This is a genomic window from Clostridium subterminale, from assembly GCF_039521425.1.
GTDB lineage: Bacteria > Bacillota > Clostridia > Clostridiales > Clostridiaceae > Clostridium_J > Clostridium_J subterminale.
This window is the reverse complement of record NZ_BAAACI010000006.1, coordinates 114,756-230,098: the sequence shown is the minus strand read 5'-3', so window position 1 is coordinate 230,098 and position 115,343 is coordinate 114,756. Positions and strand designations below refer to the sequence as shown.

Sequence of the window (115,343 nt, the reverse complement as noted above, 5' to 3'; positions counted from 1 at the left end):
AGGGTATCTCATTCTGGTTTTGTCCTCTACAGTTTTACCTGTTTGAATACAAAGTAATACATCATGTGATTTACTGTCTTCTTCATTTATATAGTGAGTATCATTAGTACATACTAGTGGAATATCACATTCCTTAGATAAATCTAATAACATTTCATTCACTTGTAACTGCTGTGAAATTCCATGGTATTGTAATTCTAAATAAAAATCATCCTTAAATATTTCCTTATATTTTAAAGCAACCTCCTTGGCCCTTTCCTTATTGTCTCTAAGTAAATTTTTTTGAACCTCACCACCTAAGCAAGCACTAGTAGCAATTAATCCTTCACAATGCTCCTTCAAAAATTCATAGTCTACTCTTGGTTTGTAATAAAACCCATCTATAGAAGCAGTAGATACTATTTTCATTAAATTTTCATAACCTACTTGGTCTTTAACTAACAAAACTAAGTGATAGGTATCATTGTCTTTTTGAGGTTCTTTAATGTACATTGATTTTCCTGCTACATATATTTCACATCCAATTATGGGTTTTATGCCATTCTCTATAGCTTCTTTATAAAAATCTACTGCACCGTACATAGTTCCATGGTCAGTAATGGCAATAGCTTTCATACCTAGTTCCTTAGTTCTTTTAATAAGCTTAGATATTTTCCCCGAACCATCTAAGAGACTATACTCTGTATGCACATGCAGATGTACAAAATCCTTCATATTTTCACCCCCTGCATCCTTGGTAATAAAACCATATTCCTTTACAATATTTATTTTTATATTATCTTTCTAACTTACCTCTTACTATTAATCTGTCCTTACCATCATAAGTACATGTTACAAGGGTTATTGTTGCATCCTCACTTTTATCTAAAACATAAGTGTCTTCTGGAGCAACTGTAAAGCTCTCTGTAACTTTATAAGTAAAGGTCTTATCATGAGTAGATACTATTATATCATCATTAACTTCTAATTTGTTTAGTCTTAGAAAAAATTCTCCTGTATCATAGTTTCTATGTCCTGCTAGTGCAAAGTTACCCATATCCCCTGGCATAGCAGTATCCTTAAAATGTCCTACTGCATATTTTATTATTTCATCCTCAGTACCTTCTGCTACTACTACTTTCAAATTTATTTTTGGTATTTCTAAAACTGCAATTGGATTTACCATATCTATATAAGGAAGTTTTTCTTCCTTACTTTTCTTATTTTTTTCATGATTAACTTCTTGCTTTTCTTCTGATACAAATTTGTCATAAAGCTGATCTTGAACTTTTTTTGTTTCCCACTTTCCTTTAAAAGCAAACAGTAATAATCCAATCCCCACTAAAATTAAAAGTATACTTATAATGTTTCTAATCTTCCCCTTCATTAAAACACCTCTTTACTTAAAATCATGAACTATTAAGTAATTCTACACACATATATTTTGTAACATTCTCAAAAATGGAATGTCTTATATGATTAATCTTTTTAAATCCAGTAACTTATCTACAAAACTAGTCTAAAAGTAATGATTTTGAGACATTCCACAATAAAAATTTTTCCCTTTTATCTCTATAATAACACTTTATTTAGTATAGTCAGCTACTTTGGAAACCTCTATATACGGCTTAATTTTATCTAAAACTTTATTAACATGATATGGATGTATCTGATATTCATTCATGTCATCTACAGAATCAAATCTAGTTATAAGACATACATCAAAAGCTCTCTCTGTATGAAGCTCATCTATTCCTACTTCTACCCCCCTAAGCTTAGGAATTTTTCCTTCCATAGCTTTAAGAGTATTTGCTACAAAGTCTACATTTTCCCTTGTATTTTCTTTTAACTTAAATAAAACCACATGTGTAAACATCTTTTACCCCCTATACATTAAACCTATTTTATTTAATTATTTTTTAGTACCTTAGCTGATAACATAGCCTTTGCCATAATCTCTTTATTTTGGTTATACATTGTTACTTCTACCTTTGAATAATATCTTCCTCTATCTATTACTTCAGAGTGTACATCCATTATCCTACCCATCTGTACTGGCTTAGTAAAATAAGATGTGAAACTATCTATAGCTACATTTGTAATACCATTTTGTCTTAACACCATAGTTCCCATAGTTGATAAAAGCATATTTAATGCATTCCATGATGCAGTACCTATAGAGTCAAGCATTTCAGGTACAATTTCTCCCCAGAAATGCATCTTATTCTTACTAGATTCAAATTCAAAATTCTTTAAAATTAAATCATCCATAGTATGACCTACATGAGGCTGTCTTGTAACTATTTGCAATGCCTTTATTACATCTCCTCTGGAAATTATACCTATTAATTTCTTTTTATATACCACTGGGCATATTTGAATTCCATCCCAAGCCATGATATGTGCTGCATAGGCAACTGTGCTTGTAGGATTTAACACAATAGGATTCTTTGTCATAATGCTATTTATAATCTCATTGTCATCATGATTATTTATTTGAGTTATACTTACAAGACCTATAACTCTAGATTCCTCATCTAAAACTGGAAATCTTTCATGCCTAGTTTTCTCTGATAATTCTTTTAATGTTTTAATCTTGTCCCATACATTTAAGTATTCTGGATTTTTATCCATAACATCTTCTACTAACACAATTTCTTTTTTAACATTATTTTCATATATAGCTTTATTTATCATACTTGCAACAGTAAAGGTATCATAGGTACATGATATTACAGGCAAATTTGTTTTATCTGCTAAAATCTTTATTTCATCACTACATTGAAATCCTCCAGTTATAAGCACAGCACATTGGTTTTCAAGAGCTAGCCTTTGAGCTTCTTCTCTATTTCCTACTATAAGTAATGATCCTGGGTTTATGTATCTCTTCATGGTTTCAACTTCCATGGCCCCTATTATAAATCTTTCAAGAAAATTATTTTCTCCAGCCTTGCCACCAATTAAAGTTCCATCTACCATGTTTACAATTTCCTTAAAAGATATCTTGTCAATATTCTTTTTTTCTAACTTTTCTACCCTTACCGTGCCAACTCTAGGAATCGTATTGACAATCCCTATAGATTCGCACTCCTTTATTGCTCTATAAGCAGTTCCTTCACTGACACCCAATTTACTACTAATTCCTCTAACTGAAATCTTAGTACCTATATCTAAGGATAGAATATATTTAATTATTTCTTCATGCTTTGACACAGCTATCTACCCTCTTTCCTAAGTTCATCTGCTATTTTTTCAATTCTTCTAAGACGATGATTTACTCCTGATTTTCCTACAGGTGGATTTAACATAGCTCCTAACTCCTTTAAAGATTCATCTGGGAAGTCAAGCCTTAACTTAGCTACCTCCTTTAAGTTTTTAGGTAGTCTATCAAGTCCAATTTCACTTTGAATAAGTTTTATACTTTCAACCTGTCTTACAGCTGCATTAACAGTTTTACTAAGATTTGCGGTCTCACAGTTAACAATTCTATTTACGTTATTTCTCATTTCCTTCATGATTCTTATATTTTCAAGCTCTAGTAATGCATTATGAGCACCTATGATATTCAAAAGGTCGACTATTTGTTCCCCTTCTTTTAAATATATAACAAAGCTATTTTTTCTTTGTATAACCTTAGAATTAAGCTTATAACTATTAATCAAGTCACTAAGCTCATTTGCATAATCTTGGTCATGAGTGACAAATTCTAAATGGTAAGTTTTCTCCGGGTTACTAATACTTCCTCCCCCTAAAAAAGCTCCCTTTATATATGCTCTTTTACAATCTTCATTTTTTATAACTTCATCAGGTACTCCATAGTGTATATTAAATAAACCATCCTTCTCAATTATACCCAATTCCTGAAGGAGTCCCTTTACATTTACTTCTTCTGGTATTAAAACCATATATATATTATTTTTCTTTAACGAATTGCTTTTCTTTACTAATAATTTAGTATGAATATCAAAAAAATCCTTTAAGTTTTTAAAAATCCATCTTGCTATAGCTGGATTTTCAGTTACTACCTTAAAGGTAATAGTTCTGTTAAATCCAAAACCTAAGGTTCCACTGGATTTCATTATAGCTGATAATTGAGCAGCTATTTCATCTTTAGATAACTCACTATTTCTGCATACTTCATTTTTTACCTTTAGTGAAAATGACATCTCTCTACTCCCTATCCTTTTTTTCTCTTCTTAATCTCTGTGATAAATATATATATTCAAAAATTCTTTTCTCATCATTAATCATTTTTTTCTTTAATATAGTCTCTATAAGTATTTTAGCAAGCTTATCCTCATCATGTCTTATGAGTTCTTTTTTAATCTTTATCATATCAAATTCTATATATTTTACATTTAGCTTCTCTTTATCATCATGATCAAGTTGAACAAAGGTTGAGCCTTTTTGCAAATATTTTTCTTTTATATTTTCTTCTTCCTTTGTAAGTCCTTTATTCACAATAGCATAATCAATAGGCATACCTTCACAATGTTCCATTATAGCTCTTATATGATCCTGAACACTAAAGTTATCACTCTCACCTGGTTGAGTCATTATATTTGATACATAAATCTTTAATGCTTTAGTGGACTTTACAGCCTCTCTTATATCACCCACCATTAGATTAGGGATTATACTAGTATACACACTTCCTGGTCCTAATATAACTGCATCTGCATCTCTTATAGCATCAATAGCTTCTTGAACTCCCTTGGCATCTTTAGGTTCTATAAATACTCTATCTATAGGTGATTTTCTATTTAAGCTCTCAGTAGGTATTGAAGACTCACCTTTTATTATGTCCCCATTTTTTAATTTTGCATATAACTGCACATTTTCAAGAGTAACAGGTAGTACTTTCCCAGTTACCGCTAAAACCTCACTAGTTTTTTTAATGGCCTCTAAAAAATTATTGGAAATTCCATTCATAGCCGCTAAAAATAAATTCCCAAAACTTTGATTTTCTAAAGAACCATCCTTAAATCTATATCTAAATAGCTGTTCCATCAAAGGTTCCGTATCTGCTAAAGCTATTATGCAGTTACGAATATCTCCTGGTGGTAACATTCCTAAATCTTGCCTCAGTACTCCAGAACCGCCTCCATCATCAGCTACTGTAACTACTGCAGTTATATTAGTAGTATATCTTTTCAGTCCACTAAGCATATTGGAAAGCCCTGTTCCTCCTCCAATAACTACTACTTTAGGTCCCTTTACTAATATACTATTTTTGAAAAAATCATCATCAAAATTTTTCTTTCCCATTGAAAAATTTAAGGCTTCGAACTTTATTATATCTATTACTTTTTTAGTATACTTTTCTAAACTTATATAGGTCAATACACACCCTAAAACTAGTATCGCTACTAGAAATATCTTTATAGAAATACCTTCATTCCATTTTCTTATGAGCTCAATTATAGCATAGGAAATTAAAAATACACCTAATATAATTTGGCATATCCATCTCTTAATTCCCAATCCAGGCATTAATCCGTCCTTAAGCTTCATCGCTTTCCAGCTCCTCTACTTACATCCTCATTTATATCTCTATGATCTATAGTTACACTATTCCCCTGATGGTTTAAAGTCTCATATATTTTATTTGCAATAGCAACAGAACGATGTCTCCCACCTGTACATCCAATCGCAACGATTAACTGTCTCTTTCCTTCTATTTTATAATTAGGAATTAAAAATTTAAGCATATCTATAAATTTTTCTATAAATTGCTGTGTTTCAACTTTAGATAATACATAATCCTTTACTGGCTTATCTAATCCGCTAAAAGGCTTTAACTCAGCAATATAATATGGATTAGGAATAAACCTTACATCCATAACTAAATCTGCATCTAAAGGTATTCCATATTTAAATCCAAATGATATTACATTAATGAGTAAAGGACTCTCAATTTGACCCTCATCTCCATAGGTCATAGTTATTTCTTCATTAAGCTCCTTATTTGTAAGTTTTGATGTATTTATTATTTTACTAGCTCTTTCCCTTATCCCTTTTAGCTTTTTCTTTTCTATGCTTATACCATTAATAATCCTTCCATCTGGTGCAAGAGGATGTTTTCTTCTTGATTCTTTATATCTTTTAACTAAGGTTTCATCTGTAGCTTCAAGATATAATACTTCATATAAGTATCCTTCTTTATCAAGAGTGGACAAACTCCCTAATAAATCATCGAAAAAAGTTCTGCCCCTAATATCTACTACTATAGCAATTTTATCTATTTTTCCTTCAGTTTTAAAACATACTTCAGCAAATTTTATTATAAGAGTTGGTGGTAAATTATCAACACAGTAAAATCCTAAATCTTCAAGAGATCTTATTGCTTGTGTCTTGCCTGCTCCTGACATACCTGTAACTATCAAAAATTTCATTCTATCACACCTCTTTTGCATATTTAATTCCAGTAAAATTTGTAAATCAAATTTAATTTTTATTCATAATTATACTTCCTTCAAATTAAAAATTTTAATAATTATGAACACTAATATCTATATATTATACACATTAATTATATCATATAGTAATTTATATTACTAAAAAAAGATATAGGATAAATATTTATTTATCCTATATCTTTTGCATGAAATTTTTAGAATTTACACATTACTTTCTATAATTAAAAATTTATTTTATAGATTCAATTAATGATTTAAATCCAGGTAACGCATTTTCTATGGTGGTATATGCTACACAATAAGCAATTCTAATATATCCCGGACACGCAAAAGAAGTTCCAGGTACTATTAGAATATTATATTTTTTTGCCATATTACAGAATTCAATGTCATTATCTATAGGTGACTTAACAAATAAGTAGAAAGCACCTTCTGGTTTTATACACTCATATCCATAAGAAGTAAGTTCACTATAAAGTAGTTCTCTATTTTTATTATAAAAATCAATATTTACTTTATCATCTAAACACCTAGCTATTACTCTTTGGAAAAGTGATGGTGCATTTACATATCCTAAAATACGAGTAGCTACATTAGCAGCTGAGACAACGTTTTCAAAGTCTGATACTTCATTTGGAATAACTAAATATCCAATTCTTTCTCCTGGTAATGAAAGAGATTTACTATAGGAATATCCAACAACTGTATTATCATAATACTTTGTTAAATACGGTACCTCAATATTATCGTATACAAGCTCTCTATAAGGCTCATCAGAAATTAAATATATATCAGTTCCTAATTCCTTTTGTTTCTCTTTTAGTATACTTGTAAGTCTTATAATAGTCTCTTCTGAATAAACAACTCCTGTAGGATTATTTGGTGAGTTAATTATAACAGCTTTAGTCTTATCAGTAATTTTACTTTTAAACTCATCTAAATTAGGTTGAAAGTCTGTAGTGTTTGGTGCTACTACTACAAGCTTTCCATCATAGTTAGCAGCATAACTTCTATATTCACCAAAATATGGTGCAAATACTACTACTTCATCTTCTGGATTTAAAAGAGTTTTAAAAATTACATTTAAACCACCTGCCGCTCCTACAGTCATAACTATATTCTTTTCTGAAAAATTTGTATCAAACTTTTTGTTTATTGAGTTGGCAATAGTTTCTCTAACATCTTCATATCCTGAGTTACTCATGTAGCCATGAACCATAGTATTCGGTTCATTGTTTAAAATATCTACAATTGCCTCCTTTACAGTACTTGGTGGTTCAAGATTTGGATTTCCTAAACTGAAATCATAAACATTTTCTGAACCATAAATTGATGCCAGTCTTTTACCTTCTTCAAACATAGCTCTAATTAAAGAACTACCTTTAACATAACCAACCATTTTTTCTGAAATCATATCCCCATCTCCCTATTTTTTATATTAGGTTAAACTATCTTCACCTATAATTCTAACTTCAGTGTGTAATTCAACCTTAAATTTTTCATAAACTTTAGCTTTTACAACTTCAATAAGATCTAAAACCTCCTTTGCAGTTGCATTGCCTTTATTTATGATAAATCCTGAATGTTTTTCGGATACTTCAGCGTCCCCAACGCTAGTACCCTTTAACCCTGAATCTTGAATAAGCTTACCTGCAAAATATCCCTCCGGTCTTTTAAATGTACTTCCTGCTGATGCATATTCTAGCGGTTGCTTACTTTTTCTTCTTTCTGCCAGATCATCCATTCTTTCCTTGATCAAAGCCTTATCTCCATTAGACAATCTCATTCTAGTTTCTAAAACTATATAGCTATATTTTAAAATTGCACTATTTCTATATCCAAATTCTAGTTCTTCTTTATTTAATTCTCTAATATTTCCCTCATTATCAATAACTAACGCGCTTTCAATTACTTTTGCCATTTCTCCATCATAGGCACCTGCATTCATAGCAGTAGCACCTCCAATGGATCCTGGTATCCCTGATGCAAATTCTAGTCCTGATAAACTATTCTTTAAAGCTTGGTCTGCAACTGAATATAGCTTAGCACCACATTGTGCAGATAATAGATTTTCATCTACTACTATTTTATTTATATGTCCAAGTTTTATGACTACCCCTCTTATTCCTCCATCTCTTATTATGAGATTAGAGCCATTTCCTAATATGAAATAATCCACCTTATTTTCTTTACATATATTAATTAAGTCTTTAACCATTTCATAATTAGAAGGGTAAACTAATACATCAGCCGGTCCACCTACCTTAAAAGAAGTATGATTCTTCATTGGTTCATCTATTTTTACATTTTCATGTCCTGCTACATCTATAACACTTCTTATAAAACTATCCTTTAATTTCATTGTATACCCCTTACTATATTATTATATATTAAGTATAAAATACTTACATTATATATATCAACAGTTATTACATATTTCTTTCATTTTTAAATACACTATTCTTATAATATTATACTAAAAATATTCTAATCAATATTTTTATGCTTACATATGATAATTAACTATTTTTCTTAAAATAATTAATTATGCTTTCGGCGGCTTTTCCATCCATAGAAAGTGTAGCCATTAACTCTTTATAGGTAGCCTTCTTTATATTTTCAATGCTACCAAATTTCTTTAGAAGCTCACGCCTTCTCTTTTCTCCTATTTTAGGTATTTCATCTAATATGGAATATAAAGTACGTTTATCTCTTAAAGTTCTATGATAGGTAATAGCAAATCTATGAACTTCATCCTGAATCCTGGTAACCAAAAGCATAGCCTTAGACGATGGATTTAACAAGATTTCCTTATTGTTAAAAATAAGGCCTCTTGTTCTGTGCTTATCATCCTTTACCATACCACATACAGGTATATTAATATTTAACTCCTCCAATACTTGAAGTGCTATATTAATCTGTCCCTTTCCACCATCCATCATAATCAAATCAGGAAAAATAGAAAATTTACCTGAGTTAAAGTTCATATCATTATTATTTATTTTCTTTATTTCTTCTAACCCATGGGTAAATCTTCTTGTTAATATCTCTCGCATAGAGCCATAGTCGTCAGCACCTTCTACGGTTTTTATTTTAAATCTTCTATAATCACTATTTTTAGCTACGCCATCTTGAAAAACTACCATGGTTCCTACAGAATCCATCCCCATAATATTAGATATATCATAGGCCTCAATCCTATTAGGTGTTTCATCTAATTCAAGTACTTCTTGAATTTCAGATAGAGCTACATTATTAAGTTCCTTGTCTACTTTATGCTTAATCTTAAACATTTCAAGAGCATGACTAGCATTTTTTTCTACCATATCAAGAGTTTTTCTCTTTTCTCCTTTATGAGGAACTTTTATAGTCACTCTATATTCCTTCTTTATAGATAACCATTGCTCTAAGACATCAATCTCATCACAATGACTTACGTATATAGTCTTAGGTATAAATGCAGTTCCACCATAAAAGTTTTTAATAAATTCTTCTATGACATAGGCAGGCTCTTCTCCTCCTGTATTGTCTAAAATAAAATCTTCTCTTCCAACGATTTTACCATCTCTTAAAAAGAAAATCTGAATACAACTATCTTTTTCATCTTGAGAAATACCTATAAAATCTTCATTTTCAAAATTATTACTGATAATCTTTTGCTTTTCATTTATTTTATCTATGGCTATCAACTTATCTCTTAAAGAGGCTGCTCTTTCAAAATCTAAATTTTCTGCTGCTTCTTCCATTTCATTCTTAATCTTACTAGTAATCTTTGTATCCTTACCTGTAAGTAAATCTACTACATCATTAATGATTCTTTTATATTCATCTCTGGAAATTAATCCTTCGCAAGGTCCACTACATAGCTTAATGTGATAGTTAAGACATACTCTTGTTTTAGGGCCATCCTCTTTTATAACTCTCCTACATGTTCTAAGAGGAAATACCTTCTTTATAAGTTCGTTTATAGTATATACTGCACTTCCATCCGTATATGGTCCAAAATATTTAGATGAATCATTTCCATAATTTCTTGTAACTAATACCCTTGGAAATTCTTCATTAGTAATTTTTATAAAAGGGAAATATTTATCATCTTTTAGTAAAATATTATATTTAGGACTATATTTCTTAATTAAATTACATTCTAGTATTAATGCTTCTACTTCTGAATCTGTAACTATATACTCAAATTCACTTATGTTCTTAACCATAGCTCTAACCTTTTCACTATGATTTTTAGAATTCTGAAAGTATTGTCTTACTCTGTTTTTAAGGTTTTTGGCTTTTCCTACATATATTACTTCTCTCAAAGAATTTCTCATTAAATAAACTCCAGGATTGTCTGGAAGATTTTTTAGATGATACTGAAAATCAAACATTAAATCACCTCACTTCTCATCCAAAAGTTGTTTTATCTTTAGTATGATACTTCTATTTTCATCTCTATCTACTAATTGGCATCCATGATTTATCCTATATAAATACATTCTAAAAGTTTCCTAATTAGTTTGTATTAAAATAAGCTTTCATAAGCTCTTTTGCCATAGCACTAGCATTAAAGCTATCATTTCCACCTTCTTCTGCAATTATAGCAAAGGCTATTTCTGGTTCATCATAGCCTGCAAAACCGATAAACCAAGTGTGTGGATCCTTGTCTCCAGAATCATGGTCTGCAGTTCCAGTCTTTCCTGATACTTGAACTCCCCATAATTTTGCAGCCTGACCAGTTCCCTCATTTACAACAGCTTTCATATATTCTTTTAGCAATGCTGCATTTTCAGGAGTTGTAACTGTTGCTACTTCCTTTGGTTCATAGCTTTTTACTGCTTTTCCTTCTGGATTTATGATTTCCTTTACTACATTAGGTTCCATCATTACACCATTATTAGCTATAGTACTAGCAACTAATGCCATTTCCATAGGACTTGCTAGTACTCCACTTTGTCCTATACCACTTTGTGCTATATTACCAACCTCTTCACTTTTATATTCTGGAAAAATACTATTATCAATTGTAAGAGTTTCTGATGGAATATCTTTATTAAAGAAGAATTTTTCTGCTGTTTTCTTTAAATTGTTATTTCCAAGTTCCATAGCTAGAGTACCAAATACCACATTACTAGACTTTAAAAAAGCTGTTCTAAGTCCAATACTTCCATTGGCATATCCCTTATAGTTCTCTAAGTATTCACTTTCATTAAAGCTAATTTTACCCTCATCATTAAAGGTTCTACTAGTTACATCTGACATATTTTCTAAAGCACTTATTGCTGTAACTACTTTAAAAGTTGAGCCTGGGGGGTAAAGTCCTGACACTGCTCTGTTCAAGAAAGGAGTATCCTCTTGCTGAGATAACTTCTCAAAATCTTCTTGTATTGTATTTGCATCAAAACTTGGTTTTGATACCATAGCAAGAACTTCTCCAGTCTTAGGATTTAATGCTACTACTGAACCTTTTCTATTACCTAAAACTTCAAAGGCTCTTTGTTGTAACTGAGAATTTAAGGTAGTTACTACATGATTCCCAACTTTATTCTCATCTTTCTTATTGGAAAATACATCCTTTATAGAATTCACTGATTGTCCTGAAAGTTCTTTATCAAATTTCTTTTCAATTCCACTAGCCCCATACTTTTCATCATTATATCCAACCACATGAGAGAAAGCTACTCCTCCAACATATTCTCTTGTTTGAGAAAACTCTCCGGTTTTTTCACCCGTAGTTAAAGCATTCATATCTCTGTCATAAATAGTTCCTCTTAGGACTCTATTTTTTTCTGCTTGATTTCTTTTATTATAAACACTATCTAAAGCTGCTTCACTTTTGAATAATGTACTATAACTTATATAAGAGATTAGAGCAATAAATAATAACAGAAATACAATCATTACATTTTTTATATTCTTTTGTAGATTATTCATAATTATTACTCTCCTCTGATATTTTTTGTATTATACCTAATGAAAGATAACTTATAAGCATAGAACTTCCTCCATAACTAACAAAAGGTAAAGTTATTCCTGTAAGAGGTATAGCTCCAGTTACTCCACCAATAATTACTAAAGTTTGAGATACTATCATAGTACTATACCCAACAGCTAATAACCTTGAGAATTTATCCTCAGTATAAAGTGCAGCCCTTATACATCTATAGAATAAAAGAAAATTTAAAATTATAACTGCAAAACCTATAAGTAACCCTAACTCTTCACAAATAGCTGCAAATATAAAGTCTGATTCAACTACTGGAATATATCCTGGATATCCATTTCCAAGTCCCACTCCAAAGAAGCCTCCATTAGCTATGGCTATAAGTGATTGAACAAGCTGAAGTCCTTCATCATATCCATACTTCCAAGGATTTTGCCATATCATTACCCTTACTCTAACGTGAGAAAATAAGAAATATCCTACTACACCTCCAACTACAAATAAAAGTAATGCTATTATTACATATTTTTTCTTTGATGTAGCAATATAAAGCATAGTAAGTGCTATGGCAAAGAAAATCAATGCTGATCCCAAGTCTGTTTGAGCTAGCATAAATAATAATGATATCATCATTACCAAAGCAGGCTCTATTAGACTTATAAATTTATATGAACTTTCTTTTCTAAAACCAATTGCCTTTCCTATCTTAATCCAAAATTTTGAAGGCTTTTCATAATCCTTTAATGCTGAAGCAAGATAAGCTACTAAGGCAATTTTCCCGAACTCAGAGGGTTGAAAACCAAATCCAAAGAAATTTACCCAGTTTTTAGCTCCAAATTGTTCCTTTCCAAAAAAGGTACCCATGGACATAAATAATAATGTTATTATTAGATATACATATTTATACTTGCTAAATCTTTTTAAATCTGGAAGTATTACAACTACTAATATAAACATAGTCATACCTAAAGCAAAAAATATGATTTGTTTAGCTGTTAAAAAGCTTCTAGTTCCTTCTGCTATATAACTACCTCCTGATATGGGCAAATCCAATCTATATATCATGGCAATACCTATAACAGCAAGAATATTTGAAAATAGTAATATGAATTTATCACCATCTGGGTAAAATCTTCTTATTACAAAGTGGGAATAACATAATAAACTACATATTATTGCTCCTATAAATATTGCTCCCTTATCAATAGTTGGAGTTAGAATTGCTACGTTAAAAAATAGTGCCATTACAAGTAAATAAGTAAATCTAAGCACTCTTTTTTCTTGTTTTATACCCTTCATATGTGCCTCCTAGTAACTACATAAATTTAAAGGTAGCAGTTCCCACCTTTATTATATCCCCCGATTTTAATATAAGGGAATTCTTTATCCTAACATCATTGACCTTAGTTCCATTAGTACTCTCCAAATCTTCTAACACATACTCATTATTTCTTCTAAAAATTTTAACATGATGAGATGAAACATGTCTATCATCTAAGATTACTGTATTATCACTTTTTCTTCCCATAGTCAAGTTATCCACTATTGGCAGTATTCCTCCATTTTTTAAGTTTGTGTTTTCTCCAGCTACTATTATTTCTAATCCAGAAGTAGCCTTTCTAGCTTTATTTCTTCTCTTACCCACTGATTTAGTATCTGTATACATTATTTTTAAAGCATAGATTATAATAAAATAAACTATAGCTATTATTCCTAAATTCAATGCGAATTTTAAAATATTCATAAACAAAACTCCTTTATACATATATAACATAACTAGCATCATTATAAATCATGATGCTAGTTATAAGTAATTATATCATCTTTTTTAGGTACTGTCCTGTATATGATTTAGAACATTTAATTACATCTTTAGGATTTCCTTTAACTATAATAGTTCCTCCCTTATCTCCGCCTTCTGGCCCTAAATCTATAATATAATCTGAACTCTTTATAACATCTAAATTATGTTCAATTACTATGACAGTATTCCCTCCATCTACAAGTCTTTGAAGAATTTTTATAAGTTTACTAACATCATCAATGTGTAATCCCGTAGTCGGTTCATCTAAGATATATAAAGTTTTCCCTGTACTTCTTTTGGATAATTCATAGGCAAGCTTTATCCTTTGAGCTTCTCCTCCTGACAAAGTGGTTGATGGTTGACCTAATCTTATATAGGATAGTCCAACATCCATAAGAGTTTGAAGTTTACTACTTATACGAGGTATATTTTCAAAAAAATCAAGGCCTTCCTCTACAGTCATGTTTAAAACATCTGCAATAGTTTTTCCTTTGTATTTAACCTCTAGTGTTTCTCTATTATATCTCTTTCCTTTACATACTTCACATTCAACATATACATCAGATAAAAATTGCATTTCTATCTTTATTATTCCATCCCCTTTACAAGCTTCACATCTTCCACCTTTAACATTAAAGCTGAAACGGCCTTGTTTATATCCTCTACTTTTAGCCTCTGGAACCATAGTAAAAATTTCTCTTATTAAATCAAATACCCCTGTATATGTAGCAGGATTACTTCTAGGTGTTCTCCCTATAGGACTTTGATCTATATTTATAATCTTATCAATCTGTTCAGAACCTATAATTTCATCATGTTTTCCTGGTAGCTTCTTAGAATTATTTAATTTTCTATTTAAACCCTTATATAAAACTTGATTAACTAAGGTACTTTTTCCTGACCCAGAAACTCCTGTTACAGATGTAAATAGCCCTAATGGAAAGTCAACAGTTACATTTTTTAAGTTGTTTTCCTTTGCACCTTTGATTCTTATAACTCTACTTTTATCCATAACTCTATATTTATCAGGTAGCTCTATAGCTTTACGCCCACTTAAGTATTGGCCTGTAATAGATTCTTTACACTTCATAACTTGTTTTACTGTACCTGCAGCTATTATTTTTCCTCCATGCTCTCCTGCTCCTGGACCTATATCTACTAAGTAATCTGCTTCTCTCATAGTATCTTCGTCATGCTCAACTACAACTAGAGTATTTCCAATGTCTCTAAGATGCTTTAAGGTCTTTATTAATTTATCATTATCCCTTTGATGTAGTCCAATACTTGGTTCATCTAAAATATATAAAACTCCCATTAAGCTAGACCCAATTTGAGTAGCTAATCTAATTCTTTGGGCTTCACCTCCTGATAAAGTACCTGCTGCTCTACTTAAGTTAAGATAACTAAGTCCTACATCTTTTAAAAAGCTAAGTCTACTCTTAACTTCCTTTAATACTTGAGCTGCTACAATTTCATCCTTTTTAGATAATTTTAGTGTATCCACAAAATCAAGCTCTTCTAAAATAGACATAGTGCAAAACTCACTTATATTTTTACTACCTACAGTAACAGATAGAGCTTCTTTAGATAATCTTCTTCCTTTACACTTTGGACAAGGATTATCACTCATATACTCTTCTACTTCCCTTTTTATGTAATCTGAGTTAGTTTCCATATATCTTCTTTTTAAATTGTTTATTATACCTTCATAAGCATAATTATAGATTCCAGTTTTAAATTCCTTTGTATACTCTATTCGTAGTTTTTCTCCATTTGTTCCATATAAAACAGCATTTAAACTTTCTTCTGATAGTTTTTCTATAGGAGTGTCTAGAGTAAATCCTCTTTTTTTAGCAAGAGCTTCTAATATGGCACGAGTCCACGAATCTTCCTTTAGACTTCCTTCACCTAAAGTTAAAATTCCTCCTGCTAGTATGGATTTACTTTTGTCTGGAATCACTAAATCTTCATCTATCTCCATTAAAGTTCCAAGTCCATCACACTCATCGCACTTTCCAAAGGGAGAATTGAAGGAAAACATTCTAGGCTCAATTTCACCAATACTTATTCCACAATCTACACATGAAAATTTTTCACTTAAAAGTATATCTTCTCCGTCAATAATATTTAAAATAGCTATACCTTCACCTAATTTTAGTGCTGACTCTAAAGAGTCAGTAATTCTTGAATCAATTCCATCCTTAATAACTATTCTATCTATTACTATTTCAATAGTATGCTTTTTATTCTTCTCTAGATTAATATCTTCATCTTCTAAATCTATAAGTTCGCCATCAATTCTAGCTCTAACATATCCATTTTTTTTTATGTTCTCAATAATCTTTACATGTTCTCCTTTTTTACCCGTAACTATAGGTGCTAAAATTTGAACCTTGGTTCTAGCTGGCAAAGCCATTGCCTGATCTACCATTTGATCTACAGTCTGCTGAGTAATCTCCTTACCACATTTAGGACAATGAGGTACCCCTATCTTTGCATAAAGCAGTCTTAAATAGTCATAAATTTCAGTAACTGTTCCTACTGTAGACCTTGGATTCCTGCTTGTAGTCTTTTGGTCAATAGATATAGCTGGTGATAGACCCTCTATATACTCTACATCCGGCTTATTCATTTGGCCTAAAAACTGTCTCGCATAAGCCGAAAGAGACTCCACATATCTTCTTTGCCCTTCTGCATAAAGAGTATCAAAAGCTAAAGAAGATTTCCCTGAACCTGAAAGTCCAGTAAAAACAACAAATTTATCTCTTGGTATTTCTAAATCTACATTTTTAAGGTTATGCACCTTTGCACCTTTTATATAAATACTATTTCTCATAGTTTCTCCTTTACAAATTAAAATCTCTCTTCATACGCTCTATCTCATCTCTTAAAACTGCTGCTCTTTCAAATTGTAAGTCCTTAGCTGCTTCTTTCATTTCTTTTTCTAGTTTAGTAATGTGCTTATCTAACTCCTTCTTATCTAAAAGCAAATCACTACTTGCTTCACTGGTATATGAAGCTTCATCTTCTGCTACCGTAGAAATTTCTATAACTTCTCTTATTTCTTTAATTATAGTCTTAGGAACCATATTATGCTCCTCATTATATGCTTCCTGGATACTTCTTCTTCTATTTGTCTCATTTATAGTCCTTTCCATAGAATTAGTCATATTATCAGCATACATTATTACTTTACTCTCTGAATTTCTTGCAGCTCTACCTACAGTCTGAATTAAAGATGTTTCACTCCTTAAGAATCCTTCCTTATCTGCATCTAATATAGCAACCAGAGCTACTTCTGGAATATCTAATCCTTCCCTTAAAAGGTTTATCCCAACTAATACATCAAAATCTCCCTTACGAAGTTCCTGTATAATTTTCATTCTTTCCATAGTAACTATATCGGAATGTAAGTAAGTAGTTTTTACTCCTAACTCCTTTAAGTATTTAGTTAAATCTTCTGCCATTTTCTTTGTAAGAGTTGTAACTAAGGTTCTAAACCCTCTTTCAGTAGTTCTATTAATCTCGCCATATAGGTCATCTATTTGACCCTTTACTGGCCTTATTATAATTTCAGGATCTAATAATCCAGTTGGTCTTATTATTTGCTCTGCTGTATTCTCCGAATTCTCTTTTTCATAAGATCCAGGAGTAGCACTTACAAATAATACTTGGTTTAGTTTTTCTTCAAACTCTTCAAATTTAAGTGGTCTATTATCATAGGCTGATGGAAGTCTAAATCCATACTCTACTAAAGATGTCTTTCTAGACCTATCGCCTCCATACATAGCCTTAATTTGTGGCAGTGTAACATGACTTTCATCTACAAAGAAGAGAAAATCATCTGGGAAATAATCAATAAGAGTTTGCGGTGGTGTTCCTTTTACTCTTCCATCTAATATTCTAGAATAATTTTCTATTCCAGTACAATAGCCTACTTCTCTCATCATCTCTACATCAAAATTTGTTCGTTGTTTTAACCTTTGAGCTTCTAATAACTTATCCTCATCCTTTAGCTCCCTTAATCTCTCTTCTAATTCAAATTCAATTTGAGAGATAGATCTTTCTAAATTCTCCTTTGATGTAGCAAAGTGGGATGCTGGGAATATAGATACATGCTTTCTTCCACTAATTATGTTGCCTGTAAGTACATCAAACTCACGGATTCTGTCTATTTCATCTCCAAAGAATTCAACTTTTATCCCTTTATTAGTTGATGATGCTGGAAATATATCTAGCACATCTCCTCTTACTCTGAAGGTTCCTCTAACAAAATTTATATCATTTCTTTCATATTGAATATCCACAAGCTGGCTAATAACACTATTTCTATCTTTAACCATACCCTCTCGTAAAGATACAGTAAGCTTTTTATAGTCCTCTGGATTTCCTAGTCCATATATACATGATACAGAAGCCACAACTATAACATCTCGTCTTTCTATCAGCGCTGAGGTAGCTGAGTGACGTAACTTTTCTATCTCCTCATTTATTGATGCATCCTTCTCTATATACGTGTCAGTTTGAGCTACATAAGCTTCTGGTTGATAATAGTCATAGTAAGATACAAAATATTCTACAGCATTTTCCGGAAAAAACTCTTTAAATTCTGAGCATAATTGAGCCGCTAAGGTTTTGTTATGAGCAATAATTAAAGTTGGTCTTTGAACCCTCTCTATAATATTTGCCATAGTAAATGTCTTACCTGATCCCGTTACTCCAAGTAAAGTTTGATATTTTTTATCTCCAAGCATTCCTTTAACTATACTATCTATAGCCTCAGGTTGATCTCCAGTTGGCTTAAATTTTGAATGAATCTTAAACTGACCCATGATACATCACCCCACATTGTTCTAAAAATTATTCTTTATCGTTGTTATCTTTCTTTTCTTTAATTTTATTTAGTATATCTGAAAAACTAGAATTGTCCGGCTTTGCTACAGTAACCTGCTTAGGAACTTCCCTCGGAACTATAACAATCCCTAACTTTTCTTTATTATTTTTAACTTTACATTCTAACTCTTCTATATTTCCATTTTCTCTTCTAACCTTCATTTTTATAATGTCTGGAAGACTTTCTAACAAATTAAATATAACTTCGTCCTTATATAATTTAATATTATTTATTTCTAATATTAAATCTCCCATTTTAACTCCCATATTTCTAGCTATAGAATCATGTGCTACATCTAAAACACATACGCCCTCTTCATTACTCACATATTTTATTTTACCCTTTTTTTCTGCTACTCGATCAATATATAACATATATTCATGTAATACAGGCATTAATGTAAGAATTATCACATCTAAAATTTTATTTATATCTCCTAGGAAAGATAATAGAATTAGCACAGTACCATATCCTAAAATAAGCAACCCTGAAAATATGGGCTTATTTTTTTTGCTTTTTGTAAATGTTACTGTAGCATAATTAACTCCTGCAAAAATAGGTAGTGCACCAATTACCATAGTAGCAAAAATCGATACATTTTTACTATGATTAATAATTGGCCACCACTCTGGAGTATTTACACTTCCACCCATGACTGTATTTGCACTGGTGGCCTGTACCATTAGTAATATTATCATTGGTAATATCCATTGTCTTCTATACGCAAATCCACCTATGATTTTTTTATCTCTTGATCCAAATACGGGTATAGCTCCTCTTTTACCATCAAAGATTACTAATAATCCTTCAACAATATGCATTACTGCAATTAACACCAATAAATTAGTTATATCTATTTTTATCACATCTAAACTTGGATTTCCCATAATTAATGATATAAAATACAACAGTATTGATAATAGCCCTAGAATAGATCCAGAATAAGAAAAACAAACTAGTTTAGGACTAAAGAACATTAACGCTACTGATAAGATAAATATCAGAAATATATTAGAAGTTTCATAAAAAGCAATTCCCAAAAATGTAAGAATTAAGCTAGCTAAAACACCTCCTAATATTCCCATAACTATTTGTGACACAGTAAGTTCAAAAGTGGAAGATGAATTTTTACCCATAATTAATCTTTCCATTACCGTAGTTCTTTTATTTTTCATATAGAATACAACAGCCATCATTATTAATATAAATGCATAAGATGGCTCCACAATAGCATAGGACACCTGTTGCAAAGTATACTTTAAAAGTTCCATTCTTTTTCTCCTTTTCATTATGTAACAAAAGTAGATATACATAAGGAAAATTAAGTATCTACCTATTATAATAGATACTTAATTATTTATCTACTTCAAACTATAAAATTAGTTTTATTAACTTTTTCTATATGTTAACTTATTTTAAATTAATATTTATTATAATAAAAATATTCATCTCTATTATAATACCCTATATCCTATTTACTTAATCTTTTCTTTTGCTACTTCTAAAGCCTTTTGAAATTGAGGGTCTACTGATTTATCATAGGTTTTTCCTCTTAATTCTTCTGGATACTCCACTAAAACATCCGGTTCTATTCCTATACCATGGATATTCTGCCCATTTGGAGTGTAATATTTAGAAATAGTAACCTTTAATGCTGTCCCATCACTAAAACCATCTCTATCCCTATAGAAAGTTGTTTGAACAACACCTTTACCAAAAGTCTTAGTACCTACTAAAGTTCCAAGCTTATAATCTTTTATAGCGCCTGTAAATATTTCTGAAGCACTTGCGCTACCCTCATCTATTAATATAGTAAGTGGTAATCCTTCAGCAATTCCACCTACAGAGTTATAATCCTTCCTATTTCCATTCTTGTCTTCTGTATAAACTATATTCTTATTCTTAGGAATAAATTGTGAACACATATTTACAGTTTGATCTAATAATCCACCTGGATTTTCTCTTAAGTCTACTATTAAACTCTTCATTCCTTTTGATTTTAGATCTTTGATAGCATTCTCAAAATTGCTAGATGTATTTTCATCAAACATAGTAACCTGAATATATCCAACCTGACTGTCTATCATTTCTTTTTTTACAGTTATCATTTCTATTTCATCTCTTATAGCTTTAACATCAAAAGAGCCTTTATTTTCTCTAGATAAAGTAAGTTCTACAGCTTCTCCTTTTTTACCTTTCATAGTTGTAACTGCTTTTTCCAAGTCTTTTCCTTCAACCTTTGTTCCATTTACACTTTCAATTATATCTCCTGAAAGTATTCCCACCTTTTCCGCTGGTGAATTTTCAAAGGTAGCAACTACAACTATCTTATCTTCCTTAACACCTACCTGTATTCCTAATCCAACATAATTTCCTTCAGTTTGGGAGTAAAAGTCCTTAAACTCTTCTGCGTTCATATATGTTGTATATGGATCTCCTACAGCTTCTGTCATTCCCGCTGCAGCTCCATCTATAAGCTTATTAATGTCAATTTCGCCCAAATAATACTTATCTAACTTATCTTTTATGGTATATAACTTTTCAAAGTCCACTATATTTTCATATGTTTTTCTACTAACTAAAACTCTACCATCTGGTAACTTAAAAGATATATAGTTAGATAATCCTAATGTTATTAAATTTGTGACTATCAAAAGAGCCACTATGCCCGTTACTTTTTTCCACTTACTTTTCTTTTTATCCATAAAAATCACCCTCTCATTCTCATATATTTATTATTACTTTTTATCCCCAATAATAATACTATGAAATCTAAATTATTTTATTATTCCTTTCTATCACCAATATATTATATTATACACAAATAAGACTAAGAAATAAATTCTTAGTCTTATTTGTTCTTTATAATTTAAACTTTTAAGAACTTTCTCATGGACATTATACTTCCAATTGCTCCTATAAAAATTCCACATCCCAGGAATTCCCAAACAACTACTTTCCATATATATGAAATTTCTACTAAACTAAATCCAAACATGGTATCAGCAGTAAAATTACTAACCACCATAGTATATATCAAACTTAATATTACTACTGATATACAAGCTCCAACTATTCCTAGGATTATACCTTCTATTATAAATGGCCATCTAATGAACCAATCAGTAGCTCCTACATACTTCATTATTCCGATTTCTTTTTTTCTTGTAAACACTGTAATCTTTATAGTATTTCCTATTAAGAATAAAGATATCATAATAAAAATTACAAATGCTACAGCAGCAACTATTTTAACTGAATCTGTAAGCTTAGAAATTTTTGCAATTAACGATCTCGCATCTTTTATTTCCTCAATACCATCCATACCTTTGATACTACTTACAACTTTATCTACCACTAGTGGTTCTTTAACATTTACCGTAAATGAAGCTGGTAATGGATTTTTATCCTCAAATCCAGAAGTTAATTCACCAGATTTATCATTTAATTGTTCCCTTAAATCCTTTAAAGCATCTTCCTTACTTTGAAAGGTTATAGTATTAATACCTTCTACTGCTTTAATTTTATTCTCTATAGCATTTTTATTATTATCACTTATACCTTCGTTTAAGTAAATTTTTACCTCAACCATAGAGCCTAATTTAGTAATTGCTTTATCTACATTAGCTACCCCTAGTGTTATAGCACCTAATATAAAAAGGGTAGCTGTTACTGTAGCTATAGATGCTATACTTAAAGTTTTATTTCTTTTTATACTTTTAAGCGCTTCCATAAATGAATATTTAAGAGAATCAAATTTCATAACCGTATTTCCCCCTTTCCTCGTCTCTTGCAATAACACCCTTCTCAATAGCTATAACTCTCTTTTTCATGGAGTCAACTATGTCTCTTGCATGAGTTGCCATTACAATGGTAGTTCCAGCTCTACTTATATCGCTTAAAATATCCATAATTTCTAATGAAGTTTCAGGGTCTAAGTTTCCTGTTGGTTCATCAGCAATTAATAATGATGGACTATTTACTATAGCTCTAGCTATAGATACTCTTTGCTGTTCTCCACCTGATAATTCCGTAGGGAAAGCATCTCTCTTTTTTGATAATCCTACCATAGATAGCACCGCTGGAACTTTCTTTTGTATATCCTTTTCGCTTGATCCTATAACTCTTAGTGCAAAAGCTACATTTTCAAATACGTTTAAAGTTTGTATCAATCTAAAATCTTGAAATACTACTCCAATTTTTCTTCTATAATAAGGTATTTCTTTCCTTGTTAACTTTGTTAGGTCTGATCCTGCAACTATAACTGAACCTGCTGTTGGATTGACTTCTTTTAATAACATCTTTATAAAGGTAGATTTTCCTGCTCCACTTGGGCCTACTAAGAAAACAAATTCACCTTGGTCAATATGTACGTTAAGATTAGATAAAGCTAGTACATTGTTATTATAAACCTTAGTAACATTTTTAAAATCTATCATAATTATTAACTCTCCTCGACTTTTTACTTTTTATCTGTGTATATTATAACACAAAAATTTAAAATGCAAGTCCTACATAAGTTAAAAAATAATTAATTATTATTTCTTCTCATAAAAAAGAGTGGAAACATATAAATATTTTTCCACTCCTGCTTCTTTATGTATTTTAACTACACATATAAATTGTAAACTAATATATCATATATCAAAAAATATGATACTAAAAATGCAGAAGTACAGAATATAGTTCCTACCAAACCAAATTTATCAAGATACTGTCTCCAAGTTTTTTCATAACTTAAAGGTCTCAACAACTTTGTAGGTTGCAAAAATCCTAATGCTGATACAAATAACCCCCCACAAGAAAATACAATTCCTATATTTCTTATTGCTATAAGTATTAGTGAAAGCTCTATAGCTTGACCTTTAATTAATTGATATATACAACTAATAACTATACCCAAGACTACGGGTATAATGACTAATTTTAAAGACAATTTAAAACAAAATAATACATCACTCATATATCCTTTAACATCTTGTTTCATCCATAACGCTCTCCTTAGTAAATAGAATTTTCAAATTATTTATAAATTATATCATAGGTTATAAAAAAAAGAAACCTAAGATAATCTTAGATTTCTTCCCTATAGAATTTTATTGTCTTATTTCATACTAATTCCTGTTTTAACTGCTTTAACTATGTCTTCTGCAGTTAATCCATAAGCTTTTAATAGTTCTGCTGGCTTACCACTTTCACCAAAAGTATCCTTTATTCCAACTCTTAAAACTGTAGCTGGGCAATTTGTAGTTACTACCTCTGCCACTGCTGAACCAAGGCCACCTATAACACTATGCTCTTCTGCTGTAACTATAAGATTTGTTTCTCTTGCAGCTTTTGTTATTAATTCTTCATCTATAGGCTTTATTGTATGTATGTTAATAACTCTAACTCTTATACCTTCTTCAGCCAAAATATTATAAGCTTCTAATGCTGCCTCTACCATAATACCAGTTGCAACTATAGTAGCATCTTTCCCATCTCTTAAAGTTATTCCTTTACCTATTTCAAACTTATAATCTTCGTTATCATTTATTATAGGTACTGCACTTCTACCAAGTCTTACATAGCAAGGGCCTTCATATTTTGTTATAGCTTCTATGGCTGCTTCAGCCTCAATTCCATCACTTGGACTAATTACTATCATATTAGGTATACTTCTCATTAATGAAATATCTTCTACAGATTGGTGAGAAGCACCATCTTCTCCTACTGTTAAACCAGCATGAGTAGCACATACCTTTACATTTAATTTAGGGTAGCATATAGAATTTCTTATTTGTTCAAAAGCTCTTCCTGTTGCAAATATAGCAAAAGTAGATGCAAAAGGTATTTTCCCACAAGCTGCCATTCCTGCTGCTACAGTCATCATATTCCCTTCAGCAATTCCCATATTAATAAATCTATCTGGGCATACAGCTTTAAAATCAGCAGTTTTAGTAGACTTAGATAAGTCTGCATCAAGAACTACTATATTTTCATTTTCTTTACCTATCCTTGCCAATGCTTTTCCATAGGCTTCTCTAGTTGCAACACTCTTCATTATTCTTCTCCCCCAATCTCTTTTAATGCCATTTCACACTGCTCTTTGCTTGGAGCTGAACCATGCCAACTTGCTTGATTCTCCATAAAAGATACACCTTTTCCTTTAATTGTTTTACAAACTATCATTGTAGGCTTATCTTTTACTTCTTTTCCAGCTTCTATAGCATCTTTTATCTTAACTAAATCATGACCATCTTCTAAATAAATCACGTTCCATCCAAATGCTACAAACTTATCAGCTATAGGATTAGGATTCATAACCTTATCAATATCTCCATCTATTTGAAGTCCATTATAATCGACAAATGCTGTTAGATTATCTAGTTTATAATGAGCTGCACACATAGCTGCTTCCCAAACTTGACCTTCCTCAAGCTCTCCATCTCCTAATAATGTATACACCCTATATGAACTATTATCAAGCTTTCCTGTTAATGCCATACCTACTGCAGCTGAAACTCCTTGACCTAATGAACCTGTAGACATATCTACCCCTGGTATGTAATTCATGTTTGGATGACCTTGTAGCATTGCTCCTGTTTTTCTTAACTTCATAAGCTCTTCTTTATTGAAGAAACCTTTCTCTGCAAGAGCTGCATATAAAACTGGTGCTGCATGACCTTTTGATAATACAAATCTATCTCTATTAGGATTCTTATGATCTTCTACATTTATATTCATTTCATTAAAGTATAATGTAGTAACGATTTCTACAGCTGATAGTGAACCACCTGGGTGCCCAGATGCTGACTCTGTTACCATCTTTATAATATCTTTTCTTAAAACTTTCGCTATATTCTCTAATGCTTCTAATGACTTTTCCATTGCTTATCCCTCCCTGACTTTCTTCTAAACTCATTATATCAATAATTTATTTATTCTCAACTATTTAGTTGAAATTTTCCTTTTACTCACACATTTCATTATAATAACTGTTCAATAATTGTTTTCACATATTTTATATTCACATATCTAAAATAATATATTAATAAATATTTATTAATATATTATTTCCCTTACACTTCAATTAAATACCACCATACTACCGTGTTTATGAAAGTAATAAATCCTTCATACACTTTCTTGTTCATATTACTATTTAATCTAAAAGGAGCTATTTCAAAATAGTTCACTAACCTTTACAAAGTGTTAAGCTACACTGATATATTATTGCTAGTGCATACTCAACATCCATTTAAGATTTAGTATATTTTGAAACAGCCCCTTAATATTATATTTTTAAATCTAAACTAATTTTTAGAGCAACGTCAACTTTAATCATATCTTCATCGGTCATATGACCTATCTTTTCTTTTAATCTTCTTTTGTCTAAAGTTCTGACTTGCTCTAGCAAAACTACCGAGTCTTTATTTAATCCATATTCTTCAGAAGAAATTTCTACATGAGTTGGAAGTTTTGCCTTATTTATCTGAGAGGTTATAGCTGAAACTATCACAGTTGGACTGTATCTATTTCCCACATCATTTTGTATAATTATTACAGGTCTTATTCCCCCCTGCTCCGATCCAACAACTGGACTTAAATCAGCATAAAATATATCGCCTCTCTTTATAACAATTGTCATTAGGCATTCACACTCCTAAAGGCTAGCTTCATATTCACTTAAGTCATTAATATAACTCTCAAAGCCATATTCTGATAATTCTAAATTTAATTCTCTCATAGCTAAATATCCTTGTTTCATTTTTTCTATATAGCTATTACTATTATAGCCTTCACTATATACTATTCCATAATCCACAATTAATTTACTACTTGTTATAAATTGTTTTTTATCTATATCATTAAAATTTCCGCAAAAACTACTACCAAAATTCAGAATAAATTTCTTTGAGCTACCCATGGATTTCATTACCTCCAATTTAAATAACAACTATATGTACAACTTAATTATAAATCATCAATTGTTATTATGTCAAAGAAAATATCCTTAATTTCTACTTTTTACAACATTTTTTTATAGTTTTTACTATACATAGTTTCTTACAGTAAAATTTTTACCACTTTTTGTATATACTCTTGGAACTCTCTTACTTATATCACAAATTATTTCATAATTAACAGTACCTAAAACTTCCGCTATATCATCTGCTGTTATAACATTACCTATATTATCTTTTCCAATTAATATAACTTCATCCCCAACTTTTACATCTAGTACATCTGTTACATCTATCATACATTGATCCATACAAATACGACCTACCATAGGTACTACTTTACCATTTACAATTACTTTAGCCTTTCCTGTTAAAGCTCTTGAAATGCCATCTGCATATCCTATAGGAAGAGTTCCAATTATTCGTTCTGCAGGCGCTCTATACAATCTACCATAACTCACATAATCACCTTCCTGTATTTTTTTCAAATGAACAATTTTACACTTTAACGACATAACAGGTATTAAACTTACATTATTTTTATTCACATAATTAGAAGGATAATATCCGTAAAGCATAATACCAGCTCTAACTCCACCATATGGTAAATCAGGAAAATCTATTATAGCAGCACTATTACTTACATGTTTAAATGGTATATTTACACCTAATTCTTCAAGATATTTATTAAATTCATTAAACTTTTCAATTTGAAAATTAGCATAAGTTTTATCTTCCTCATCAGCAGTTGCAAAATGAGTAAATATTCCTACAATTCTTACGCCTTTTAACTTAGTTATCCTATGTACTTCTCTAGCCTGCTCCCTTGTTGTTAAAAATCCAATCCTGCCCATACCTGTATCTATAGCTATGTGAATTTTAGCTATGTTATTCTTCTCCATAGCCATGTCTGAAAGTATTTTAGCATCTTCATAATTATATATAGTTTGTTCTATTTCTAAATCAATGACCTCATCATAAAATTCCTTTGGCGTAAATCCCAGTATAATAATAGGAATATCTACACCAGCTTTTCTTAGTTCTATAGCTTCTGTAATAACGGCTACTGCAAATCTATTTATACCTTCATCCATTATAGCCTTATATATGTCTATGGCTCCATGTCCATATCCATCTGCTTTTATTGTGGCAATTATTTCTTTTCCCTCTGAAACCCTCTTTACTTCCCTAACATTATTCCTTAAAGCATCTAAATCTACTTCTGCCCAGGAGGGTCTTATTTTTTCTTCCATACTACTCACCTTGATCACCTTTCCAGTTGTCAAGAACTTACTCATAGTAAATACTAGATTCGCTCTTACTGTTTTGTATCATTGTTATAAATCTAACTCCACATCTTCAACCTTATCAGTCCAGTTAAAGCTTTCATAAGTATATATAATTCTTTCTCTCCCTTTGTTATCATAGATTATTATATTCTTTGGTAGATTATTTTTAATATCATAATATAAGCTACCCTTGCAAATGTTATCATTACTTCCAGGGATTAATGTTGTTATTACAAAGTATTCGCTATTATTTATTGTTTCCGTTTTAAATTCCAGCTCTTCATTAGTGTATATTAATCCTATATATTCACCAATGAATCCATATTTAAATACTTCGTCAAATCCTTTATCTAAGGTATATTCTTTTGTATTATCGTTATCTTTAACAAGTATTTCATCGCCCTTAAAAGTAAATGACCTCTTATCCTTTAAATCTAGTTTATATCCTATATCCTTTTTATAAGTTTGAAACCCTTCATATTTATTAGTTTCTCTATCATTTATAACCTCTATAGTTATATCACTCTTATAAGCTTTAATCTCTTTCAAGGTATCAATTGCATTATACTCATCTAAAGCCTCCGATTTTCCTTTCATCAATAAGGTTATTATAATGGACAAGCATATTCCTATAATAATAACTAGTGCATAAATTAGTTTTTTCTTCATAAATTCCTCCAATTAACTTATTACACTATATGTTTATTATAGTTTTATCCTTTCTATAACCATATTTATTTTATTATGATCAACAGTCGTTTCTATGTATCAATTACTATCCATAATTTCTTTTATTCCAAAAGGTAATTCTTCTATAATATGAGTAGCATTGACACAGAACATATTCTCTGCTAATCTGTCACCACAATACCCATGTATAAATGCCGCAATGCATGTAGCTTCTAGAGCTCCATATCCCTGAGCAATAAATGAAGTTATAATTCCTGTTAAGGCATCTCCCATTCCACCTGATGCCATAGCACTATTTCCTGCAGTATTCTCAAAAACCTGTGTCCCATCAGTTATTATGGTTCTATGGTCTTTTAATAAAACTATCACATCATACTCATAGGCAAAACTTCTTGCTACTTCTACCCTATTTTCTTTTATTTCATCGACGGATAAACCTGTTAACCTTGCCATCTCTCCATAATGAGGTGTTAGTATAATACTATTGTTTTTGCTATGAAGTAATTCAAGTTTTTCCTGTAGTACATTTAGTCCATCAGCATCAATTACAATAGGACATTCTGCATTTTCAATCATACTTTTCACTATGTTAAAAGTTAACTTGGTATTCCCCATTCCTGGTCCAATAGCAATACAACTAGACTTAACCATAATATTTCCTATTTTTTCACTTTGTTCAAAATTGATTGTCATAGCTTCATTTAACTTTATGCTCATTATCTCCTGTATATCTTTTGGCACACAAAGGGTCACTAACCCAGCACCACTTCTTACTGCACTTTGAGCAGCAATATATGCAGCACCAGAAAACCCCATAGATCCGGCTATTATAAGCGCTTGTCCATAATCTCCCTTATATGCATCATCATCTCTAGCTTTTAATGTATTTTGTATCATTTCCTTATCGACTTGTATGGCCCTATGCTTAAATCCTATAAACCCTAGCCTATTACTTCTTAATTTATCAAAAGGATTTACCATATTAAACGACCTCCAAAACAGCATAGGCAATAGCACTATCACATCCATGAGAAATACTCAGATGAATAGTTGTACTCCCATTCTTATTGGCAATATTTTTTGCCTCTCCTTCTAATGTGACTGTAGGTTTACCAAGAGTAGTACTCTCTACTATTATGTCTCTGAAGTTGAATCCTCTGAATCCTGTTCCTAGTGCTTTTGAAACTGCTTCCTTTGCAGCAAACCTACCTGCTACATATTCCGGTCTCAAATTCCTAGTTTTCAAGTATTGTATTTCTTTAGTTGTAAATATTTTTTCTAAAAATTTATCACTTGTTTCTAATATATCTTTTATACGTCTTATCTCAACTATATCTACTCCAACTCCTACTATCACCATCTCACCTCCAAACCTTAAAATTTTATATGCTTATAATTTAATTATAAACATTTTTTTACATCTTTAATTTTAATAAATAATCAGATTAATATCAACTATAACTTATATATACATAAACATATTCGATAATAATATTTTCAATTATTTTATTAATTAAGTTTAACTATATAAACTACTTATATAAATAATAATAGTTATAATTAATTTGCTATTGCTTGTACAACTTCGTCAAAATCAGCATAATATGCCTCTATATATTCTTCTATAATATCTATAAGATGTATTGGTGATACCACATTATTTTTTAATAACCCCAGAAGCTCACTCCCCTTATATCTATTAGGAGTTATGCATTGTACATGTTCTTTGTATTGCTTTACATGTTTGCCTTTATTTTTCACTTCACTTTCTATTTCTACACCATATACATCTATAACCCTTCTTTCACCATCCATATGAACCTCTAATTCTGATTGAATTAAATTATAAGTGTATTCTATAGTATTTTCTTCACATTCCATGTTAGATTTTAATGTCTCAATTATCATAAAAGCACCCCCAAATAATGTAAAACTATTTATAGCAACAAAATTACAACATTTTATTGCCTAAAGAAATTGTATCACTATATAAAAAAATAATGTGTAAATTCTTGTAGGCAACAATATTATCTTACCCCTTAAAATTTACACCTTATTTCACAAAATTACTTATTCCTTACAGTTATATAAACTTATTTGTGACTGTTAATATATCAGTGGATAAAATGTTAATATTCTGTGAGTTTTCTTGTCTTTTATTGTAGATTTATTTTTACTCCCAATATTTAATGTTTTTCTTAATGTTATCCACATACTTTTCCACTTTTTGTTCATAAGACTTGTTTATAACATGTGTAGAAAACTTTGCTTCATTATACATATTAGTAACTTCATCAACTTCTTCACAGTTATCCACTTTTATTTTAACAACATTACCCAGTTGCCTTGGAGTCATATATGTCTTAAAAACCTCCTTTTTATTAGCAACTTCTACAAACTCACTATACTTATATAAAACTTCTTCTCTAGGCGTCCCCTTCTTCCTAAATATCTTTTTAATTTTATTTATAACTTTTTTATAACCAGGATCCAATTGATCAATATCTTCAACTATTTCAGTATAACCACTATCTCTATTGATATTAGTTCCTTTTACTATTCTTTTTATAATACTAATTACAATTAATATTAATATTATTGTTACTATAGTATTCATTATAAATATAAATACCGGACTTGCTTTTACCATTTCAATATTAACTTCTTTGATTTGTTTTGAACTTTCACTACCTACATCTAATTTTCCAAATATATCTTCTAAAGATCCATGCCTTTCAGCAAATAATTTTTTTAAAGCATTAATAATCCAAATCATAGGATTTTCTATAATTTTTATTATTATATCTATTATTAATCCAGTTATAAATTCAAAACCTTCATATAAAGTCTTAGTTATTTTTAAAAATATATCATAGATAAATTCCTGTGTAGTTAATAAAGCTAAGGAAATCAGAGATATATTTATAACTTTATTAGCTTTTGAACTTTTAATATTATAGCAATATCCCATAGTCTCCCTCATAGTTATAACTACCAATATAAGATATATAATTGTCCCTCTAAATACAACCTCTGCATAATGAGACTTAAATATACTACAAATAATTGATGCTATAAAGATAACGGAAATTCCCTTTATAAGGATATTTTTATATCTATCATAGTTTATATTTTCATTAATTTCTCTAAGTAAAATAGCACTAATTAATGCTATAAATATTATATCTAAAATGGCAATTAATATTTCTTGACTAAATATTTCATAAACAATAGCTGGGATTAAAGATATTGCAATACAAACCTCTACCTTCTTACCTTTTTTTAACAAGTACTTACTAGTTAATATAGATATCATTATTAAAATAAATATAGAAAATTTCATATCCTTAGAAAATATAAGAGCTGTTACTATCATCCAAACAATAGATGTTAGCATACTAAATGTTATATCGTAATAAAGTCTAACTTGTTCAGACCAACTCATTACTTCATCTCCCCCTTATATGAAATTTTATCAATTCCCTTAATACTTTTAATGCTATTATCCCTAGATACATCTATAACCTTTATTTTATAACCATTTGCAACTAGAATATTTAAAATTCTCCTATCTTTCTCATTTAAATAAGAAGTAATTAATACATATGTGCAGTTTTTATCAAAATAATGCATTCTACTCTTTAAGTATTCATTAAGCTCATATTTTACAGCTAGATATATTCTAGTACAAAACTCTAATATCCTATTAAAACTTCCTACTTTTGGCTCAATTTCATTTACTGAATTTTCATTACAGTAAATTAAATGTGCATTACTCCAAATGCCTGTTGGAATGCTTTCCTTAGAAGCTTTCGCAGCTAATGCAACTGCAATATCTATAGATGTTTCTATAAGTTCTTCATCTATATAATTACAACAAGGATCTCCACACTGTGTATTAAGAATTATAACCATCTGCTGTTCTGATGTATAATCATAGTCTTTAACCATAAGTCTATCCGCCTTTAAAGAAGATTTCCAATGAATATCCTTCATTCTATCTTCAACATTATATTCTCTTATTCCTTTTATATAAAGCGGATCCTTATGTATCCATCTCCTTACTGTATTGTCTCCTAAAAAATTTGTAACATCAAATCTAAAGCTTCCGATGGATTTCACCTTAGGATAAATTAAAACTTCTACATAATTATTCTGCTCTCTACTTTTAATATTTAGTCCAAGCACATCTCCAATAAAAATATTCATGCACTTTATTGTATAAGCTCCCCTTTTATCTCCTACTAAAGTATAGGTTCTACTTTTTCTTTGAAACTTACCCATTACATACTTGCAAATATGCCAATTATCATTTCCATATTTATAAGTAGAAACTTCACCAAGAAACCTTAATTCAACAGGTATTCTTTCTTCAACTACCAAAAATAGAACTGACATTCTTTTATTATTTTCTACCTTCATAGTTATTGTAAATTCTTCTCCGACAGTTACCCTATCTGGTTTTATTTCTCTGTACACCTTTAAATTTTCATACCCTTTTTCAGTAAGCAAATCCATTATATTTACGAGTATAATTACAATTGCTGCAAGAAAAAATATTTGAAGTATCATAACGCACCTCTACTGTCTATCTATTGGAGTTTCTATAGTAGCAAGAATGCTTTGTATAACTCTTTCGCTCTTCTCACTACCACTATTTATTTCACTTTTCAAAATAATTCTATGACTCATTACAGGTATTGCAAGTTCTTTTACATCTTCAAGAATTACATAATCTCTTTCTCTAATAGCAGCTAATGCTTGACAACCTTTCATAAGATTTAATGTGGCTCTAGGACTACATCCTAATTCTATTTCACTGTTAGTTCTAGTAGCATTAACTAAATCCACTATGTATCTTCTTATTTCATCACTAACATGAACTTCATTATAATTCTCTTGCACATATTTTATTTCTTCCATAGTTATAGCAGGTTCTAATGATTCTAACGGATCTTCCCCTATGAACCTATCCATCATTTTCATTTCATCATCATAGCTTGGATACCCCATAGATAATCTCATGAAAAATCTATCTAATTGAGCTTCTGGTAACGGGAAAGTACCAAATTGTTCTACTGGATTTTGAGTTGCTATAACAAAAAATGGTCTCTTTAACTTTATAGTATTTCCTTCTACAGTTATCTGTCTCTCTTCCATGCACTCAAGTAAGGCAGATTGTGTTCTTGGCGTAGCTCTATTTATTTCGTCAGCTAAAACAATTTGACTTAGAAGAGGTCCTTCTCTAAATTCAAACGCCTTTAATTGTTGATTATAAAAATATATTCCTGTTAAGTCCGAAGGTAATAAATCTGGTGTAAATTGAATTCTTTTAAAGCTACAATTCATAGTTTTTGACAATGTTTTGCACAATTTAGTTTTTCCAAGTCCTGGAACATCTTCTAGTAATACGTGACCAGAAGTTATAAATGATACTATTATTTTATCAATTATATGCTCCTTACCAATTATAACTTTAGATATGTTTTGCATTGTTTTCTCTCTAAACACTTTAAATTTTTCAAGATCCATAATAATCCCCTCTACCCTTATATTTTACTTAGCTTTAATCTATATTTTATTAATGGATGTCATGATTATAATAAGATTAAAGTTTTGCCCTATGAATTTATTATACTCTTAATATGGCTATTATCCAAATATTTTCAATATACTAAATCAATACTTTTTGTTACTTAAATAATTTTTTAATTTATTATTAAATAATTAAAAAAAGCTTATTCTATTATAATATTACAATAGAATAAGCTTTTAATGATTAAAAATATTGTTTAGATTGTCATACACATATATGCGATTTACTAAAATAACAAATTAAGTCATGTAGATTTAACCAATTTCTTCTTTAGGCTTCCTAGTATTCATAAACTGAAATTCATCTGCTATAACTTCTGATATGTACTTTTTCTGTCCATCTTCACTTTCATAATGCCTACTTTGAAGTCTACCAGTTACACTAATAACACTTCCTTTAATTAGATATTCATTAACAATTTCTGCTTTCTTTCCTCTTAATACTACTGGAATGAAATCTACATGTTTTTCTCCTGATGCAGTTTTATAAGGTCTATCTACAGCCAAAACCAATCTAGTAAAAACCTTACTACTATCTTCAAAAACTTTAATTTCAGGGTCTCGTGTCAATCTACCAACTAAAACTATTCTATTCATCATATACCTCCAAAAAAACATATCATTTTTTGTAATTTTACCCATGAATATATTTTTTAAACATATTATAAAAAATATCTAAAATATTCTATTAATATAAGTATAATAAAAATACTATTGAAATCACTATTCCAATAGCATTTTTATTATATTTATTTATATATATCTGAAAATTCTATTTTTATTCTTTCTAAATTATATTTATCAGCATGATAAAGGTTTGTTGAGCAAAATTGATTTTTAGAAAGTATGTTAGGTAGTTCTACAATGAATTCACTTCCTCCATTAACAACACTTTTTACATATGTCTTTCCACCATGATTTTCAACTATAGATTTTACTAGGGACAATCCGATGCCACTGCCCTCGTGAGATCTAGTAAATAGATCCTCACCTTGTACAAATCTATCAAAAATCTTTTCTTGAAGCTCTTCTGGTATTCCTATGCCATTATCCTTTACTGAAATCTGAACCTTGTCCCCTAAATCATGAATAGATACCATAATAGTTCCATCATCCTTAGAAAATTTAACTGCATTAGATAGTAGGTTTAATACTATTCTTTCTATATTTTCTCTATCAATTCCAATAATTTTTTCTTCAATATCAGTATCGAATATTAAAGTCATACCCTTACTTTCAACATACTCTACTGCAGCCATAGTTATATCCTCCACTATAGCTACTATATCATAATTTCCAAAATTCATTTTTAAGTTACCTACATCAATTCTAGTAACATCTATTAAGTTGTTTATTAATCTTAGTAATCTATAGCTATTTACTTTCATTAAATCTAGGTATCTATCTAATTGTTCATCATTTTTATCTTTATAATTATACTGTAATACTTGTACAGTACTTAATATTATATTTAACGGTGTTTTTAATTCGTGAGACATATTAGATATAAATTCAGTTTTTAACTTATCATATTTTATAGCTTGTTCCAATTTAACTTTATTTAATTGCGCCTTTTTACGCTCTGTAACTTCTTGAATTAAAAATACTACAGATCTTCCATAACTAAAGTTTATTCCTAAACTTGCAATCTCCACATCTACTAGTTCTCCATATTCCTTACTTATTTTAACTTCCTTAAATTCTGTAGATTTCCCTCTAAATTGAGCATCAAAATACATTTCTTTAACTACATCTTTATATTCTTCATCTACTATATCCATATAGGATAAATTATTTAATTCATCTATATCATTGAGTCCTAAAATATTAACCAAAGCTTCATTACCTATCTCAAGATTACCATCAGAATATATAGCCATACCAAAAGGCAAAAGCTTAAGTAACTCCACATAGTTATCCCTATTCTTTATTACAGCTTCCTCCACTTTTATTCTTCTTGTTATATCTCTAAGTAAAAATATAGAATATATATCATTATCATTTCCAAAACACATTGGTGTAACTTCACAATACACAATGCTACCATCTTCTCTAATAAACTTTCTTTCTACTATGTTTAAACTAGAATTGTATTTAGAATACTGCTTTTTCAAAAATTCATCATTATATTCTATAGAATCTAATTTAATTATTTCAAAAATGCTTTTACCTAAAAATGTACTATCTTTAGAATGTCCAATTATATCCATAGCAACCCTATTTATATAACTAATTCTATTTTCTTTTTCTATTACAATTCCAGTAGTGCTTTTAGCAAAAATAGCTTTATAAAAACTTATATTTAAATCTATTTCTTTTGTTGATATGAAGTCCTCATCCTCATCTTTGTCTACTACAATATATTTGAACTCTTCATGTTCCTCCAACTCATTACTATCTTTATTAATATCTTCTGATTTAAAATGGAGATTATTACTTGCTATGCTTTTCAACAACATTATGGTGCCTTCATCCTTACCAACCTTTATGCTTCTAAAAACTAATTCTATTTCTATTTCTTTATATATCTTTGTGTCTATATTTGCTCGAATTCTCTCGCTTCTATCATTTTTTATAAAATCCTTTACATTAAAGACACCACTCTTCAATGTAGAAAATTTTATCATTGTATTTATGTCTAATCCTTCAATTAAACCTATACTTTGAACTCCTAGAAATTCTATCGCTCCTTCATTGCAGTATTTAATTTTATTATTACTATCTATAGCTATAATAGGTTCTGAAATGTTGTTGTAAAACTCCAAATCTTCCGTATTTTTAAACTCCATTATTTATCCTCCAATTTTAACGTTACTCAATGTACCACTTAATCATTTTACACTAAAATTAATACTTTTTTTACTACATTTTTCTACTATTATTCTACATTTTTTTCTTGACACGTTAATGAGAATAAATCTCTGTACATCTTCTGAGTAAAAATAACAAAATTTCATATACAATATAAAAACCGGTATATACTTTGGAATTATATACCAGTTTTTATTATCCATTATTAAATTATATATGCGTTTAAATAACTTTTTTTCTCAAAAAATTTTTAAAGTCATCTTGTAACTCTTGTCTTTTTAAAGCAAATTCTACTGTAGCTTCTAAAAATCCTAATTTATCCCCTACATCGTATCTTCTACCTTCAAAAATATAAGCGTGCATACTTTGCTTTTCCATAAGTGTTTTTAAACCATCAGTTAATTGTATTTCATTGCCTTTTCCTGGCCTAGTATCTTCCAATATGTCAAATATTTCAGGTGTTATAATATATCTACCCAAAATAGCCACATTAGATGGAGCTTCTTCAACTTTTGGCTTTTCCACTAAATCTTCAACTACATACTCTCTATCATTAATTTTATTGCCCTTTACAATTCCATATTTATTTACATTTTCTATCGCTACTTCTTGAACTCCTAAAATTGAAGTACCGTGCTCATCATAAGCATCCATTAATTGCTTTAAACAAGGAATTTCACTGTCTACTATGTCATCCCCTAGCATAACTGCAAAGGGTTCATCTCCAACAAAAGCTTTAGCACAACTTATAGCATGCCCTAACCCCTTTGGATTCTTTTGCCTAATATAATGGATGTTAGCCATATTAGTAGACTTATCTACTAACTCTAAAAGTTCCACCTTTCCATCTCTCTCAAGATTCATTTCTAGCTCTACAGCTCTATCAAAATGATCTTCTATAGCTTTCTTATTCCTACCTGTTATTATAAGTATCTCTTCTATACCTGAAGCCACCGCTTCTTCTACTATATACTCTATCGTAGGTCTATCTACAATAGGAATCATTTCTTTAGGTACGGCCTTTGTAGCTGGTAAGAATCTAGTCCCTAAACCTGCAGCTGGAATTATAGCCTTTCTAACCTTCATCTCATACCCCTCCATAACTATTAATACCGTTTATTTTATGTTAATCCACGCTATTATCTTAACACAATATGACAAATACTTAAACTAATATATCTTATAAGTTTCAATATTCAACATGAATTTCCTATAAGTTAAAATTATGCTCTCTATCATACATTAATAATGCATTTAATTCTCCACCTAATAAAATTGTAGTAGATGTTATCTGTAGCCATATCATCATAACTATAACTACTCCAATGCTTCCATATATGTCTGTATATTTCCCAAAATTATTGACATAAAAAGCAAATGCCATTGATAAAATTATCCAAACAATACTTGTAAATACAGCGCCTGGAAAAGTCTCTCTCCATTTTATTCGTCTTGATGGTATAAGCTTATATACCGCTGAAAATATAACAATCATACCAGCTAGACCAATTGGATATCTTAAATATCTTATAAAATAAAATAGCTTAATATCAAGATCTAACCACTGAACTAATTCTAGACTTATCATCTCTCCAAATACTAAAAATCCTAGTACAAATATTATCATAAAAGTTATTACTATCATAAATAGAACAGATAATATAACTACTTTTATCTTATTTTTATCTTCGTCTTCATTATATGCTCTATTTAGTCCATATCTTACAGCCCTAAAAGCTCTAGATGCAGTATAAAGAGAAAACATTAATGAAAAGGATAATAAATTTCCATTTCTAGTTTGTAGTAATTGTAGTGCTAAAGTAGATACTAATTCATATAATTCTTCTGGCATTATGGTTTGCAAACCGCTAATAACTTCACCAGGATCTACATTTATAAATCCAACTAGAGTTAATAACAAAATTAAAAATGGGAAGAATGAAAATAGCATATCAAAAGCCAACTGTGAAGCTAATGAAGATATATGATGATTCTTATATCTTAATGCCATTTTTACTATATACTCAGTTATTTTCATAGGCAATACCCTACCTTTTATATTGATCTAATGTCCATCCATTGTAATATTCCCCTCTTCATTAGGACAGAATATAAACAGTGTCAAGACCCTATAAACTCCATTAGAAATTGACGTACTATTGAAACTAAGTTTCCATTAATTATACCATCTTTCTTAACATAATTAAATAAATCACCCTTCATAAAATTTAGTGTTAACTTCCTTATAAAATAATAAATTTCTTATGATTATTATGAATAATAACTTTAAAATATATTATAATTAGTAATATAAGGGGTGATATTGTGAAAATTGGACTGGTACAAAATAATATCTTATGGGAAAATAAGCAATTTAACTTATCAGCTAGCAAAGAATTTTTTAAAAAAGCTAAAGATTTAAAAATAGATTTACTTTTGTTCCCTGAACTTTCCTTTACTGGATTTACAATGAACATAGAAAAATTAAAAGAATTCGATTTTTCTACTATTGCCTACATTACTAGTTTATGCAAAAGGTATTGCATTAATGCAGGAATAGGTTATATTCAAGGCATTGCTAATGATAAAAAAGGAAGAAATAATTATGCAATTATTTCTTCTAACGGAAATATTCTATGTAACTATTCTAAAATACATCCTTTTTCTTATGGTGATGAAAGTAAGTACTATACTGGTGGAGATGAAATATGTTTTGCACAAATTGATGACATAACCCTTTCACCTTTTATATGCTACGACTTAAGATTCCCTGAAGTTTTTCAAATAGCTTCAAAGAAATGTGACTTAATTACTGTAGCTGCTAATTGGCCTGAATCTAGAAAAGAACATTGGATAACCTTACTTAGAAGTAGAGCCATCGAAAATCAATGTTATATTGCTGGAGTTAATAGAATTGGTATTGGTAATAATATAATATATAGTGGAAATTCTTTAATTATAGATCCATTAGGTAAAATTATATGTAGCATAGACGAAGGTGTGGAAGACATTCTCGTAACAGACATAAATAGATCCTTAGTCAGTAGAGTTAGAACTTCCTTTAAAGTAAAGGAAGATAGGCGCGAATCCCTTTACGATAAATTAAAAATAAACAATGCATAGAATACAATTTGTTGATATTTTTATTTAGGTAATATATAATAAATATTATTAAACAACTATAATTATTAAAAGAGGTGTAAACATGATTGATAAAGTTTTAGAAGTACTAAAAAATTCACCTGAACCATTAAAAGCTGGAGAAATTGCAGAAAAAGCTGGTATTGACAAAAAAGAAGTAGATAAAGCTATAAAATCACTTAAAGCAGAAGATAAAATAGATTCTCCAAAGAGATGCTATTACGCTGCAAAATAACTAATAAACCAATATTTTAAAGAGTATACCTGAGTATCTTAATACGCTCTAGATATACTCTTTTTACATTTCTGATATCTCATTATTTAAAACTGCATTTACGTTAAGATATTTAATTATTTCTTTTAAAATCTTAATATCTAATTTCTTAAGAAGTTGATTTATTCTATAATGTAATTATAAATAACTTCTATTCCTTCTTCTATGTCTTTATAATTAACCATTTCCATATTTGTATCCTTATATCTTACAGGATAAACTAAAGTTCCAGTCTTAACCCCTATTCCTTCTTTGTGAATTGTTTTACCATCCCCTTGAGTTTCTCCAAAGATATAATGTGGCTTTTTATCCATTTTCTCATAAACCTTTTCTAATTGTTCTTTCACTTCATGATGCATTAATAAAGTTCTATCCATAAACTTTATTCCTGTACCCTTTCCTAAAGAAAACTTTCCACTTCCTCCTAAGGTATCTCCAGCCTTTTCTCCATCTATAACTAAAGCATACATAGGACTTATTTCATAGGTAGCTGCTCTTGCTCCTCTTCCTCCTAAAGTGTTTTGGGTTGAGAATACAAAATATATTTCCTTATTTAACTTTTCTAATGACTCCTTATTTTCTATAAGTTTCTCTATAGCTTTTAGTGACATATAACAGCCTACCCTATTATCTAAAGCTGGTGCAATTATATTCTTTTCTTCCTCTATAACATTAGATGTAATAGTACATACATCTCCTTCTCTCACTAGTTCTAAAGCTTCTTCTCTACTTCCTACTCCTAAATCTATATACATTTCATCTATTTTAGGACTATCTTTAGTTCCACAAACTCTTCCTGAATTTCCGTTTTCAAATTCCACCATATTATTTACAAAAGCGGATTCATCAAATTCTCCTACTTTTCCAATTCTTAAGAAACCATTATCTTCAATATACATAACTATAAATCCCATGGTATCCATATTAGATGAAATCATAACTTTCTTTTCTTCATCTCCATCGCTCTTACCTAAAACTGCTATAACATTTCCCATGCTATCCACTTTATTTTCTACTTCTAAGAAATTTAAATGCTCAACAATTACACTTCTAATTTCCCCTTCGTGCCCACTAACTCCAAAAGCACCTATCAAATCTTCAAATAATTTATTCATCACTAATACCTCCAAAATCTATAGTGTTTTTAAGTATTCTACTAGTAATTTAACTGTATTTTTTATATCTTCCTTTGATGCTATTGACACTGAAGAGTGAATATATCTGCATGGAATTGAAATAGTAGCAATCTTTGCCCCAAATCCTGTACCATGGAAGGTAGCTGCATCGTTTCCTCCAGCTATAGCCTTTCTTCTTTGGTATGGAATATTTAAATTATCTCCTACTTCCATAATGTCATCAGCCACATCAACATCAAATATACTAGTTAAATCCATTATTGATATAGCCGGTCCCTTACCAACTTCAGTGGCTCTTAGATGTTTAGGAACACTTGGCATATCTGCACATATAGTTCCTTCTAAAGCAATTCCTAAATCACCCTTTAAATTTAGAGAAGATATGAAGGCACCTCTTTCTCCAACCTCTTCTTGAACTGCAAAAACTCCATATAAATCTACATCATACTTTTCCTTTAGAGCCTCCATAAGCACTAAACATCCTACTCTATCATCAAAGGCCTTTCCTTTTATAAGACCTTCTCCAAATTCATCATACTCTGTATCAAAAACTACATACTCACCTAGCTCTATGAGATCTTCACTTTGGTTTCTAGTAGTAGCTCCTATATCAATGCAGCAATCACTATAATTAAGACCCTTTTCTCTCTCCTCTGCTCCTTGAAGGTGAATTGGTTTTGCTCCAATAACGCCTGGTATTTTATTAGGCCCTATAAGTACAGTCTTAGAAGGTATTATCTTTGCATTTATTCCTCCTAAAGCACTAAATCTTAGGCTTCCATCATCATTGTATCCGGTTATAATAAAACCTACCTCATCCATATGAGCATCAACTATTACTTTTTTCCCTTTTCCCTTTTTATGAACAATAATATTTCCCATTCTATCCACAAAAATTTCATCCACGTAAGAGGTAACCTGCTCTTTAATAAAGCCCCTCACTTCTCCCTCAAATCCTGAAGGACCACTTAAAGAAGTTAGTTTATCTAAAAGACCATCCTTTTGAAGAATTTCATCTAAAAACATACTAATTCCTCCACTTCTTCACCCTTTATACTTTCTATTAGTTTTGCCATCATATATCCTGTATTTTTTATATCATCCATATTTACAGTTTCCACCGAAGTATGCATGTATTTTATAGGGATTGATATAAGAAGTGTAGCAACACCCTCTCCAGCTACTTGGATATCCCAAGCATCAGTACCTGTATTTCCAGCTTCCACCTCTAATTGAAATGGAATATTATATTCTTTACAAACCTTCATAAGATGCTTTCTAACCTTCGGATGAATATTAGGTCCTATACAGATTACACCACCCTTACCTAATTCAGTATCTCCATGTTCAAGGCCATACATTCCACAATCAAAGGTAACATCTACAGCAATACCTATATCTGGATTAATCCTATTAGTAGCAGTTTTGGCACCTCTATGTCCTACTTCCTCTTGAGCAGAGCATACAAAGTAAACATCCATATCATGGTCTATATTTCTAAGTTCCTTAGCACATCTATATAAAGCTACAACTCCCCCTCTATCATCAACGGTTTTAACACTTACATTATTATTTAAAAGTTCTTTATAATTTCCTTTAACAGTAACATAATCCCCTGGTTTAACTATCTTCTCTAAAGATTCCTTAGAATAGCCTGTATCGATTAATAAAGAATCTATAGTTACAGCTTTTTTACGATCTTCTTCCTTCATTAAGTGAGGAGGCTTAATTCCTATAATACCGTGAATAATTTCTTTTCCATGGATTATAACCTCCTTAGAAACTAAAGTCTTAGGATCAATGCCATTACCTTTAAATGCTAAAAATCCATTTTCTTTTATCTCTGTTATAATCATAAACACTTCATCTAGGTGAGCCATAAGCATTATTTTGCCCTTGCCCTTCCCCTTCTTATGAATAATTGTATTATTCAAATTATCCCTAGTAACTTGTCCAAATTCTGAAAACACCTCTGCAACATAGTCTCCAAGCCAGTGCTCTCTTCCACTAGGTCCATGAGACATACAAAGGTTTTTAAGTAATTCTTTATCCTCCATAATCATAAGCCTCCCCTTCTAATTACAAAATACATTTATCCGATGACTACCAGCTCTAATACTCTCATCTTCTTCAAAATTGGGTGTAAAGAGCTGCTGTGTCCCTGGATAACGATTTCTAAGCTTCAAAGAAGCTAAGAAATCTGTTTATGATAAAAGTATACCTTAGCTGTTAAGTATTTACAACAATACTACTAAGGCATCTGAAAATAAATAACAAGTCAAATATACGAGCATTCTGACTTATTTATTTTTTGAAGATGCCTTAAGTAAAAAATACTCTTAAATTATATTATAGTAAATCTTGAACCCAATAATATACTTTGATATTCTATTATTAATAAATAAACCTTTGGATAAATTTTATTTATTAATAAACCATATTTTAAATGTTATAGGGATTATATTTTATAAAAGGAGAAACGATTATGACTAATTATACTAAAGATATTACTAAAGCCTTTGATGAAAAATTAGATGAAACTTTAATAGAATTAAGAAGAAAAATTCAAGGCTTCTTATATGAGAACTGTGAATCTATTTTTAAAAGAAGTACACTACCTACACCTGCAGAAAGTTATAATGAAAGCGATTTATCTATACTAGTAGATATAGTAGACAAGTATAGTGAAATTTATAAAGACTCTCTAGGAATAATTAATGGTACAAAAGTAGATTTAAATCAACGTGAATGTATAGCTTGCACAAGATGTACTAAATATTGCCCTAGTGGTGCTCTTGAAAAAATAAATAAAGAGTTAGTGTTACATGAAGACAAGTGTTTAAGATGCGGAAACTGTATTGGTAACTGTTCATTTTTAGCCCTATCTTCAGAGAAAACTGGATTGACTATATATATTAATAGTGCAGAAGAATCTTGTCCTCCACGCATATTACCTAAATTCTATAACATAGAGGAAATTCCTAATGTAATGGATAAGCTTTCAGCCTTCTATAATACTCATAAATCTGAAGGGGATACCTTTGCCACTACCGTTAATAAAGTAGGCTTTAATGAGCTCTTAAACTATATAAAAGGTTAAAAAAAAAGCCTAGAAAGGTACTACCCTTTCTAGGCTTTCTATATTATTATCTAATAAGTAAGTAAATAAACCCTAAAATTAAAAGTACAATAACTCCAGTAGCTATCATATTTGCTTTAAAAGAATGATTATAAGAATACTTTTCTGTATCAGCACATATTCCCTTAAACTCTGAATCCTTAGCATTAGTTCTTTTAAATAAATCTACTGACATGATACCATCTCCATTCAATTCAAAATATTCCTTATATTCTGTTGATTATACCACCTAGTGCAATGAAAAAAATTATTAATACCTAAAAGTATCTAAAAAGTACTTATAAGTTATATAGTATTAATTGTCGTATAATAATTCTTCTCTTCTGACTTTACATGTTCTAAATTTTTTCCCATACTTTGAAATAGATGATCAAAATAAGTTGTAAAATCACCTTCAAGATCTTTTAATAGTTTCTCTTTTATTAAAGCTATATTGTTGTAAAGTTCTTCTTTTTTTCTCTCTAATTCCTTAAACTCACGGTAATATTCACATTTAAATATACTATCTTCTTTAAAGTTCAGATGAATATACTCTTTTAAAAAGTCTTTTTCATCTAAAATTAATATGTTGGATGTATCTATACAGTACTTCTTTAAATTATTATAATTATCATATATTTTGTTCCATTCATCATATAAATCCATGATTAAGCCTTGATTATAAATCTTTATGTTTCCTACATAGCTATCTATAGATTTAAATATATTCATATGACTAATAGATTTTATATTGTCCATAAGCATATCTATAATGGAGTTATAGTAATCATTTTTAATGCGCCTTAATGAAGATTTAATAATTTCACAAGTTATATAATTGAACTTGTCTTCGAAACTTCTACATATGGTATAGAATTCTTCTTCACTATTAATGTAATAAATAAGCCTAAAAAATTCATTGTAAAATATAGTATTTATACTAAGTTTTATTTCATCGGTCATTTCATCAAAGCTAAATTTACTTATATTCAGCATCATACTTAAATAGTCATGTTCTATAGAAAACATCTTATATCCTATAGCATAGGCTCTATTTTCCATAGCGATATCATCAATAGTTGTATATTCTATTAAACCTCTTCTAATTAAATTTGATTCACTAATTTCTTTAGCTAAATATTTATTTAACTCTTTTTTATAGATTTTTATTCTTTTACTAAACTCATCTTCAAAGGCTTCATTGATAAAGTTAAGTAGTACCTCTATAAATTCTTCCTTTACTTCTATTTCTATCTTTTCTTTTAAATTGTCTAGAAAATTTAAAACCTCATCTTCTTTAATAATTATTTTATCTTCAATCTCACCCTTATTTAGGGTATCTTTTTTCTTTAGATCAATTATTAATTCTTTGAATGTATTCCAAATAAATCTATGATAAGACTTTATTTCTTCATCTAAAGCATCTATTACAGCCTTTTTAAGATCAAAAATCTTTAACTTAAGGCGATCTAATACATCTTCTATATCTTCATAAACATAGTCATTTAGTTCATTATATATTTCTTTCTCATTATATTTCATATGGAATGTATAAACCTCTAGCTCACATTTCTTTTTAAATACATTTAGTTTAGAATTTATATTCTTTTCTATACTGTCTAAAATATTAGCTATAAATTCTTTATCTATATTTACTTCTTTACTTAAAGCATCACAGTTTACCTCATGCTCTTCACTAGTATGTATTTTATGAAAAACTTTTTCAACTCTTTCCTTTTCCTCTACTATAACAAATGTATTAAAATCTCCAATGAATTCTTTTGTCATAGATTCTGTAATAGAGCTATCATATTTAAAATACCTTAAAAATTCTTTCTTTAAGTTTTCAAATATCTCTACAATATCTATATACAAGTTAATTTTATTATACAATGAAGTTACTAGTGTTTTATTTACCTCTTTCATAAGTACTCAACTCCAATACATTAATTGAATAACTTATTCTACACAATAAATAAAATCCCTTGTTTCAAGAATAATTTGATGTAAAGATCTATTAATATTTTCATCTAATTATAATAAAAGGTATGCCTTATTTTATGGCATACCTTTTCTGCTATTCTACTTCCACTTCTCTATCTAGTGAAAATAAGTATAAGTATTTCTTAACTTTTTCTTTCTTAAAGGCATCTTTTATAGCTTTACTATAATAATCTAATTGCACTTTATATCTTGCCTTAATTTCTTCTATATTATCTTCTTTCACATAATCAGTTTTATAGTCTAAAATGATACCGTCTTCTCCATCTTCAAAGTAACAGTCTATTACTCCTCTTAAAAGCATCTTTTCTTCTGAATATGCTTTTTCATTGACATTAGGATAAATAGTAGAAGCATTTATTTCTACTCTAAAAGGTAGCTCTCTTTTTAACGCACTTTCATTGTAAGCTTCTATTACTTTTTTACCTATGTTACTCTGTAAAAACTTAAGGATTTTATCTACCTTCACTGATTTTGCGGCTTCAAAGGTTATAAGTTCCTTCTCTACCATGGTATTAATTTGCCTTGTTATGTCTTCTTTAGTAAGGTCACCACTTAGGTCTAATCTTTGCATTATATTGTGATAAGCAGTTCCCACCTCTGATGGAGTTAATCCCTTTTTCTCTTGAAGAAATAGTGGTGTTTGCATTAATGGTCTAAACTTTCTTGCTCCTTCTGCTTCATCTCCATAGACTATATCCTTATAATTATCTTCATCTAAACTATCATTGTCCATGATAATATAATTTTGCTCATTACCTTCTAAATTCTTATTATGAAGCTCCTTTAATTCCGTAACAGTGATTACTGTAGGCAGTTTTGTTGCTTCTTCATATTTATAAGTAAATTCTAATCTTTCTTTAATTGCTTTATAATAATCTTTACCTAAATTTTCATCGCTATTAGCTAAAAGTTTATCTATTTTTTCTTTTACCGGCATTTCTTCTAAGGTTGTATCATTTATTTCTTCAAAGATTTCTCTATGATATATAGCCACCTTAAATCTACTATCATCCTCTTTTAAATCTTCCTTTAAAATATTTTCATTATAATGTCTTAGAGGCTCTCCAGCTCTATGATTTATAAGGGCAGCTCCTATCCAATCCATGTAGTTTTTCTGATTCCTTACATAGGTTGATTTTATATTTTCATTCTCATCTTTTCCAGTTCCAGACCATTTTTCAATTTTCTTATCTAAAGCCTTACTGCTCCCAACTAAGATTAACTTTTCTTTTGCTCTAGTAAGAGCAACATATAGAAGTCTCATCTCTTCAGATTTATTTTCCCCTTGAATTTTCTTACTTATAAACTCCCTTTGTGGTGTGTTATAACTAATTCTATTATCTAGATCAATATAAGTAGGTCCAAAACCTAATTCATGATGAAATAGTATCTTACCCTTTAAATCACCTTCATTAAATCTTTTACCAAGACCACAGAGAAATACTATAGGAAACTCTAATCCCTTACTTTTATGAATACTCATGATTCTTACTACATCTTCATTTTCTCCTATGATTTTAGCACTTCCCATATCTTCACTACTAGTTTTTATATTATTGATAAAGTTTATAAAATTATATAAACCTCTATAGCTAGTTCTTTCAAAATCCTTAGCTCTCTTAAATAAAATTTTTAAGTTAGCCTGTCTTTGCTCTCCTCCAGGCAATGCTCCAACATAGCCATAGTAACCTGTATCCGTTATAATTTCCCATATAAGCTGATTTATAGGAGTATATTTACTTTCCAATCTCCAGTTATTTATTTTATCTAGGAAGTTTTTAATCTTTAGTTTTATGTCAGTATTATTATAGATTTCTTCCCTTATATCACTAAGTTTCTCACCTTCATATTCCTTTTTATCATAGTTTAAAAGTCCTACCATGGCATGATAAAAGCTCACATTCTTATTAGAAATTCTTATATCTGCTAGCTCCTCCGTAGTAAATCCACCAATAGGAGATCTTAATACAGCAATTAAAGGAATATCTTGTATTGGATTATCTATAATTTCTAAAGCACTTATAACTGTCTTTACTTCAAGGGTATCAAAATACCCTCCTCCCCCTTCAGAGAAAAGTGGAATTCCTACTCTTTTAAATTCTTCTATAAATATAGGAGACAGCTTATTACTTGACCTTAAAAGAATAACAATATCTTTATAGGTAGCTCTTCTATAGTCATCTAAGTTCTTATCATATACCTTTAATGAATTTTCTCCTTTAAGCTCCATTAGCTCTCTTATACGTTTTGCTACAAATCTAGCTTCTATCTGCATTGAGTCTAGTTCTTCTTTATCAAGTTCTTCCTCACTACTTGTATTATCACTTTGTTCTTGAATCTCTTCTTGTATTTCATTATCTTCTTTATCTTCAATTTCTTCATAATCAAGGTTTATAAGGTTAAATTCTACTTCTCCACCAATATTGCCTTCATCTGAAAACTCTTTATAACTTGCTCCAACTTTTAATTCTTCACTCTCATCATAAGATAGTTCCCCTACATCCTCACTCATAACAGCATTAAATATATAGTTTATCCCATCTATAACCTCTTTTCTACTTCTAAAGTTTTTATGGAGAGTAATAAGGGCATTATAGTCATCTCCATCCTTAGTGTAGGTTTCCTTCTTGCTTTTAAATAACTCAGGTTTTGCCATTCTGAATCTATATATACTTTGCTTTAAGTCTCCAACCATGAATACATTTCTTGTATCCTTTTCTGTTCTACAAATAAGATTGATTATTTCCTCCTGAACACTATTAGAATCTTGATATTCATCTACTAGTATTTCTTCAAATTTATCCTTTAACTCTAAAGCAATACTTGATGGTTTATTTTTCTCTTCCTTATGTCTTAAAATCTCGAGGGCAAAATGTTCTTGGTCATTAAAATCTATGATACCTCTTTCCCTCTTCTTATTATCAAAGATATCTTTAAATTCTATTACTAGATTTGCTAGCTCCTTCATTAGTGGATAGAGTTTTCTAGTAATTTTTATATTCTCCTCGGAAGTAGCATTTAAGATCTTACTCCTTACCTCCACATATATTTCCTTAGCAGCATCTCTTAAATCCTTAGCCTGCTTTTGTATTACCTTTTCTTCTTCTGTTAATTTTGTCAAAGTTGGAATTCTTCCAAATGCAGTTTCTTCAATATACTGTCTTTCTTCCTTTAATTCACCTTCAATTATTGTTAAAGTTCTCTCTAATATCTCTCCATCATTTTCAAAGGTAGCTTTATATTTATCTATAATAGGATTATTTAGTACAAAATCTAATCCTTCACTATTTATCTCTAAAGCATTTATTATATCTTCTCTTAACTCCTTTAATAATGTATCCTTAAAAGGTAAGTTTTCAAAGGAAAAATCTTCACCCACATTAAAAATTTCTGATTTAGCTCTAAGCCATGCTACGGGATCACCTATACTCATAGAAAAGTTATATAATCTTAAAACTATTTCTGCCAATGCTCTATCACTTTTATTATCACAATAACTCTCTACTAGTTGTATAAACTCCTCTTTACCTTCAATATACTTTCCTTCCATGAGCTCTTCTAAAGCTTCTACCTTTAGAAGATTTATCTCTGTAGTATCACCAACCCTAAAGTTAGGCTCTATATCTAATTGATGAAAGTTATTTTTAATAAGGTTTAAACAAAAGGAATGAAGGGTTGATATACTTGCCTTATTAAGAAGTATTAATTGGGTTTGAAGATTTCTATTATTAGGCTCTTCCTTAATTCTCTTATTAATAGCTTCTCCTATACGTTCTCTCATCTCTGCCGCTGCTGCATTAGTAAAGGTTACTATAAGTAATTTATCAATATCTACAGGATTATCTCTATCTGTGATAATTTTTATGATTCTTTCAACTAAAACTGCAGTTTTTCCTGAACCGGCAGCTGCAGATACCAATGTGTTTCTATATCTAATATCAATGGCATTTTGCTGATCCTCAGTCCATTTAACACTACTCATTGCTTTCACCACCTTTTCCCTCTTCCTCTAGCTCCTGAAGAAGTTCTTTTTTATTTCTTCTAGGCATTACTTTAAAATTATTAACTCCCATGGTTTCATCAAACTGGCATATGGAAGAAAACTCACAAAATTCGCAGTAATAGCTCTTTCCATTTTTACATGGAGTTACTTCTATAATTCCATCTAGCATATCTTCACAGATTTCTCTAACCTTCTCCTTCATGTGAGTTCTTAGCACATTAAAACCTTCATATGTTATTACAGAGCTATTATTCTTTGAAAACTCTGCTTCATCGCTACCCTTTTTAGGTTTATTTAAGGATACAGGAATTACAGATGAGGTTCCTCCATTTTCTATGGTTTTATCCATTTCCTTAATTACCTTTAAGTCTCTTATGATAATTCCCTTCATTTTTAATGCCTTTAATACTTCTTCTTCTAAATTCTCCATGGTCAGCTTTTTAGACCCATCCATTATTGGATCATCCACAGAAAGATATACCATAGCCCCTGGCATAGTTCTGCCCTTTCCTTCTGAAGTTACAGGTTCTTTAGACATTTTCTCTTGTTCAAGAGTTAAAATTGCATCTAAATAAGTTAATAGCTGAATTTTTAATCCATTATATACATCATTTATATCTAGATCTATTCTTCCTGTTTTATAATCCACAACTCTGTAATAATTAACCCCATCTATAGAGGTTTTATCCACTCTATCAATCTTTCCTTGTAATTTTACTACTTCTCCTGTGGATAAAGTTATAGGGATTGGTGGATAATAATCATCTTTTTCAAAGCCAAAGGAAATTTCATAACCAAGAGGCTGAAAAGTTCCTCTTTCCATCTGCTCATTAATGATTAACACCATCCTATATAAAATTCTTTTTACCCTTGTAGCTATATATTCGTATCTCTTAGAGCTTTTTAATATCCTATGTTCTTCTGAGTTTGTAAGCTCTGATATAACATCATTTAGTACTCTCTCACAAAATTCTTTATCTAAAGTTCCCCACTTAACATTTTCTTTTTCTACTCTTTTAGAGAACTTTTCAAGACCTTCATGAATTAAATTTCCGAAATCAAGAGGTGCAAAAGTATAAATTTTTCTCTCTTTAGCTTTAAGCCCATACTTTACAAAATAACCAAAGGAGCAATTGGCATAGGCTTCTATTTTAGATACACTAAGGCTTTTCCCATATAATTGCCTTATTTTATCTTTACCTATGGCTTCAATATGATTTTTATAGGTAAATCCACTTATTACCTTAAGAAGTTTTCCTCTATATTCTGGCTCATGATAATAATATCTATATATTTCCTTCCAAATGTCTGTTATCTCATCTTTTTCTATATATTCATGAAGCTTTTTTATTAAGTTATTAAAGGTAGGGGTTTTTCCTACTATGGCTTTTTCATCTTCTCCTACTTCATCCTTTAATATATCTGTATTCTCCAAAACATTAGGGAATAAAGCTTTAAGCCTTGGAATCACCATGGAATACCTCTTAGTCTTTCCTTCTAAATCAGCAATTGGATAAGTAACATATAATAAATTACTTGCAATACTTAGCAAATTGTATATTAAATATTGCTCCCCAAAGGCCAACTCAAAGCTATTATCTGCCACACTTATATTATTATTTTTAAATATTATTCTATCATTATCATTAAATAGACCTTCATCTCCAGTAATCCTTGGAAGTATCCCATCATTTACACCAACTACTATGGCTACCTTTACCTCTTTAGCCTTTATTCTCTCAGCACTTCCTACCACTACTTGATCCATAGATGTAGGAATTAACCCCATTTTATTATGGGATATGCCCATAGATAAAATATTATTAAACTCTTCAATGGTCACCACTTCTTCTCCTAGAATATCTACAAACTGATCTAAAAGCTCTATAAGCATATTCCAGATACTACTATACTCATCAACTAATAAAAGATTATTATCTCTCTTAAATTTCTCTATATATTCATTAACATTTTCATAAACTCTATTATCAACTAAGAATTTATAAATACTTGAACAAATATCCTTAACCTTATGCTTACCCTTTAATTTCTCCTCCAATTCAATAAGAGGCTCTATTCCTTTATTTTTTATTTCAATTATATTCTCATACTTATGGCTTTCTCTCCAATACTCCTTATTCTCATCTATCCACTTCTTCCTAGTTTTAATGCCAAACTCTAAAACATAATTCTCTAGTAAATCTACTTCTTCTGCTGATAAATTCGCAAAACCACTTTTAAAATAATTAACTATGGAATTATCTCTAAAGCCCTTAGAGAATATATTTAAAAGTGAAGTTATATATACAACCAGTGGGTTTGAAGCTATATCTTCCTTATCATCTATAAAGAATGGAATTTCATATTCTTCAAATATTACTCTAACTATATCCTTATAGTTTTCTAAATCTCTACTTACAACTATAATATCCTTATATCTAAAGTTTTTTTCTCTAACTAATTTTAATACTTCCTTGGCTACAAACTCCACTTCTCCATAGGGATTTTGAGCCTTAAATATACTGATATTTTCTGTAGAATTTTTAAATATTTTTCCCCTATTATTAAAGTAATTTTTCTCTAAAAAGGCCAACTCCTGACTTTCTTTAAATCTATGTCCTATGCCTAAATGAAGATTATTTTTAGGATAGTATCCATTATCTTGAGCAAGCTTTGTAAGTTTTTCTTCTGTAGTATAAATTGGATAGAAAGGATTAGTATCATCATTTTTATCTGTGACCTCATCCCCACCATACGGTATTGTTATATTAACATTGGTACAAACTCTTAGCAGTTTGCCTATGATGTCATATTGTTGAGGAGTAAAACCACTAAATTCATCTATCCATACTTCTGCTCCCTTTAAAAAGCTGCTTTCTTCAATCTTTCCTTTTAAAATAGTTAAATTGTCCTCAGGATCAAAATATCCTTCACTAAGTTTATCTTGAAATTTTGAATAAATTACTTCTATATCACTTAATTTATCCACTAGTAGTGAACTTTCATCCACATTTTCCTTTAAATCTTTAAGCGTCTGTGGAGTAATTTTATGTCTTTTAAATTCTGTTAATACACCTATGATTTTATCTATAAATCCCTTTTGTTTTGTAGCCTGCTTAAATATACTAAGTTCATCTTTTGTCTCATCTATAGCTCTTCCTACAATTATAGCTTTTCCCGTATCATTCATATATTTATGAGTTACTCCACCAACTTCATTAAAAATAGTAAAAGCTAATCTTTTAAAACTTAAAAGATGCACATTATTTATTCCAGTGGCACCAATTCTTTCAATAAGAGCCTTCTCTGCTCTAAATGATAACTGCTCTGGAACTATTAATATTAATGGAGCTTTATTATCGACAGATTTTTTATAGATCTCTTCAATACAGTTATAACTCTTACCTGTACCTGCTCTACCGTAAATAAATCTAATTCCCAAAATCTCACTTCCTAACTTTTAATTTAGGCATTTGAAAATAAATAATAAGTCAAAGATGGGAAGTATATTTTGAGTTAGACAAGGAAACAGGTTCCACAGATAGTAGCACTATCTGCGGGTCATGTTGACGCAGTATAACACAAAATAGACGAACATTCTGATTTATTTATTTTTTGAAGATGCCTTATATATTTCACAATTTCTTATGATAAATTTCTTTCTTTTCATTACCTAATTATAACATAAGCCAACGATTGTTTTTTAATATCATTGGCTTATTTATTAGTATCTAAACATCTCTATACTTACCCATTATTCTAATTAAATCAAAAGCAATAAATCTATTAATTTCTTCTATATTTAATACATCTTTTCTTCTACCTTTAAAATAGTAAAACCCCTGAAACCCGCATGAACAAAACAACTAGTTAACTAGTTATATAGTTATATAGTTTCCTAGGTAAATATTTTAAATTTTATATGTGCATATACTTAATATGATAACTTATTTAATTTCAATATATCTATCTAATATACTTTATTACATTCTTATAAAAAATTAAAAGGGAGCACTACTTCTTTAAAGTAAAGTTTTCTACACCAGATGATATTAATATCGGCATTAATAAAAAAATTTATAGAAATAACCTTGGTGGAAAATAAAAGTGATTTTAATTATTTCGTATATTATTTAACAAAATTAGACTATATTAATTTAAAATGAATAATTTCATTAGTTTTTCAATTAAAAATTTAATCAATCTTTATACATTGCAAAATATTTAAATTAGGGGTAAACTAGTATGGAAGAAAATTTTTTATTTATGGAGGGTTTAACATATGAATAAACTTATTTCTATTGATGAAGCAGTTGCTAAAATTCAAGATGGAATGACTGTAATGATAGGTGGATTTTTAGCTGTAGGTACTCCAGAGGCTATTGTAGATGCTTTAGTGAAAAAAGGCGTTAAAGATTTAACTATCATAGCAAACGATACTGGATTTCCAGACAAAGGTATTGGTAAGTTAATAGTTAACAAACAAGTTAAGAAAACTATTGCATCACATATTGGTACAAATAAAGAAACTGGAAATCAAATGAATTCAGGAGAAATGGAAGTAGAATTATCACCTCAAGGAACACTTGCTGAAAGAATCAGATGTGGTGGAGCTGGTCTTGGTGGATTCTTAACTCCAACTGGTCTTGGAACAATTGTACAAGACGGTAAAGAAGTTATTACTGTTGATGGACAAGATTATATTCTTGAAAAACCTCTTAAAGCAGATGTTGCTCTTTTATTTGGTTCAAAGGTTGATAAAAAAGGTAACGTATACTATAACCAAGCAACAAGAAACTTCAATCCTTTAATAGCTACTGCTGCAGATACTGTAATCGTTCAAGCTGAAGAGCTTGTAGAAACTGGTGATATAGATCCAAACGTAGTTATGACACCATATATATTTGTTGACTACATAGTAAAGGGGGACAACTAACATGGATAAAAACATGATAAGAGAAGTCATTGCTAAAAGAGTTGCAAAAGAACTTAACGATGGAGACGTAGTTAATCTAGGTATAGGTCTTCCAACAATGGTTGCTAACTATATACCAGAGGGCATAGACGTTACACTACAATCTGAAAATGGATTCATAGGAATCGGCGCTGCTCCTGCACCTGGAGAAGAGCAAAAAGATTTAGTAAATGCTGGTGGACAACATGTTACTGTTATCCCTGGAGCTGCATTCTTCGATTCATCTATATCTTTTGGAATCATAAGAGGTGGTCATGTTGCTGCTACTGTACTTGGAGCTTTAGAAGTTGACCAAGAAGGAAACCTTGCAAACTGGATGATTCCTGGTAAAATGGTTCCTGGAATGGGTGGCGCTATGGACCTAGTTGTTGGAGCTAAAAAAGTTATAGTTGCTATGGAACATACTGCTAAAGGAAACCCAAAAATATTAAAGAAATGTACACTTCCTTTAACTGCTGCACATCAAGTAAACTTAATCATTACTGAAATGGCAGTTCTTGAAGTTACTTCAGAAGGTCTTGTTCTTAGAGAACTTGGACCAGAAGCTACTATTGAAGATGTAAAAAATGCAACACTTGCAGATATTATAATTCCAGAAAACGTTAAGAAAATGGAATTATAATACTATTAAAAATATTATAATTTAAATAACAATTTAAAGTCTATTGGTAATTTAAGTTAATTACCAATAGACTTATGTTAGAAAGGAACTTTTTTATGCCACCTTACAAAAATTATGCAGAAGATCAAGTTGAACATGTTTTAAAAAGTGTGCTTAAAGATTATCCTAATATTTGTACTTGTCAAAAGTGCGTTGATGATATGTCAGCTCTTGCCCTAAATTCTATTAAACCCAAGTATGTGGTTAGTGAAGAAGGTAAAATTTATACTACTGCTTTAAATGAAATTGACAAACAAGAAGAAATTTCTATAACTGCTCAAGTTATTAGAGCTGTAGAAAAAGTTGCAGCAAATCCTAAACACCATGAGTATAGATAAGGTAAGAGACCCTATGATTCACCAATTGATTAAATCATAGTGGTCTTATTTTTATTTATACATTTTTATTGCTTTTAAAATCTTTATATATTTCTTGTGCATATATAGTTAATTTTCCTTTATTATTGTTTTTAGGATCTTGAATAGCTATTTCTAGCAATTCATCTAATATTTTTCCTATTACTATACCCTCTTTTACCCCTAAATCAATTAAATCTTTCCCTGTAATTTTTAAATCGACCTTTCTATAGGCTTCCTCATTTTTTAAAATTTCATCTAAAATTAATTCTACTCTCATCTTATTTAAATTGAATTCAGCTCTTATTTCTAAGTTTTCTTCTAAAAATGTTTTTGTCACATCTTTTATAATTATCAATTCACGTAATAAATCTGCTCCCATACCTTGTAATAGTCTTTTTATATATACTTTATCTTCATAAATTTGAGTATCACAATATGCCATAAGTGTACTTACATTCTTTATTGTCTTATTATCATAATGAAGTCCTTTAAGAATTTCTTCACATTTAATGCTTAGCTTTATATCATATTTAGGTTTTAAACTAGAAATCTTCTCTTTATAATCACTTTCTATAATGTTTTCATCTTCATCTTTAAAACTTTTTAGCAAATAGTATAAAAATACAGTTAATCGCACATGAAGCTTTTTAGGACATCCTTCTATAACCTTAATACTCTCTTTTACCTTGGAAGAATCATAGATATATTTTTCTTCATGTTTTTTTAAATAAGGTACTACTGTGGGCACAATATCCATATTAAGCATATATTTAATTCCATCACCAGGGTGATCAGATAATATAAGCTTATTTAACTCTACAATTATTCTTTCCATAGAAATTTTCTTAAGTAGCCCTTTATTATGCTCTATAGCAATTAAAGTTTTTTCTTCTATTTTGTAGTTTAGCTGTGCCATAAATCTTAATGCCCTCATTATCCTTAATGAATCTTCTTTAAATCTTTTATCTGGATCTCCTACACATCTTATAACTTTACTTTCTATATCCTTAACTCCATTAAAATAATCTCTTATTCCTATTCTGTGATTGTAAGCTATGGCATTGATAGTAAAATCTCTTCTAGCTAAATCATCTATTAGCTTTGAAGTAAATTCTACGCTATCTGGTCTTCTTCCATCGGAATAATCCCCATCTATTCTAAATGTAGTTATTTCTACTGTTTCACTTTCCAGTAATACCACCACTGTTCCATGTTCAATTCCTACATCTATAGTTTTTTCTTTTTTAAATATTTCCTTTATTTCTTTCGGCGTTGCTGAGGTACAAATGTCCCAATCATTAGGTTTTTTGCCTATAATACTATCTCTTACACATCCGCCTACTATATAAGCCTCAAACCCATTTTTTTCTATAAACTTAATACATTTTTCTATATGACTTGGGATGTTAATATACATACTTATTTCTTCTCCTTAATTACAACTATTAAATTGTTAAAATATACAATTTAACAATAAAACTATTTATTTTTAAAGTTAATATGATAAAAAATAACAAGAAATTTTCAAATTGTTACTTTTTCGTAATGATTATACATAATATATCCTTTATAATAATTAGTATAAAACATAATCATAAATTAAAGGAGGTTCTTATGAAAAATACTTTATTGCATTACAAAAAAAATAATAAATCACATGGTAAACTCTATATAATAGCTCCTATCTTTTGCTTTATTCTTATAGGTATTTCAGTATTTTCTAATGCAAAGGAGAAAGAATATAAAGTTAAGAATAATGAATTATCTACTAAAATAGAAACTCTTAAAGCTGCAAAGGATAATTTACATAGCACAAATAAGAACTTATTAGAGTCAAGTTCAAATCTAGATGCCTTACTTGGCGAACTTTCTAAAATTATTAATTAACATAAGGAGCTAAAATCATGAATTGCAATATTAATCTTGAATCATCTAAACGGAATATTAAAAGAAGAAAGAAGCCTTCTATACTAGGTATTATATCCTTAGTGACATTATGTTTATGTTTTTTTATATCAATATTCTCAATAACAAAAATGTTTATAGCTTCTAGTAAGCAAAGTAGTCTATTAAAAGAGATTAACACTTTATCATCATCTAATAATTCTATACTTTCAGAAAATGCTAAGTTAGAAAAGGAAATAAGTAAAAAACAATCAACTTACGATAAAGCAATATCACATAAAAAGATTGCTCATTTAACCTTTGATGATGGACCTTCATCTAACACTTTGAAACTATTAGATGTACTTGACAAATACAATGCTAAAGCCACTTTTTTTGTAGTATATAAAGAAGGCTTTGACAATATTTATAAAGAAATCGTTAATCGTGGACATGTTCTTGCTAATCATACATATAGCCACAATTACCAAAAGATTTATTCATCTCCTAATGCTTTTATTAGTGATGTTGAGGCTCTTGATAATAAGTTAAAGAAAATAACCGGTAAAGAACCCTCTAAAATTTTACGATTTCCGGGTGGTTCAAATATGGGATATATGAATGAAAATGCTAACCTATCCCAATCTATTTTCAAGGCTTTAGAGGATCGTGGTTATACCTATTTTGACTGGAATGTAGATTCTTCAGATGCTACTAAGATGACACTAGATAAAGCATCTATAGTAACAAGTGTCCTTGATGGCAGTTCTAATGTTAATACAGCTAATATTTTGATGCATGATACAAATGCAAAATATACTACCATAGAAGCTATGCCAGAAATTCTTGAAGGTTTAAAAGCTCAAGGATATATATTTAGACCTTTACGTCATGACTCTGCTGCTATTCGTTTTGTAGACTGATAATATTCATCTATTTAAATTTAGTATTTCCCTTAATTAATTATAAATCTCACTATAAAAGGTATGAAATTAGAATTTTTACTCTTAATTTCATACCTTTTAATCTTTCTATACACTAGTTATCTAAAGTAACTTCCTTCTTTTCACTAATCTTTCTCATTATATACACAGCTAAAATTCCACTTACAAGTCCAACTACTGCTCCTCCTAATACATCAGAAAAGTAATGAACATATAAATATATTCTAGAAAAACCTATTAACACTGCTAAGGATATAAAATAAAATCTATATCTCTTTATATATGTGGAGAGCACATATGCTACAGCTATAGAAGATGCCGTATGACCTGATGGGAAAGAAAAGCTAGTAGGCAGTTTTATAAGTGGATTATCTATAGGGTACGCAATAATCGGTCTTACTCTCTCTACTAAATGCTTTATTACCCCTTCTGTTAAAATTGTACCTATAGATATTGCTAGTAGGCTTGTTATTCCTACCTTTCTATATTTTTTAGTACATATAAGAATAATGCTAATTGTTATCCATATAAATCCTGCATCTCCTAGCCTTGTTATAAACGGCATTATAGCATCAAAAAACCTATTCTGTAATCCAAAATGTATAGCATCAGTTATTCCTTTATCTATTGCGTATATCCATTGATTCATTAGTTTATCCCTTTCTTAACCAATATTTTATTTTTCATTAATCTTCCTTAATGGTAAGTTTAACTAAATATGTCCTTAATCCCAATAATCTCATCAACATATGGTTTTTCACTAGATGTATAAATATCTTTTAATTCAGATACTGTTACACCCTTTATTCCTAAATATATCCTTTCTTCATCACTTCTAGCTTCTTTATTAATCTGTTCCTTATGTCCTTTATTTTTCGTTTCATGGTCCTTTTTATTTATAAACACGCCTATTACATCATGAATTATATAAGGACTATTTTTATAGTTTCCTATGAACATAGCTACATGGCCATTTAAAAATATAAGTGCTCCTGGTTTTAAGTTATCTAATATTTTCATTCTTTCATAATAAGTCATTTCTTTGTTGATCAGTAATGTTTTCCCAATAGATTTCTTCAATTGATCACCACTATTTCTTGGAAATCGTATTCCAAAGGTTCTAAAGGTATCTATGATAAGTGAAGAACAATCTCTTCCATTAAATTCTCCACCCCAACCATATCTTTCTCCTTGAAATTTAAATATTTGCTTTAATATATTATTTCTACTACATTTTAAATACCCTCTATGAACATCTTCATTGTATGGAATTAAAATATTAGTAAATTTCAATTCACCTTTACTTCCTCTTAATGGATATTTAGCTACATAATTACCTTCACAATACATATCATAAACTAATTCTTCCTTGCTCCAATTAGTTTCTATAGGTAGTTTTACTCCCATATCAATATCTAAATTTCTCAAAGCTTCTATAAAAGGGTTATATCCAAGATTTATCTTTTTACCTGTAACTACAATGAAATCTTTGCATTTACAATATGTTTCTACTTCTCTTTTGCTTCCAAGGGCTATATTCTCATTTTTAATCCATCCTGAATGATTGTAAGTTTTACAAAAATACCATTTTCCATCTTTACTAGAAGCATATATAATACAAGGCTCTGCTGCATATATAGCACTTTCCATAAATCTATCTAAATCATATTCTTTCTCGCCCTTAAAAACTCTATCGCTGGTAGGGAAGGTTCGGATACTCCCTCTTTTTACCACTAGTCCATATGCTATAGAAACCTTTTCCTTTATTTCTTGTAAATTCATATTATTAATAAGTTTATCATAATATTCTTTGCTTACTTTACTACCATTTTTATATCTATCATCCTCTGGAATTTTACTTACACCACTTACCATGGTGATAACATATTCATTGTCTACTTCATCCTTTTCCTTAAATATATCACAATTATATCCTTTTTTAATACCCTCTTCATTGTACTTTTCTATTTCATCCTTAGTGAGAATAACTTCTTTACTCCTCTTGCATAATTTTATCCATAAATCACTATAGTACATTTCATCCATAACATTTAAATTATTATTACGATTCATAATATATCCTCACCCCTAATTTTATATTTTCACTTAAATATTTCATAATTTTAAGCAATGCTTAATATAATTATACTATTTATTTTACTAACATAGTATAAACTTACATAAATATAAATTAAATGTAACCCTTTCTTATTATTCTTTATTTAGTTAACAATTTATGTTGACATTAAACTTATATATGCTAAAATAAAATTAATAATTTTTGTATCATAACTTTAAGTTTATGGTATAATAGAATAATAATTAATAATATTATCACAATGAAGAGGACAGTAGATATGTCACTTTATTTACAGAGAAAAAGCATAGTAGCTGAAATTGCTTTTAAATAAATCATGTTGAATACCACCTCTGAGTGACTCTAATAAAGTCCGTTAACTACGTTATAGTTTTTAAAGTGGTCCTTTATATCAATTTGTTAAATTAGTTTATTTTTAATAATCTAACTTTAATAAATTTAAGGACAATTTGGGTGGAACCACGGGTATACCTCGTCCCTTTTCTTTATGAAAAGTGACGAGTTTTTTTATTTATACAAGATGAAACTCCATCTCACATACGTTCGGTGGAGTAAGTTCGAGGAACCAAATCAGAGATTTGGACTCTCACTTAAAGTTTTTGGCTACAATATTAAATATAGAAGGGAGATTTTCAAATGATTAAAATTACTTTAAAAGATGGCTCAATTAAAGAATTAGAACATGAAATGAGTATTATTGAAATTGCTAAAAGTATTTCAGAAGGACTTGCTAGAGTAGCAACAGCTGGAACAGTAAACGGAAAAACTGTAGACCTTCGTTATATAGTTAAAGAGGATTGCGAATTAAATATATTAACTTTTAATGATGATGAAGGTAGAAGAGCCTTTAGACATACAGCTGCTCACATTTTATCACAAGCTGTTAAAAGGCTATTTCCTGAAGCAAAACTTGCTATAGGGCCTGCTATAGACAATGGTTTCTATTATGACTTCGACCTTGAAGGTGGATTTACTAATGAAGACTTAGACAGAATAGAAGCTGAAATGAAAAAAATTGTTAAGGAAGATTTAGCAATAGAGTGCTTTAAACTTCCAAGAGAAGAAGCTATTAAATTTATGAAGGAACAAGATGAACCTTATAAAGTAGAACTTATAGAAGACCTACCAGAAGGTGAAATCATAACTTTCTATAAACAAGGTGAATTTACTGATCTTTGTGCTGGTCCTCACTTAATGACTACAAAACCAGTAAAAGCTTTCAAATTAACTAAACTTGCAGGAGCTTATTGGAGAGGAAACGAAAAAAATAAAATGCTTGCTCGTATTTATGGAACTGCCTTTACAAAAAAGGCAGAGCTTGATGAATGCTTAGAAGCTGTAGAAGAAGCTAAAAAACGTGACCACAATAAGCTTGGAAGAGAACTTAAATTATTTACTACTTCTGAACCAATAGGTCAAGGTCTTCCTCTTCTAATGCCTAAGGGTGCTAGAATTATTCAACTTCTTCAAAGATGGGTTGAAGATGAGGAACAAAAAAGAGGCTATCTTTTAACTAAAACACCTTTGATGGCTAAAAGTGATTTATATAAAATATCTGGACACTGGGATCATTATAAAGAAGGAATGTTTGTACTAGGCAATGAAGAAAAGGATAATGAAGTATTTGCATTAAGACCTATGACTTGCCCATTCCAATTTACAGTTTATAAAGCTGAATCTAAAAGTTATAGAGATTTACCTTTAAGATATGCTGAAACTTCTACATTATTTAGAAATGAGTCTTCTGGAGAAATGCATGGATTAATTCGTGTAAGACAATTTACAATTTCTGAAGGTCACCTTGCATGTAGACCAGATCAACTTGAAGATGAATTTAAAGGTGTAGTTGATTTAATTAACTATATGCTTGATACACTGGGTCTTAGAGAAGATATTAGCTATAGATTATCTCTATGGGATGAAAATAATAAAGAGAAATATATTGGAGAACCTGAAGCTTGGAATGCAGTTCAAAATAAGATGAGAGAAATCTTAAATCATCTTGGAATTGAGTATACTGAAGCTGTTGGTGAAGCTGCCTTCTATGGCCCTAAACTTGATCTTCAAATCAAAAATGTTCATGGTAAAGAGGACACTATAATTACAGCTCAAATAGACTTCTCTCTTGCTGAAAGATTTGGAATGACTTATGTAGATAAGGATGGCCAAGAAAAATATCCATATGTTATTCATAGAACTTCTATTGGTTGCTATGAAAGAACTCTTGCCCTTCTTATTGAAAAATATGCAGGAGCATTCCCAGTATGGCTTGCGCCAGTTCAAGTTAAACTACTTCCAATCTCTGAGAAGTATCATGACTATGCTGATGAAGTTTACGCTCAGCTTAAGAAAAATAATATTAGAGTTGAAGTTGACTACAGAGCTGAAAAAATTGGTTATAAGATTAGAGAAGCACGTAATGAAAGAGCTCCTTACATCTTAGTTGTAGGCGAAAAGGAAGCTGAAAATAAAGAAGTTGCAGTAAGAAGCCGTAAAAATGGCGATGAAGGTTCAATTTCTATAGATAACTTCATTGAAAGAATTATTAAAGAAATTGAAAGCAAAGAAAAATAATCTTATAATATATTTCAATATACAATTAAGGACTGAGAAAACCTCAGTCCTTTTTACTATTGTCTTGTAAACTCATTTCACTTTTATATATAAAAAGAGCTATTTTAAAATAGATAACTCCATTTTAAAACAGCTACTTTCAATAAACTATAAATTATAGTAATACACTTGAGCTAATACTTCCTAAAAGTGGTGGATGCTCTCCATTTTTAGGAATACCTATAATTGTTGCACATAGTAAAACAAAAACTCCTAATACACATATCTTTTTACAAAATTTACTCATTTATCAAACACCTCCCTATACATATTTTACCATCACTAGAAACACATTGCAATAAATTTTGTATCATATATAAACACTTCTCAGCTTTTTCATATTCTTTATTTTTAAAATAAAGTTCCTGCAGTTTAGTATAATATTTTATCTTCAAATCTGAATTATTAGTATTTTTTAAAACTTCAATAGCAGCTTCTATAATCTTTTCTAACTCTTCTTTCATATTTAACTTACAGTAAATTTTTTCAAGGAGTTCATACCCCTTAAATATATACTCGTAATCATTATATTCATTAGCCTTTTCAATACCCAGTTCAATTATCATTATAGCCTCATCATAAAGTTTTTTATCAACATATATATTAGCTTTTTCAATTAAAGTGTGAGATACATTTTTGTTATCAATCTTATTTCTAATTTGTTGAGATTTATTATAATAATCTAAAGCTTTAGATAATCTTTCTTCTCGTCTATATAAGGATCCCAAATTATTATATATAAGTCCTAAAAGCTTAATACTTTCTTCATCGCTTCTTTCCTTTACTATTTCAATTAAGTCCTGAAGTATTGTAATGGCATTACCTGTTTCATTTAACCCTTCATAACAGTTAGCCTTTAATATATTTACATAAATATAATTTAAATATTCCTTTTCTACCTGAATCCTATAAATAAACTTATTTATAATATCTATAGCTTCATGAAATTTATTTATACAACTATATGCCACTGATAAATTATATGTAGCATACATCAAAACCTTTTCTTCCTTGAACATTTCAGCATTATATATAGCTTTATTAAAATATACAATAGCTTCTTCATAATCAAGAAGTAAGAATTTGCAATAACCTAATCTATTATAAACATAACATATTTCATAATTTAGCTCTTCTACTCTTAAAATATCCATAGAATAGAAATAATTTTTATAGGCTTCTAGATATTGATTTTCTTCAAAATAAAGATCTCCTTTTTTTCTATATCCTTTAGCTTTAATGAAATTTAGATTGTATTTTTCTCCAATATTCATAATTTCGTTTAACTTATTTATAGATAAATCGTTTTCAAGGATTTTTTCACAATATAATTTAGCATCATCTTCTACGCTTCTTGAAAAATAATCTTCTTCTAGTTCTAATTCAATATTCAATTCTTTAGCTTTTTTCATAAACTTTTCAGATATAATCTTTGATGCTTGTAATGTAATATTCCTTCTTCCATTTTCCAATAAACCTAAATATCCTCTGGTAAAATGAGAATCTTGAAATTCTTGCTGAGTCATTTTTAGTTGTTTTCTTAATAACTTTATTTTTTTATTTCCACTTATAAACTCCACACTTCTATCCATAGTCCTCTTATTAAACCCCTTCTATACCTAAGTTTTAATTTATTATTTTTTACCTCATCTTAAATCATATCATTTTTAAATTAATACTACAATAAATTGGATACTACATTTATATATAATATGCATCCTAAATACATATTATTCCATAAAAATATATTCTTTTTTTAAACCTTTATAGAAATTTAAAAGCCAAATAAAATTATATTTACAAAATACTACTTTTTTCTGCGATACACTTTGTAATATTTATTGTTTCACTGTAAACTGTTAAAGTAATTTGTTGTAAATTTATTATAGCATTTTTGATACAAAAATATATAATAAAAGTATAATATTATTAAGGAGATGATTTTTATGAACAAAAAACTAATCTCAATTCTTGCAACTGTAGCTTTAGCTGCAACCTTCACTTTTCAACCTGTAAACGCACAAGGTTTAGAAAAACCCACAAAAAATAAAGCAGATATCTTAAAGGAGTTCAAAAATTTAAACAAAGGTAAGGAGAAAGTTCACATTGATAACAAAGATGGAATGAAACTATTTATAAGTGGTATTCTATCTGAAACCGTTAATCCATCTTCCAGTAGCGTTATTGATTTCTTAAATGAAAACATGTCCCTATTCGATATGCAAAATATTAAAAATAACTTTTCTCTTATCACTTCTGAACAAGACGATTTAGGATTTACCCATATAAAACTTCAGCAAACATTTGATGGAAAAAAAGTTCATGGAAAAACTATAACTGCTCACTTTGACAAAAATGGAGTTATTACTGGACTAACAGGAACTTTAGAAAATAGAATAACCTCAGTAACTAAAAAGAATAATAAACCTCTTACTGCAGATAAAGCTATAGAAATAGCTAAAGCTTCTAAGAAATTTACTGAATTAACAGAGGAAGTTAAAGCTGAAAATTATATATACTTCGACGGTGAAAATGCTTATGAAGTTTATAAAATAAACCTTGCTTATGATCTTCCTGAAATGGAAAGTTGGGAAATCTTCGTAGATGTTTATAGTGGAGATATTATAAAATCAGAAAGCTTAATAAGAGAAGCTGGTCCAGTTACTGGTACAGGCACTGCCGTAAATGGTACTACTAGAGAATTAAATCTATATCAAAATAAAGCTAACTCATATCAATTAAAAGATACCACTAAACCTATGACTGGAACTATAAACACTTATACAGCTAACTATAGAAATACAACAACTGGTACTTTAATGACAAGTTCTAGTACTACAATTTCTGATAAAGCTGCAGTAAGTGCCCATAGCTATGCAGAAGTTGTATATGATTTCTATAAAGGTTTATTCAATAGAAATAGTTTAGATAATAGAGGTATGTCTTTAACTTCTGTTGTTCACTATGGCTCTCGTTATAATAATGCTTTTTGGAATGGATATAAAATGGTTTATGGCGATGGTGATGGCTCATATTTCGCTCCATTATCAGGAGATCTTGATGTAGTTGCTCATGAAATGACTCATGGTGTAACTTCAAATTCTGCAGACCTTGCTTATGAAAATCAACCTGGAGCATTAAACGAATCTATGTCAGATGTTTTAGGTGTTTTAGTACAAACCTATGATAAGTACAATGTTGCAAATGGTGGTCAATGGACATTCAATTCTTCTGATTGGGTAGTTGGAGATGAAATATATACTCCTAAAGTAGCCGGTGATGCATTAAGAAGCTTATCAAATCCTACACTTTACGATCAACCAGCTCACATGAATGATTATCAAAACCTACCAAACACAGAAGATGGAGATTGGGGTGGAGTTCACATTAATTCTGGTATTCCTAATAAAGCTGCTTATTTAGTTGCTCAAAATATAGGCTGTGAAAAGACTGCTAATATATATTACAGAGCACTAACTGTTTATTTTAACTCAACTACAAACTTCTCTCAATCAAGACTTGGTTTAATACAAGCTGCTACAGACTTATATGGAGCTAATTCAACTGAAGTTCAAGCAGTATCTAATGCTTTAACATCAGTTGGTATACTAGGTAACTAGCAGCACACCTATTTATAAAAATTCAAACTCTATATCTAGTATTATAATTAGATATAGAGTTTTTTCATTTTATTTATAGTAGGACAAAGCTTTTCTTTCCATTTTAGTCCAAACTGATTGAAAAACTGCTTTATCCACTTTTTCATTTTTAACTCCAGTTAAAGGATCATTATAATACAATGAACTCTCATCCATACCTGTAAGTAATACAGCATGTTGTGAATAATAGGAATTTATAACTGCCCCATTACTTGTCCAAGTATGAGATATTTTTGGTTCTTTAAATGTAGATGTTATCCATACTACAATTGGCCTTCCACTTGATAGTACCTTTTCCAGCTCACCATATTCACACCCTGACAAATCTAGTGCTTTATCTGGTAAGTATTCATTTATTACTGGCGCAAGAGCCACTGGATCTATAGAATATCCTGGAGTCTTTCCTGTTATATCTCCAACGAATCCATTCTTCGGATTTCCCCATTCTATTATATTCCCTTTTGAATCGTATTTTATTGGAGTTGAATCTCTCTTCACTTTTGCAATTACAGAATCCTTATCAACGTTAACTCCTGCATAATTCAACATCATAGTTAAAGATGTTGCCTCACATCCATTTTTGTATTCTGGCAACTGATTAATTATATCTACATCAAGATTTATTTCTTTTGATGCATTCAATGCTTTCTCTAATTCCTCTTTCTTTTTCTGAAGCTCCTCTTCTTTTAATCGCTTTTCTTCAGCTTTTTTAGCTTCTTCTTCTTCCTTAGCCTTTCTTTTAGCTTCTTCTTTTGCTGCCTTTTCTTCTTCTCTTTTTCTTTTTTTTTCTTCCTTCTCTAACTTAGCTTCTTCCTCTGAACTCATATAGCTAATATTGCCTTTACTAGCCAAAAATCCCATATGATCTTGAAGAGCGCTAACCTTTCTACTTTCATATATATATATCTTAAATGTAATTGCTAATGCAACAAAGGAAAGTGCTAATATAAAGAATGTAAAAAGCTTTTTCATAGTACTCCCTCCTTAATATACAGCCTTCTTTGAACTATTAATCTTCACAGAGCATAGAATATTTTAAGCAATATATTTGTACAAAATAAAATATATAACAACTATTAAAGGTTAACTTTAATATCTTCTATAGATTCTATATCATTAATAGTTTTATTTTCATCCATCTTCTTAATATTATCGTCAAGTTCTAATTGTACTTTAGGAGGTTTAGTTGCAATATATACAGCTCCTATAATAATTATTGAACCTATTATTTGACTAATTCTTAAAGTTTCTCCAAGTATAAAGAAACTAAATATAAAGGTAACCACAGGACATAGATTTAAAAATAAAGTAGATATCCCTACATCCAATTCTTTGAAAGCAAAATTATATCCAAAGTTTCCAAAAGAAGAACATATTAGTGCTAAAAATAAAAGATTTAAAATTATATTACCATTAATCATTTGAAAATTTATGGTCTCAAAAGGTAGTAACGGTATAAATGCCAATGTTCCAAAAATAGACTGATAGGTTGTAATAGTTATATTGGAATATTTTTTAAACAGCGGCTTTGTAATTATCAAATACCCACACCATGATATTACGCTCCCAAACATGTAAAGATATCCTGATAAAGATCCACTTACTACATCTTTTCCTATAACTAAGTAAATTCCAAATATTGATACTACAATACTAATAATACTTAACCTAGATATCTTAGTTTTATAGAATATTTTATCTGCTATTATTGCTGCCACAGGTAAAGTAGCAACTATTATTGATGCTGAGTTAGCAGACACTCTTAATATACCATTATTTTCAAAGAAGAAATATAAGGTAATAGCAAAAATTCCGCTAATAGCCAATCTTCCATAATCCTCTTTATTAACCTTCTCTTTATTTGTAAATTGCTTTATTATAATAAGTGTTATAGTGGCAATAAAAAACCTAACAAAGGCCATTGCTACAGGTGAAAATGCATCTAATACTACTTTTATACTAACAAATGATATTCCCCAAGCTACCACTACACCTATTAACGTTATGTACGCTAATGCTTTTCTTGTCTTCATAATTTTTCCCCCTATCTGCTGGCTTAATTATATCATAAACTTTTACAAATTCTATTATTAATATTAAACATTTATTATACTCTAGTATCTTATATTCATATAATAAATCCATTACACTTATTTAAATCTGATAAATGTAATGGATTATTTTTCATTTTATAGCTTTGTGGCATATTTTTTTTCAAAATAATGAACAACTTCATACATTAAATAAGCAATTATTGAAAGTATAACTACACTCATCATTACCATATCTAATTGTGCTACTTGCCCTCCATATACTATTAAGAATCCAAGACCTTCTTTTGCTACTAAGAACTCTCCCATTATTACCCCTACCCAAGAAAGACCTACACTTATCTTTAATGCAGATATAAAAGTTGGCGTTGTAGCTGGAATTATTAAATTAGTTAAAATTTTAAACTTTGATGCTCCAAAGGTCTTTAAAAGCTTTATTTTATCTTCTTCTACTTCTCTAAAACCTGAAAGTATGCTTATTATTGTGGAAATTATAGAAATTAACAATGCCATAATTATAATTGCCTTCATTCCATTCCCTGCCCAAAATATTATTATAGGTCCCAAAGCTACCTTTGGAAGAGCATTTAATACTACAATATACGGATCTAAGACATTTGAAAGAAAGTCTGACCACCATAGCATTATAGCAATTATAGTCCCTAGCAAGGTCCCTAAAGTAAATCCAATTATGGTTTCATAACAAGTTATCGTTATGTGCTTAGTTAAAGCTCCGTCATTATATAACTTCATGAAACTCTTAAACATTCGCGATGGTGTACTAGTTAAAAATGGGTCAATTACCTTTAGATTGCCTAATATTTCCCATAGGAGAAAAAATACAACTAATATAAGTATCCTCGTAAAAATAATCTTTCTTCTGCTACTTTTTACCTTCTTTAGATATTCTTCATGTTCCTTACTTATCATCATAATCCATCTCCTTCCATATGTCATTAAAATATAATCTAAACTTACTGTGTTCACGACACTTTAAAGGAGTTAAATTTTCTCCATCAAATTCTATATTTATAATTTTCTTTATTACAGCTGGTCTTTTAGATAATACCATTACCCTAGATGACATAGACACAGCCTCTGATATGTCATGAGTAACCATGATGGCTGTTTTCCCTTCATTTTTGATTATTTCGTATATTTCATCACTCACGTTGAGTCTAGTTTGATAATCTAAAGCTGAAAAAGGTTCATCTAAAAGTAAAACTTCTGGATCTAAAGCTAAGGTTCTAATTAAAGCTACTCTTTGCCTCATACCACCTGATAATTGTCTAGGATAATGATCCTTGAACTCCCATAAATTATAGTTTCTTAATAGTTTTTCTAATTTTATTTTTGCATCTTCATTCATCATCTTTTTAATTTTTAACCCTATGCTTACATTTTGCAATACCGTTAACCACTCAAATAGTTGATCCTTTTGAAACATGTATCCAATTTTATTTGAGTACCCTTCTTGAACACGTCCATCAACTAATATATCCCCTGATGAAGCTTCAATAAGCCCAGATACTATATTTAAAAGTGTGGATTTTCCACATCCTGAAGGTCCAACTATACTTACAAACTCTCCACCTTCTACTGTGAAGTTAATATCTTTTAAGGCAACAGTTTCTGCAGATAATGTATGATAGTTCATGTAGACATTCTTTATTTCTATTCTATTCATATCTCCATCTCCATATCTTTATTTTTTATCTTTTTAGTTTTCTAATTTATTTTCTATAATTACTTGTAATCTTTAGCTTCTGAATTCTTTAATATTTTATAGTACTAATATATGAGGTTATAATAAATGTTGATAACAAAACTTATATGGTATATAAATAAAAGGAATATGCCTTCCGAACCATAAAGACATGTTCCTTTAAAATTATTTATTTATATATGCAATTTATAGTTTTTAATTATGATTGAAAATCATTTTTTATTTCTTTATAGCCTTTTCACTAATTGAATTATTAACTATATCTTTAAATGGTGGTCTTTTAGTTAAAAGTTCAGAGTCATAGGATTCTATAATATCCATTAATCTATTCATGTCCTCTTCACTTACTGTAGGAGTTTTAGCATAGGCTTCTATTTTTTTATAGTTTCCTACAACTGTTGCTATTACTTCTTCATCTGTACCTGGAAAGAACTCTTTTATAGAAGCTGCAACCGTAGCATCCTCATTAGACATTACCCATTCTTGTCCCTTTTGAATAGCCTTAACAAATTTTACTAAAAGTTCTTCATTGTCATTAATATAAGATTGAACAGCATAAAAACATGTGTATGGAAGGTTTCCCGCACTTTCTCCAATAGATGCTGCTACAGAACCATTTATTTCATTTGCAATTACGCTAGCAGTTGGCTCGAATATAGCCGCATAATCTCCAGTACCACCTTTAAATGCTCCTGGAACTGCATCAAATGCTATATTAGTAACTAAATTTAAGTCCTTATCCTTGTCTATATTCTCATTTTTTAGTACATATTCAAGGGCCATTTCAGGTACTCCGCCAGGTCTTCCCCCTATAACCATCTTTCCTTTAATGTCTTGCCAAGAAAACTCACTATGTTTTTCTCTAGATACTAAGAATGATCCGTCCTTTTGAGTTAACTGGGCAAATACTACTGGATAATCTTCTCTACCTTGATTATAAATATACATTACTTGTTCTGGTCCTGAGAATCCAATATCAACGCTTCCACTAATAAGTTGTTGCATAGTTTTATCTGCACCTTGACCTGTAGAAAGTTCAATTTCAATTCCTTCCTCTTCAAAGAATCCCTCACTAATAGCTACATACATTGGTGCATAAAAAATTGATCTGGTTACTTCATTAAGTCGTATGGTTGTTATTTTATCTTTATTTCCTTCATTTCCTTTGTCTATTGATTCATTTTTATTACATCCTGTAAGTAGTCCAACACATATAAATGCACAAATTAAAGCACTTAATAACTTAATAGTCTTCTTTCTCATAATCTCCTCCTAGAATAATATTAGTAACCCAATTTAACACTTCACTTCTCATACTCTATAATATGTAGAATAATGATTTTTGCTAACTAAAGTTTATAACTAATAATTATTAATATTGAAAAAGTATAATTGTATCACCTAAAAATACTGTGTCATTTGACATGTATCATAGCCCATGTTAGTATCCTTGTGTAGCATTACTGAATTTATATATTCTATTCATTTTAAAATATAAGGAGGATTTCTATGTCTATAGCAATAATGGCATGTAGAAAGTTAGTCGGTCAATGTGCTGGAACTGGATGTTTTGATGCCTATAACAATTTAACTGATGCCTTTCGAAAGTATGAAAATTCAAAACCTATATTATCAAGCTTCTTCTATTGTAGTGGTTGTGATACAACTATATCAGATCAAGAAGATTGGAATCATAAAATAGAGCAACTTAAAAGAAAAAAAGTCGATACCATTCATATAGCTCTTTGTATAGATGTTGAGTGTGATAATTATAATAAGCATGAAAAGCTTTTAAAGAATCATGGATTTAATGTAATTCATGGAACTCATAAATAATTAGATTTATTATATAATTTAAAGAAATCAATTAAAATCTAATATTAATAATTATATTAAAAAGTGACTAATAGATAAAAGTTCAATTGGTCACTTCTATATTTTTATCATATATTTTATCACCTAATTGTTAGTAATAGCTCCAATTCATTTTATCATCTATATAGTTACATTTATTTATAAAATTATATATATTGTATTTTTATGTTATAATATAATTAAAATATACAAGGAGATGATAAATTTGGAACTTAATTGGAGTCTTAAAGAGCTTTATTCTTCCTTTGAATGCAATGAATTTAAAGAGGATTTGAATAAGCTAGATGAACTTATAGAAAATTTCATAACCACTGCTAATAGCATTATTAATAGTAAAGATTCACCTGATAAATTGTTAGAAAATTTTATATCTATGAATATAGAATTAAAAACTCTAACAAGAAAGTTAGGTAGTATGGTTCACTTAACTCTTAGTGTAGATACTAAAAATTCATCTGCTTTAAAATATGATGATATTCTTTCTTCTAAGATTAGTAATCTAGCTGAAAGTGAATCTAAAATTACAAAATGGATTGGAAATCTTAAAGATTTAGATAAAATAATTCAGGGTTCTAAATTGCTTAAAGAACATAACTTTTTTCTTAAAGAAAAAGCGAAAAATGCAAAATATATTCTAAGTGATAAAGAAGAAGCTATAATAGCAAAAGTTAAAAATACTGGTTCAAATGCTTGGTGCAAACTTAAAAATGTATTAACTTCTAGCCTTATGGTTGATATAGAATTAGATGGAGAAAATAAACAACTCCCTTTGTCAATGATTAGAAATATGGCTTATGAAGCTGATTCCACTATCAGAAAAAGAGCATATGAGGCTGAAATTAAGTCATATGAAAAAATCCATGATGGTATGGCAGCAGCCATAAACGGAATAAAAGGTGAGGTTATAACACTTTGTAGTATGAGAGGTTTTTCTTCTCCACTAGATAAAACTCTTTTTAACTCAAGAATGGATAAGAAAATTTTAGATGCTATGCTAGATGCTATGAAAGAATCAATGCCTGTGTTTAGAAAATATCTTAAAAGAAAAGGCGAACTTTTAGGCCATAAAAATGGTCTACCATTTTATGATCTATTTGCCCCTATAGGAAATGTCGATATGACTTATACCTATGAAGATGGATGTAAATGTGTAGTTGATAACTTTAGAACCTTTAGTGATGATTTAGCGGATTTTGCTAAAAATGCTATGGAAAAATCATGGATAGATGTTTTACCTAAAGAAGGAAAAGTAGGAGGTGCATTCTGCTCTAGACTTCCTCATGTTGGTGAGAGTAGAGTATTATTAAACTATGGAAATACCTTTAGTGATGTAGTTACTCTTTCACATGAGCTCGGTCATGGATATCATGGATATTGCCTTAACAATGAAAGTATATTAAATGCACAATATCCTATGCCAATAGCAGAAACAGCTTCTAACTTCTGCGAAACTATAGTAAAAAAAGCAGCAATTAAAACCGCTACTAAGGAAGAGGCCTTCTCTATCTTAGAAAGTGAAATTAGTGACTGTACTCAAGTCATAGTTGATATTTATAGCAGGTTTTTATTTGAAAGCGAATTATTTAAAAGAAGAAAGGAAAGTTCTCTTAGTGTAAAAGATTTAAATGAAATAATGATTAATGCCCAAAAAGAAGCTTATGGAGATGGCCTTGACCCTAATTACCTTCATCCCTATATGTGGGCTTGTAAAACTCATTATTATTATGCTGATAATAATTTCTATAACTTCCCTTATGCTTTTGGTCAACTATTTGCAAAAGGTCTTTATGCTGAATACTTAAAGAGAGATAATTCCTTCCCCGATCAATATAAAACCCTTCTTTCAGTAACAGGAAAAAATTCCTTAAGTGATGTGGCTAAAATAATGAATATTGATATCACTTCTAAGGATTTTTGGAGAACTTCTTTAAAAATGATAGAAGAAGACATCAATCTTTTCTTAAAATTTAATAATTAAAATTATATTAGAAGTTTAATAATAACAGTGTGATTTAGATTATTTTAAATCACACTGTTTATTATTTCATATATTAAATTGGTTAATAAATCTGTACTATTTCTCTAATCCTGCAGCTTCTCTTATTTTATCTACATTCTTATCTTCTTTATTCTTTTGAAGCATCATGTAAACATATATTGGTATTCCTACAAGCATTAATATAAATCCATACATTACTACATCAGCGCCTGTTCCATATATAGCATATATAGAATAAGCAAATGCAAGTAATGAGAAGAATGAACTCTTTAAGAAGTTTATAAAGCTAAAATCTTTTGATTTCTTACATAGTAATACTATTTCAGCAGCTGCTGAGAATGTGTATGCTGGTAAGAATGATAATGTAGCTAGTAATATCATAAAGTCAAATGCACTTCTAAGAGACCCCACATAGTTCATTATTAAAAGCAGATTCATGCATGTACTTCCTATAACAAGAGATGCTACTGGAGTATTAAATTTAGGATTGATACGTTTAAATATTGCTGGGAATAATCCATCTTCAGCTGCTCCAACAGCACTTCTAGCTGTAGTTAATAACCATCCAGAAGTTGCTCCCAAAGTAGAAATTAGTGCACCAGCAGCTATGAAAGTTCCCCCCCATGAAGCTCCTGTAGCTTTATTTATAATATCTGCTAATGGTGCATCTGAATTTGCAAGAGCTGCCTGATCCATAGCTCCCATAGAAACAATACTCATCACAATATATATAACAGATACTATTAAGATTCCATATATAGTACTTTTTTTAATATTCTTTTCTGGATTTTTTATTTCTCCACCTGCTACTGTAGCACTTTCTAATCCTACGAAAGCCCATAGTGCTATAGCTATAGCTGATGGTAATGTTCCCATGCCACTTACTTCTGGACTAGAAACAGTATTCATATAGCTTGGATCAAAGTTTAGTGCAGCAATTACAATAAACACAACAAGTACTGCAATTTTTAACACAGTTGATATAACTCCTATTTTTCCAACGTACTTTACACCATATATATTTATTAATGTAAATATCCATACCACTGCAGAAGATATCAAGAATGCAGCTAGTGGATTGTTAGCAGCTGGAACAAAGTATGTAAAATAACTCATAAATGCTGTAATTATCGCAGCATTGCCTACCCACGCACCTATCCAAAAGGACCATGCAATTAAAAATCCTGCAAAATCACCAAAGGCAGCTCTTGTATAAACAATTGGGCCTCCAGTTTTAGGCATTTTTGATCCCAAATTAGCAAAGCTTAAGGCAATAAGTAATGATCCTATGGAAGTTAAAACCCATGCTAGTATAGCTACTTTAGGATTTGTTACTCTCGCAAAGCTCGCAGGCGACATGAAAATTCCTGAACCTATTACATTTCCAACTACAATAGCTGTAGCTGCAGCTAGTCCAAGATCTCTTTTAAGTGATCCATCAGTTTGTATTGTGTCTTTTTTAGCCATTTTTTTCCCCCTATAATTGCTTTGTTTTAAAAGTAAACTTATTTACTTTTAGAAACCTTAGACATTAAATTTCCATTCAATTATCTAGTTTAATTTAATCGATTACAAAAATCAACCTATTTTTAATAAATTTTTTATTATTTTTAAAAGGAATTTATCGATATTTATCACATTTATTGTATATTAAAGTATTTTTGCCAACCATATTCCATTATGTTAATTTTTATCCATAATATACCTGGTACTTTATTCCGTTAGTACATTTATTTATTACTTTTTTACTATTAAACTAACAAAACTCTATGAAGAAACCTTCTCCATAGAGTTTACTATGTTATAAAATTAACATTTTAATTATTTCGATACTGTAGCATTTACCTTGACTGTATCCTTCTTAAATATAAACATTAAAAATCTCACAAGCACATATAGTACTATAATGATTGCAAGACCCTCTTGAAACTTAACTATATATTTTAACCAAGATACTCCTTTTTCTGCTTTTGCTAAAAATCCATTAGTACCCTTCATTGCAATTGCACTTATTACCATAGGGAATGTAAACGCAGCATAACTTGGATAAAATTTAAGTCTTAAACCTTGTACAAGATACACAATTCCACATAAGTATAATATCATTACTAATACTGCTAAAAATATTACCATACCAATATTCTTTTCTGAAAAAGAATTTAAATATGCAGCTAGTGTAAGTGCAGCTGGTGCTGCAAATATTACTGTAGTTGGAAAAGCTGGTTCTGGAATTCCCTTTACTATAAGGGTTCTATAACCTAAAATTGGTACTAGTATAACAAGTGAAATAAAAGCAACCCAGAAAAAAACTTGTCCAAGTGGAGCTAAATTAAATCCTGGTGCAGTTATTCCACCTACACCTATGCCCACATAAACAATAAATGTGCTTGGAAACAACTTTTTGATATCAAATTTGAAAATAAAATTTTTAGTATAAAATATTATTAGCCCTATATGGATCAATACTCCAACCCACCATAGAATAACTCCAGCTGTAAAAGATGTTTCCTTTAAATATCCTGCTAAAAGCATAACTCCCATGGAATAGGTAGGTATAACTGCTGCAATAACAGGATTCTTTATTTCCTCCTTTACCCCTTTCCAACAAGCTATAATCTTTATTGTAAGAAGTATTAATATTATTGCAGATAACGCTCCTAGAATATTTTTAAACATTATATTATATGATGATAGTAAATTTCCTAATGAAGCTAGTGCAAGCATTACAGCTGCCATAGGTAATGGTATTTTTTTAATATAATTCATACTCATCTTCCTCAACTATTCATCAATATTTTCAATATTTAATTCTCTTACTATAATTTCTGCAGCTTTCTCAGCCATTTCTCCAGTAAATCTTATACATTGTGCTTTATGCTCTCCAGATGCCATATCCATACCTTTAGTTTGAACGCTGCAGCATAGGCATTTATGCTTTTGTTTAAAACTATCTTGTAATTCATAAGCTAATTGTAAAGCTTTAACACTCTTAGGATCTTGAGGATTGCTTCCCTTAGTTCTTCCAAAGAAATATCCTAGACATAAAACCGCTCCTGTAACAGCTCCACATGTACATTTTGATTTTCCAATGCCTACAGGGAATCCAGAAGCCATTGCAATCATTTCATCTGGCATGTTCACTTCAAAGTTATTTTTAATAGATGAAACTATAGCTTCTGAACAATAAAATTCTCCTTTTCTGAAATGTTCTTCTGCATCTTCTCTAACCTTTTTTACACTAATCTTTTCAATCATCATATATACCCTCTTTCATACTCAATTCAAATACATTATAACTATTTGTTAATAATTAAACTTTAATAATTACAACATTAAATAGTTATATTTTATCTATTCGAATTTCCAATAGGCTATGAATTCCTATTGGTATGTTAGAAAAGCCATTTGATGTAAAGATAGATTTTCATAAATTGCTAGAGTTGAAACAAAACACTGCTCAAATTAATTATCTTATTTAGAGATAGTCTTTCCTATTCAACTTAAATATTATGTATTTGCCAATCAATTTCATTTTGTTCTAAGGATTTTAATATATCATTGGTTTTAGAGAAATGCTTACATCCCATAAATCCTCTAGTTGCAGATAAAGGACTTGGATGTACTGTTGTTAAAATATAGTGATTAGGATTATTTATAAGTTTTATTTTTTCCTTTGCATTATTTCCCCACAATAAAAATACTATTGGCTTTTCTCTTTCATTTAATAATGATATTATTTTATCAGTAAAATTCTCCCACCCTTTATTTTTATGAGAGTTGGCCTCACCTTCCCTCACTGTAAGTACAGTATTTAAAAGCAACACTCCTTGTTTTGCCCACGGAACTAAATACCCATTGTTAGGAATATAGCAGCCTAAATCATTTTGTAATTCTTTATACATATTTAAAAGAGATGGTGGAATTCTAACTCCCGGTTGAACTGAAAAAGATAATCCATGTGCCTGACCAGCTCCATGATATGGATCTTGACCTAAGATCACTACCTTGACTTCTTCATAACTGGTCAATTTTAAAGCATTAAAAATATTATTCATATCCGGAAATATGTTTCTAGTTTTATATTCACTCACTAAAAATTGTCTTAATTCTATATAGTAAGGCTTATCAAACTCACCTTTTAACTTTTCATCCCAAGAATTTTCTATGATAACCATGTTCAATCACCCTTTCCATTAATTATCTAATTATATGATTGCCTATAAGTACCTTTATGTCAATAGCCTTATATTAAGGAAAGCCCTTCTGCTACCTTGCAGAAAGGCTTTCCACTATTTATTATAACAATAAAACCATTATACTATCATGATATTATTTTCGGTGAATACCCCGTTCTTTATCCCATGATAACTCTTCTTTAAATTTCCTAAGTTGTTGCTTTGTTTTCGGGCTAGTAGCTATATGCGTAGATTGATAAACATTCTTCATAAGCTATTCCTCCTTCAAATTCTCGTTTCTATGAAAATCACTTAAACATTCACAGGCATGAAAACTTACTACAAAACAAATAATGATTTTATTGGTATGATAATAGTATCTCACCAAAAAATTTTTTTATGTATTTATTAAATAGTTTTTTATTTTTAAAATCACATTCCTATTTAAATTGTATATTATAATAATGTAATACTATTAAGGAGCATGTTATGTTCATTAGGAGACCCTATGATATAAACTCACAAGATTTTTATACTGATAGATACTTAGATGACGAAGAAAACTGTAAAGAGTGTTTTGACGAAAGGATAATACCTCCATTTTTACCCGGAGGTCCTGGTCCATCAATACCACCAAGGCCTCAACCAGGAACTCCTCCAAGACCTCAACCTGGAACTCCTCCAAGACCACAGTCTGGACCACCAGGCCCTCCTCCAAACATGACGCCCCAAAAATCATTTTCTGGAGGACCTCAAACTTTTGCCGTATCACCTGGCTCTATAAGGCCATGTAGATTTCAATTTGTATATATATGGCTTCGTAATGGAAATTCTTTTTGGGCGTGGCTTATTAATGTAGATAGACGAACTGCATATGGTTTTAGATGGACTGGTTGGAGATGGGTTTACTTTGGTGTAAGCTTAAATAGAATAGATTACTTTGAGTGTTTTGGTAGACGTTATACACCACCAGAAGATAACAACATGATCAATTTGGAAACTCAAGTATTATCACCTTCACAATTTAAGCTTGAATATCCATTTATTCAAAGTGGTGGAAATGAAGATACTAATGCTATAGTCAATCAAGAAATTATTGATACATTAAACGCCTTGTGGCTTAATGAAGTTTTAATTCCTGAAAAAGTTAATTTTTTAACAGTAGAAAGCGCTTATGAAGTTCCACTAAATTCAAATGGTTTGTTAAGTATAGTAATGTCTTTGTACACAGAAACTGAAGATAATCCAACTGGCAGTACTTTATTCAATTCTTTAACTATGGACGTAAATACTGGAGAAGTTTATGATTTTGGTGATTTATTTAATAGTAGCATGAACTATACTGAGATTATTAGTGATATAGCTAAAGAAAAGGCTAATGAAATGAATATAAACTTCACTACACCATATACTGGAGTTACTGACACTCAAAAATTCTACTTAACTCCAGAAGGCTTAGTATTATATTATCAAGCTGGTGAATTCACACCAGCTTCTAGTGGGCTATTTAGAATTACTATTCTTTATAATGAACTTTCAAATATTTTATATCCAGAAGGCCCAATAGTTCGACTTATTCAAAATCAGTTACTATAATGTGAATAACTATACCATTTAACACTTATTATTTCCACCCTAATAAGTTAATTAATTATAAAGTAGGACTTATTTAAAATTTAATTTTAAATAAGTCCTTTACTTAATTTTAGAGTAAATATTATTTAAAAGAACATATTACATAAATATTTTTAGCTGTATAATATTATTATATAAATATATTTTTAATTTAGAGGGTAGGTTTTAACTTATGTATAATTATCTCACTGAAGAAGCACTTAAAATTTTAAAAGATGAACTTGAACACAGAAAAAATGTAGTAAGATTTCAGATAAATGAAGAATTAAAAGAAGCTAGAGCTCATGGTGACTTAAGTGAAAATTTTGAGTATAAAGCAGCTAAAAAGAATAGAGCTGACAATAACAGACGCATGGGTTACCTAGAAAGAATGATCAAAACTGCTAAAATAATTAATGATGACACATCAGAAAATCAAGTTGGTATTGGGAAAATTGTAACTCTAAGATTTTTAGATGATGAGGAGGAGGAAGCGTTTACCATGGTAACCACAGTTGAAGCAGATCCTCTTAACAATAAAATTAGCATAGAGTGTCCTTTAGGGAAAGCATTATACAAAAAAAACTTAGGTGAAAAAATAGAGGTTACATCACCAGATGGCTCTTATAGTGTAATCATAGAAAAGCTTGAAATGATAAAATAATAAAATATACGTAAAGTTATAAATATAACAAAAGTGGCTGTCTCAAAATAAACTAATTTTTAGATTAATATTTAGCGCAAATTATTTTGATACAGCCTTTTACTTTATTATTTAATTTTATATTAAGCCACTTCTACAGATATACTATCTTGTAATAAGTTCTTCTTCTTAGTCATGTAATATAGAATAATCACAATAGTTATTCCTTTAAACACACTACTCATGCTAATGCTCCACCAAACTCCATCTATACCTAAAATATTAGGTGATGATAATATCATAGATGCCGGAACTCTAAGGCCTGTCAATATAATGCTTACAGCAGCTGGTATATATGTTCGTCCTAAACCATTAAACATTCCTACTGTTGTAATCTCAATACACATAAATAATTGAGAATATCCAAGGATTCTTAAATAATCCTTTCCTAACATTATAGCCTCTTTTTCTTTTATAAATATTGAAAATATTCCTTCTCCGCCTATTATTAGTACTAGAGTTGCTAAAATTCCAACTACACCTGCTATAAAAATAGTGGCCTTATATCCTTCCTTAATTCTATCATATTTTTTAGCTCCATAATTTTGTCCCACAAAAGAGCTAAGAGCTGTTGAAAATCCACCTGCAGTCATCCAAGTTATAGCTTCAATTTGAACCCCAACCTTTTGTACTGCTATGGCTACTTCACCAGAACCAGCTATTACCCGTGCTATTAGAATAGAAAAGGTGGTAAATAATCCACTTTGAACTCCAGACGGAATTCCCAGCTTACATATACTTCTTATAGCTTTAAAATCAGGTTTTTTTAATAAATTAAATTTTAAATATTTTTCCTTGCTTCTTAAAATAGAAACTAGGAAACAAACTACAACTATACTTTGTGCACCTATGGTTGCTAAAGCTGCTCCTAAAACTCCCATCTTTGGAATAGGTCCCACACCAAAAATTAAAATTGGATCAAAAACTATATTAGCTACTAGTCCTACTGTATTAATAATAAAAGGTGTCTTACTATTACCTGCCCCATTAAATATTGCTGTTAATACTGGTATTAAATTTGTTATGACCATCCCCATAGCTATTATAACTAGATAAGTTTCTGCCATGGATATAACTTGTAAGTTCTCTAGCTGAAAAAAAGCCAAAAACTTATTTCTAAATAATAATACCACTACTCCCATTATTAAAGATAATACTATATTAATTTGAAGGGCACTTACAATGTAATTACGTGTTGCTTTTTCATCTTTACGTCCCAAGCTTTGGGATACTTTAACCTCAGCACCCACCTTGGCTATCATGGTAAGAGCTGCAGCTAAATTACTAAAAAAACCTGCTGTTCCTACTGCCGCTACCGCTGTGCTTCCTATAGTTCCAACCCAAAGCATGTCTGTTAGATTATAGGCCATTTGTATAAATGAAGTTGCCATAATAGGAAGGGCTAATTTAACTAGCTTTCCACTTATAGACCCTTCTGTTAAGTCTATTCTTTTCTCCATAATATCAATCCCCACTACTATAAAATTTTATTCTATTAAGATTAATATTAATAATTGCAATTAAATTGCCCATTAATATTTCTACAACACCCCAATAAATATTTTACTTCGTACTACGAAGAATGTCTATATAATTTTAATGTGTATTTTTCTTAACAATTACTTGTTATGCCTATTTCCATATATAAATTTGAGTAATAAAATACCATGCTTTATGTATAACAAATTTGGAGATTATACATAAAGCATGGTTAATTACATATTTAATTTACTTGTATTTACTTCACTTTTTAAAAATCATTATATCTTCTATTGTAACCTTATCTACTACAAAATTATCTTTCAAAACTTCCCTTACTTTATCAACTTGTGATGTCAATGCTTCAAATCCAAATCTATTTTTATTTATACCTTCAAAGTATTTCTCCGCTTCCTTTGTAAGTATACTACTGTCACCTTTAATAACTTTATAGGATTCCATTATTTCATCTTTCGGTTTTGAAAATATTATATTTCCATCCTTTATAAAAGTAATATAATCTGCTATTCTTTCAAGGTCTGAAGTTATATGAGTAGATATTAATACTCCCATATTTTCATTTTCCATCAGACATTGAAGTTCTTCTAAAACTTCTGATCTAACCACTGGATCTAGTCCCACAGTAGGTTCATCCATTATTATGAACTCTGCTCCATGGCTAAGAGCTATACATAATGAAAATTTCATTCTCATTCCTTTAGAAAGTTCCTTTAATTTCTTATCTTTCTTAAGAGAAAACTTATTTAAATAATGGTGAAATTTATCATTATCCCACTTACTATATAATGTTGAAAATATCTTTCCATTTTCTTCTAGAGACATATGTTCATAATAACAAGCTTCATCATAGACAAAACCTATTCTATCCTTTATCTCCCTCTCGAATTTAATATTATCCTTATCAAATACCTTTATGTCTCCACTATCTTTCTTTACTAGATTCATTATCATCTTTATTAGCGTAGTTTTACCGGCTCCATTTTCTCCAATTAACCCCATAATGAATCCCTTGGGTAACTCTAGAGATACATTGTTCATCTGGAAATCTTTATATTTCTTACATAAATTATTTATATATAATATATTATCCATTGCCTTCCTCCTACTATAGTTTATATTCTTCAGCAAGTACTCTTAAACTTTCTATAATTTCACCTAAAGTAATTCCTGCTTTGATGCCTTCCTCTATAGCTTTACTTAGATACTCCTCCATATTTCTCATTATGGATTCTTTAAGAAGCTCTTTATCTTGAGCGCTAACGAATGAGCCCTTGCCTGGAACCGTATATATAAACCCTTCTCGCTCAAGCTCATCATAAGCTCTTTTAGTTGTTATAACACTAATTCTCAAATCTTTAGCAAGTCCTCGTATAGACGGTAATGTCTCATTAGGTGATAACTTATTTGTTAAGATATCGTCCTTTATTTGTTTTTCTATCTGAGAATATATGGGTTCTCCTGAAGAGTTATTTATTATTATATTCATTGAATTTCCTCCAAGTATAAATTTATTGTATAGCTTTTATGATACTACAAATTTCTTTTCCTATATCCTATTATTGATAATTGTACAAATAAAGCATATATTATTAAACCTAATAGAATGATAGCTGTAGCCACATAAATTCCATGAGCTGTACTTTCTAACAAATAGTTAGTGATTTTAACTGAAATGTTAGGATTTATATTATCAACAAGGCGAAGAATAATTATAGGTACATTTATAACTGCAATAATGATAATTGCGGAATATTTTGTAGCAACACCATAGTCATATCTATAATATATAAAGTTAGTAACTCCAATTATTAAACAGTAATATATAAAGGATAAGGATTGAATAATATATATCATAGTTAATTCTTCTTTATGAAAGTCTCTAACTATTGTAATTATTGCTAGAAGTATAAAGCTAGTTAAAATATAAGATGCTAGATAATAGATAAACTTACTTAGTACTACATCAATCCTTCTCACTGGGAAACTATTAATTATAACATCATAGTTTCTTCTCATCTCATCAGTAGCAGTGAACTTATTTGCCATTAAAGGTACCATAAGAGTCCCTAGAAGATAAATCATAAGTGTACCTCCTTCAAAGTTATACATAGAAGAAACACATATTGCTATTCCCACAATTAAAATAGCTACAGTATAGACATATCTACTAGTTATAAAGTCCTTTTTTAAAAGCGCTCCCATAAATTCTCCCTCCTAAAAATCCTTTTTTTCATAAATGACTACTGATACAGTAGCTATCAAAGCTAAAATAGTTAGAACTAGTATAGCTACTATAATATTATTAGTTATAGTATTGCTTTGAAACAATGCTAAAAATCTATCTATACAAGATAACCAAGCTGGTAGTACTTCTCCTTTAAGAATATAACTTACAGCTGACATTCCAAGCATTACTGCAAAGAATATAATAAAGTAAAATATTCGTGCAAACTTTATTCCTAATGAGAAATACACACAATTATAAAAAGCCACAAAAATAAGAATATAACTAATTGACATTTTAACTATGGATATAGGCAATTTTAAATATTCTGCTGGATATATCATATAAATTAAATTATTTAATAGTAATCCTATTATTGTTATAGCTACTATCCATATAATTGCAGATAAGAATTTTCCTAATACATAATCGCTTCTTTTACAGGGACTGCTGAGTATACTGACATGAACTTTATCTCTAGCTTCCATTTCAGTAAATGCTATACTAATGACTCCAGCCATTAATAAAAAATAACTAAATAGCCCCTTACCTTTATTTGTAATACCAAGGAATATCACTACCATTATAATTATGAGACCATTTCTATTATTATATAAATTAAAAATCCCTCTTAAATCTCTCATTGCCATTTTCCACATTTATTTTCTTACCCCCTTATTCATAGCTACCATAATTTCCTCTAAAGATGGTTTCTCACTAACAATTTTCTGTCTTATACTTTTATCAATGTGTATATCTTTAATTATGCCTTCAAAACCATAAGGTGTTTCTCTCAGTCCATATATAACTTTTTTATCAAGTTTACTTAATAAAGATTTATCACCTTTAATTACTTTATATTCATCCATTAAATCGCTAGTAGCTTTAGAAAAAACTATCTTTCCCCTTTGTATATAAGTTATATAGTCTGATATTTTCTCTAAATCAGAAATTATATGACTAGAAACTAAGATCCCAACATTTTCATCTTGTATAACCTCTTGAAGTACATCTAAAATACTACGCCTCATAACTGGATCTAGTCCCGAAGCTGGTTCATCTAATATTAAAAACTCTGCATCATGACTTAGAGCTGAAGTAATAGCAAATTTCATTTTCATTCCTTTAGATAACTCCTTAACCTTTTGCTTTTTATTTAAGTTAAATTTCTTTAGATAACTATCAAACTTATTATAGTCCCACTTTTTATAAAACCCTGAAATTATTTTTTCATTATCTTTGATAGATAAATTTTCATAGTAAAAACATTCATCATAAACAAAACCTATGCGTTCCTTTATCTCTCTTTCATGCTCAATATTATCTTTACCAAAGATTTTAATTTCCCCTTCATCCCTTTTCAGTAAATTCATAATTAGTTTTATGGTAGTTGTTTTACCTGCTCCATTTTCACCTATGAAGCCCATAATATATCCCTTATCTAAAGTGAATGAGATATCATCTAGTTTAAACCCATCGTACTCTTTTGTTAAATTTTTTATTTCTAATAATTTATTGGACATAATAGCACCTCCATTAATTATGTACCATCACATATACTAATAGTGAATTTATCACATACTAAATCTGTATTTATTATTCTGTTAATAATCAGTATATACAGTATTCTTAAAAAAATTAAGCTGTTAAGCTTCTTTATATTAACAGTATATATCGTTTATATACACTATGTCAATACTAAATATAATTTTTAATAAACCTATATTTTTTTCTCAGTTATTTTATAAATAATAGTATATCATTGGGTTTATAAAAGCATCTAAACCTTAAGGTTTAGATGCTTTTATCTATATATGTTAACCTTATTATATTTTTATAAATATATACTAGAAATAATATGGTGCAGGATCTACATTAGTTCCATCTATAATAACCTCAAAATGTATATGAGGTCCTGTAGCCCAACCTGTAGCCCCAACATTAGCTAGTTGTTGTCCACCAGATACTGTTTGTCCAACACTTACTGATATAGATGAATTGTGAGCATATAATGTACTAATATCTCCATGGCTAACTACAACTACATTACCATATCCATTCATAACTCCTGCATAAGTTACAGTTCCAGCCTTAAGAGAATATACTGGAGCACCATATGGAGCACCGATGTCTATTCCTTTATGGAATTCTTCACCTCTGCCTACTGGACTAATTCTATTTCCAAATGGAGATGTTATGGCATATCTAGTTCCAGTTACTGAATACATTCCATTAGTAGATACTTGACTAGAAGATGATCCATTATCTGAAGGTTTAGAATTTGATTGAGAATTTGAACCTCCACGAGAAGGTCTGCTAGCAGTTTCTTGCATAGCTGTTATACTAGCTAAAATTTCTTCTGATTCTGCTTCATTTTGAGCTAGAAGTTTTTCTGCTGTTCCTAACTCTTCTTCAGCCTTTGCCATAAGTTTTGTCTTCTCTTCTTTTTTAGCATTTAGCTCTTCTAAATTTGCATCTACATCTGCCTTGGCATTTTCTAAAGTTTTCTTTTCTTCATTTGATGTATTTATATTTTTATCCAATTCTTTTTGATTTGCCTTAAATTCATTTATTTTATCATTATCAAAAGAAATTAGGGTATTAATTGTATCTAGTTTAGCAAAAAAGTCTGAAATACCTTCAGCATTAAGCAGAACTTCTATGTAGCTTGTACCGTTGCTTTTGTATAAAACCCTTAGTCTTTTGCTCATAAGTTCCTTGTTAGCTTCTAATTCTTTCTTAAGCTCATTAGATCTCTCTTCTAGCTCTTTTATTTTTTTAGTTGATTGTGAAATTTGTGATTCTAAATTATTTACCTCACTATATAGCTCGTCCATGTTATTGTCCAAATTTGAAATTTCACTTAATATATTATCTCTGTTTTCTTCCAATTCAGATACTTTAGCTTTATTACTTTCAATTTGTGTTTCAATTTCTTTAGATTTACTTTTTGCATCTGATAAGTCATCTGCTAATACTGTTGATGACATTAAACTACAGCTTACAACTACTGCTGCTATCAATTTTAGCTTTTTATTCATGGTTTTCCCCCCTGTAATGGTCACCTTTATAAACACTATGCTTTTTACATCTCTCAAATAGAAAGGTTCAATTCTTTAATTTAAAAGTATCTACTTGAGATATATCATTATAGCTTTACTCTAAAATTCACACAATGATATACTTTTTCTCCATACTTTTACCAACATCTATTTTAAATTCTAGCAATGTACATCCCCCTTGTCAACATAACTAGGGTTTTTGGTATAAATTTCATATTTCTTGTGGAATATTCTATACTTTTTATTCAAATAAAAACTCTAGGCTGTAAATTAATAGCCTAGAGTCTGTTTATTACATAAATAAATATTTATCCTATTGTAGAATTCTCTTATACTTCTAATTCTATAGTTTCAGGTTCTATAATAGCTTTTTCTTCATCATCGTCTAGATCTTCATCTTTCTTATTTAAGGTTATTCCCTTTACAATCTCAACAAGATCTATACCAGTTAAAGAATTGATAACTTCTGGAACTTCAGCCATGATATTTGCTATGTTCTTTGATACCTTAGCTGCTCCACCTTGACCTCCATTATCTATAATAACCATTTTTTCAGTTCTAGATAATGGTTCTGCTATATTCTTTGCTACCTCTGGAAGCTTATCTGTCAACATTTGAATAATAGCTGCTTCTCCATATTCTTTATAAGCTTCAGCCTTCTTCTTCATAGCTTCTGCCTCTGCCTTCATTGCATCTGCATTAGCTTCTCCCACTAACCTTATAGCATCTGCTTCTGCCATACCTTTAATTTTTATTGTTTCAGCCTCAGCTTCAGCTCTCTTAATCATCATAAATCTTTCAGCTTCTGCTGCTTGCTCAGCTCTATATTTATCAGCTTCTGCTACTTTTTTAACTGTAGATTCAAGTTCTTTCTCTTTTTTACGTACTTGTTGTTCTGCTATATCAGTTTGTCTTTGTTCTTCAAATAATTCTGCATCTTTTAGAGTTTCTACAACTTTCTTATGAACTATATTCTTTTCAACTTCATAAGCATAATCTGCTTTAGCCTGTGCCTTTTTCTCTTCTTCTTTAAAGGATTGAACTTTTAATTCCTTATCTTTATTCGCTCTAGCAATTTCAGCTTCTGCAAATATTTGTGCTTCCATTCCAAGTCTCTTTGCTTCTGCAGTTTTTTGCATCTCTTCTCTCTTTGCTTCTGCCTCGGCTATAGCTGCATTTTTCTTAACTTCTGCTATTTGTTTAGCCCCAAGTGCTTGAAGGTATCCTTTAGTGTCGTCTATATCCCTAATTGTGAAAGTTTTTATTTCAAGGCCCATTTTTTCAAGATCTGATTTTGCAACATTTTCAACTTCATTTGCAAACATTTCTCTGTCTTTGTATATCTCTTCAATACTCATTTTTGAAACTATTTCTCTTAGTTTACCTTCCAGTACATCCTGTACAGTTCCCTTCATTACTTCAATAGTTTCTCTTTCTTTTCCAGTATTAAATTGCTCCATAGCTAATAATACACTAGCAGAATCTGATTTAACCTTTATTATAGCTACTCCATCAGTATCTATAGGCACTCCATTACTATCTAAAGATTCATGAGTTTTTACTTCAACCTTCATATTTTCAAGTGATAATCTATTGGTTTGTTCGAAGAATGGAACTACAAATCCTCCCTTACCACTTATAACCCTTCTCTTAAGTCCTGTAACTACAATAGCTTTGTCTTGTGCTGCTTTCTTCCAAGTAATACAAATAAGCCAAATGATTACTAATGCAAGAAGTATCCATCCTAAGTTGTCAGTAATAATTTCTAACAGTTTTCCCATTTACACTTTCCCCCTAATTATTTTAGGCATCTGAAAATAATTAATAAGTCAAAGATGGAAAGTATATTTTGAGTTAGACAAGGAAACGGGTTCCGCAGATAGTAGCACTATCTACGGGTTCTGTTGACGCAGTATAAACAGAGTTCTTTGCTTCAGAGGGGGTTTTACTCCCACTGAGGCTTAGAAATCGTTATCTAGTGGCGTAGCCGCTCTTTACTCCCACTTTGAAGAAGATGGGAGTATTAGAGCGGGTAGTCATCAGATAACACAAAATAGACGAGCATTCTGACTTATTTATTTTTTGAAGATGCCTTATATATATTATGAAAATAATAACATATATATTACTTTCCATGAGAATACCAACTTAAGATTACCTAATAATTACTTGAAATTACATCATTTTCTTTAAATACACAAAACCCTTGAAATTAAATTTCAATTCCAACAATTCTCATTAAATATTTAGCATTTGTAGTATTAGATTTACCTACTTTTAGTTTATAATCAAAACATATTTTGTTTTCTTTATAATACTCAGAAAAATGATAATTTTTTATTCCACTACATTCTGAAAGGTTACACAACTCTACATCATGGGTAGTTAAAGCTCCTATAACTCCAGCTTTGCTTAAATTTCTAATTACAGCATCTGCTCCAGTAATTCTATCCTTAGAATTAGTTCCTCTAAAAATTTCATCAATAAGAAAAATCATATTTTTATTGTTCTTTGCACCTTCAATTATTTCCTTTATTCTAATTAATTCCCCATAAAAAGTTGAAATCCCATTTTTCAAATCATCTGTTATTCGCATGGATGTATATATATCTAATAAACTACATTCCATATTCTTACTAAATACTGGTGCACCTACATAGGCTAAAACTAAATTTATACCTATAGTTCTTAAAAATGTAGTTTTACCTGACATATTTGATCCTGTTATTATGAATATATTTTCCTTCATACTTACATCATTATTAACCCTTACATTCTTACTTATCAAAGGATGCCCAAGATCCTGTGCCTCTATTTTAGCACCACTAGTATTTATTGTTGGAAATGCTACATTTTCATCAATATGAATTAACACAGCAAGACTCATAAGTTCTTCTATAACTCCAATATTAGAAAGCCAATTTTCTATTTTATTTCCATTTTCCGCCTTCCAATTCTCAAGAGAAAATACGCATTGATAATCCCAAAGAAATAGTATATTTAAAGCTATATATATTAATCCGTTACTCTGCCTTATATTTATCTTTTCTGATATACTAGAAAGTTTCTTAATAGCTTCTATTGCTGACCCATTATATTTAAATAAATTTTCCTTTATATCATTTAACTTTTTAGATTTGAACTCTTTTTTTTCTATTAATCTCAAAATATTTAAATATTCCTCTAAACTTCCTCTAAAATAATTAATATTTTCTAATACTTGATTTACTTTTAATGTGGATATTACCCATACCCCAGTTTGAATTATTAATGAAAAGTACATTAAAAAGTTTAAACTATTTAAATTAAATATAAAAATTATAAGGGAAATAGGTATTGTAAACAGCGGCATTAAATATAAGACCTTTTTAATAAATTTTGATTTTATAAGAACACCCTTATCTTCTACATAACTTATTAGCTTTTTAGGATCTTTTAATCCATTTTTATTATTTTTGCCTATACGCTCCATTTCCTCACAAAAATCTAAATCATCAAATAATTCTTTTACTGTCTCTTGTCTTAACAAGATTTCCGCCCTATCGTAATTAGGTTCTAGTAAAGCCTTAGCTAGGCTCTCTCTTCCATGCCAAGTATTTGTTATATTTATTAATTGAAATAAAGACTCTTTCCCTACAATATCTAAGTCTGATGCATACCTATGGTCTTTATTTACAAATTCATCACCTAAATCTTGAAAGTTTATCCATTCACCAGAAATTCTTTTAAGGTATCTATTATTTATTTCAATCATATCCTCAGCTAATTTCAATTTACCCTTAACTTTTCTATGATATATTATTAAGCATACAAAAGCTCCATAGAAAATTAGAGAAAAAAATAAAACCTTACTAGTCATTCCATCCCTTACTCCTCTATAGGTGAAATATAAGGCTAATATCATTACTATTAATCTTAGATATCCAATTCTATCAAATTCCTTTTTATATTTAACAATGTCATCATTGTAATTACTTATTTTACTTAAAAACTTGTCTTCAACCACATTATTGCTCCTTACTTTTTTATATTTTGAAATCATTATGCTAGTTAGATTAATAATAAAAAGAGTATCAATTTCTTATATGTTTTACATGGTCTTAAATAAGATATTAAAATAGTAAGCCCTTGAAACCCGCATGAACAGAACAACTAGTTATATAGTTATATAGTTATAATCTCCATATACAAATAAGATGTTTTGATAATTTTTTATGTTTAATTTTGTATTTAAATCATGTTATTAATCCATTCTATTCCTATCGGTTATATCACATGTATATTATATCCAATATTTCTACTTATATCAAACTTATATAAATTAATAATTTTGAAAACATAAGCTATAGAATTTATTCTTTGAATTATATAAAAGTATAAAACATATTTACTTATTCATGCTTTTATAATATAATAGTAAAATAATGTATCGTGGGGGAGTAGTTTGCGTATAATGTTTTTATACGTGACAAGTCAACATAATGATTAATTTTTTAATCTGGCTTGCCTTAAAGAACAAGACTCATGTATAGCTTAATTAAAATGTCCTTAATACAGGGAACACTTTAAACTAAGCTATACATGGGTCTTTTATTATGTATGAGGAGGATAACTTAGAGTTTAATAAAATAAGATTAAGGAGTTTTTTAATGAGTACTATAGAAATTATAATGATAGGACTATGTCTTAGTATGGATGCTGCTGCAGTATCTATGACTAATGGTATGGTGTATAAGGATGCTACTAAATCAAAAATTATTGCTATGCCTTTATTCTTTGGTTTCTTTCAAGGATTTATGCCTTTACTAGGTTATTATGCAGGAGGAATGTTCTCAGAAATTTTAAGTAAATATTCTGGTATTTTAGTTTTAATTATACTAGGATTTATAGGTGCAAATATGTTAAAAGAAGGGCTATTTCCAGATAAAAAAGAAGATGAAAATAAAGCTGTACCCCTTACCTATAAGCTTTTATTTTTTCAAGCGATAGCTACTAGTATAGACGCTTTTGCAGTAGGTATTGGCTTTAGTGCTATGAATATTGCTATTCTTCCAGCTATTTGTATTATTGGTATAACCACATTTATTTGTAGTTTTCTTGCCATCTTCATAGGAAAGAAGTGTGGAAATTTACTTGGTAAAAAAGCTGAAATACTAGGAGGATTTATTTTAATTATTATAGCTATAAAGGCAGTTTTATAACAATATTTTTGCAGTTAAAATATTGTTATTTATATAGACCTCATAATAAATAATGAATTTGAGCATATTATATCTATGGAATATAAATTTAAAAGGAGATGATATGCTTGGAAATTACATTTCAAGGCAATCCAATTACTTTAAAAGGAATTCAACTAAGAGTAGGAGATAAGGCTCCTGACTTTACTTTAATTAATAATGAGCTACTACCTGTTACTTTACAAGATACTAAAGAAAAAAGAATTTTCGTAGTTGTTCCATCTATAGATACAGGTGTATGTGATATGGAGGTTAGAAAATTTAATGAAGAAGCTTCTAAACTTAAGGATGTTACCATATACACTATATCTATGGATTTACCTTTTGCTCAAAGTAGATGGTGTGGAGCTGCTGGAATTAAAAATGTAATTACTCTTTCTGATTATAAAACTAGAGAATTTGGTGATAGATATGGAGTATACATCAATGAACTAGGATTACTTACTAGAGCTGTTTTTGTATTAGATGAAGATAATACAATTACCTATGCAGAATATTGCAGTGAAGTTACTGATGAACCTAACTATGAAGCTGCACTTCAAGCTGTGAAGTAAGGATATGCAACTATTAATTAATATGTTTTAAAAAAGTCCAGGATGTATAACAACATTCTGGACTTTAAACTTATATTAAAATTACTATTAGCTAAATTTATTTCTTCACTTGAAGAAGACTAATTTTTAATAATTCTATTATTAAAATAAATATAGCTGCTAATACAAAAACATAGTATGTCAGTAGTTTATCTGTACTAGATATTATAGCAAAAACTGTGGCTATAAGACTTAATGCTATAAATATTATATTTATTTTAAAAGAAACAGTTTTTCTAAAATCAGCTAACTTTTTATACTTAATATAGGCTGAGATTATAAATGCAATTACTAGTAAACCTAATATGCAAATTGTATAAAACCTTAAATTTAAATCATCCCATTTATAATTTTGATAAGAAAAGTGTCTAACTAATCCCATTTTCTTATTGGATAAATTATATATCACTGCTGTAAATATAACTAGTGAAATTTGAACGATAGTACCTAGCCACTTTAAAATATTTTTCATAATCATATCAATTACCTAACTTTATATCTATTTTTGAGGTTCTCCAGTTGCTACTGGACCTGCTTCATTTCCAGTGTTTCCACTCCATTCATTCCATCCACCATCATAAAGGGATATATTTTCAAGTCCCATTACATCAGCATACCATAGAACTTCGGCAGCTCTCCAACCTGTTCCACAGAAGAACATTAAGTTTTTATCTGGTGTTATACCATATTCTTTCCACATCTTAAGAATTTGATCCCCACTAACCATGGTATTATCTTCATTTCTGAAATCTTCCATGCTAGAGCTATCACTACCACCATGACCCCATAGAGAACATACTGGACGTCCTGTTGCTTTAATGTAGCTATATCCTGAAGTTTTTCCTATATATTCTTCCCAGCTTCTAATATCTACCAATGTATTTTCTTCTGGTTTATCTACTGCTGTAAGTGCTTTATCATAATCAACAATATAATTCTTATTTAATGGGGCGTCTGCACCAAAGGATTCTACTGCAACCTTAGGATTAGATTTAGTTTCTACCTCATATCCAGCATTTGTCCATTTGCTAGTTCCACCATTTAATAATCTAACATCTTTTACTCCTAAATACTTAAATATAACTGCTGCTCTTGAAGCTGCACAAGTGTCTCCACCATATAGTACAACAGTTGTATCTGTAGTTACACCATTTGCTTTAGCAAATTCTATAAGCTTATCATCTGAAAGACGATTCCATAGCGGTCCTTCTTCTAATTCATCTGTATTAATATGTACAGCTCCTGGAATATGACCTTTTAAATAATCTGGAGAATCTTTTTCTTCTCCCCATGAAACTTCAAACACTTTAAATTCTTTTCCTTCATAGGTTTCTGGTTTTTTTCCATTTACTAAATCTTTAACCCATGATGCTGGAACTAACATTTCATAATTAGGATAAGCTACCATAGCATTATTTTCATCCTTAGCCCATTCCTTAACATCATATGTATATAAATTTTTAAATCCCTTTTTTGATAAATAATCAGCTACTTCTTTTGCATCTTCTCCATTTGCATCATAAAGAATAACATTTTTATCAGCTGATATTCCTCTTGCTTCTAAATCTTTAGCTAAACTTGCTTCTTTCTTTTCTGTATCCGCATTTATCCAATCTGCTGAAAATTCTACAGCACCCTCAATATGACCGCCTCTTTCAACACCTTCTAATTTCCAACCATTATATGCATCATTTGCTCTTGTATCAACAACTATCCACTTATCATCTTTAATATTTTTTGCTAACTCTTCAGTAGATATAGTTTTAACTTCTGAGCTTGACCCTTCATTGTCTTTAGCTTTATCTTTAGTTCCACATGCTGTCAGTGCTGTCAGTGATAGTGTTAAAGCTACTGCTGTTAACATTACTTTTATAGACTTTTTCATATTTTATCCTCCTCAGTATTAATTGTTTTACAATTTTCCATTTGTAGCTTAGCACCTTTTATATAGTATGTAAATATTTTTTCATTTTATTTTAATTTGATTTAATAATAGATAATTTTTTTCTATTTAAATTCTAAATAGGAGGATATAGTGTTACTGTGGTTGCTAATCTCATAATGTCATTGCATCACTGTCCTAAGTGATCCAATAACTAAGATAAAAAAATTGAATCACTTCTGGATAAACCCAGTAGTGATTCAATATAAACTACTTTATCGATTTTTCATTTCTACGAAACTTTATCAAGAGTACCTGCTTCATCAGCGTATTTAATATTATTTTCTCGCTTTGCTTGTAATGAAACTCCCTCTCACATGCGTTCGAATGAGTAAGTTCCACTGACCAAATATAAAATTTGGAGTGTCACTTACGGTGTTAGTCTTGTTCTGTCTCTTGGAATTAGGGATGCTTCTCTTACATTCTCTAATCCTAAGAGCTGAGCCGTAAATCTTTCTAATCCTATTGCAAGGCCTCCATGTGGTGGCATACCTTGTTTAAATACACAGGTATAGCTGCTATAATTCGCTGGATTAAGACCTTTATATTCTATATTTTTTATTAACTCATTATAGTTATGAATTCTTTGTCCTCCAGTAGTTATCTCAACTCCTCTAAATAATAAGTCAAAGCTATGAGTCTCCAGTTCTCCACAAGGCATGGTGTACATTGGTCTCTTTCTTCTTGGATAATGGGTTAAGAATAGGAAGTCTGAGTTCAATTTTTCCTTAGCATATCTATAAATTAGTTTTTCACCTTCTGGGTCAAGGTCTCCTTCTAAATTCTTTTTATTATATTCTATTTCTAATATATCTAAGGCATCCTTTAACTTCATCCTAGGTATTTCTCCTTGGATTTCTGGCATTTTAACTTCTAGTATCTCCGAGTATTTAGTTCCTTCTTCTTTAACCTTATTTAAAATAAACTTTAATAATCTTTCCTCCATAGCCATAATTTCTGTTTCATCTTCAATAAATCCAATCTCAAAGTCCATACTTATATATTCATTTAAATGTCTATTGGTATTATGCTGTTCCGCTCTATATACATGAGCTATCTCAAAAACTCTTTCAAAACCTGCACCTACCATCATCTGTTTGTAAAATTGAGGACTTTGAGCTAAATAAGCTTCTCTTTCAAAATATTTAACCTTAAATACCTCTGTTCCTCCTTCTGCTCCTTCAGATACAAGTTTTGGTGTAAAAATTTCTGTAAATCCTTCTTTATTTAAAAACTCCCTAAATCCTTGAACTAGTATATTTTGAATACCAAATATAGAGCTTATTTTTTCATGCCTTAAACTTAATACTCTATTATTTAGCATAGTATCTAAATTAATATTTAGCTCTTTGTTATTAACTTCTATAGGAAGTTCTCCCATAGTAGAGTTAATAATTTCTATACTTTCAATTTCTATCTCAAAGTTATTTAATTTATTTTTTCCCGATTTAATAATACCTTCAATGGAAACTACAGATTCTATTTTAAAATCCATTTTTTCAGCAATGGAATTTTCAGCTACACATTGCACTAGTCCTGTTCTATCTCTTAATACTATAAATGTAATAGACTTTAACTTTCTTATACGATAAATCCATCCTGATATTTTTACTTTTTTATTCATATGATTAACTAAATTATTTACTAATACTCTTTCCATTGTTATACCTCCTAATTTCAAATAATAAAAAAGCCCCTTAAGCCAATGGCTCAAGGGGCAAAATATGCGGTACCACCCTTGCTGATATAGTAATTAAATACTATTAACTTCTTAGAGTTTTACTCTCTAGAAATTACTGTATATTAGGATAAATTAATTTTCTTAGTACCGGTATTCTAAGAAAACTTACCTTAATGAAATGAGCTCTATTCCATTGAATAAAAAAAGCCTTCACTCCTATAGGAGCGAAAGCTATATTCACGGTACCATCCTAATTTGATTAAGTATTAATTACTTTATCATCTCAATCCCTTTAACGGAGGAATCCGATTTATCCTACTTAACATTTCAGATAAATATCTCCAGGATGTCTTTCAATATTACTGTTCTCATAGAGCTTCCACCATCCTCTACTCGCTTTACATACTTAGTAATATTTACTCTTCCCTTCAAAGAATTATAAATATATATTTTCTATATATTATTACTTTTCCAGATTATTGTCAATATATTTTGATAATTTATTTTTTAATATAGATATTAATAGTTTTAAACAAATCATTATGGGACTTATCCACAATTGTCCTAAAGCAACAATCCACATCTGTGGTAAACTTAGTCAAGATATTGTGGATACTAACATAATAAAAATTTCAGATTATTGATTTATATTCTTAAAAATAATATTCATCATAATATACTAAATCAATTTCAACACTTAACTTTAACATATTCTATTACTTATTTACATGTAACTTTGACCAATCTTCAAAAAGTATATTTGCTGTAGGTTTAGCTTCTGGTACTCCATCTAGATTTTTTTGTGCTACCATAAGATTTTGTTCATAATCTATAGCATAAATAGCTGCATCTAATGCAATCTGACGTTGTATATCTCTATAAATTGATTTTCTCTTATCTGCATCTACTTCTTCAGCCCCTACCTTCCATAAGTCATCTACTTTAAGGTTAGTGTATCCGGTTTGATTATAGTATGAACCTGTTTCAAACATCTTTCTATAATCTTCTGGAGCTAAGCCTAAAGAGTATCCATTAATATATAGATCACATTCATCATCCTTACTATATAACTTATTAAAAAATTCCACATTTTCATAAGGTATTATCTCAACCTTTATCCCTATATCTTTTAATTGTTTCTGAACAATCTCTGCATACTCCTTATGTGCAAAGGCTTCTGTATTATATGCTAACTTAAGGTTATTTATAGTGACACTACTTTCTTCTATTAATGCTTTAGCTTTTTCTATATCGTGATCATATATTTCTATATTATCTTCTATGTATAGTTCTGCCTCTTTAATTAAAATGGAGTTCCCTTCTTCTACCTTCTCTGACCCTGATTCTCCATATGCTGTAACTATCATTTCTTTTCTATCTAAAGCATAGGATAGTGCTTTTCTAAACACTATACTTTGCATTGAGTTAACATTTTGATTAAAAACTATATAGTTTAATCTCCCTTCACTAAAGGTGTAAGATTGCAGTTCTTCTCCTTTATAGGCTTTATCATATAATTCTGGACTTGCTTTAACTAAGGTTAGCTCTCCCTTGTTAAAAGCTTCCTCTGCATCTTCTTCTGATGAAAATACTTTTATTGTTATCATATCAGCCTTAGGCTTTCCAGAATAATAATCATCATATTTTTCTAAAACCATACTATCTTCTTTAGTCCACTCTTTAAATTTAAAAGGTCCAGATCCAATAGGAGCCTTATTTTTCTCAGAGCTAGCAACTCTTTCTTCATTCTCATAAATATGCTTAGGAATTGGAACCACCTTAGAAAGATTATATAAAAACATTACATTCTCAACTGGAAGGGTTATTTTAATAGTTAAATCATCAACCTTTTCTACTTTTATAGGTTTTTCATCTATAACTAAATAATCTCTTAAGAGTGAATCTTGATTTTCATCTAGAATGAGATTTATTGTATACTCCAAATCATCTCCAGTTATAGGTTTCCCATCATGCCATTTTAGATTATTCTTTAGTTTAACAGTTATCTCCCTATTATCTTTAAAGTCAACAGACTCTGCTAGATAAGTTCTAATATCTCCGCCAGCATAGGAAAAAAGAGGCGAATAAATTATATTAGACACTAGTTGAACCTCTCCTATATTAGTAAATGCAGGGTTTACCATTTCTGGTTTCTCTGTTACTGGAACAATTATATTTCCTCCAGCCGTAGTAGATATTTGTCCTTCATCATTTTTAGGCCCTTTAGATTTACCACACCCAGTAAAACTCATCATACTTATAATTATTAATAACATAGAAATCATTCTTTTAAATTTCATAATGTCCTCCTTGCTATAAAACATAATTTCTTTTACCTTAGCTTTTGCACTTTAAGCTAATTTTAAGCATAAAAATAAATTATTCTTTAAATATATGTAGCTTATGAAATTTACTTATGAAAAAAGACTATCTCAAAACAAATTACATCTTATATTAGTAAATTGTTTTGAGACAGTCTCTTTAAACTTAATGGAATATTTAATTTAAAATAAGTGAAATAAAATTATACTATAAACAGAGTTCTTAACTTCTCTGAAGCTTTACTAACAGACTTCTTAGTATCAATTTATTTGATACTAAGAAATCGTTGTCCAGGGACGTAGCAGCTCTAATACTTCCACTTTGAAGAAGATGGGAGTATTAGAGCTGGTAGTCATCGGATAAGATTGGCTTGCAAATAAATTCATCTATTTTACAATCTAAGATATTAGAACCATGGGCCGTACGCATAATAATTGCAGTATCTACTCCTACACCGGTTCCCCCTAAAGCTATAATGGGCTCCATATATCCTATAACTCCACTATCTAAAGCCATTACTGCGACTTCAACTGCTACCTTAGTACCTTGACCTAACATACGTAAAGAGTGTGCAACTATCTCTACAGGGTTTACTCCTCCAAACTTACGTGAAAGTCCACGTTCTGCTCCACTAAGCACATGGGTTGTAGTTACAACCTTAATTCCCTTACTTTTAAATAATTCTAGTTTTTCTTGTGAAATTTCTTGAACTCCATGTTCCTTAAATCCATTAACATGTGTAACACACACTATGTTTATACCATGTATATCTAACTTAAAGAGCTCATCTATAGTATTACCTTTACTAGTAGGTACTACTATAGTCCGAATACCCCTTTGACGAGCTACTTTTACTGCACTTTCTAATGTATCTTTAGTATTTTGTTTTCCTGGTTTTTCAAAATACATACTAATTGCCTCCTCAAATTATATATAATACATTTAAATTATAACATAAAAAGGCTGCTTCAAAATCCTTAACTAATACTTAATTAAAGTATTTAGTCTATTTTGAAACAACCTGTTTCCCTTATACTATTTTAAAGAGTATATTATTCATATATACTTAATTCAACAGTAACCTTAAATAAATCTCCATCTATCCCTATTTCTAAAGCTCCATCATGAAGTTCTATTATGCTTTTTGCAATAGCTAAACCTAAGCCTGAACCCTCTGTATTCCTTGATTCTTCTCCTCGCTTAAATCTTTCTGTAATTTCAGTAGCATCGAAGTTTAATTCATAGGCTGATATATTCTTCATAGTTATATATACCTTATTATCTTCAGATTTCACATCTACATAAACTCTAGTGCCTTTAAGTGAATATTTTATAGCATTAGAAATCAGGTTTTCAAATACTCTCCAAATCTTTCTTCCATCAGCATTAATATATATTTTTTCTGTTGGTATATTAGTTTTAAAATCTAAATTTGCTGCTTGAATCCTATTCTCCGCTTCTCCTAAAGATTGCCTTATTAAAGCATTTAACTCTATTTTTTCAAAGTTTAACTGCATAGCTCCACTGGCAGCCTTTGACGCTTCAAATAAATCTTCTATTAATATCTTTAATCTTTGAGATTTTCTATCTAAAACTTCTACATATGCTCTTGCTTCTTCTGGTTCAATTCCCATTCTTTTAAGCAAATCTACATAATTAATAATTGATGTTAATGGAGTTTTAAGATCATGCGATACATTAGAAATAAGCTCTGTTTTCATTTTCTCACTTTTAGTCTCATTTTCTATAGATTTTCTAAGTCCCTGCTTCATATTGTTTATACTGTGGGCAAGATCCCTTAATGCTCCCTTACCCTCTTCTGATATATCATCATTAATTTTTCCTTCTGAAATAAGCTTAGCACCATTAGTTATCTTATTTAAATAAGCAAATTCTTTTACTAATTTATATATAACAATTGCTGTAGCAACTATATCAAAGCCAAGCGCAATAACAGCTCCTACTGCTCCTACTACAACCATTAATATTAAAGATATACTAGTACAAATGGCTACATATACTCCTATAACTAATACTAATTTTCTTCCTAAAGTACCTTTTTCCATAGCTATACATAAGTGATTATAAAATTTTACTCCATAACTGTCCTTGAGAAGTGTACTTTCCTTATAATTTTGAAGTAAAGCTTTGATAATTAAGTAATAAGCTATCAAAATAAATGTTACAAGCACTATATTATTAATATTGATGGTATATCTATATTCATTGCTCCAATTATACCTGAAAAGCATATGATAAGTTATCCATCCCATTACTATGCCTAATAATTTAATCTCTAAAGGCATATCTTTTAATTTCTCTACTATTCTATTAGAATAACATGGCTTATATCTAAACTTCCTAAGCACAAAAATCATAATTGCCACCCCAAATAAGGAGGCTACCAAAATTCCTATTTCTGTATCTACAATAGAATTAGCTTGCAAAAATTTTTCATAGGTATTATATACACTATCTCCAGCTACTAGCTCACTTGTAACTGCTACATATATATCCAAATCTCCCTTTACTCTATAGCTCTCTTTATTAGTATAACTATTACCATTCTTTCTATAACTATCTGTAATTTCTATTACCTTAGCTCCATCACCTTCATTGTAGTAACCATAATCATTTAATTCCTTATCCTTAATAAGTTGTCCATTAATAAATATATTTTTGTTTTCTACTCCATTAGAAATATGATATTCAGAAAAATAACCACTATTTTTCTTTAACTCTGCAATTGCATCCTTACCTGGCTTATAGTTCGTAAGCCATATGTCATTAGCTTTATCATAGGCAATATACCTTAAATTTGTATAGCTATCCAAAGTCTTAATATATTTATTGAAATTTGCTAACTTCTCTTCAACTATTAACTTTTTTAGCTCTTCATCGCTATAAGTATACTTTTCTTCTATCTTTTTATATATAGCTTCTTCCTCTTTATTAACTTTCTCTTCGTCCCAATTACTATCATTTTTTTCATGTAGTTTATTGCGTTCATTATCATATTCTTCTTGAATTTTCTTGCTTATAGCTTCTTTTTTCCATTGAATTTCCTCTTGAGATAAGTTACTTACCTCCTTAATATACTCATCTGTTTTATAAAGCTCTATTACTTCAATGACTTTTTCTGTGAAAGTATTGATTTCACTTCCTAAAAATTTGCTTCCATACAGACTTTTTTCATCAAAAATACTACTATTAACCCTAATATCTTTAATAGAAATGAGGGATATGGAGATCATTGCTACAGTTATTATAATAGCTATGGTCTTTGCTATTTTTATTCTTCTACAATCCCTTACCATTTCTTCATAAGCTTTATCCTTTTCATCAGCACTTGTCGATTTTGTATCCAATTCCCCACACCACCTTTAAATATTTTGGCTCTTTTGGATTAATTTCAATCTTTTCTCTAATCCTTCTTATATGCACAGCCACAGTATTATCTACATTGTAGCTAGTTTCATTCCAAACTCTTTCGTATATTTCCTCCATGGAAAATACTCTTCCTTTATTCTTAAGTAATAATTCTAAAATTTTAAATTCTATAGGTGTTAGTTTTATACTTTCACCATCCACAAATACTTCTTTATTTTTAGTGTTTAGCTCTAATCCTCCACTTTTTAAAACTTCCTTTTCCTCTTCTTTATTAAAATTACCTAAGGTCACATATCTTCTAAGTTGTGATTTAACCCTGGCTATTAACTCTAAAGGGTTAAATGGTTTTGTAATATAATCATCTGCTCCCATATTTAAGCCTAAGATTTTATCAGTATCCTCTGACTTTGCAGAGATAAGTATTATAGGTATATTCTTTTCTTCTCTAATCTTAAGAGTTGCTCTAATTCCATCCATTCTTGGCATCATAATATCCATCAAAATGAGATGTATTTCCTTATCAACTAAAGTTTCTAAAGCTTCAATCCCATCACAAGCTCTATATATTTTTAATCCTTCGTTTGAGAGATATATTTCAATGGCATCTACTATTTCTTTATCATCATCAACTACTAATACGTTGTAATTCAATTTAATCCCCTCCACTTCACATTAATTATACCATGACTTCTCTCAATCTATACTTCTATATTACCCTTGAAATATTAAGTAATTGTTTATATAAACCTTAAGAAATTCTTACAATATGTTCACATAATAAAATCAGTCTGTACCAAAATAATTCATTACCCTTTATAAAATATTGAGCTTATACTTTAATATTATTATTAAAGTATAAGCTCAAATTCCATTCTAAATTTGTTATATAGATACACTCTATTCATTAAATTATTATTTGTTTAGAATAACTACTGATTGGTTTCCCAATTCCTTAAATCTTTTTTCTACTAATTCCTTGTCATAACCAACTACTCCATTATCTTCATAGGGATCATTAAAATAATATTTGTCCTTATCGTAACCTACTAATACCATGCAATGCTCATTACTTATCCACTGAACCCTCTCTCCAGATTCTCTCACATACCACTCTGTTCCAACACTGGTAGGAGTTAGATTAACACTTGTCCAAACTAACACAGGTATTTCTTTATCTATATAATTCTCTATAAGTTCATTAAATTCACTCCCTGTAGTGTTTTTTACCCGATGTTCTTCTCCCAACATTTTATTTAGTGAGCTAACAATTACAGGCGCATAACAACCATAACTATAAATACTTCGTGGGTCTCCAACAAAAGCCTCATTAGGATTGGGCCCATATAAATTGCCATTAATTTCTTCTAAAGATGAACGCTCTAAATAATTATCTATAAACTCATCAACAGATATATCATATTCATAATGTTGAAGTAACATAGATGCACTTACAATCTCACATCCTGTTGGATATCCTCCAGCTTGACTTATATATGGCACAGAAATAAGCTTATACTGTTCACTATAGTCTTTACTACTTAATTCCATTATATTGCTACTAGTCATCTCTGTAATTTTCTCATTTTTTAATTCATTATTACTGTATTTACTATCACTAACTAATGAAATACTTCTGGCCTCGTATGATTTTGAAGAAGCTGATGTGTACACTGTTAACAGACATAAAGTAAATAGTATCATTATTCTTATAACTATAGATATTCCTTTTAGTACATAAGTTTTATCTTTATATTCTTTAATCCTCAATATAATCCACTCTTTTCTAAATAATTCCTTATATGTCTATTATTATATATAGAACAAAAGAAAATATTCAAAAATATGTAAATTATATGTAAATACTTTTATATCTTCTATTTAATTTTTTTGTATATTAAATCCACAAAATTCTTGATTAACAGGGTCAAAATATAAAATCAACATAGTACCATCCTCCAATGTATATATAAGCATTAATTCTGACTCAGTAGAAAATATTTCATAATTTATATCTTGTAAATAGTTTCTTACTTTTACATATCCATCTTCCGTATATCTAATAACTATTATATTATTTAATACATCTATTATTTCGTGGGCATAGTTTTGCTGTGAAGTCTTATATATGTTTTTTAAGTAATTAACCAATTTACTATCTTCATTTCGAGCATATTCTTCTAAAAGTTTATAAGATTTTTCTATGGTTTTATTATCAATATATTTTGAATCATCTACCCTCTTACACCTATAGGAAACTTGACCATTTTCCCCAAAAGAAAATTTGACATTATATGTTGTTCTATTTAAATTTGTAAAATCATCATTTAATATAAGTATCTTATCATATCCATCTTTATCCCTTTGTATATTTTTTAGATATTGAAATGAGTTTATAATTTCATCGTCACTTAAATGTATTGCAGATAAATTCATCATCTGGTCAATAAAATCAACTATATTTTTACCTTGAAAGTCTTGGGTATAAATATTGTTATAAAACATAGCTTTGTCTTCATCTGGAATTATAGAAATATCTCCTTTATCTAAATAACTCCAAGGATATATAATGGGCTCTTCTTCAAGATAGAATAGACGTTTTACAGAATTTACATTTTCGATCTCCTTGACTTGATACTTATAAGAGGGTAAAAAGCTACATATTTTAAGTGTAATAAAGTACCCTAATACAACTATAGTCATTAATAAGATTATAGTCTTACCTACACCCTTTGATGATCTATTTCTCATCCATTCTACCTCCCCTTATATCAATGCATACACATGTACCCCTTCCAGCTTCACTTTCAATATTAATAGTTCCATTATGCAGCCTTGCTATTTCAACACAAAGAGCTAATCCTAGTCCAGCACCTCCATTTTTTCTAGTTCGGATTTTATCTACCATATAAAAAGGCTTTATGATATGGTCTATTTCATCTTCAGGTATACCAATACCTTCATCAACTACTTTAATTAATACATGTTCTTCATTACTTTTGCCTATTAATGATATAGTTTGTCCTACTGTTGATGCCTTAATAGCATTATCTATTAAATTATATACTAAAGATTTAAAAAGCTCTTTATCTATAGTTAGCCATATATCTTCTATTTCCACCTTAAGATTCAATTCTCTATTTTCCAGAATAGGCGTTAAGGATAACTCTATATCATCTGCTAAATTCTTTATATTTACTTCTTCCATATCTAAATCGGTATTACCTACAGTAATCAACTCCATGAGCTTTCCCGACAAAACTTTCAAACGTTTAGCTTCCTCTACAATTATTCCAGCATATTCTTGCCTTTCAGCATCATTGACAACACGTTTAATCCTAAGTATATCTGCAAAGCCTAAAATTGAAGTTAATGGAGTTTTCATTTCATGAGCTAAATTTGCAATAAATATTCTTCTATCTTCTGCTACTTGTTCTAACTCCTCCACATTTTTTTCAATAGCCTCAGCCATTATATTCATATTCATCGAAAGTTCTGTAATTTCATCATTTCCTTTGATTTCTACTCTTTTATTGTAATTGCCTTCTGCTATGAACCGAGTTCCCTCATTAACCTTTTCTAAAGGTGAAAATAAAAATCTTACAATTATAATTAATACTCCTGCTATAATTACTCCACATAGAGTGCTAACTGATTTTATAAAGTTTATTTGTTCTTCATAAAGAACATATATAGGCGTAACATCATAGGTTGTTATAATTTCATATACTTTCCCTTCTATGTTAGTCTGTGAAGCAATGAGCATATAAGAAGCTTCCTTATAATCTACAATCTCTAAGTAATGATTTTTTGATTTATCTATAGCCTCAAAGACGTCTTCTTCAATTTCGAAGGGTAGTGAATTATTTTCAAATATTCTAACTCCATCCTTGTATATAGATAAAATATTACTACTCTTAACATCTTTATTATTAAATATATTTCTAATTATGTTTAGTACATCTTCCTCACTTAAAAAGGTTATGGATTTTTTGAGACGATTATAAACCACATTTCCTTTAATATCGGATACTAAGTATTCATGTTCTGATAAAGCACTTTTTTCTTCTCTTTCAATGATAAGTTTGTGATTATTTGATAGCAATAAAGATGAGGTAATACTTATTGCCAAAATTACAAGAGCAAGAGTATACAAAAAAATCTTTTGCCATAACCTCATATCAGCTCTCCAATCTATATCCAAGCTTTGGTATAGTAATCAATTTATCATTTAAATCCATTTTTTTTCTGACATGTTGTACATGTATATCTATAGTTCTAGATTCTCCAATGAATTCATATCCCCACACTGCGGCAAGTAATCGCTCCCTTGTTATAGCAATATCTACATGCTGTATAAAAAAAACTAAAATTTCAAATTCCTTTGGAGTTAAATTTATAATTTCACCACCCTTTTTAACTATATGTTTATCAATATCTATCGTAATATATTTATAATTTAATATATTATTATTCCTATGCGTTCTTCGTAATACAACTTCTATCCTTGCTAAAAGTTCTACTGCTTCAAATGGTTTAACAATATAATCTTCAGCACCTAGCTTTAATCCTTTTACTTTATCTGACACCTCTTGCATTGCAGTTAGAAAAATTACTGGAACTTCTCTACATCTAATTTCTTCTATAACCTGAAATCCATCCATATCTGGAAGCATTACATCTAGTAGTATTAAATCAAATTTTTCTTCTAAGACCCTCTGAACAGCCTCTTTTCCATTACCACATATATGTCCTCTATAACCACCTATGGAAAGGGTTGCTTCTATCATCTTCGAAATATGCATCTCATCCTCAACAATTAAAATATCTATCATAAGTAAACACCTCTTTCATTTATTTAGGATAAACCTATTCTAAATCTATCATATTCTTACAAAATATCCTAGAAAAGTTTTCGAAAAGTTTTTTGTAATATTTTAATTGTAGAAAAAAGCTTATTAATTAGCAGTTATATTTATCTTATAAGATATAAATTAACTTAATATGACAAATAAAAGCTTACCCTATAGAATTTCAATCCATAGAATAAGCTTTACTCTAATTATCATATTATAACTACATTAAATTTCTTGGTAAACTTGTACAATTTTATCCCAAGTTAATGGACCCACTATACCATCGGGAGACAATTCAAAGTACTTTTGAAAATCTATAACTGCTTCATTTGTTGCCTTTCCAAAAATTCCATCCACATTTATCTTTTTTATAGATGTATACTTATCTGCTATAGCACTTAAGTATGTTTGTAATTTCCTTATAATATTTCCTCTAGATCCTTGTTTTAATATATATCCTGGATATTGATAGCCATCACTTTCCGGCTTATTACTTCCATTAATTATATCTTTATATACAGAGTATATTTTATCCCAAGTTTGTATTCCAACTATTCCATCTACATCTAATCCGAATTTCTTTTGAAACTGTATTACCGAATCTAAGGTACTTACACCAAAAATCCCATCTACATTAATTGGAGGTACTTCTTTATAATATTGAGATATAAAATTTAAGTAATATTGTATTTCACATACAGCATCACCTGTTGAACCTTGCTTTAATAAATATTCAGGATATTCACCTGTACCTTCCAGCTTTTCTCCTTCTGACTCTAATTCTGCTAACCTTTTAACCCCTACATAAATTCCTGATATTTTATACCAAGTTGATTTTCCAACTATTCCATCTGCATGTAGATTAAATATTCTTTGAAATGACTTTACAACTGATTCTGTCTCTGATCCGAATACTCCATCTACAGGTTCTATTTTAGAGATTGCCGGATAATTGTTAGAAATTCTATTTATCTGCCTTTGAATTGTTTCTACATCTTGTCCTGTACTATTAAGCTTTAATGGAGTTCCACCATATGATTCTTCTACACCTCTTATATCGTTAGTTTTAGTTAATTCAATGTTATCTCCATAATAATTTTTAAGAATCTCCATAGTTTTATATCCATCACTAGCAAGCTTTACAGTGTCCCATTGTGATAATCCCTTACAAGTTACAGTTGTGCCATTACAATATTGTGCTAATAGGGGTTCCATATAACCTACTCTAGTAATATATTCATTGAATATATTATCTACAATTCTACTAATATTCTCAAAAATATTTCTTCCCTTAACAAAGTATTGATCATAGGCTGTAGAGTTAGTTATCTGAAAGTTATACCCTTTGTTTCTATACCATTCTGTATATACTCTATTTAGTGCAAAGGAAATTTGACAATATATATTGGCTCTTATAGCATGCTCTGGCCAAGTAGGATATATTTCACTAGACGCTACATTCTTTATATATTCTGGAAATCTTACAGTAACATTTTCTGCATAGGATGATGGAGCACCTAAATGAACTGTTATAAATTCCGGAATATATGGTCTTATTAATACCTTGCTTTGAGAAATCGGTTCCTTCTCCTCTACCTGAGCTCTTGGCATTTCCTCTATCAACTTATGTGGTGGAATATAATTATGCTCTAGTTCCTCTAAAAATTCTCTTTCCTTAATAGTAGGAATCATTTCTATTTGTTGTATTGATACTTCATCTGGAAAAACTTGAACACCTTCTACTACTGCATCCTTATATCCATGAGCTCTAACATATAAATCATATACTGCATAGGGTATTTCATCAGAATCTTTGCTTTTTGATAATTCAATATCTGGTGTATCTACTTCTAATATTCTTGTTATTCCACTAGAATCTGTAGTTAATATGTGCCCTTTATCAAAATCTACTGATGTACCTTTTAAAATAAATATATTTCCTCCTGAAATAGGCACTACTTCTCTTGCAGTAAAAAGTTCTACTTTTATAAAACCTCTACCCATAATTTTCTCCTAAAAAATATTATCCATAGTTATTATATGAGTAAAAAACCATTTATGTTAGTAAAACTTACAAATACAATTATATTAATTTATTTATCTGTAATTACTCTATGAATTTTTATATCATGCTCATCACGAGGAATGCAATCACATATAATTTTTTCTCTACATATAACAGCTGTAGTAAATGTAGCGTGTTCTAAGTAACGATCATAATATCCTCCCCCATAACCTAGACGATATCCTTCCTTATTACAAGAAACGCAAGGTATTATAGCAAAATCTATTTCTTCTGACCTAATTAATGGACATTCTTTCTTAGGCTCTAAAATACCATACTTTCCATCCTGCAAAGATGTATATCCTTTAATTTCACATACCTCCATGATACCCTTTCCTACACACTTCGGAACTCCAACTCTTTTACCACTTTCTAATGCATTCTCTATAATATTTCTTGTATTAATTTCATCTTCTGTACTTACAAAGCAAAATATAGTGTTTGCTTCTTTATACTCCTTAAGATTTATAACTTTTTTATAAATTTTCTTATCCGCTTCTAAAGTATATTCTTTTGATAATTCAGCAATGCGTTTCATAACCTCATTACGAAGTTTCTTTTTTTCTTCTTTTATATTCATTAGTAATCTACTCCTATTCTCTGATTAAGGCATCTGAAAATAAATAACAAGTCAAAGATGGGAAGTATATTTTGAGTTAGACAAGGAAACAGGTTCCGCAGATAGTAGCACTATCTAATGGTTCTGTTGACGTAGTATAACACAAAATAAACGAGCATTCTGACTTGTTTATTTTGTGAAGATGCCTTATATCTTTATATATTTTATAATACATTAAATAAAGGAATACTCAAAACTATAACGCTAAATTATTGTTTCGTAGTATTCCTTTAAATTTATTATAATACTATTTTAAATTTTTATAATGTTATCCCAAACACCTTTAGTATAGAAGGTAATATTCCTATGGCATTTAGCCATATAATAAATATCAAAACTGGTGCAATATATTTTATCATTACTACAAAGAAAGTCTTACTTTTAAATTTATATTTTCCTCCACAAGTAATTTCTTCTGAAATATTGTCTATACCCCATACATAGCCTATGAATATACACATTAATAATCCACCTAATGGCATAAGTACACTTTCAGCTAAAAAACTCATAAAGTCAAAGAAATTATATCCAAATATTAAAAAGTCCCCCATAATTGGTCCATTAGCTAGAGAACATGGTATTCCTATAATAAATAATATTACTGACATCATTATTGTAGTCTTTTTTCTATCCATCTTAAAGTTATCAATTAAATAGGATACTACAACTTCAAGTAAAGATATTGCTGATGTTAATGCTGCAAAGAATACTAATATGAAAAATAGTATTCCAAAGAATTGACCCAAAGGCATTGAATCAAACACTGAAGGTAATGTTATAAACATGAGACTTGGCCCAGCTCCTGGCTCAAATCCAAAGGCAAACACAGCTGGTAAAACTGCAAACCCAGCAAGAAGAGCTACTGCTGTATCTATGGCTGGAATAATAACTGCATTCTTTTCTAAATTTTCTGTCTTTCCAAGATAACTACCATAGGTAATTATTGCCCCCATTCCTAAGCTTAAGGAAAAGAAAGCCTGCCCTAAGGCTGCCATCACCGTTCCAATAGTTACCTTTGAAAAGTCTGGTTTTAAGAAAAACCTTATTCCTTCCATAGCTCCATCTAAAGTTACTGATCTAATAGCAACTACAATTAGTAATACAAATAGAGCTGGCATCATAAATTTACTTGCCTTTTCTATGCCATTAGAAATACCTTTTAAAACTATAATACAGCAAATTGCCATAAATACTAAATGCCATACTATTGGTTGAGTAGTACTTGATATGAATCCACTAAAGTAATTAGCAGCTTCAGCTCCTGATATACCTCCGATTAAATACTTACCTATATAATTAAGTACCCATCCACCTATTACACTATAGAATGATAGTATGCAGAATCCAACAACAACACCAATAAATCCTACAAAGCTCCATTTTTTATTTAACTTCTTATAAGCTGATACCGCACTTAGATGCGTGTTTCTACCTATGGACATTTCTCCTAGCATAATAGTAAATCCTATTAATATTATCATTCCTAAATAAATAATTACAAATGCTGCTCCTCCATTTGCACCTGCCAAATAAGGAAACTTCCATATATTTCCTAAACCTACTGCTGAACCTGCTGCTGCTAATATAAACCCTATATTAGATGCCCATTGTCCTCTATTGCTTGTATTATTATCCATAACCTTCCCCCTATCAAATTTGATAATTGTTTACTATATATTTAATTTTTAAATATATTTTATAATTATTATAATACAAATTTTCAGATAATTGAATATATATTTTTATTTATCATCATAATATTTTCTTATAGTTATAATAATTTCTATATGTATACTAATATCATTCTATGCATTTCAACACTATTTAGATATTAATATTATTTTATATATTTCATAAGTTATGTTAGTAATTCTAATTTTGACATATTATTAACAATACGTTGCAATTCTACTTTTATGATTCATAATAATACTTTAAAACCGCTCATTATACATGAATATTCTATGTATTATCAAACAATAAATACAAAACTTCTATTTAAAATTTATTAACATTTAGTAGTATTTAATTTATAATTATATATAAAATAATTATAAATTTCAATGAAATTTTGGTGTTTTTTATCATATCTTCAATTTAAAGCTTTTCAGCTTTTCATATTAACATTTTTTTCATTTATGAAGTACAAAATAATTTTTTATTCACTTTTTAAAAACCATTTGAAACAATTATCATAGCATTACGTTATATTACATTTCACTAAATCTCCTTTTAATTTACTTGAGATCCTACATTATACTAGATAGCATTAATGAATTTTATTTATTGGAACTCATATCTAGAAAGAAAATAGTCATATAATAATGAGATTAAACTCATCATTATATGACTATTTTCAGAACTGCTTGTTATAAATATTTTCCTATACTAAATTAGAATTAAATTTATATCCTACGCCCCAAACAGTTATTATGAATATTGGCTTTGCTGGATTAGGTTCTATTTTCTTTCTTAATTTCCCTATATGAGCCATAATATTACTATCATCAAAAGAATAATTATCTTTCCAAACCTGATTATATATATGCTCCTTAGAATATATTTTCCCTCTATTCTTTGCAAGGAGATACAATATATCAAACTCTTTAGGTGTAAGTTGTATTAATTCTCCACCATAATATACACTTCTTAAATCTCCATCTATATATAGCTTTTCACAGACTATAATATTATCCTGCTGCGTTTTATCTTGAATCTCGTCTAACCCATTATCTATATTATTAATGTTAATTATTAATGAATCATATTCACTGTCTTTTAATCCTTGAAATCCTTCTTCTAAATCATTTAGAGCTTTTACTGATTTCTTTTCTTCTTGTATCTTTTGACATACCCATTTACATACTTTAACATTAATTGTTATTACTACAGCTTTTTTATTCATGGCTATTCACCCCACTATTTTTAAAGTAATTCTCCATATTTTTTAACATAGACTTTCTTTAATATAGTTACCAAAACCATATAGCAAACAATTATAGCAACTAACCATCCAAAATAAATCGCTGGCATTGGATACATACCAAGTTTAACTCCTAATGGTGTATATGGAATAATTGTACCAACTATAATAGATAAGGTTGTAGTAATCAAAACATAAAATGATGCTCTACTTTGAATAAATGGCACTTTAGGCGTTCTAATCATATGGATTACTAAAGTTTGAGACCATAATGATTCTATAAACCATCCTGCATTAAATACTGCCATAAATAAAGTTTTGTCTACACCTGGAGTATAATAACTACCACCACATACTATTGGTGAAATAATAAAGTACATAATTATATAGGTGGCAATGTCAATTATAGAGCTTACGGGACCAATCCAAATCATAAAGCTACCTATAGAAGAAGCATCCCACTTCCTAGGTTTCTTTAAAAATTCTTCATCCATGTTATCCCATGGAATAGATATACATGAAATATCATAAATTAAATTCAAAACAATTAATTGT

At 29.6% G+C, this 115,343-nt stretch carries 99 protein-coding genes and 2 other annotated features (2 of these 101 cut by a window edge); of the genes, 16 read left to right on the top strand and 83 right to left on the bottom strand.

Translation table 11 applies throughout. The features are described from left to right. The 36 genes from ABDZ93_RS10080 to ABDZ93_RS09905 form a co-directional block, all read right to left on the bottom strand. Positions 1-714, bottom strand: partial view of a DNA polymerase III subunit alpha gene (locus tag ABDZ93_RS10080; RefSeq protein ID WP_343826018.1) — the 5' portion only. It extends 2,850 nt beyond the left edge of the window; 714 of the gene's 3,564 nt are visible here — the first part of the coding sequence; it begins with the start codon at positions 712-714; its stop codon lies off the left edge, out of view. Positions 715-775: 61 nt separating this feature from the next. Next, positions 776-1,366: a class D sortase gene (locus ABDZ93_RS10075; protein WP_343826017.1), complete on the bottom strand. Its 591-nt coding sequence runs from the start codon at positions 1,364-1,366 to the stop codon at positions 776-778. 198 nt (positions 1,367-1,564) lie between these two features. After that, positions 1,565-1,855 carry a Dabb family protein gene (locus ABDZ93_RS10070; RefSeq protein WP_343826015.1) on the bottom strand — a complete coding sequence of 97 codons (291 nt, stop codon included), beginning with the start codon at positions 1,853-1,855 and terminating at the stop codon, positions 1,565-1,567. Positions 1,856-1,887: 32 nt separating this feature from the next. Then, positions 1,888-3,192 (bottom strand): DRTGG domain-containing protein, encoded by a 1,305-nt coding sequence (locus ABDZ93_RS10065; protein WP_343826013.1) that lies wholly within the window; start codon positions 3,190-3,192, stop codon positions 1,888-1,890. Between the two features lie 2 nt (positions 3,193-3,194). Continuing rightward, entirely contained in the window at positions 3,195-4,145 is a 951-nt protein-coding gene (whiA, locus tag ABDZ93_RS10060; RefSeq protein ID WP_343826010.1) for a DNA-binding protein WhiA, read from the bottom strand. Between the two features lie 4 nt (positions 4,146-4,149). Beyond that, a complete protein-coding gene (locus ABDZ93_RS10055; protein ID WP_343826007.1) occupies positions 4,150-5,493 on the bottom strand; it encodes a gluconeogenesis factor YvcK family protein in 1,344 nt (447 codons plus the stop codon). Continuing rightward, positions 5,490-6,374, bottom strand: coding sequence for an RNase adapter RapZ (gene rapZ, locus ABDZ93_RS10050; RefSeq protein ID WP_343826005.1), 885 nt, complete (start codon positions 6,372-6,374; stop codon positions 5,490-5,492). Before rapZ ends, ABDZ93_RS10055 begins: the two co-directional genes overlap by 4 nt. Before the next feature lie 253 nt (positions 6,375-6,627). Next, positions 6,628-7,812: a pyridoxal phosphate-dependent aminotransferase gene (locus ABDZ93_RS10045; protein ID WP_343826004.1), complete on the bottom strand. Its 1,185-nt coding sequence runs from the start codon at positions 7,810-7,812 to the stop codon at positions 6,628-6,630. A gap of 24 nt (positions 7,813-7,836) precedes the next feature. Then, a complete protein-coding gene (gene murB / locus ABDZ93_RS10040) occupies positions 7,837-8,760 on the bottom strand; it encodes a UDP-N-acetylmuramate dehydrogenase (protein ID WP_343826002.1) in 924 nt (307 codons plus the stop codon). A gap of 157 nt (positions 8,761-8,917) precedes the next feature. Continuing rightward, the gene (gene uvrC / locus ABDZ93_RS10035; protein WP_343826000.1) at positions 8,918-10,780 is read right to left on the bottom strand and encodes an excinuclease ABC subunit UvrC; all 1,863 of its coding nucleotides are present in this window, start codon (positions 10,778-10,780) and stop codon (positions 8,918-8,920) included. A 124-nt stretch (positions 10,781-10,904) separates the two neighbouring features. Continuing rightward, complete coding sequence (locus tag ABDZ93_RS10030; RefSeq protein ID WP_343825998.1) at positions 10,905-12,323, bottom strand: peptidoglycan D,D-transpeptidase FtsI family protein; 1,419 nt, start codon at positions 12,321-12,323, stop codon at positions 10,905-10,907. After that, entirely contained in the window at positions 12,316-13,632 is a 1,317-nt protein-coding gene (locus ABDZ93_RS10025; RefSeq protein WP_343825996.1) for an FtsW/RodA/SpoVE family cell cycle protein, read from the bottom strand. Before ABDZ93_RS10025 ends, ABDZ93_RS10030 begins: the two co-directional genes overlap by 8 nt. A 16-nt stretch (positions 13,633-13,648) precedes the next feature. Further along, positions 13,649-14,077: an FHA domain-containing protein gene (locus ABDZ93_RS10020; protein WP_343825994.1), complete on the bottom strand. Its 429-nt coding sequence runs from the start codon at positions 14,075-14,077 to the stop codon at positions 13,649-13,651. Between the two features lie 70 nt (positions 14,078-14,147). Continuing rightward, complete coding sequence (gene uvrA, locus ABDZ93_RS10015; RefSeq protein WP_343825992.1) at positions 14,148-16,973, bottom strand: excinuclease ABC subunit UvrA; 2,826 nt, start codon at positions 16,971-16,973, stop codon at positions 14,148-14,150. Between the two features lie 10 nt (positions 16,974-16,983). Beyond that, positions 16,984-18,969 carry an excinuclease ABC subunit UvrB gene (uvrB, locus tag ABDZ93_RS10010; protein ID WP_343825990.1) on the bottom strand — a complete coding sequence of 662 codons (1,986 nt, stop codon included), beginning with the start codon at positions 18,967-18,969 and terminating at the stop codon, positions 16,984-16,986. Positions 18,970-18,997: 28 nt separating this feature from the next. Next, a complete protein-coding gene (locus ABDZ93_RS10005; RefSeq protein ID WP_343825988.1) occupies positions 18,998-20,302 on the bottom strand; it encodes a PDZ domain-containing protein in 1,305 nt (434 codons plus the stop codon). A gap of 204 nt (positions 20,303-20,506) precedes the next feature. Continuing rightward, on the bottom strand, positions 20,507-21,736 hold the full coding sequence (locus ABDZ93_RS10000; RefSeq protein WP_343825986.1) for a S41 family peptidase: 1,230 nt from the start codon (positions 21,734-21,736) through the stop codon (positions 20,507-20,509). A 164-nt stretch (positions 21,737-21,900) separates the two neighbouring features. Beyond that, complete coding sequence (ftsX, locus tag ABDZ93_RS09995) at positions 21,901-22,794, bottom strand: permease-like cell division protein FtsX (RefSeq protein WP_343825984.1); 894 nt, start codon at positions 22,792-22,794, stop codon at positions 21,901-21,903. Continuing rightward, complete coding sequence (gene ftsE / locus ABDZ93_RS09990; RefSeq protein ID WP_343825982.1) at positions 22,784-23,470, bottom strand: cell division ATP-binding protein FtsE; 687 nt, start codon at positions 23,468-23,470, stop codon at positions 22,784-22,786. Before ftsE ends, ftsX begins: the two co-directional genes overlap by 11 nt. A 170-nt stretch (positions 23,471-23,640) precedes the next feature. Then, complete coding sequence (locus tag ABDZ93_RS09985; RefSeq protein ID WP_343825980.1) at positions 23,641-24,018, bottom strand: hypothetical protein; 378 nt, start codon at positions 24,016-24,018, stop codon at positions 23,641-23,643. A 117-nt stretch (positions 24,019-24,135) separates the two neighbouring features. Then, complete coding sequence (locus tag ABDZ93_RS09980) at positions 24,136-25,074, bottom strand: transketolase family protein (protein ID WP_425544771.1); 939 nt, start codon at positions 25,072-25,074, stop codon at positions 24,136-24,138. Beyond that, entirely contained in the window at positions 25,074-25,901 is an 828-nt protein-coding gene (locus ABDZ93_RS09975; RefSeq protein ID WP_343825978.1) for a transketolase, read from the bottom strand. The genes ABDZ93_RS09980 and ABDZ93_RS09975 overlap by 1 nt, the downstream gene beginning before the upstream one ends. 406 nt (positions 25,902-26,307) lie before the next feature. Then, positions 26,308-26,661 (bottom strand): type II toxin-antitoxin system PemK/MazF family toxin, encoded by a 354-nt coding sequence (locus ABDZ93_RS09970; RefSeq protein ID WP_343825976.1) that lies wholly within the window; start codon positions 26,659-26,661, stop codon positions 26,308-26,310. A gap of 15 nt (positions 26,662-26,676) precedes the next feature. Next, entirely contained in the window at positions 26,677-26,940 is a 264-nt protein-coding gene (locus ABDZ93_RS09965) for a CopG family transcriptional regulator (protein WP_343825974.1), read from the bottom strand. Positions 26,941-27,066: 126 nt separating this feature from the next. Then, the gene (gene alr / locus ABDZ93_RS09960; RefSeq protein ID WP_343825971.1) at positions 27,067-28,230 is read right to left on the bottom strand and encodes an alanine racemase; all 1,164 of its coding nucleotides are present in this window, start codon (positions 28,228-28,230) and stop codon (positions 27,067-27,069) included. 84 nt (positions 28,231-28,314) lie between these two features. Then, entirely contained in the window at positions 28,315-28,935 is a 621-nt protein-coding gene (locus ABDZ93_RS09955) for a germination lipoprotein GerS-related protein (RefSeq protein ID WP_343825969.1), read from the bottom strand. A gap of 99 nt (positions 28,936-29,034) precedes the next feature. Continuing rightward, complete coding sequence (locus ABDZ93_RS09950) at positions 29,035-29,937, bottom strand: NAD(P)H-hydrate dehydratase (protein WP_343825967.1); 903 nt, start codon at positions 29,935-29,937, stop codon at positions 29,035-29,037. A 1-nt stretch (position 29,938) separates the two neighbouring features. Then, positions 29,939-30,313: a holo-ACP synthase gene (gene acpS, locus ABDZ93_RS09945; protein WP_343826984.1), complete on the bottom strand. Its 375-nt coding sequence runs from the start codon at positions 30,311-30,313 to the stop codon at positions 29,939-29,941. 203 nt (positions 30,314-30,516) lie between these two features. After that, the gene (locus ABDZ93_RS09940) at positions 30,517-30,864 is read right to left on the bottom strand and encodes a DUF6514 family protein (protein WP_343825964.1); all 348 of its coding nucleotides are present in this window, start codon (positions 30,862-30,864) and stop codon (positions 30,517-30,519) included. A 265-nt stretch (positions 30,865-31,129) separates the two neighbouring features. Beyond that, the gene (locus ABDZ93_RS09935) at positions 31,130-32,401 is read right to left on the bottom strand and encodes a hypothetical protein (protein ID WP_343825962.1); all 1,272 of its coding nucleotides are present in this window, start codon (positions 32,399-32,401) and stop codon (positions 31,130-31,132) included. Then, complete coding sequence (locus tag ABDZ93_RS09930) at positions 32,401-33,528, bottom strand: DUF58 domain-containing protein (RefSeq protein ID WP_343825960.1); 1,128 nt, start codon at positions 33,526-33,528, stop codon at positions 32,401-32,403. The genes ABDZ93_RS09935 and ABDZ93_RS09930 overlap by 1 nt, the downstream gene beginning before the upstream one ends. A gap of 9 nt (positions 33,529-33,537) precedes the next feature. Further along, positions 33,538-34,488: an AAA family ATPase gene (locus tag ABDZ93_RS09925; RefSeq protein ID WP_343825958.1), complete on the bottom strand. Its 951-nt coding sequence runs from the start codon at positions 34,486-34,488 to the stop codon at positions 33,538-33,540. 318 nt (positions 34,489-34,806) lie between these two features. Next, on the bottom strand, positions 34,807-35,148 hold the full coding sequence (locus tag ABDZ93_RS09920) for a single-stranded DNA-binding protein (protein WP_343825956.1): 342 nt from the start codon (positions 35,146-35,148) through the stop codon (positions 34,807-34,809). 152 nt (positions 35,149-35,300) lie between these two features. Continuing rightward, positions 35,301-37,340 carry a PAS domain-containing sensor histidine kinase gene (locus tag ABDZ93_RS09915; protein WP_343825954.1) on the bottom strand — a complete coding sequence of 680 codons (2,040 nt, stop codon included), beginning with the start codon at positions 37,338-37,340 and terminating at the stop codon, positions 35,301-35,303. Between the two features lie 244 nt (positions 37,341-37,584). After that, positions 37,585-38,448: a UTP--glucose-1-phosphate uridylyltransferase GalU gene (gene galU, locus ABDZ93_RS09910; protein WP_343825952.1), complete on the bottom strand. Its 864-nt coding sequence runs from the start codon at positions 38,446-38,448 to the stop codon at positions 37,585-37,587. 124 nt (positions 38,449-38,572) lie between these two features. After that, on the bottom strand, positions 38,573-39,373 hold the full coding sequence (locus tag ABDZ93_RS09905) for a YihY/virulence factor BrkB family protein (protein WP_343825949.1): 801 nt from the start codon (positions 39,371-39,373) through the stop codon (positions 38,573-38,575). A 314-nt stretch (positions 39,374-39,687) separates the two neighbouring features. Here ABDZ93_RS09905 and ABDZ93_RS09900 point away from each other — a divergent pair, with 314 nt between their 5' ends. After that, positions 39,688-40,485, top strand: a complete 798-nt coding sequence (locus ABDZ93_RS09900) for a nitrilase-related carbon-nitrogen hydrolase (RefSeq protein ID WP_343825947.1) — start codon at positions 39,688-39,690, stop codon at positions 40,483-40,485. A gap of 82 nt (positions 40,486-40,567) precedes the next feature. Then, positions 40,568-40,738, top strand: coding sequence for an HTH domain-containing protein (locus tag ABDZ93_RS09895; RefSeq protein WP_343825945.1), 171 nt, complete (start codon positions 40,568-40,570; stop codon positions 40,736-40,738). Between the two features lie 161 nt (positions 40,739-40,899). Here ABDZ93_RS09895 and ABDZ93_RS09890 read toward each other — a convergent pair whose 3' ends face one another. The 3 genes from ABDZ93_RS09890 to ABDZ93_RS09880 are packed head-to-tail and all read right to left on the bottom strand — an operon-like array spanning position 40,900 to position 43,970. Continuing rightward, a complete protein-coding gene (locus ABDZ93_RS09890; RefSeq protein WP_343825943.1) occupies positions 40,900-41,892 on the bottom strand; it encodes a M42 family metallopeptidase in 993 nt (330 codons plus the stop codon). 18 nt (positions 41,893-41,910) lie between these two features. Continuing rightward, positions 41,911-42,939, bottom strand: coding sequence for a M42 family metallopeptidase (locus ABDZ93_RS09885; RefSeq protein ID WP_343825941.1), 1,029 nt, complete (start codon positions 42,937-42,939; stop codon positions 41,911-41,913). Then, complete coding sequence (locus ABDZ93_RS09880; RefSeq protein ID WP_343825939.1) at positions 42,930-43,970, bottom strand: M20/M25/M40 family metallo-hydrolase; 1,041 nt, start codon at positions 43,968-43,970, stop codon at positions 42,930-42,932. Before ABDZ93_RS09880 ends, ABDZ93_RS09885 begins: the two co-directional genes overlap by 10 nt. Before the next feature lie 428 nt (positions 43,971-44,398). Here ABDZ93_RS09880 and ABDZ93_RS09875 point away from each other — a divergent pair, with 428 nt between their 5' ends. Then, entirely contained in the window at positions 44,399-45,013 is a 615-nt protein-coding gene (locus ABDZ93_RS09875) for a 4Fe-4S dicluster domain-containing protein (RefSeq protein WP_343825937.1), read from the top strand. Between the two features lie 46 nt (positions 45,014-45,059). Here ABDZ93_RS09875 and ABDZ93_RS09870 read toward each other — a convergent pair whose 3' ends face one another. The 5 genes from ABDZ93_RS09870 to ABDZ93_RS09850 form a co-directional block, all read right to left on the bottom strand. Continuing rightward, positions 45,060-45,227, bottom strand: a complete 168-nt coding sequence (locus ABDZ93_RS09870; RefSeq protein ID WP_343825935.1) for a hypothetical protein — start codon at positions 45,225-45,227, stop codon at positions 45,060-45,062. A gap of 110 nt (positions 45,228-45,337) precedes the next feature. Beyond that, positions 45,338-46,957 carry a hypothetical protein gene (locus ABDZ93_RS09865; RefSeq protein WP_343825933.1) on the bottom strand — a complete coding sequence of 540 codons (1,620 nt, stop codon included), beginning with the start codon at positions 46,955-46,957 and terminating at the stop codon, positions 45,338-45,340. Positions 46,958-47,108: 151 nt separating this feature from the next. Then, entirely contained in the window at positions 47,109-51,017 is a 3,909-nt protein-coding gene (gene addA, locus ABDZ93_RS09860; protein ID WP_343825931.1) for a helicase-exonuclease AddAB subunit AddA, read from the bottom strand. Next, entirely contained in the window at positions 51,010-54,480 is a 3,471-nt protein-coding gene (gene addB, locus ABDZ93_RS09855; protein ID WP_343825930.1) for a helicase-exonuclease AddAB subunit AddB, read from the bottom strand. The genes addA and addB overlap by 8 nt, the downstream gene beginning before the upstream one ends. A 289-nt stretch (positions 54,481-54,769) precedes the next feature. Next, complete coding sequence (locus ABDZ93_RS09850) at positions 54,770-54,904, bottom strand: hypothetical protein (RefSeq protein ID WP_343825928.1); 135 nt, start codon at positions 54,902-54,904, stop codon at positions 54,770-54,772. A gap of 416 nt (positions 54,905-55,320) precedes the next feature. On the opposite strand from ABDZ93_RS09850, the gene atoD reads away from it, so the two are divergent. From atoD to ABDZ93_RS09835, 3 genes are all read left to right on the top strand, one after another. After that, positions 55,321-55,974: an acetate CoA-transferase subunit alpha gene (gene atoD, locus ABDZ93_RS09845; RefSeq protein WP_343825926.1), complete on the top strand. Its 654-nt coding sequence runs from the start codon at positions 55,321-55,323 to the stop codon at positions 55,972-55,974. A gap of 1 nt (position 55,975) precedes the next feature. After that, on the top strand, positions 55,976-56,635 hold the full coding sequence (locus ABDZ93_RS09840) for a 3-oxoacid CoA-transferase subunit B (protein WP_343825924.1): 660 nt from the start codon (positions 55,976-55,978) through the stop codon (positions 56,633-56,635). 74 nt (positions 56,636-56,709) lie between these two features. Next, entirely contained in the window at positions 56,710-57,012 is a 303-nt protein-coding gene (locus ABDZ93_RS09835; protein WP_343825923.1) for a late competence development ComFB family protein, read from the top strand. A 55-nt stretch (positions 57,013-57,067) separates the two neighbouring features. On the opposite strand, the gene ABDZ93_RS09830 is transcribed toward ABDZ93_RS09835, so the two are convergent. Next, positions 57,068-58,450, bottom strand: a complete 1,383-nt coding sequence (locus tag ABDZ93_RS09830; protein WP_343825922.1) for a CCA tRNA nucleotidyltransferase — start codon at positions 58,448-58,450, stop codon at positions 57,068-57,070. Positions 58,451-58,647: 197 nt separating this feature from the next. Between ABDZ93_RS09830 and ABDZ93_RS09825 the strand changes: the two genes are divergently transcribed. Together ABDZ93_RS09825 and ABDZ93_RS09820 are read left to right on the top strand one after the other, a co-directional pair. Continuing rightward, positions 58,648-58,920, top strand: coding sequence for a hypothetical protein (locus ABDZ93_RS09825; RefSeq protein ID WP_343825920.1), 273 nt, complete (start codon positions 58,648-58,650; stop codon positions 58,918-58,920). Between the two features lie 17 nt (positions 58,921-58,937). Then, positions 58,938-59,840, top strand: a complete 903-nt coding sequence (locus tag ABDZ93_RS09820; RefSeq protein ID WP_343825919.1) for a polysaccharide deacetylase family protein — start codon at positions 58,938-58,940, stop codon at positions 59,838-59,840. A 115-nt stretch (positions 59,841-59,955) separates the two neighbouring features. On the opposite strand, the gene ABDZ93_RS09815 is transcribed toward ABDZ93_RS09820, so the two are convergent. Further along, positions 59,956-60,510 carry a phosphatase PAP2 family protein gene (locus ABDZ93_RS09815; protein WP_343825917.1) on the bottom strand — a complete coding sequence of 185 codons (555 nt, stop codon included), beginning with the start codon at positions 60,508-60,510 and terminating at the stop codon, positions 59,956-59,958. 59 nt (positions 60,511-60,569) lie between these two features. Further along, complete coding sequence (locus tag ABDZ93_RS09810; RefSeq protein ID WP_343825915.1) at positions 60,570-61,934, bottom strand: SH3 domain-containing protein; 1,365 nt, start codon at positions 61,932-61,934, stop codon at positions 60,570-60,572. Between the two features lie 257 nt (positions 61,935-62,191). Further along, positions 62,192-62,442, top strand: a binding site (T-box leader). Positions 62,443-62,595: 153 nt separating this feature from the next. On the opposite strand from ABDZ93_RS09810, the gene thrS reads away from it, so the two are divergent. Continuing rightward, the gene (thrS, locus tag ABDZ93_RS09805; protein WP_343825913.1) at positions 62,596-64,533 is read left to right on the top strand and encodes a threonine--tRNA ligase; all 1,938 of its coding nucleotides are present in this window, start codon (positions 62,596-62,598) and stop codon (positions 64,531-64,533) included. A gap of 154 nt (positions 64,534-64,687) precedes the next feature. Here thrS and ABDZ93_RS09800 read toward each other — a convergent pair whose 3' ends face one another. Both ABDZ93_RS09800 and ABDZ93_RS09795 read right to left on the bottom strand, forming a co-directional pair. Further along, positions 64,688-64,819, bottom strand: coding sequence for a hypothetical protein (locus tag ABDZ93_RS09800; protein ID WP_343825911.1), 132 nt, complete (start codon positions 64,817-64,819; stop codon positions 64,688-64,690). After that, complete coding sequence (locus ABDZ93_RS09795; protein ID WP_343825909.1) at positions 64,812-66,164, bottom strand: helix-turn-helix domain-containing protein; 1,353 nt, start codon at positions 66,162-66,164, stop codon at positions 64,812-64,814. The genes ABDZ93_RS09800 and ABDZ93_RS09795 overlap by 8 nt, the downstream gene beginning before the upstream one ends. Positions 66,165-66,518: 354 nt before the next feature. Here ABDZ93_RS09795 and ABDZ93_RS09790 point away from each other — a divergent pair, with 354 nt between their 5' ends. Then, a complete protein-coding gene (locus tag ABDZ93_RS09790; RefSeq protein WP_343825907.1) occupies positions 66,519-68,192 on the top strand; it encodes a M4 family metallopeptidase in 1,674 nt (557 codons plus the stop codon). 69 nt (positions 68,193-68,261) lie between these two features. On the opposite strand, the gene ABDZ93_RS09785 is transcribed toward ABDZ93_RS09790, so the two are convergent. The 5 genes from ABDZ93_RS09785 to ABDZ93_RS09765 all read right to left on the bottom strand — a co-directional run bounded on the left by ABDZ93_RS09785 (position 68,262) and on the right by ABDZ93_RS09765 (position 73,271). Then, complete coding sequence (locus ABDZ93_RS09785; RefSeq protein WP_343825905.1) at positions 68,262-69,203, bottom strand: C39 family peptidase; 942 nt, start codon at positions 69,201-69,203, stop codon at positions 68,262-68,264. A 104-nt stretch (positions 69,204-69,307) separates the two neighbouring features. Next, positions 69,308-70,264 carry a DMT family transporter gene (locus tag ABDZ93_RS09780; RefSeq protein ID WP_343825903.1) on the bottom strand — a complete coding sequence of 319 codons (957 nt, stop codon included), beginning with the start codon at positions 70,262-70,264 and terminating at the stop codon, positions 69,308-69,310. Positions 70,265-70,420: 156 nt separating this feature from the next. Continuing rightward, on the bottom strand, positions 70,421-71,215 hold the full coding sequence (locus ABDZ93_RS09775) for an ABC transporter permease (protein WP_425544770.1): 795 nt from the start codon (positions 71,213-71,215) through the stop codon (positions 70,421-70,423). Further along, positions 71,202-71,969: an ABC transporter ATP-binding protein gene (locus ABDZ93_RS09770; RefSeq protein ID WP_343825901.1), complete on the bottom strand. Its 768-nt coding sequence runs from the start codon at positions 71,967-71,969 to the stop codon at positions 71,202-71,204. Before ABDZ93_RS09770 ends, ABDZ93_RS09775 begins: the two co-directional genes overlap by 14 nt. 258 nt (positions 71,970-72,227) lie before the next feature. Continuing rightward, positions 72,228-73,271, bottom strand: coding sequence for an ABC transporter substrate-binding protein (locus ABDZ93_RS09765; RefSeq protein WP_343825899.1), 1,044 nt, complete (start codon positions 73,269-73,271; stop codon positions 72,228-72,230). Between the two features lie 246 nt (positions 73,272-73,517). Between ABDZ93_RS09765 and ABDZ93_RS09760 the strand changes: the two genes are divergently transcribed. Both ABDZ93_RS09760 and ABDZ93_RS09755 read left to right on the top strand, forming a co-directional pair. Next, positions 73,518-73,844 (top strand): CGGC domain-containing protein, encoded by a 327-nt coding sequence (locus ABDZ93_RS09760; RefSeq protein ID WP_035135126.1) that lies wholly within the window; start codon positions 73,518-73,520, stop codon positions 73,842-73,844. Positions 73,845-74,088: 244 nt separating this feature from the next. After that, entirely contained in the window at positions 74,089-75,861 is a 1,773-nt protein-coding gene (locus tag ABDZ93_RS09755) for a M3 family oligoendopeptidase (protein WP_343825896.1), read from the top strand. Positions 75,862-75,957: 96 nt separating this feature from the next. Here the strand turns inward: ABDZ93_RS09755 and ABDZ93_RS09750 are convergent, their stop codons facing one another. The 4 genes from ABDZ93_RS09750 to ABDZ93_RS09735 form a co-directional block, all read right to left on the bottom strand. After that, positions 75,958-77,349: an amino acid permease gene (locus ABDZ93_RS09750; protein WP_343825894.1), complete on the bottom strand. Its 1,392-nt coding sequence runs from the start codon at positions 77,347-77,349 to the stop codon at positions 75,958-75,960. Positions 77,350-77,703: 354 nt separating this feature from the next. Next, positions 77,704-78,648, bottom strand: coding sequence for a TDT family transporter (locus tag ABDZ93_RS09745; protein ID WP_343825891.1), 945 nt, complete (start codon positions 78,646-78,648; stop codon positions 77,704-77,706). 15 nt (positions 78,649-78,663) lie between these two features. Beyond that, entirely contained in the window at positions 78,664-79,137 is a 474-nt protein-coding gene (locus ABDZ93_RS09740) for a C-GCAxxG-C-C family (seleno)protein (protein ID WP_343826982.1), read from the bottom strand. Positions 79,138-79,382: 245 nt separating this feature from the next. Then, on the bottom strand, positions 79,383-80,057 hold the full coding sequence (locus ABDZ93_RS09735; protein ID WP_343825889.1) for a uracil-DNA glycosylase: 675 nt from the start codon (positions 80,055-80,057) through the stop codon (positions 79,383-79,385). A gap of 489 nt (positions 80,058-80,546) precedes the next feature. Between ABDZ93_RS09735 and ABDZ93_RS09730 the strand changes: the two genes are divergently transcribed. Together ABDZ93_RS09730 and greA are read left to right on the top strand one after the other, a co-directional pair. Next, positions 80,547-81,653: a DUF3298 and DUF4163 domain-containing protein gene (locus ABDZ93_RS09730; RefSeq protein ID WP_343825887.1), complete on the top strand. Its 1,107-nt coding sequence runs from the start codon at positions 80,547-80,549 to the stop codon at positions 81,651-81,653. Between the two features lie 211 nt (positions 81,654-81,864). Further along, positions 81,865-82,335 carry a transcription elongation factor GreA gene (gene greA / locus ABDZ93_RS09725; protein WP_343825885.1) on the top strand — a complete coding sequence of 157 codons (471 nt, stop codon included), beginning with the start codon at positions 81,865-81,867 and terminating at the stop codon, positions 82,333-82,335. A gap of 122 nt (positions 82,336-82,457) precedes the next feature. On the opposite strand, the gene ABDZ93_RS09720 is transcribed toward greA, so the two are convergent. The 9 genes from ABDZ93_RS09720 to ABDZ93_RS09680 form a co-directional block, all read right to left on the bottom strand. Then, a complete protein-coding gene (locus ABDZ93_RS09720; RefSeq protein ID WP_343825883.1) occupies positions 82,458-83,834 on the bottom strand; it encodes an MATE family efflux transporter in 1,377 nt (458 codons plus the stop codon). A gap of 283 nt (positions 83,835-84,117) precedes the next feature. Then, complete coding sequence (locus ABDZ93_RS09715) at positions 84,118-84,966, bottom strand: ABC transporter ATP-binding protein (RefSeq protein WP_343825882.1); 849 nt, start codon at positions 84,964-84,966, stop codon at positions 84,118-84,120. A 13-nt stretch (positions 84,967-84,979) separates the two neighbouring features. Continuing rightward, complete coding sequence (locus ABDZ93_RS09710) at positions 84,980-85,360, bottom strand: GntR family transcriptional regulator (RefSeq protein WP_343825880.1); 381 nt, start codon at positions 85,358-85,360, stop codon at positions 84,980-84,982. Between the two features lie 44 nt (positions 85,361-85,404). Then, complete coding sequence (locus tag ABDZ93_RS09705; RefSeq protein ID WP_343825878.1) at positions 85,405-86,076, bottom strand: ABC-2 transporter permease; 672 nt, start codon at positions 86,074-86,076, stop codon at positions 85,405-85,407. Positions 86,077-86,088: 12 nt separating this feature from the next. After that, positions 86,089-86,757, bottom strand: coding sequence for an ABC-2 transporter permease (locus ABDZ93_RS09700; protein WP_343825876.1), 669 nt, complete (start codon positions 86,755-86,757; stop codon positions 86,089-86,091). Beyond that, the gene (locus tag ABDZ93_RS09695) at positions 86,758-87,621 is read right to left on the bottom strand and encodes an ABC transporter ATP-binding protein (RefSeq protein WP_343825873.1); all 864 of its coding nucleotides are present in this window, start codon (positions 87,619-87,621) and stop codon (positions 86,758-86,760) included. Positions 87,622-87,945: 324 nt separating this feature from the next. Further along, positions 87,946-89,139 carry a murein hydrolase activator EnvC family protein gene (locus tag ABDZ93_RS09690; protein WP_343825871.1) on the bottom strand — a complete coding sequence of 398 codons (1,194 nt, stop codon included), beginning with the start codon at positions 89,137-89,139 and terminating at the stop codon, positions 87,946-87,948. Positions 89,140-89,489: 350 nt separating this feature from the next. After that, entirely contained in the window at positions 89,490-90,941 is a 1,452-nt protein-coding gene (locus tag ABDZ93_RS09685; protein WP_343825869.1) for a flotillin family protein, read from the bottom strand. Positions 90,942-91,372: 431 nt separating this feature from the next. Continuing rightward, positions 91,373-93,166, bottom strand: a complete 1,794-nt coding sequence (locus tag ABDZ93_RS09680) for a MutS-related protein (protein WP_343825867.1) — start codon at positions 93,164-93,166, stop codon at positions 91,373-91,375. A 643-nt stretch (positions 93,167-93,809) separates the two neighbouring features. On the opposite strand from ABDZ93_RS09680, the gene ABDZ93_RS09675 reads away from it, so the two are divergent. Together ABDZ93_RS09675 and tpx are read left to right on the top strand one after the other, a co-directional pair. After that, the gene (locus ABDZ93_RS09675) at positions 93,810-94,361 is read left to right on the top strand and encodes a manganese efflux pump MntP (RefSeq protein WP_343825865.1); all 552 of its coding nucleotides are present in this window, start codon (positions 93,810-93,812) and stop codon (positions 94,359-94,361) included. A 107-nt stretch (positions 94,362-94,468) separates the two neighbouring features. Then, entirely contained in the window at positions 94,469-94,954 is a 486-nt protein-coding gene (gene tpx / locus ABDZ93_RS09670) for a thiol peroxidase (RefSeq protein ID WP_343825863.1), read from the top strand. Between the two features lie 97 nt (positions 94,955-95,051). Here the strand turns inward: tpx and ABDZ93_RS09665 are convergent, their stop codons facing one another. The 16 genes from ABDZ93_RS09665 to mgtA all read right to left on the bottom strand — a co-directional run. Continuing rightward, positions 95,052-95,471 carry a hypothetical protein gene (locus tag ABDZ93_RS09665; protein WP_343825861.1) on the bottom strand — a complete coding sequence of 140 codons (420 nt, stop codon included), beginning with the start codon at positions 95,469-95,471 and terminating at the stop codon, positions 95,052-95,054. Between the two features lie 21 nt (positions 95,472-95,492). Beyond that, positions 95,493-96,878: a rhodanese-like domain-containing protein gene (locus tag ABDZ93_RS09660; protein ID WP_343825859.1), complete on the bottom strand. Its 1,386-nt coding sequence runs from the start codon at positions 96,876-96,878 to the stop codon at positions 95,493-95,495. 427 nt (positions 96,879-97,305) lie between these two features. Next, positions 97,306-98,595: an aspartate--tRNA(Asn) ligase gene (aspS, locus tag ABDZ93_RS09655; RefSeq protein WP_343825857.1), complete on the bottom strand. Its 1,290-nt coding sequence runs from the start codon at positions 98,593-98,595 to the stop codon at positions 97,306-97,308. A 238-nt stretch (positions 98,596-98,833) separates the two neighbouring features. After that, positions 98,834-99,057, bottom strand: a binding site (T-box leader). Between the two features lie 275 nt (positions 99,058-99,332). Continuing rightward, a complete protein-coding gene (locus ABDZ93_RS09650; protein WP_343825856.1) occupies positions 99,333-100,916 on the bottom strand; it encodes an ABC transporter substrate-binding protein in 1,584 nt (527 codons plus the stop codon). A gap of 361 nt (positions 100,917-101,277) precedes the next feature. After that, entirely contained in the window at positions 101,278-101,847 is a 570-nt protein-coding gene (locus ABDZ93_RS09645; protein WP_343825854.1) for a pyruvate kinase alpha/beta domain-containing protein, read from the bottom strand. A gap of 143 nt (positions 101,848-101,990) precedes the next feature. After that, a complete protein-coding gene (locus ABDZ93_RS09640; RefSeq protein WP_343825852.1) occupies positions 101,991-104,306 on the bottom strand; it encodes a HAMP domain-containing sensor histidine kinase in 2,316 nt (771 codons plus the stop codon). Beyond that, positions 104,281-104,979, bottom strand: coding sequence for a response regulator transcription factor (locus tag ABDZ93_RS09635; protein WP_035132303.1), 699 nt, complete (start codon positions 104,977-104,979; stop codon positions 104,281-104,283). Before ABDZ93_RS09635 ends, ABDZ93_RS09640 begins: the two co-directional genes overlap by 26 nt. Before the next feature lie 261 nt (positions 104,980-105,240). Further along, complete coding sequence (locus tag ABDZ93_RS09630; protein ID WP_343825848.1) at positions 105,241-106,095, bottom strand: C39 family peptidase; 855 nt, start codon at positions 106,093-106,095, stop codon at positions 105,241-105,243. 111 nt (positions 106,096-106,206) lie between these two features. Continuing rightward, positions 106,207-107,076: a hypothetical protein gene (locus tag ABDZ93_RS09625; RefSeq protein WP_343825846.1), complete on the bottom strand. Its 870-nt coding sequence runs from the start codon at positions 107,074-107,076 to the stop codon at positions 106,207-106,209. Further along, the gene (locus ABDZ93_RS09620; RefSeq protein ID WP_343825844.1) at positions 107,066-108,505 is read right to left on the bottom strand and encodes a sensor histidine kinase; all 1,440 of its coding nucleotides are present in this window, start codon (positions 108,503-108,505) and stop codon (positions 107,066-107,068) included. The genes ABDZ93_RS09625 and ABDZ93_RS09620 overlap by 11 nt, the downstream gene beginning before the upstream one ends. A gap of 1 nt (position 108,506) precedes the next feature. Continuing rightward, positions 108,507-109,160: a response regulator transcription factor gene (locus ABDZ93_RS09615; RefSeq protein ID WP_343825842.1), complete on the bottom strand. Its 654-nt coding sequence runs from the start codon at positions 109,158-109,160 to the stop codon at positions 108,507-108,509. Positions 109,161-109,406: 246 nt separating this feature from the next. Continuing rightward, the gene (locus ABDZ93_RS09610; protein WP_343825840.1) at positions 109,407-111,185 is read right to left on the bottom strand and encodes a peptidoglycan-binding protein; all 1,779 of its coding nucleotides are present in this window, start codon (positions 111,183-111,185) and stop codon (positions 109,407-109,409) included. Between the two features lie 89 nt (positions 111,186-111,274). After that, positions 111,275-111,826 carry a 5-formyltetrahydrofolate cyclo-ligase gene (locus tag ABDZ93_RS09605; RefSeq protein ID WP_343825838.1) on the bottom strand — a complete coding sequence of 184 codons (552 nt, stop codon included), beginning with the start codon at positions 111,824-111,826 and terminating at the stop codon, positions 111,275-111,277. Positions 111,827-112,125: 299 nt separating this feature from the next. Next, complete coding sequence (locus ABDZ93_RS09600; protein ID WP_343825836.1) at positions 112,126-113,502, bottom strand: sodium-dependent transporter; 1,377 nt, start codon at positions 113,500-113,502, stop codon at positions 112,126-112,128. Positions 113,503-114,248: 746 nt separating this feature from the next. Next, positions 114,249-114,770 (bottom strand): winged helix-turn-helix domain-containing protein, encoded by a 522-nt coding sequence (locus ABDZ93_RS09595; RefSeq protein ID WP_343825835.1) that lies wholly within the window; start codon positions 114,768-114,770, stop codon positions 114,249-114,251. Between the two features lie 20 nt (positions 114,771-114,790). Then, on the bottom strand, positions 114,791-115,343 hold the final stretch of the coding sequence (gene mgtA, locus ABDZ93_RS09590) for a magnesium-translocating P-type ATPase (protein WP_343825833.1). 2,153 nt of this gene lie beyond the right edge of the window; only the last 553 of its 2,706 coding nucleotides appear in the window; its start codon lies beyond the right edge, outside the window — the gene reads right to left on this strand; the stop codon is at positions 114,791-114,793.

What these genes read in the sequence shown, in the direction of transcription:
- ABDZ93_RS10020 (WP_343825994.1), bottom strand. Translation starts at nt 14,077, where the DNA reads ATGAATATTTTAAAATTCGCATTGAATTTAGGAATAATAGCTATAGTT.
- ABDZ93_RS09770 (WP_343825901.1), bottom strand. Translation starts at nt 71,969, where the DNA reads ATGAATAGAATAGAAATAAAGAATGTCTACATGAACTATCATACATTA.
- ABDZ93_RS09745 (WP_343825891.1), bottom strand. Translation starts at nt 78,648, where the DNA reads ATGAATTATATTAAAAAAATACCATTACCTATGGCAGCTGTAATGCTT.
- ABDZ93_RS09955 (WP_343825969.1), bottom strand. Translation starts at nt 28,935, where the DNA reads ATGAAGAAAAAACTAATTTATGCACTAGTTATTATTATAGGAATATGC.
- ABDZ93_RS09965 (WP_343825974.1), bottom strand. Translation starts at nt 26,940, where the DNA reads ATGGGTAGCTCAAAGAAATTTATTCTGAATTTTGGTAGTAGTTTTTGC.
- ABDZ93_RS09975 (WP_343825978.1), bottom strand. Translation starts at nt 25,901, where the DNA reads ATGGAAAAGTCATTAGAAGCATTAGAGAATATAGCGAAAGTTTTAAGA.
- ABDZ93_RS10045 (WP_343826004.1), bottom strand. Translation starts at nt 7,812, where the DNA reads ATGATTTCAGAAAAAATGGTTGGTTATGTTAAAGGTAGTTCTTTAATT.
- ABDZ93_RS09830 (WP_343825922.1), bottom strand. Translation starts at nt 58,450, where the DNA reads ATGTATATTAACATCCCAAGTCATATAGAAAAATGTATTAAGTTTATA.
- ABDZ93_RS10070 (WP_343826015.1), bottom strand. Translation starts at nt 1,855, where the DNA reads ATGTTTACACATGTGGTTTTATTTAAGTTAAAAGAAAATACAAGGGAA.
- ABDZ93_RS09825 (WP_343825920.1), top strand. Translation starts at nt 58,648, where the DNA reads ATGAAAAATACTTTATTGCATTACAAAAAAAATAATAAATCACATGGT.
- ABDZ93_RS09720 (WP_343825883.1), bottom strand. Translation starts at nt 83,834, where the DNA reads ATGGAGAAAAGAATAGACTTAACAGAAGGGTCTATAAGTGGAAAGCTA.
- ABDZ93_RS09780 (WP_343825903.1), bottom strand. Translation starts at nt 70,264, where the DNA reads ATGAAGACAAGAAAAGCATTAGCGTACATAACGTTAATAGGTGTAGTG.
- ABDZ93_RS09645 (WP_343825854.1), bottom strand. Translation starts at nt 101,847, where the DNA reads ATGTATTTTGAAAAACCAGGAAAACAAAATACTAAAGATACATTAGAA.
- ABDZ93_RS10030 (WP_343825998.1), bottom strand. Translation starts at nt 12,323, where the DNA reads ATGAATAATCTACAAAAGAATATAAAAAATGTAATGATTGTATTTCTG.
- aspS (WP_343825857.1), bottom strand. Translation starts at nt 98,595, where the DNA reads ATGGAAAGAGTATTAGTAAATAATTTAGTTAATCATATGAATAAAAAA.
- ABDZ93_RS09840 (WP_343825924.1), top strand. Translation starts at nt 55,976, where the DNA reads ATGGATAAAAACATGATAAGAGAAGTCATTGCTAAAAGAGTTGCAAAA.
- ABDZ93_RS09625 (WP_343825846.1), bottom strand. Translation starts at nt 107,076, where the DNA reads ATGAGAAATAGATCATCAAAGGGTGTAGGTAAGACTATAATCTTATTA.
- alr (WP_343825971.1), bottom strand. Translation starts at nt 28,230, where the DNA reads ATGGAAGAAAAAATAAGACCCTCCTGGGCAGAAGTAGATTTAGATGCT.
- ABDZ93_RS09875 (WP_343825937.1), top strand. Translation starts at nt 44,399, where the DNA reads ATGACTAATTATACTAAAGATATTACTAAAGCCTTTGATGAAAAATTA.
- ABDZ93_RS09810 (WP_343825915.1), bottom strand. Translation starts at nt 61,934, where the DNA reads ATGAATCGTAATAATAATTTAAATGTTATGGATGAAATGTACTATAGT.
- ABDZ93_RS09835 (WP_343825923.1), top strand. Translation starts at nt 56,710, where the DNA reads ATGTTAGAAAGGAACTTTTTTATGCCACCTTACAAAAATTATGCAGAA.
- murB (WP_343826002.1), bottom strand. Translation starts at nt 8,760, where the DNA reads ATGAAATTAAAGGATAGTTTTATAAGAAGTGTTATAGATGTAGCAGGA.
- greA (WP_343825885.1), top strand. Translation starts at nt 81,865, where the DNA reads ATGTATAATTATCTCACTGAAGAAGCACTTAAAATTTTAAAAGATGAA.
- ABDZ93_RS09935 (WP_343825962.1), bottom strand. Translation starts at nt 32,401, where the DNA reads ATGAGTTGGTCTGAACAAGTTAGACTTTATTACGATATAACATTTAGT.
- ABDZ93_RS09695 (WP_343825873.1), bottom strand. Translation starts at nt 87,621, where the DNA reads ATGTCCAATAAATTATTAGAAATAAAAAATTTAACAAAAGAGTACGAT.
- ABDZ93_RS09760 (WP_035135126.1), top strand. Translation starts at nt 73,518, where the DNA reads ATGTCTATAGCAATAATGGCATGTAGAAAGTTAGTCGGTCAATGTGCT.
- atoD (WP_343825926.1), top strand. Translation starts at nt 55,321, where the DNA reads ATGAATAAACTTATTTCTATTGATGAAGCAGTTGCTAAAATTCAAGAT.
- ABDZ93_RS09970 (WP_343825976.1), bottom strand. Translation starts at nt 26,661, where the DNA reads ATGACAATTGTTATAAAGAGAGGCGATATATTTTATGCTGATTTAAGT.
- ABDZ93_RS09705 (WP_343825878.1), bottom strand. Translation starts at nt 86,076, where the DNA reads ATGGGAGCGCTTTTAAAAAAGGACTTTATAACTAGTAGATATGTCTAT.
- ABDZ93_RS09715 (WP_343825882.1), bottom strand. Translation starts at nt 84,966, where the DNA reads ATGGATAATATATTATATATAAATAATTTATGTAAGAAATATAAAGAT.
- uvrB (WP_343825990.1), bottom strand. Translation starts at nt 18,969, where the DNA reads ATGGGTCAGTTTAAGATTCATTCAAAATTTAAGCCAACTGGAGATCAA.
- ABDZ93_RS10005 (WP_343825988.1), bottom strand. Translation starts at nt 20,302, where the DNA reads ATGGAACTTTTAAAGTATACTTTGCAACAGGTGTCCTATGCTATTGTG.
- ABDZ93_RS09740 (WP_343826982.1), bottom strand. Translation starts at nt 79,137, where the DNA reads ATGATTGAAAAGATTAGTGTAAAAAAGGTTAGAGAAGATGCAGAAGAA.
- ABDZ93_RS09980 (WP_425544771.1), bottom strand. Translation starts at nt 25,074, where the DNA reads ATGAAGAGTGTTGCAACTAGAGAAGCCTATGGAAAAGCATTGGCAAGG.
- ABDZ93_RS09750 (WP_343825894.1), bottom strand. Translation starts at nt 77,349, where the DNA reads ATGGCTAAAAAAGACACAATACAAACTGATGGATCACTTAAAAGAGAT.
- ABDZ93_RS09700 (WP_343825876.1), bottom strand. Translation starts at nt 86,757, where the DNA reads ATGTGGAAAATGGCAATGAGAGATTTAAGAGGGATTTTTAATTTATAT.
- ABDZ93_RS09985 (WP_343825980.1), bottom strand. Translation starts at nt 24,018, where the DNA reads ATGAAACAAGATGTTAAAGGATATATGAGTGATGTATTATTTTGTTTT.
- ABDZ93_RS09890 (WP_343825943.1), bottom strand. Translation starts at nt 41,892, where the DNA reads ATGAATAAATTATTTGAAGATTTGATAGGTGCTTTTGGAGTTAGTGGG.
- ABDZ93_RS09765 (WP_343825899.1), bottom strand. Translation starts at nt 73,271, where the DNA reads ATGAGAAAGAAGACTATTAAGTTATTAAGTGCTTTAATTTGTGCATTT.
- addA (WP_343825931.1), bottom strand. Translation starts at nt 51,017, where the DNA reads ATGAGTAGTGTTAAATGGACTGAGGATCAGCAAAATGCCATTGATATT.
- ABDZ93_RS09815 (WP_343825917.1), bottom strand. Translation starts at nt 60,510, where the DNA reads ATGAATCAATGGATATACGCAATAGATAAAGGAATAACTGATGCTATA.
- ABDZ93_RS09610 (WP_343825840.1), bottom strand. Translation starts at nt 111,185, where the DNA reads ATGGGTAGAGGTTTTATAAAAGTAGAACTTTTTACTGCAAGAGAAGTA.
- ABDZ93_RS10075 (WP_343826017.1), bottom strand. Translation starts at nt 1,366, where the DNA reads ATGAAGGGGAAGATTAGAAACATTATAAGTATACTTTTAATTTTAGTG.
- ABDZ93_RS09865 (WP_343825933.1), bottom strand. Translation starts at nt 46,957, where the DNA reads ATGAAAGAGGTAAATAAAACACTAGTAACTTCATTGTATAATAAAATT.
- ABDZ93_RS09775 (WP_425544770.1), bottom strand. Translation starts at nt 71,215, where the DNA reads ATGATGATAAGTAAGGAACATGAAGAATATCTAAAGAAGGTAAAAAGT.
- ABDZ93_RS10025 (WP_343825996.1), bottom strand. Translation starts at nt 13,632, where the DNA reads ATGAAGGGTATAAAACAAGAAAAAAGAGTGCTTAGATTTACTTATTTA.
- ABDZ93_RS09940 (WP_343825964.1), bottom strand. Translation starts at nt 30,864, where the DNA reads ATGATAATTGAGACATTAAAATCTAACATGGAATGTGAAGAAAATACT.
- ABDZ93_RS09930 (WP_343825960.1), bottom strand. Translation starts at nt 33,528, where the DNA reads ATGATACTTCAAATATTTTTTCTTGCAGCAATTGTAATTATACTCGTA.
- ftsX (WP_343825984.1), bottom strand. Translation starts at nt 22,794, where the DNA reads ATGAAATTTGATTCTCTTAAATATTCATTTATGGAAGCGCTTAAAAGT.
- ABDZ93_RS09820 (WP_343825919.1), top strand. Translation starts at nt 58,938, where the DNA reads ATGAATTGCAATATTAATCTTGAATCATCTAAACGGAATATTAAAAGA.
- ABDZ93_RS09615 (WP_343825842.1), bottom strand. Translation starts at nt 109,160, where the DNA reads ATGATAGATATTTTAATTGTTGAGGATGAGATGCATATTTCGAAGATG.
- ABDZ93_RS09800 (WP_343825911.1), bottom strand. Translation starts at nt 64,819, where the DNA reads ATGAGTAAATTTTGTAAAAAGATATGTGTATTAGGAGTTTTTGTTTTA.
- ABDZ93_RS09880 (WP_343825939.1), bottom strand. Translation starts at nt 43,970, where the DNA reads ATGGAGGATAAAGAATTACTTAAAAACCTTTGTATGTCTCATGGACCT.
- ABDZ93_RS09885 (WP_343825941.1), bottom strand. Translation starts at nt 42,939, where the DNA reads ATGTTTTTAGATGAAATTCTTCAAAAGGATGGTCTTTTAGATAAACTA.
- ABDZ93_RS09595 (WP_343825835.1), bottom strand. Translation starts at nt 114,770, where the DNA reads ATGAATAAAAAAGCTGTAGTAATAACAATTAATGTTAAAGTATGTAAA.
- rapZ (WP_343826005.1), bottom strand. Translation starts at nt 6,374, where the DNA reads ATGAAATTTTTGATAGTTACAGGTATGTCAGGAGCAGGCAAGACACAA.
- ABDZ93_RS09895 (WP_343825945.1), top strand. Translation starts at nt 40,568, where the DNA reads ATGATTGATAAAGTTTTAGAAGTACTAAAAAATTCACCTGAACCATTA.
- ABDZ93_RS09735 (WP_343825889.1), bottom strand. Translation starts at nt 80,057, where the DNA reads ATGGTTATCATAGAAAATTCTTGGGATGAAAAGTTAAAAGGTGAGTTT.
- ABDZ93_RS09950 (WP_343825967.1), bottom strand. Translation starts at nt 29,937, where the DNA reads ATGGTAAATCCTTTTGATAAATTAAGAAGTAATAGGCTAGGGTTTATA.
- ABDZ93_RS09620 (WP_343825844.1), bottom strand. Translation starts at nt 108,505, where the DNA reads ATGAGGTTATGGCAAAAGATTTTTTTGTATACTCTTGCTCTTGTAATT.
- galU (WP_343825952.1), bottom strand. Translation starts at nt 38,448, where the DNA reads ATGAAGGTTAGAAAGGCTATAATTCCAGCTGCAGGTTTAGGGACTAGA.
- ABDZ93_RS09605 (WP_343825838.1), bottom strand. Translation starts at nt 111,826, where the DNA reads ATGAATATAAAAGAAGAAAAAAAGAAACTTCGTAATGAGGTTATGAAA.
- ABDZ93_RS09730 (WP_343825887.1), top strand. Translation starts at nt 80,547, where the DNA reads ATGTTCATTAGGAGACCCTATGATATAAACTCACAAGATTTTTATACT.
- ABDZ93_RS09675 (WP_343825865.1), top strand. Translation starts at nt 93,810, where the DNA reads ATGAGTACTATAGAAATTATAATGATAGGACTATGTCTTAGTATGGAT.
- ABDZ93_RS09905 (WP_343825949.1), bottom strand. Translation starts at nt 39,373, where the DNA reads ATGGCATTAAGATATAAGAATCATCATATATCTTCATTAGCTTCACAG.
- thrS (WP_343825913.1), top strand. Translation starts at nt 62,596, where the DNA reads ATGATTAAAATTACTTTAAAAGATGGCTCAATTAAAGAATTAGAACAT.
- ABDZ93_RS09650 (WP_343825856.1), bottom strand. Translation starts at nt 100,916, where the DNA reads ATGAAATTTAAAAGAATGATTTCTATGTTATTAATAATTATAAGTATG.
- uvrA (WP_343825992.1), bottom strand. Translation starts at nt 16,973, where the DNA reads ATGAGAAATAGTATTTATATAAAAGGTGCAAAGGTGCATAACCTTAAA.
- uvrC (WP_343826000.1), bottom strand. Translation starts at nt 10,780, where the DNA reads ATGTTTGATTTTCAGTATCATCTAAAAAATCTTCCAGACAATCCTGGA.
- ABDZ93_RS09690 (WP_343825871.1), bottom strand. Translation starts at nt 89,139, where the DNA reads ATGAATAAAAAGCTAAAATTGATAGCAGCAGTAGTTGTAAGCTGTAGT.
- ABDZ93_RS09920 (WP_343825956.1), bottom strand. Translation starts at nt 35,148, where the DNA reads ATGAATAGAATAGTTTTAGTTGGTAGATTGACACGAGACCCTGAAATT.
- ABDZ93_RS10000 (WP_343825986.1), bottom strand. Translation starts at nt 21,736, where the DNA reads ATGGATAAAAAGAAAAGTAAGTGGAAAAAAGTAACGGGCATAGTGGCT.
- ABDZ93_RS09925 (WP_343825958.1), bottom strand. Translation starts at nt 34,488, where the DNA reads ATGGATCTTGAAAAATTTAAAGTGTTTAGAGAGAAAACAATGCAAAAC.
- ABDZ93_RS09660 (WP_343825859.1), bottom strand. Translation starts at nt 96,878, where the DNA reads ATGAAAAAGTCTATAAAAGTAATGTTAACAGCAGTAGCTTTAACACTA.
- ABDZ93_RS09600 (WP_343825836.1), bottom strand. Translation starts at nt 113,502, where the DNA reads ATGGATAATAATACAAGCAATAGAGGACAATGGGCATCTAATATAGGG.
- ABDZ93_RS09870 (WP_343825935.1), bottom strand. Translation starts at nt 45,227, where the DNA reads ATGTCAGTAGATTTATTTAAAAGAACTAATGCTAAGGATTCAGAGTTT.
- ABDZ93_RS09790 (WP_343825907.1), top strand. Translation starts at nt 66,519, where the DNA reads ATGAACAAAAAACTAATCTCAATTCTTGCAACTGTAGCTTTAGCTGCA.
- ftsE (WP_343825982.1), bottom strand. Translation starts at nt 23,470, where the DNA reads ATGATAGATTTTAAAAATGTTACTAAGGTTTATAATAACAATGTACTA.
- ABDZ93_RS10055 (WP_343826007.1), bottom strand. Translation starts at nt 5,493, where the DNA reads ATGAAGCTTAAGGACGGATTAATGCCTGGATTGGGAATTAAGAGATGG.
- ABDZ93_RS09795 (WP_343825909.1), bottom strand. Translation starts at nt 66,164, where the DNA reads ATGGATAGAAGTGTGGAGTTTATAAGTGGAAATAAAAAAATAAAGTTA.
- ABDZ93_RS09710 (WP_343825880.1), bottom strand. Translation starts at nt 85,360, where the DNA reads ATGAATATAATAATAAATAACTCTTCAGGAGAACCCATATATTCTCAG.
- whiA (WP_343826010.1), bottom strand. Translation starts at nt 4,145, where the DNA reads ATGTCATTTTCACTAAAGGTAAAAAATGAAGTATGCAGAAATAGTGAG.
- ABDZ93_RS09665 (WP_343825861.1), bottom strand. Translation starts at nt 95,471, where the DNA reads ATGATTATGAAAAATATTTTAAAGTGGCTAGGTACTATCGTTCAAATT.
- ABDZ93_RS09785 (WP_343825905.1), bottom strand. Translation starts at nt 69,203, where the DNA reads ATGAAAAAGCTTTTTACATTCTTTATATTAGCACTTTCCTTTGTTGCA.
- ABDZ93_RS09685 (WP_343825869.1), bottom strand. Translation starts at nt 90,941, where the DNA reads ATGGGAAAACTGTTAGAAATTATTACTGACAACTTAGGATGGATACTT.
- ABDZ93_RS09915 (WP_343825954.1), bottom strand. Translation starts at nt 37,340, where the DNA reads ATGGAGTTTAAAAATACGGAAGATTTGGAGTTTTACAACAACATTTCA.